At 70.8% G+C, this 109,656-nt stretch carries 96 protein-coding genes and 2 pseudogenes; 48 read left to right on the forward strand and 50 right to left on the reverse strand.

Annotation, left to right across the window (positions count from 1 at the left end):
• From ACILR4_RS07540 to ACILR4_RS07580, 9 genes and pseudogenes are all read left to right on the forward strand, one after another.
• Positions 1 to 81: pseudogene (locus tag ACILR4_RS07540) on the forward strand (amino acid synthesis family protein); the annotation flags it as partial.
• 24 nt (positions 82 to 105) lie between these two features.
• Positions 106 to 2,004, forward strand: a complete 1,899-nt coding sequence (locus ACILR4_RS07545) for an ABC transporter permease (RefSeq protein WP_395700229.1) — start codon at positions 106 to 108, stop codon at positions 2,002 to 2,004.
• Positions 2,001 to 2,777, forward strand: coding sequence for an ABC transporter ATP-binding protein (locus ACILR4_RS07550; protein ID WP_395700230.1), 777 nt, complete (start codon positions 2,001 to 2,003; stop codon positions 2,775 to 2,777). Before ACILR4_RS07545 ends, ACILR4_RS07550 begins: the two co-directional genes overlap by 4 nt.
• Positions 2,774 to 3,514: an ABC transporter ATP-binding protein gene (locus tag ACILR4_RS07555; protein ID WP_395700231.1), complete on the forward strand. Its 741-nt coding sequence runs from the start codon at positions 2,774 to 2,776 to the stop codon at positions 3,512 to 3,514. Before ACILR4_RS07550 ends, ACILR4_RS07555 begins: the two co-directional genes overlap by 4 nt.
• Complete coding sequence (locus tag ACILR4_RS07560) at positions 3,514 to 4,005, forward strand: (2Fe-2S)-binding protein (RefSeq protein ID WP_395700232.1); 492 nt, start codon at positions 3,514 to 3,516, stop codon at positions 4,003 to 4,005. The genes ACILR4_RS07555 and ACILR4_RS07560 overlap by 1 nt, the downstream gene beginning before the upstream one ends.
• On the forward strand, positions 4,002 to 7,634 hold the full coding sequence (locus ACILR4_RS07565) for a molybdopterin cofactor-binding domain-containing protein (RefSeq protein WP_395700233.1): 3,633 nt from the start codon (positions 4,002 to 4,004) through the stop codon (positions 7,632 to 7,634). Before ACILR4_RS07560 ends, ACILR4_RS07565 begins: the two co-directional genes overlap by 4 nt.
• A 161-nt stretch (positions 7,635 to 7,795) precedes the next feature.
• Positions 7,796 to 8,704 carry a lysostaphin resistance A-like protein gene (locus ACILR4_RS07570; RefSeq protein ID WP_395700234.1) on the forward strand — a complete coding sequence of 303 codons (909 nt, stop codon included), beginning with the start codon at positions 7,796 to 7,798 and terminating at the stop codon, positions 8,702 to 8,704.
• Positions 8,674 to 9,972: a glycosyltransferase family 4 protein gene (locus ACILR4_RS07575; protein WP_395700235.1), complete on the forward strand. Its 1,299-nt coding sequence runs from the start codon at positions 8,674 to 8,676 to the stop codon at positions 9,970 to 9,972. The genes ACILR4_RS07570 and ACILR4_RS07575 overlap by 31 nt, the downstream gene beginning before the upstream one ends.
• Before the next feature lie 87 nt (positions 9,973 to 10,059).
• Complete coding sequence (locus tag ACILR4_RS07580) at positions 10,060 to 12,129, forward strand: alpha/beta hydrolase family protein (protein ID WP_395700236.1); 2,070 nt, start codon at positions 10,060 to 10,062, stop codon at positions 12,127 to 12,129.
• Positions 12,130 to 12,138: 9 nt separating this feature from the next.
• Here the strand turns inward: ACILR4_RS07580 and ACILR4_RS07585 are convergent, their stop codons facing one another.
• Complete coding sequence (locus tag ACILR4_RS07585; RefSeq protein ID WP_395700237.1) at positions 12,139 to 12,816, reverse strand: GntR family transcriptional regulator; 678 nt, start codon at positions 12,814 to 12,816, stop codon at positions 12,139 to 12,141.
• Positions 12,813 to 14,366 carry a class I adenylate-forming enzyme family protein gene (locus tag ACILR4_RS07590; protein ID WP_395700238.1) on the reverse strand — a complete coding sequence of 518 codons (1,554 nt, stop codon included), beginning with the start codon at positions 14,364 to 14,366 and terminating at the stop codon, positions 12,813 to 12,815. Before ACILR4_RS07590 ends, ACILR4_RS07585 begins: the two co-directional genes overlap by 4 nt.
• Positions 14,367 to 14,496: 130 nt before the next feature.
• Between ACILR4_RS07590 and ACILR4_RS07595 the strand changes: the two genes are divergently transcribed.
• Positions 14,497 to 16,242 carry a thiamine pyrophosphate-binding protein gene (locus ACILR4_RS07595; RefSeq protein ID WP_395700239.1) on the forward strand — a complete coding sequence of 582 codons (1,746 nt, stop codon included), beginning with the start codon at positions 14,497 to 14,499 and terminating at the stop codon, positions 16,240 to 16,242.
• 3 nt (positions 16,243 to 16,245) lie between these two features.
• Here the strand turns inward: ACILR4_RS07595 and ACILR4_RS07600 are convergent, their stop codons facing one another.
• A complete protein-coding gene (locus ACILR4_RS07600) occupies positions 16,246 to 17,076 on the reverse strand; it encodes a helix-turn-helix domain-containing protein (protein ID WP_395700240.1) in 831 nt (276 codons plus the stop codon).
• A 79-nt stretch (positions 17,077 to 17,155) separates the two neighbouring features.
• Between ACILR4_RS07600 and ACILR4_RS07605 the strand changes: the two genes are divergently transcribed.
• Positions 17,156 to 17,521 (forward strand): DUF3703 domain-containing protein, encoded by a 366-nt coding sequence (locus ACILR4_RS07605; RefSeq protein ID WP_395700241.1) that lies wholly within the window; start codon positions 17,156 to 17,158, stop codon positions 17,519 to 17,521.
• Between the two features lie 51 nt (positions 17,522 to 17,572).
• On the opposite strand, the gene ACILR4_RS07610 is transcribed toward ACILR4_RS07605, so the two are convergent.
• The 3 genes from ACILR4_RS07610 to ACILR4_RS07620 all read right to left on the reverse strand — a co-directional run bounded on the left by ACILR4_RS07610 (position 17,573) and on the right by ACILR4_RS07620 (position 19,956).
• Positions 17,573 to 18,475: a choice-of-anchor A family protein gene (locus ACILR4_RS07610; protein WP_395700242.1), complete on the reverse strand. Its 903-nt coding sequence runs from the start codon at positions 18,473 to 18,475 to the stop codon at positions 17,573 to 17,575.
• A gap of 129 nt (positions 18,476 to 18,604) precedes the next feature.
• Positions 18,605 to 18,973, reverse strand: coding sequence for a response regulator (locus tag ACILR4_RS07615; RefSeq protein WP_395700243.1), 369 nt, complete (start codon positions 18,971 to 18,973; stop codon positions 18,605 to 18,607).
• A 20-nt stretch (positions 18,974 to 18,993) separates the two neighbouring features.
• Entirely contained in the window at positions 18,994 to 19,956 is a 963-nt protein-coding gene (locus ACILR4_RS07620; RefSeq protein ID WP_395700244.1) for a chemotaxis protein CheX, read from the reverse strand.
• A gap of 182 nt (positions 19,957 to 20,138) precedes the next feature.
• Here ACILR4_RS07620 and ACILR4_RS07625 point away from each other — a divergent pair, with 182 nt between their 5' ends.
• The 6 genes from ACILR4_RS07625 (at position 20,139) to ACILR4_RS07650 (ending at position 26,397) form a co-directional block, all read left to right on the forward strand.
• Entirely contained in the window at positions 20,139 to 21,248 is a 1,110-nt protein-coding gene (locus ACILR4_RS07625; RefSeq protein ID WP_395700245.1) for an acyl-CoA dehydrogenase, read from the forward strand.
• A gap of 161 nt (positions 21,249 to 21,409) precedes the next feature.
• Positions 21,410 to 22,195, forward strand: a complete 786-nt coding sequence (locus ACILR4_RS07630) for an EF-hand domain-containing protein (protein WP_395700246.1) — start codon at positions 21,410 to 21,412, stop codon at positions 22,193 to 22,195.
• A 131-nt stretch (positions 22,196 to 22,326) separates the two neighbouring features.
• The gene (locus ACILR4_RS07635; RefSeq protein WP_395700247.1) at positions 22,327 to 23,007 is read left to right on the forward strand and encodes a DUF3348 family protein; all 681 of its coding nucleotides are present in this window, start codon (positions 22,327 to 22,329) and stop codon (positions 23,005 to 23,007) included.
• Positions 23,004 to 25,025 carry a hypothetical protein gene (locus ACILR4_RS07640; RefSeq protein WP_395700248.1) on the forward strand — a complete coding sequence of 674 codons (2,022 nt, stop codon included), beginning with the start codon at positions 23,004 to 23,006 and terminating at the stop codon, positions 25,023 to 25,025. The genes ACILR4_RS07635 and ACILR4_RS07640 overlap by 4 nt, the downstream gene beginning before the upstream one ends.
• 8 nt (positions 25,026 to 25,033) lie before the next feature.
• A complete protein-coding gene (locus ACILR4_RS07645; protein ID WP_395700249.1) occupies positions 25,034 to 25,684 on the forward strand; it encodes an OmpA family protein in 651 nt (216 codons plus the stop codon).
• A 17-nt stretch (positions 25,685 to 25,701) separates the two neighbouring features.
• Positions 25,702 to 26,397: a DUF2894 domain-containing protein gene (locus tag ACILR4_RS07650; RefSeq protein WP_395700250.1), complete on the forward strand. Its 696-nt coding sequence runs from the start codon at positions 25,702 to 25,704 to the stop codon at positions 26,395 to 26,397.
• A gap of 17 nt (positions 26,398 to 26,414) precedes the next feature.
• On the opposite strand, the gene ACILR4_RS07655 is transcribed toward ACILR4_RS07650, so the two are convergent.
• On the reverse strand, positions 26,415 to 28,046 hold the full coding sequence (locus tag ACILR4_RS07655) for a methyl-accepting chemotaxis protein (protein ID WP_395700251.1): 1,632 nt from the start codon (positions 28,044 to 28,046) through the stop codon (positions 26,415 to 26,417).
• A gap of 269 nt (positions 28,047 to 28,315) precedes the next feature.
• On the opposite strand from ACILR4_RS07655, the gene ACILR4_RS07660 reads away from it, so the two are divergent.
• Positions 28,316 to 29,002, forward strand: a complete 687-nt coding sequence (locus tag ACILR4_RS07660) for a response regulator transcription factor (protein WP_395700252.1) — start codon at positions 28,316 to 28,318, stop codon at positions 29,000 to 29,002.
• Positions 29,003 to 29,015: 13 nt separating this feature from the next.
• Here ACILR4_RS07660 and ACILR4_RS07665 read toward each other — a convergent pair whose 3' ends face one another.
• Positions 29,016 to 30,140 (reverse strand): ATP-binding protein, encoded by a 1,125-nt coding sequence (locus tag ACILR4_RS07665; RefSeq protein ID WP_395700253.1) that lies wholly within the window; start codon positions 30,138 to 30,140, stop codon positions 29,016 to 29,018.
• Positions 30,141 to 30,271: 131 nt separating this feature from the next.
• Between ACILR4_RS07665 and ACILR4_RS07670 the strand changes: the two genes are divergently transcribed.
• A complete protein-coding gene (locus ACILR4_RS07670) occupies positions 30,272 to 30,763 on the forward strand; it encodes an MOSC domain-containing protein (RefSeq protein WP_395700254.1) in 492 nt (163 codons plus the stop codon).
• Here the strand turns inward: ACILR4_RS07670 and ACILR4_RS07675 are convergent.
• Positions 30,750 to 31,775 (reverse strand): LacI family DNA-binding transcriptional regulator, encoded by a 1,026-nt coding sequence (locus ACILR4_RS07675; protein ID WP_395700255.1) that lies wholly within the window; start codon positions 31,773 to 31,775, stop codon positions 30,750 to 30,752. The two genes, ACILR4_RS07670 and ACILR4_RS07675, sit on opposite strands and share 14 nt — an antisense overlap.
• Positions 31,776 to 31,944: 169 nt before the next feature.
• On the opposite strand from ACILR4_RS07675, the gene ACILR4_RS07680 reads away from it, so the two are divergent.
• The 4 genes from ACILR4_RS07680 to garD are packed head-to-tail and all read left to right on the forward strand — an operon-like array spanning position 31,945 to position 36,849.
• Complete coding sequence (locus ACILR4_RS07680; protein ID WP_395700256.1) at positions 31,945 to 33,081, forward strand: L-talarate/galactarate dehydratase; 1,137 nt, start codon at positions 31,945 to 31,947, stop codon at positions 33,079 to 33,081.
• Positions 33,082 to 33,130: 49 nt separating this feature from the next.
• Positions 33,131 to 34,105, forward strand: a complete 975-nt coding sequence (locus ACILR4_RS07685) for a Bug family tripartite tricarboxylate transporter substrate binding protein (protein WP_395700257.1) — start codon at positions 33,131 to 33,133, stop codon at positions 34,103 to 34,105.
• A 36-nt stretch (positions 34,106 to 34,141) separates the two neighbouring features.
• Positions 34,142 to 35,254, forward strand: a complete 1,113-nt coding sequence (locus tag ACILR4_RS07690; RefSeq protein ID WP_395700258.1) for an SMP-30/gluconolactonase/LRE family protein — start codon at positions 34,142 to 34,144, stop codon at positions 35,252 to 35,254.
• 23 nt (positions 35,255 to 35,277) lie between these two features.
• Positions 35,278 to 36,849 (forward strand): galactarate dehydratase, encoded by a 1,572-nt coding sequence (garD, locus tag ACILR4_RS07695; protein WP_395700259.1) that lies wholly within the window; start codon positions 35,278 to 35,280, stop codon positions 36,847 to 36,849.
• Between the two features lie 44 nt (positions 36,850 to 36,893).
• Here the strand turns inward: garD and ACILR4_RS07700 are convergent, their stop codons facing one another.
• The 3 genes and pseudogenes from ACILR4_RS07700 to ACILR4_RS07710 all read right to left on the reverse strand — a co-directional run bounded on the left by ACILR4_RS07700 (position 36,894) and on the right by ACILR4_RS07710 (position 40,870).
• Positions 36,894 to 39,284: an FG-GAP repeat domain-containing protein gene (locus ACILR4_RS07700; RefSeq protein WP_395700260.1), complete on the reverse strand. Its 2,391-nt coding sequence runs from the start codon at positions 39,282 to 39,284 to the stop codon at positions 36,894 to 36,896.
• Positions 39,285 to 39,681: 397 nt separating this feature from the next.
• Positions 39,682 to 39,810, reverse strand: a pseudogene (locus tag ACILR4_RS07705) (EthD family reductase); the annotation flags it as partial.
• A 16-nt stretch (positions 39,811 to 39,826) separates the two neighbouring features.
• On the reverse strand, positions 39,827 to 40,870 hold the full coding sequence (locus tag ACILR4_RS07710; RefSeq protein ID WP_395700261.1) for a MerR family transcriptional regulator: 1,044 nt from the start codon (positions 40,868 to 40,870) through the stop codon (positions 39,827 to 39,829).
• 115 nt (positions 40,871 to 40,985) lie between these two features.
• On the opposite strand from ACILR4_RS07710, the gene ACILR4_RS07715 reads away from it, so the two are divergent.
• Genes ACILR4_RS07715 through ACILR4_RS07730 form a run of 4 tightly spaced genes read left to right on the forward strand, consistent with a single transcriptional unit; the run spans position 40,986 to position 44,254 of the window.
• Positions 40,986 to 41,288, forward strand: coding sequence for a high-potential iron-sulfur protein (locus ACILR4_RS07715; RefSeq protein WP_395700262.1), 303 nt, complete (start codon positions 40,986 to 40,988; stop codon positions 41,286 to 41,288).
• A gap of 52 nt (positions 41,289 to 41,340) precedes the next feature.
• Complete coding sequence (locus tag ACILR4_RS07720) at positions 41,341 to 41,517, forward strand: DUF2256 domain-containing protein (RefSeq protein WP_395700263.1); 177 nt, start codon at positions 41,341 to 41,343, stop codon at positions 41,515 to 41,517.
• Positions 41,514 to 43,073: a cryptochrome/photolyase family protein gene (locus tag ACILR4_RS07725; protein ID WP_395700264.1), complete on the forward strand. Its 1,560-nt coding sequence runs from the start codon at positions 41,514 to 41,516 to the stop codon at positions 43,071 to 43,073. Before ACILR4_RS07720 ends, ACILR4_RS07725 begins: the two co-directional genes overlap by 4 nt.
• The gene (locus ACILR4_RS07730) at positions 43,070 to 44,254 is read left to right on the forward strand and encodes an FAD-binding domain-containing protein (protein WP_395700265.1); all 1,185 of its coding nucleotides are present in this window, start codon (positions 43,070 to 43,072) and stop codon (positions 44,252 to 44,254) included. Before ACILR4_RS07725 ends, ACILR4_RS07730 begins: the two co-directional genes overlap by 4 nt.
• 48 nt (positions 44,255 to 44,302) lie before the next feature.
• Here the strand turns inward: ACILR4_RS07730 and ACILR4_RS07735 are convergent, their stop codons facing one another.
• Genes ACILR4_RS07735 through araD1 form a run of 11 tightly spaced genes read right to left on the reverse strand, consistent with a single transcriptional unit; the run spans position 44,303 to position 56,691 of the window.
• On the reverse strand, positions 44,303 to 44,932 hold the full coding sequence (locus tag ACILR4_RS07735; protein WP_395700266.1) for a 2-dehydro-3-deoxy-6-phosphogalactonate aldolase: 630 nt from the start codon (positions 44,930 to 44,932) through the stop codon (positions 44,303 to 44,305).
• Positions 44,929 to 45,843: a 2-dehydro-3-deoxygalactonokinase gene (locus tag ACILR4_RS07740; RefSeq protein ID WP_395700267.1), complete on the reverse strand. Its 915-nt coding sequence runs from the start codon at positions 45,841 to 45,843 to the stop codon at positions 44,929 to 44,931. The genes ACILR4_RS07735 and ACILR4_RS07740 overlap by 4 nt, the downstream gene beginning before the upstream one ends.
• Entirely contained in the window at positions 45,840 to 46,871 is a 1,032-nt protein-coding gene (yjfF, locus tag ACILR4_RS07745; RefSeq protein ID WP_395700268.1) for a galactofuranose ABC transporter, permease protein YjfF, read from the reverse strand. Before yjfF ends, ACILR4_RS07740 begins: the two co-directional genes overlap by 4 nt.
• Positions 46,868 to 47,911 carry an ABC transporter permease gene (locus tag ACILR4_RS07750; protein WP_395700269.1) on the reverse strand — a complete coding sequence of 348 codons (1,044 nt, stop codon included), beginning with the start codon at positions 47,909 to 47,911 and terminating at the stop codon, positions 46,868 to 46,870. The genes yjfF and ACILR4_RS07750 overlap by 4 nt, the downstream gene beginning before the upstream one ends.
• Positions 47,908 to 49,431: a sugar ABC transporter ATP-binding protein gene (locus ACILR4_RS07755; RefSeq protein ID WP_395700270.1), complete on the reverse strand. Its 1,524-nt coding sequence runs from the start codon at positions 49,429 to 49,431 to the stop codon at positions 47,908 to 47,910. Before ACILR4_RS07755 ends, ACILR4_RS07750 begins: the two co-directional genes overlap by 4 nt.
• Entirely contained in the window at positions 49,409 to 50,620 is a 1,212-nt protein-coding gene (gene mmsB / locus ACILR4_RS07760; RefSeq protein WP_395700271.1) for a multiple monosaccharide ABC transporter permease, read from the reverse strand. Before mmsB ends, ACILR4_RS07755 begins: the two co-directional genes overlap by 23 nt.
• Positions 50,604 to 52,145 carry a multiple monosaccharide ABC transporter ATP-binding protein gene (gene mmsA / locus ACILR4_RS07765; protein ID WP_395700272.1) on the reverse strand — a complete coding sequence of 514 codons (1,542 nt, stop codon included), beginning with the start codon at positions 52,143 to 52,145 and terminating at the stop codon, positions 50,604 to 50,606. The genes mmsB and mmsA overlap by 17 nt, the downstream gene beginning before the upstream one ends.
• Before the next feature lie 31 nt (positions 52,146 to 52,176).
• A complete protein-coding gene (gene chvE, locus ACILR4_RS07770; protein ID WP_395700273.1) occupies positions 52,177 to 53,244 on the reverse strand; it encodes a multiple monosaccharide ABC transporter substrate-binding protein in 1,068 nt (355 codons plus the stop codon).
• Positions 53,245 to 53,263: 19 nt separating this feature from the next.
• Positions 53,264 to 54,217 (reverse strand): ABC transporter substrate-binding protein, encoded by a 954-nt coding sequence (locus ACILR4_RS07775; protein WP_395700274.1) that lies wholly within the window; start codon positions 54,215 to 54,217, stop codon positions 53,264 to 53,266.
• A gap of 30 nt (positions 54,218 to 54,247) precedes the next feature.
• Positions 54,248 to 55,681: an aldehyde dehydrogenase family protein gene (locus tag ACILR4_RS07780; RefSeq protein WP_395700275.1), complete on the reverse strand. Its 1,434-nt coding sequence runs from the start codon at positions 55,679 to 55,681 to the stop codon at positions 54,248 to 54,250.
• A gap of 5 nt (positions 55,682 to 55,686) precedes the next feature.
• Positions 55,687 to 56,691: an AraD1 family protein gene (gene araD1 / locus ACILR4_RS07785; RefSeq protein WP_395700276.1), complete on the reverse strand. Its 1,005-nt coding sequence runs from the start codon at positions 56,689 to 56,691 to the stop codon at positions 55,687 to 55,689.
• Positions 56,692 to 56,829: 138 nt separating this feature from the next.
• Between araD1 and ACILR4_RS07790 the strand changes: the two genes are divergently transcribed.
• Positions 56,830 to 57,795, forward strand: coding sequence for a LysR family transcriptional regulator (locus tag ACILR4_RS07790; RefSeq protein WP_395700277.1), 966 nt, complete (start codon positions 56,830 to 56,832; stop codon positions 57,793 to 57,795).
• 33 nt (positions 57,796 to 57,828) lie between these two features.
• Here ACILR4_RS07790 and ACILR4_RS07795 read toward each other — a convergent pair whose 3' ends face one another.
• A complete protein-coding gene (locus ACILR4_RS07795; protein ID WP_395700278.1) occupies positions 57,829 to 58,605 on the reverse strand; it encodes an SDR family NAD(P)-dependent oxidoreductase in 777 nt (258 codons plus the stop codon).
• Positions 58,606 to 58,717: 112 nt separating this feature from the next.
• Between ACILR4_RS07795 and araD the strand changes: the two genes are divergently transcribed.
• The 3 genes from araD (at position 58,718) to ACILR4_RS07810 (ending at position 63,228) form a co-directional block, all read left to right on the forward strand.
• Positions 58,718 to 60,439: an L-arabinonate dehydratase gene (gene araD, locus ACILR4_RS07800; RefSeq protein ID WP_395700279.1), complete on the forward strand. Its 1,722-nt coding sequence runs from the start codon at positions 58,718 to 58,720 to the stop codon at positions 60,437 to 60,439.
• The gene (locus ACILR4_RS07805) at positions 60,439 to 61,347 is read left to right on the forward strand and encodes an SMP-30/gluconolactonase/LRE family protein (protein WP_395700280.1); all 909 of its coding nucleotides are present in this window, start codon (positions 60,439 to 60,441) and stop codon (positions 61,345 to 61,347) included. The genes araD and ACILR4_RS07805 overlap by 1 nt, the downstream gene beginning before the upstream one ends.
• A 168-nt stretch (positions 61,348 to 61,515) precedes the next feature.
• The gene (locus ACILR4_RS07810) at positions 61,516 to 63,228 is read left to right on the forward strand and encodes a hypothetical protein (RefSeq protein ID WP_395700281.1); all 1,713 of its coding nucleotides are present in this window, start codon (positions 61,516 to 61,518) and stop codon (positions 63,226 to 63,228) included.
• 6 nt (positions 63,229 to 63,234) lie between these two features.
• Here the strand turns inward: ACILR4_RS07810 and ACILR4_RS07815 are convergent, their stop codons facing one another.
• Both ACILR4_RS07815 and ACILR4_RS07820 read right to left on the reverse strand, forming a co-directional pair.
• Positions 63,235 to 66,750 carry a hypothetical protein gene (locus tag ACILR4_RS07815; RefSeq protein WP_395700282.1) on the reverse strand — a complete coding sequence of 1,172 codons (3,516 nt, stop codon included), beginning with the start codon at positions 66,748 to 66,750 and terminating at the stop codon, positions 63,235 to 63,237.
• Positions 66,751 to 66,892: 142 nt separating this feature from the next.
• Positions 66,893 to 68,317: a hypothetical protein gene (locus ACILR4_RS07820; RefSeq protein WP_395700283.1), complete on the reverse strand. Its 1,425-nt coding sequence runs from the start codon at positions 68,315 to 68,317 to the stop codon at positions 66,893 to 66,895.
• A gap of 216 nt (positions 68,318 to 68,533) precedes the next feature.
• On the opposite strand from ACILR4_RS07820, the gene ACILR4_RS07825 reads away from it, so the two are divergent.
• Positions 68,534 to 68,947: a VOC family protein gene (locus ACILR4_RS07825; RefSeq protein ID WP_395700284.1), complete on the forward strand. Its 414-nt coding sequence runs from the start codon at positions 68,534 to 68,536 to the stop codon at positions 68,945 to 68,947.
• 151 nt (positions 68,948 to 69,098) lie between these two features.
• Positions 69,099 to 69,668, forward strand: a complete 570-nt coding sequence (locus ACILR4_RS07830) for a hypothetical protein (protein WP_395700285.1) — start codon at positions 69,099 to 69,101, stop codon at positions 69,666 to 69,668.
• A 37-nt stretch (positions 69,669 to 69,705) separates the two neighbouring features.
• Here the strand turns inward: ACILR4_RS07830 and ACILR4_RS07835 are convergent, their stop codons facing one another.
• Both ACILR4_RS07835 and ACILR4_RS07840 read right to left on the reverse strand, forming a co-directional pair.
• Positions 69,706 to 70,698: an aldo/keto reductase gene (locus ACILR4_RS07835; protein ID WP_395700321.1), complete on the reverse strand. Its 993-nt coding sequence runs from the start codon at positions 70,696 to 70,698 to the stop codon at positions 69,706 to 69,708.
• A 49-nt stretch (positions 70,699 to 70,747) separates the two neighbouring features.
• Entirely contained in the window at positions 70,748 to 71,698 is a 951-nt protein-coding gene (locus ACILR4_RS07840) for an AraC family transcriptional regulator N-terminal domain-containing protein (RefSeq protein ID WP_395700286.1), read from the reverse strand.
• 137 nt (positions 71,699 to 71,835) lie between these two features.
• Here ACILR4_RS07840 and ACILR4_RS07845 point away from each other — a divergent pair, with 137 nt between their 5' ends.
• The gene (locus ACILR4_RS07845) at positions 71,836 to 73,446 is read left to right on the forward strand and encodes a tryptophan halogenase family protein (RefSeq protein ID WP_395700287.1); all 1,611 of its coding nucleotides are present in this window, start codon (positions 71,836 to 71,838) and stop codon (positions 73,444 to 73,446) included.
• A gap of 12 nt (positions 73,447 to 73,458) precedes the next feature.
• Here the strand turns inward: ACILR4_RS07845 and ACILR4_RS07850 are convergent, their stop codons facing one another.
• On the reverse strand, positions 73,459 to 75,063 hold the full coding sequence (locus ACILR4_RS07850; protein ID WP_395700288.1) for an MFS transporter: 1,605 nt from the start codon (positions 75,061 to 75,063) through the stop codon (positions 73,459 to 73,461).
• Between the two features lie 230 nt (positions 75,064 to 75,293).
• Here ACILR4_RS07850 and ACILR4_RS07855 point away from each other — a divergent pair, with 230 nt between their 5' ends.
• Positions 75,294 to 76,940 (forward strand): hypothetical protein, encoded by a 1,647-nt coding sequence (locus ACILR4_RS07855; protein ID WP_395700289.1) that lies wholly within the window; start codon positions 75,294 to 75,296, stop codon positions 76,938 to 76,940.
• A gap of 6 nt (positions 76,941 to 76,946) precedes the next feature.
• Here the strand turns inward: ACILR4_RS07855 and ACILR4_RS07860 are convergent, their stop codons facing one another.
• Entirely contained in the window at positions 76,947 to 78,923 is a 1,977-nt protein-coding gene (locus tag ACILR4_RS07860) for an alkyl/aryl-sulfatase (protein WP_395700290.1), read from the reverse strand.
• A 72-nt stretch (positions 78,924 to 78,995) separates the two neighbouring features.
• Between ACILR4_RS07860 and ACILR4_RS07865 the strand changes: the two genes are divergently transcribed.
• A complete protein-coding gene (locus ACILR4_RS07865) occupies positions 78,996 to 79,967 on the forward strand; it encodes a LysR family transcriptional regulator (RefSeq protein WP_395700291.1) in 972 nt (323 codons plus the stop codon).
• Here ACILR4_RS07865 and ACILR4_RS07870 read toward each other — a convergent pair.
• On the reverse strand, positions 79,953 to 80,537 hold the full coding sequence (locus ACILR4_RS07870) for a LysE family translocator (RefSeq protein ID WP_395700292.1): 585 nt from the start codon (positions 80,535 to 80,537) through the stop codon (positions 79,953 to 79,955). The genes ACILR4_RS07865 and ACILR4_RS07870 overlap by 15 nt on opposite strands.
• Before the next feature lie 190 nt (positions 80,538 to 80,727).
• Between ACILR4_RS07870 and ACILR4_RS07875 the strand changes: the two genes are divergently transcribed.
• Genes ACILR4_RS07875 through ACILR4_RS07890 form a run of 4 tightly spaced genes read left to right on the forward strand, consistent with a single transcriptional unit; the run spans position 80,728 to position 85,198 of the window.
• A complete protein-coding gene (locus tag ACILR4_RS07875) occupies positions 80,728 to 81,966 on the forward strand; it encodes an efflux RND transporter periplasmic adaptor subunit (RefSeq protein WP_395700293.1) in 1,239 nt (412 codons plus the stop codon).
• Between the two features lie 27 nt (positions 81,967 to 81,993).
• The gene (locus ACILR4_RS07880) at positions 81,994 to 82,683 is read left to right on the forward strand and encodes an ABC transporter ATP-binding protein (RefSeq protein WP_395700294.1); all 690 of its coding nucleotides are present in this window, start codon (positions 81,994 to 81,996) and stop codon (positions 82,681 to 82,683) included.
• A gap of 18 nt (positions 82,684 to 82,701) precedes the next feature.
• Positions 82,702 to 83,868, forward strand: a complete 1,167-nt coding sequence (locus ACILR4_RS07885; protein ID WP_395700295.1) for an ABC transporter permease — start codon at positions 82,702 to 82,704, stop codon at positions 83,866 to 83,868.
• Positions 83,869 to 83,881: 13 nt separating this feature from the next.
• Positions 83,882 to 85,198, forward strand: a complete 1,317-nt coding sequence (locus ACILR4_RS07890; protein ID WP_395700296.1) for an ABC transporter permease — start codon at positions 83,882 to 83,884, stop codon at positions 85,196 to 85,198.
• Positions 85,199 to 85,222: 24 nt separating this feature from the next.
• On the opposite strand, the gene ACILR4_RS07895 is transcribed toward ACILR4_RS07890, so the two are convergent.
• Both ACILR4_RS07895 and ACILR4_RS07900 read right to left on the reverse strand, forming a co-directional pair.
• Complete coding sequence (locus ACILR4_RS07895) at positions 85,223 to 86,365, reverse strand: ACT domain-containing protein (protein ID WP_395700322.1); 1,143 nt, start codon at positions 86,363 to 86,365, stop codon at positions 85,223 to 85,225.
• Positions 86,366 to 86,382: 17 nt separating this feature from the next.
• Positions 86,383 to 87,354: a LysR substrate-binding domain-containing protein gene (locus ACILR4_RS07900; protein WP_395700297.1), complete on the reverse strand. Its 972-nt coding sequence runs from the start codon at positions 87,352 to 87,354 to the stop codon at positions 86,383 to 86,385.
• A 173-nt stretch (positions 87,355 to 87,527) separates the two neighbouring features.
• Between ACILR4_RS07900 and ACILR4_RS07905 the strand changes: the two genes are divergently transcribed.
• Genes ACILR4_RS07905 through ACILR4_RS07915 form a run of 3 tightly spaced genes read left to right on the forward strand, consistent with a single transcriptional unit; the run spans position 87,528 to position 90,830 of the window.
• Positions 87,528 to 88,712 (forward strand): acyl-CoA dehydrogenase, encoded by a 1,185-nt coding sequence (locus ACILR4_RS07905; RefSeq protein WP_395700298.1) that lies wholly within the window; start codon positions 87,528 to 87,530, stop codon positions 88,710 to 88,712.
• A 14-nt stretch (positions 88,713 to 88,726) separates the two neighbouring features.
• Entirely contained in the window at positions 88,727 to 89,917 is a 1,191-nt protein-coding gene (locus ACILR4_RS07910) for a CaiB/BaiF CoA transferase family protein (RefSeq protein ID WP_395700299.1), read from the forward strand.
• Between the two features lie 40 nt (positions 89,918 to 89,957).
• Positions 89,958 to 90,830: a 3',5'-nucleoside bisphosphate phosphatase gene (locus tag ACILR4_RS07915; protein ID WP_395700300.1), complete on the forward strand. Its 873-nt coding sequence runs from the start codon at positions 89,958 to 89,960 to the stop codon at positions 90,828 to 90,830.
• On the opposite strand, the gene ACILR4_RS07920 is transcribed toward ACILR4_RS07915, so the two are convergent.
• Entirely contained in the window at positions 90,820 to 91,440 is a 621-nt protein-coding gene (locus ACILR4_RS07920) for a DUF3617 domain-containing protein (RefSeq protein WP_395700301.1), read from the reverse strand. The two genes, ACILR4_RS07915 and ACILR4_RS07920, sit on opposite strands and share 11 nt — an antisense overlap.
• 70 nt (positions 91,441 to 91,510) lie before the next feature.
• Here ACILR4_RS07920 and ACILR4_RS07925 point away from each other — a divergent pair, with 70 nt between their 5' ends.
• Complete coding sequence (locus ACILR4_RS07925) at positions 91,511 to 92,134, forward strand: L-threonylcarbamoyladenylate synthase (protein WP_395700302.1); 624 nt, start codon at positions 91,511 to 91,513, stop codon at positions 92,132 to 92,134.
• A 23-nt stretch (positions 92,135 to 92,157) separates the two neighbouring features.
• Here ACILR4_RS07925 and ACILR4_RS07930 read toward each other — a convergent pair whose 3' ends face one another.
• From ACILR4_RS07930 to plsY, 4 genes are all read right to left on the reverse strand, one after another.
• Positions 92,158 to 93,186 (reverse strand): hypothetical protein, encoded by a 1,029-nt coding sequence (locus ACILR4_RS07930; protein WP_395700303.1) that lies wholly within the window; start codon positions 93,184 to 93,186, stop codon positions 92,158 to 92,160.
• Positions 93,187 to 93,294: 108 nt separating this feature from the next.
• Entirely contained in the window at positions 93,295 to 93,717 is a 423-nt protein-coding gene (locus tag ACILR4_RS07935; protein ID WP_395700304.1) for a glutaredoxin family protein, read from the reverse strand.
• Positions 93,718 to 93,719: 2 nt separating this feature from the next.
• The gene (locus tag ACILR4_RS07940; protein WP_395700305.1) at positions 93,720 to 94,064 is read right to left on the reverse strand and encodes a RidA family protein; all 345 of its coding nucleotides are present in this window, start codon (positions 94,062 to 94,064) and stop codon (positions 93,720 to 93,722) included.
• A gap of 1 nt (position 94,065) precedes the next feature.
• Entirely contained in the window at positions 94,066 to 94,734 is a 669-nt protein-coding gene (plsY, locus tag ACILR4_RS07945; RefSeq protein ID WP_395700306.1) for a glycerol-3-phosphate 1-O-acyltransferase PlsY, read from the reverse strand.
• Positions 94,735 to 94,859: 125 nt separating this feature from the next.
• Between plsY and ACILR4_RS07950 the strand changes: the two genes are divergently transcribed.
• Both ACILR4_RS07950 and ACILR4_RS07955 read left to right on the forward strand, forming a co-directional pair.
• A complete protein-coding gene (locus ACILR4_RS07950; RefSeq protein ID WP_395700307.1) occupies positions 94,860 to 95,357 on the forward strand; it encodes a group 1 truncated hemoglobin in 498 nt (165 codons plus the stop codon).
• A gap of 91 nt (positions 95,358 to 95,448) precedes the next feature.
• Positions 95,449 to 96,606 (forward strand): hypothetical protein, encoded by a 1,158-nt coding sequence (locus tag ACILR4_RS07955; RefSeq protein WP_395700308.1) that lies wholly within the window; start codon positions 95,449 to 95,451, stop codon positions 96,604 to 96,606.
• On the opposite strand, the gene ACILR4_RS07960 is transcribed toward ACILR4_RS07955, so the two are convergent.
• The 11 genes from ACILR4_RS07960 to ACILR4_RS08010 all read right to left on the reverse strand — a co-directional run bounded on the left by ACILR4_RS07960 (position 96,596) and on the right by ACILR4_RS08010 (position 106,662).
• Positions 96,596 to 97,135, reverse strand: a complete 540-nt coding sequence (locus ACILR4_RS07960) for a sensor histidine kinase (RefSeq protein WP_395700309.1) — start codon at positions 97,133 to 97,135, stop codon at positions 96,596 to 96,598. The genes ACILR4_RS07955 and ACILR4_RS07960 overlap by 11 nt on opposite strands.
• 415 nt (positions 97,136 to 97,550) lie before the next feature.
• Positions 97,551 to 98,327, reverse strand: coding sequence for a triose-phosphate isomerase (gene tpiA, locus ACILR4_RS07965; RefSeq protein ID WP_395700310.1), 777 nt, complete (start codon positions 98,325 to 98,327; stop codon positions 97,551 to 97,553).
• Positions 98,324 to 99,448, reverse strand: coding sequence for an ABC transporter substrate-binding protein (locus ACILR4_RS07970; protein ID WP_395700311.1), 1,125 nt, complete (start codon positions 99,446 to 99,448; stop codon positions 98,324 to 98,326). The genes tpiA and ACILR4_RS07970 overlap by 4 nt, the downstream gene beginning before the upstream one ends.
• A gap of 7 nt (positions 99,449 to 99,455) precedes the next feature.
• A complete protein-coding gene (gene dhaK / locus ACILR4_RS07975) occupies positions 99,456 to 100,439 on the reverse strand; it encodes a dihydroxyacetone kinase subunit DhaK (protein ID WP_395700312.1) in 984 nt (327 codons plus the stop codon).
• Positions 100,436 to 101,086 (reverse strand): dihydroxyacetone kinase subunit DhaL, encoded by a 651-nt coding sequence (gene dhaL, locus ACILR4_RS07980; RefSeq protein WP_395700313.1) that lies wholly within the window; start codon positions 101,084 to 101,086, stop codon positions 100,436 to 100,438. The genes dhaK (ACILR4_RS07975) and dhaL overlap by 4 nt, the downstream gene beginning before the upstream one ends.
• Positions 101,087 to 101,115: 29 nt before the next feature.
• Entirely contained in the window at positions 101,116 to 102,141 is a 1,026-nt protein-coding gene (locus ACILR4_RS07985; protein ID WP_395700314.1) for an ABC transporter ATP-binding protein, read from the reverse strand.
• The gene (locus ACILR4_RS07990) at positions 102,134 to 103,240 is read right to left on the reverse strand and encodes an ABC transporter ATP-binding protein (RefSeq protein WP_395700315.1); all 1,107 of its coding nucleotides are present in this window, start codon (positions 103,238 to 103,240) and stop codon (positions 102,134 to 102,136) included. The genes ACILR4_RS07985 and ACILR4_RS07990 overlap by 8 nt, the downstream gene beginning before the upstream one ends.
• A gap of 5 nt (positions 103,241 to 103,245) precedes the next feature.
• A complete protein-coding gene (locus ACILR4_RS07995) occupies positions 103,246 to 103,437 on the reverse strand; it encodes a hypothetical protein (protein WP_395700316.1) in 192 nt (63 codons plus the stop codon).
• Positions 103,434 to 104,381, reverse strand: coding sequence for a carbohydrate ABC transporter permease (locus ACILR4_RS08000; protein ID WP_395700317.1), 948 nt, complete (start codon positions 104,379 to 104,381; stop codon positions 103,434 to 103,436). The genes ACILR4_RS07995 and ACILR4_RS08000 overlap by 4 nt, the downstream gene beginning before the upstream one ends.
• Positions 104,378 to 105,280 (reverse strand): carbohydrate ABC transporter permease, encoded by a 903-nt coding sequence (locus ACILR4_RS08005; protein ID WP_395700318.1) that lies wholly within the window; start codon positions 105,278 to 105,280, stop codon positions 104,378 to 104,380. Before ACILR4_RS08005 ends, ACILR4_RS08000 begins: the two co-directional genes overlap by 4 nt.
• A gap of 107 nt (positions 105,281 to 105,387) precedes the next feature.
• Positions 105,388 to 106,662: an ABC transporter substrate-binding protein gene (locus tag ACILR4_RS08010; RefSeq protein WP_395700323.1), complete on the reverse strand. Its 1,275-nt coding sequence runs from the start codon at positions 106,660 to 106,662 to the stop codon at positions 105,388 to 105,390.
• 387 nt (positions 106,663 to 107,049) lie between these two features.
• On the opposite strand from ACILR4_RS08010, the gene ACILR4_RS08015 reads away from it, so the two are divergent.
• Entirely contained in the window at positions 107,050 to 108,087 is a 1,038-nt protein-coding gene (locus ACILR4_RS08015) for a LacI family DNA-binding transcriptional regulator (RefSeq protein ID WP_395700319.1), read from the forward strand.
• Between the two features lie 48 nt (positions 108,088 to 108,135).
• Positions 108,136 to 109,119, forward strand: coding sequence for a dihydroxyacetone kinase subunit DhaK (gene dhaK, locus ACILR4_RS08020; RefSeq protein ID WP_395700324.1), 984 nt, complete (start codon positions 108,136 to 108,138; stop codon positions 109,117 to 109,119).
• Here the strand turns inward: dhaK (ACILR4_RS08020) and ACILR4_RS08025 are convergent.
• Positions 109,097 to 109,656, reverse strand: a 560-nt coding sequence (locus tag ACILR4_RS08025) for a methyl-accepting chemotaxis protein (RefSeq protein ID WP_395700320.1), incomplete at its 5' end; no start/stop codon positions are given. The two genes, dhaK (ACILR4_RS08020) and ACILR4_RS08025, sit on opposite strands and share 23 nt — an antisense overlap.

A 109,656-nucleotide genomic window follows, 5' to 3' on the forward strand; every position in this document is an offset into this window, starting at 1 on the left:
GTGACGGACAGCGGCCGGCCGCTGCCGCGCATCGGCGGCTTGCAGGTCAGCGAGATCAAGGGCGAAGACGGCCTGCGCTGAACGACGACGAGAGCACCGTACCGCATGAACTTTTCAGGCTTCGTCGTCCAGCTGCTCAATGGCCTGGCCGGCGCCTCGTCGCTGTTCCTCGTTGCCGCCGGGTTGTCGCTCATTTTCGGCGTTACGCGCATCGTCAATTTCGCGCACGGCTCGTTCTTCATGCTCGGGGTGTACATCGCGTACACGCTGGCCGACAAGCTCGGCGCGCCGCTGGGCAGCGCCGGCTTCTGGCTGGCCTTGCCGCTGGCCGCCATCGCGGTGGGCCTGGTCGGCGCGGCCGTCGAGATGCTGCTGCTGCGCCGCATCTACCACGCGCCGGAGCTGTTCCAACTGCTCGCCACCTTCGCGGTGGTGCTGGTGATCAAGGACGCCGCGCTCTGGCTGTGGGGTCCGGAAGACCTGCTGGGCCCGCGCGCGCCGGGCTTCGCCGGCTCGGTGGAAATCCTGGGCCGCCGCTTTCCCAGCTACGACCTGCTGCTGATCGTCGTCGGCCCCATCGTGCTGGGCCTGCTGTGGCTGCTGCTCACCCGCACCCGCTGGGGCACGCTGGTGCGCGCGGCCACGCAGGATCGCGAGATGGTCGGCGCGCTGGGCGTCAACCAAGCGTGGTTGTTCACAGCCGTGTTCACGCTGGGCGCCACGCTGGCCGGCCTGGGCGGCGCGCTGCAGCTGCCGCGCGAGCCCGCCGCGTTGGGGTTGGATTTGCTGACGATCGGCAATGCCTTCGTCGTGGTCGTCGTCGGCGGCATGGGTTCGATCCCTGGCGCGTATGTGGCCGCGCTGCTGATCGCCGAGATCAATGCGATGTGCGTGGGCATCGGCACGGTCGACCTGCTCGGATTCAGTCTCAACTTCTCCAAGCTCACGCTGGTGGCCGAGTTCCTGGTGATGGCGGTGGTGCTGGTGGTGCGCCCCTGGGGCCTGATGGGCCGGCCGCAGGCGCCCAGCCGGCAGGCCGGGCCGGTGGAAGCGCCGCTGCGCCCTGCCGCGCGCGGCGGCTGGATCGCCGCGGCGCTGCTGGTCGCGCTGGCGCTGCTGCCGCTGCTGACCACCCAATCGCCCTACTTCACCGTGCTGGCCATCGACCTGCTCACCGCTGCGCTGTTCGCCGCCAGCCTGCACTTCATCATGGGCCCGGCCGGCATGCATTCGTTCGGTCATGCGGCCTACTTCGGCCTGGGCGCCTATGCCTCGGCGCTGCTGGTGCAGCGCGCCGGCGTGCCGATGGAGCTGTCACTGTTCGTCGCACCGCTGCTGGCCGCGCTGGGCGCCTGGGTCTTCGGCTGGTTCTGCGTGCGGCTATCGGGCGTGTACCTGGCGATGCTGACGCTGGCCTTCGCGCAGATCGTCTGGTCCGTCGTGTTCCAGTGGGACGAGGTCACCGGCGGCAGCAACGGGCTCACCGGCGTGTGGCCCGCCGAGTGGCTGGCCGGCAAGCAGGCCTACTACTACCTGGCACTGGGGCTCGTCGGCGTGTCGGTGCTGCTGCTGCGCCGCATGCTGCACGCGCCCTTCGGCCATGCCATGCGGGCCGGCCGCGACTCGCCGCTGCGCAGCGACGCGATCGGCATCGACGTCAAGCGCGTGCAGTGGGTGGCCTTCATCGTCGCCGGCCTGTTCGCCGGGCTCGCCGGCTCGCTGTTCGCGTTCTCCAAGGGCAGCATCTCGCCCGACGGGCTGGCCGTGGGCCGCTCGGTCGATGGGCTGGTGATGGTGCTGCTGGGTGGTCTGCAGACCCTGTCCGGCCCGCTGGTGGGCGCCGTCACCTTCACCTGGCTGCAGGACGCGGTGGCCCGCAACACCGACTACTGGCGCGCGCTGCTCGGCGGCATCGTGCTGCTGCTGGTGCTGGCCTTCCCGATGGGCATCGCCGGCTTCGTGCAGCAGCGCTTCGCGCGCTTGACTTCCGGGGCTGCGCGATGAGCCTGCTAGCAGTCAAAGAGCTCGGCAAGAGTTTTGGCGGCAACCGCGCGGTCGATGGCGTCAGCTTCACGCTGGCCGCCGGCGAGCTGCTGGCGCTGATCGGGCCCAACGGCGCCGGCAAGTCCACCACCTTCAACATGGTGAACGGCCAGCTGAAGGCCGACAGCGGCTCGATCCGGCTGGACGGGCAGGAACTGATCGGCCGCGCGCCGCGCGAGATCTGGCGCCTGGGCGTGGGCCGCACCTTCCAGATTGCCGAGACCTTCGGCTCGATGACGGTGCTGGACAACGTGCAGATGGCGCTGCTGTCGGCCGACCGCCACATCTTCAGCTTCTGGCGCCGCGCGCGCGACTACCGACGCGACGACGCGCTGGCGCTGCTGGGCCAGGTGGGCATGGCCACGCAGGCCGAGCGGCCCTGCAGCGTGCTGGCCTATGGCGACATCAAGCGCGTGGAGCTGGCCATCGCGCTGGCCAACCGCCCGAAGCTGCTGCTGATGGACGAGCCCACCGCCGGCATGGCGCCGAAGGAGCGCAACGACCTGATGGCGCTGACCAAGGACCTGGTGAAGCAGCAGCAGATCGGCGTGCTGTTCACCGAGCACAGCATGGACGTGGTGTTCGCGCATGCCGACCGCATGATCGTGCTGGCGCGCGGCCGGCTGATCGCTGAAGGGCGGCCGCAGGAGATCCGCGAGCACCCGAAGGTGCAGGAGGTCTATTTCGGCACCGGCAAGACGTTCGAGAAGCCCACTGCCGGAGCCGCCGCATGAGCCGCGCCGACCAAGACCTGCTGCTTGACGCCCAGGGCCTGAACACCTGGTACGGCGCCGCGCAGATCCTGTACGACGTGGCGCTGCAGGTCAGGCGCGGCGAGGTCGTCGCGCTGATGGGCCGCAACGGTGCCGGCAAGTCCACCACGCTGAAGGCGCTGATGGGCATGCTGGACCAGCGCAAGGGCACGGTGCAGTTCATGGGCCGCGACATCACGCGCTGCGAGCCGCACCAGGTGGCGCGCATGGGCCTGGGCTTCGTGCCGGAAGACCGCCGCATCTTCACCGACCTGACGGTGACCGAGAACCTCGAGGTCGGCCGCCAGCCCGCCCGCCACTGGCCCGACGGCAGCGCCGCGCCGCTGTGGACGGCCGCGCGCCTGTTCAAGCTGTTCCCCAACCTCGGCGAAATGCCCGACCGCCCCGGCGGCCGCATGAGCGGCGGCGAGCAGCAGATGCTCACCGTCGCCCGCACGCTGATGGGCAACCCCTTCCTCGTGCTGCTGGACGAGCCCAGCGAGGGTGTCGCGCCGCTCATCGTCGAGCAGATGGCGCAGATGATCATCGAGCTCAAGCGCCAGGGCGTCAGCATCCTGCTGTCGGAACAGAACATGCACTTCGCCGAACTGGTGTCCGACCGCGCCTACGTGCTGGAGAAGGGCCAGATCCGCTACCAGGCGACGATGGCGGAACTTTCGGCCAACGACGAAGTGCGTCGCGCGTATCTCAGCATGTGATGCAGCGCGCCGCTGAACAGCCGCTCACTTTGCGCGTCAACGGCCAGGCCCACACGCTGGACGTGCCGCCCAGTGCTCCGCTGCTGCAGGTGCTGCGCAACGACCTGCAGCTCAACGGCCCGAAGTACGGCTGCGGCCTGGGCGAGTGCGGCGCCTGCCTGGTGCTGGTGGACGGCCGGCCGGCCCGCTGCTGCGTGATCCCTGCCGGCGGCGTGCAGGGCCGCGAGATCACCACGCTGGAAGGCCTGGCCCGGCGCAGCGGCCTGCCCGCCGGCACGCTGCACCCGGTGCAGCAGGCCTTCATCGATGCGCAGGCGGCGCAGTGCGGCTACTGCCTGAACGGCATGATCGTCGCCACCGTCGCGCTGCTGGAGTCCCACCCGCAGCCCACCGAGGCCCAGGTGCGCGCCGCGCTCTCGCACAACCTCTGCCGCTGCGGCACGCACCTGGAGATCCTGCAGGCGGTGCGCACCGCGGCCGAGACCTCATGACCCGCCGCGCGGACACCCCGCGCCGCCGCGCCGATTTCCACGCGGCCGAGGGCGTGCTGTTGGTCACGCGTCAGCCCCCCGCGCCGCCGCCGCCCGCGCCCGGCCAGCCCGCCATCGTCCCGGGCAATCCGGCCGAGGGGCCGGAGATCCTGCTGGCCGTGTGGGACGACGGCAGCGCCACCGCGCTGGCCGGCCACGTCGACCTGGGCACCGGCCTGCAGACCGCGCTGGCCCAGCTGGTGGCCGAGGAACTGGACCTGCCGCTGGACCGCATCGCGATGCAGCTGGGCCACACCGCCAGCGTGCCGAACCAGGGCCCGACGATCGCCAGCGCGTCGATCCAGATCCATGCCGCGCCGCTGCGCCAGGCCGCCGCGCAGGCCCGCGCCTGGCTGCTGGCCCAGGCGGCCGCGCGCTGGCAGCGGCCGCCGGCCGACCTGCAGGTCGACGCGGGCCAGATCCGCTGCCGCACCGATTCGGCGTTAGGCATCGGCTATGCCGAGCTGCTGCAAGGCCGCCATCTCGAGCTGACGCTGGATCCCGCCACGCCGCTGAAGCCCGCGGCCCGGCACCAGCTCATCGGCCAATCGGTGCCGCGCATCGACATCCCGGCCAAGGCCAGCGGCGAACTGAGCTTCGTGCACGACATGCGCCTGCCCGGCCTGCTGCACGGCCGGGTGATCCGCCCGCCCTATGCCGGCCTGGACGCGGGCGACTTTGTGGGCACCAGCCTCGAGGCGGTGGACGAGCAGTCGATTGCCCACCTGCCCGGCATCGTGGCCACCGTGGTGATCGGCGACTTCGTCGGCGTGGTGGCCGAGCGCGAAGACCAGGCCGAGGCCGCGATGCACGCGCTGGCCGTCCGCTGGAAGCCCGGCACGCCCCAACTGCCGCCGCTGGACGAGCTGGCCACCACGCTGCGCAAACGCGCGGCCACCGAACGCCTGCTGGTGGACGAAGGCAAGGTCGACGAGGCCCTGGCGCGCGCGGCGCAGCGCCTGCAGCGCGAATATGTGTGGCCCTACCAGCTGCACGCGTCCATCGGCCCTTCCTGCGCGGTGGCCCACTGGCACGCGCCCGATGCGCCCGAGGCCGCCAGCCCGGCCCCGGTGCTGCTGGACGTCTGGGCCGGCACGCAGAACCCGCATGTGCTGCGCGCCGACCTGGCCCGGCTCACCGGCCTGCAGGACGTGCAGGTGAACGTGGTGCGCATGGAAGCCGCCGGCTGCTACGGCCGCAACGGCGCCGACGACGTGGCCGCCGATGCCGCGCTGCTGGCCCGCGCGGTGGGCCGCCCGGTGCGGGTGCAGCTGACGCGCGAGCAGGAGCACCTGTGGGAGCCCAAGGGCGCCGCGCAGCTGATGCAGGTGGACGGCGGCATCGACGCGCACGGCAACCCGCTGGCCTACCACTTCCGCACCGCCTACCCGTCCAACGGCGCGCCCACCCTGGCGCTGCTGCTCACCCGCACGCTTCCCGCCACCAGCGACGCCTACCAGATGGGCGACCGCACCGCCCGCCCGCCCTACGGCTACGAGACCCAGCGCATCGTCGCGCGCGACATGCCGCCGATCCTGCGCGCGAGCTGGCTGCGCGGCGTCTCGGCGCTGCCCAACAGCTTTGCCCACGAAAGCTACATCGACGAGCTGGCCCATGCCGCGCAGGCCGACCCGGTGGCCTATCGCCTGAAGTACCTGACCGACGAGCGCGCACGCGAACTGCTGCAGGCCACCGCCGCCAGGGCCGGCTGGCTGCCGCACATCCGGCCGCAGCAGCAGGGCCGCCAAGGCGACTGGCTGCAGGGCCAGGGCGTGGCCTATGCCCGCTACATCCACAGCAAGTGGCCCGGCTTCGGCGCCGCCTGGGCCGCCTGGGTGGCCGACGTGGAGGTGCACCAGACCACCGGCGAGGTGAACGTCAAGCGCGTGGTCGTGGGCCACGACGCCGGGATGATGGTGAACCCGGCCGGCATCACCCACCAGGTGCACGGCAACGTGCTGCAGACCACCAGCCGTGCGCTGAAGGAGCGCCTGCCCACCGACCCGGCCACGCAGCTGCCCACCGCGCGCGAATGGGGCGCCTACCCGATCCTGAACTTCCGCGAAGTGCCGGTGGTGGACGTGCTGCTGATGCCGCGCCCCGGCGAGCCGCCGCTGGGGGCCGGTGAGTCGTCCTCGGTGCCCGGCACGGCCGCGATCGCCAACGCGATCTTCGACGCCACCGGCGTTCGCCTGCGCCAGCCGCCGTTCACGCCCGAGGTCCTGCGCGCCGCGATGCACCCGCTGCCCGCGCCCGTGGCCACGACCGGGACGACCGGCGTGCCCGCCGCGTCGGCAGCGCCCGTCGCGCCGCCCCCTGGGTCATCCTCCGCAGCGCTGCCCGCCACCGCCCGCCTGCCGCGCCGCCGCCCGTGGCTGGCCCGTGGCCTGGCGCTGGTCGGCGGCCTGCTGGCCGCCGCGGCCGGGCTGCTGGGCTGGCGGCCGGCCATTGCCCCGGTGGCGGCCAGCAGCGGCGGGCTGTACGCGACCGAGGTCGTCGAACGTGGCCGCGTCCTGGCGGCGTTGGGCAACTGCGCCGTCTGCCACACGGCCGAAGGCGGCCAGCGCAATGCCGGCGGCCGCTGGATCGAGACACCTTTCGGCCGCATTGCCAGCACCAACCTGACGCCCGACCCGGACACCGGCCTCGGCCGCTGGAGCTTCAGCGCCTTCCAGCGCGCGATGCGCGAGGGCATCGGCCGCGACGGCCGCCACCTGTTCCCGGCCTTCCCGTACACCGCCTTCGCGAAGACCACCGACGACGACCTGCAGGCGCTTTACGCCTACCTGATGAGCCAGCCCGCGGTGCGCCAGGCCACGCCCGCGCCGGCGCTGCAGTTCCCGTTCAGCCTGCGCCCGCTGATGGCGCTGTGGAACCCGCTATTCCACGACCCCGCGCCCTACGTGCCGGACCCCGCGCAGACGGCGCCATGGAACCGCGGCGCCTACCTGGTCAACGGCCTGGGCCACTGCAGCGCCTGCCACACCGAGCGCAACGCGCTAGGCGCCGAAAGGAGCGGCCGCAGCCACTTCCTGGCCGGTGCCGTGGTCGACGGCTGGGAGGCCCCGGCCCTCACCGCCGCCTCGCCCGCCCCGATCCCGTGGACCGAACAGAGCCTGTTCGACTACCTGCGCCGCGGCTACAGCCGCGAGCATGGCGTGGCCACCGGCCCGATGGCCCCGGTGATCCAGGACCTCGCCGCGCTGCCCGACGAGGACATCCGCGCGATGGCGCACTACCTGGCCAGCTTCCAGCAGCCGGCCGGGCCGGACACGCCCAGCGTCGCCAGCGTGCTGGCCCGTGCCCGCGCGAGCCGCCCGCTGCCCTCCGAAGGCCAGCGCCTGTTCGAGCAGGCCTGCGGCGCCTGCCACCACGACGGCGACGGCCCGCAGACGCTGGGCCTGAACATCCCGCTGGTGCTGAGCACCAAGGTCCACAGCGCCCGCGCCGACAACCTGGAACGCATCATCCGCGAGGGCATCCAGAACCCGGTGCACCGGGACGTGGGCTTCATGGGCGGCTTCGGCCGGGCGCTGGACGACGCCCAGGTGCGGCTGCTGGCGGCCTACCTGCGGCAATCCGTCCGGTAGGCATTGCGGTCGGCCGCAGCAGGTCTTCCAGGCGCTGCGAGCCGCCGCTGCTGCCGCCTGTCCGCCCGATCTGCGCTTCGTCGCCCCGGCCTTGTCCGCACGTGGCCCGCCTGCCGAGAATCCTTCGATCAAGAAGGGCAACGCCAACAGGGAGACGGGCCTTGAACAAGCTGCTACGCAACCGCCAGGGCCAGCTGCGCAACGGCTGGTGGATCCTGCTCTTCATGGCCGTGTTCGTCGCCAGCCAAGGCGTGTACCGCCCCGTCTCCAAGGGCTTGCAGGGCCTCGGCATCGACAAGCAATGGCTGTCGCCGCTGCCGGTGGTCTTCCTGCTGCTGGTGACCTGGATCTGCCTGCGCCTGCGCCGGCAGCCGCTGTCCGGCGTCGGCCTGCGCCTGGACGCCACCTGGCTGCGGCATGTGGTGTGCGGCGTGGCCCTGGGCACCGCCGAGCTGCTGGTCGTCTCGGCCCTGATCTACCTGGCCGGCGGCGTGCGCTTCGAGCTCGACCCGGCGCGCGGGCTTGCCGCGCTGGGCCACGGCCTCTGGTTCTTCGCCTGGGGCGCCGTGCTCGAGGAACTGCTGTTCCGCGGCTTCGTGTTCCAGCGCCTGGTCGACGGCATCGGTGCGCCGATGGCCTTGCTGCTGGCTGGCCTGCTCTTCGCGCTGGCCCATTTGAACAATCCCGGCATGCAGGGCAGCACGCTGGCCTGGGCGACGCTCGACAACGCCTTGGGCGCCATCCTGCTCGGCCTGGCCTATTTGCGCACCGGCAGCCTGGCCTTGCCGATGGGCATCCACTTCGGCTGGAACTGGACCCAGGGTTCGCTGCTGGGCTTCGATGTGAGCGGCCTGGCGCAGGCGGGCTGGCTCGCCCCTCACCTGCTCGACAAGCCGCAATGGATGAGCGGCGGCAGCTTCGGCCCGGAGGCCAGCGTCTTCGCCGTGGTCGTCGACGCGCTGGCCGTGCTGCTGCTGTGGCGCTGGCAAGGCACGGCGGGCCGGGCCGCGCACGCGCTTACAGTCGGGCCAGCCCCCGCATGCCCGCCACCACCCCCCGCCTGCTGCTGATCCTGACCGAATGGCCGCCCGCCGTGGGCGGCATGCAGACGCATGCGCGGCACCTGGCCGCTCACTTCGCGCGCCAGGCCTGCGCGGTGGAGGTGCTGAGCCATCGCGTCACCGACCCGGCGCTGGCCGCCGCGGCGCAGGCCTTCGACGCGGGCTGCGGCCTGCCGGTGCGGCGGGTGCTGTCGCGGCTGGGCTTCTGGCACAACCTGGCGCTGATCCGGCAGCGCATCCGGGCATTCCAGCCCGACGCGGTGTACGCCTCCACGGTGTTCTACGGCCTGCTGCAGCCGCTGGCCGGCGTGCCGGTGGTGTGCCGCTCGGTCGGCAACGACGTGCTCAGGCCCTGGCTCGGCTACCCCTACCCCTGGGGCAGCCGGCTGCTGGGCGCGCCCGCGGCGCAGCGGGCGCTGAGCTGGTGGCTGGAGCATGGCCGCCACCCGCCCTGGGTGGACCGGCTGTTCCGCGAGGGGCGCGAACGCCTGATGCGGCGCGCCGCGGCGGCGCACCACGGCATCCTGGCCAACAGCCACTACACCGCCGGGCTGCTGCGCGACATCGGCGTCGACGAAGGCCGCATCGAGGTGGTGGCCGGCGGCGTGGACAGCGCCGCCTTCGCCGCCGCGCCCGGCGCGCGCGCGGCGGCACGCGCGCAGCTGGGCCTGCCGGCCGTTGCGCCGGTGCTGCTGACGGTGTGCCGGCTGGTCGAGAAGAAGGGCGTGGAGGTGCTACTCGATGCCGTGGCCCGGCTGGCGCCGGCCGTGCCGGGGCTGCGGCTGCTGGTGGTGGGCGACGGCGGCCGGCGCCGCGCCTACGAGGCCTGCGCGGCACGGCTGGGTCTGGGCGCGGTGGTGCGCTTCGAAGGCCGCGTGCCGCACGAGCACATTGCACGTTACTACTGGGCCGCCGACGTGTTCGCGCTGGCCAGCTACGAAAGCCGCCATGCCGGCGGCGCGGTGCGCGACGTGGAGACCATGGGCCGCGTGATCTGCGAAGCCAATGCCGCCGGCCTGCCGGTGGTGGCCACCGCGAGCGGCGGCACGCCCAGCGTGCTGCGCGACGGCCACAACGGCCTGCTGGTGCCGCCCGCCGATGCGGCGGCGCTGGCCGCGGCCATCGGCACGCTGCTGCAGGCGCCGGCGCGCGCGCAGGCCCTGGCGCGGCACGGCCTGCTGCGCGCGCGGCACGAATTCGACTGGTCGGCGGTGATGGCGCGGCACGAGGAGGCGGTCGACCGCAGCCTGGGCCGCGCCGGCCGGCGGCCCCGCTGAGCACGCGAACGACGCGCGGCGCCAACCGGACATGCCGGTGGGTCGACAATGGTGGCGGCCGGGCGAGGACGGTCCGGGGAGGAAATCATGAGATTCAATGTGACGAGGGGGCTGCGCAAGGCCGCGCGCGCCGGGATGCTGGCACTGGCCGGGGCCTGCTGGCTGGTGGCTGCGGAGGCGGCCCCGGCGGCGGAGCCCCCTGCGGCCGAACTGTTCTTCAAGCGGCCGGCGGTGCTGGACACCCAGCTGTCGCCCAGCGGCAAGCGCCTGGCCATCACCGCCGAATCCAAGGGCCGTGTCGGCCTGTTCGCGATCGACCTGCAGGGCGGCGACTTCAAGGCCACCGCGGTGGCGGTGTTCTCCGACACCGACGTGGTCCGGTTCGAGTGGGTGGACGACGAGCGCCTGGTGTTCTCGGTCATCGACCTGCAGGAAGGCCTGGGCGAGGACCGCTGGACCGCGCCGGGCCTGTTCGCCGCCCGCTTCGACGGCAGCGAGTTGCGCATCCTCGTCGCCCGCCAGGGCAAGCAGTTCATCACCAACGGTGACGTGGGCAAGGCGCTGACCTGGAACCACGTGCTGCTGCATGTGCCGCTGCCTTCCGAGGACAGCCAGGGGGCCCGTGCCGACGAGGTGATCGTCGGCGAACTGCAGGCCCGCCTGGGCGAACTGAGCAACGTCGAGCCGCGCTGGCTGAACACGCGCACCGGTCGCTCGCGCCCGCTGGACACGGCCGGGGCCCCGGACCACGCGGTGCAGTGGTGGTTCAGCCAGCAGGGCCAGCCGCGCGCGGTGCTGACCTCGCACGAAGGGCGCACGGCCCTGTACTGGTACCGCCTGCCGAAGGACGCCGAGCCCGGCCGCTGGGTGCAACTGGCCGAGGGCCCGTTCGACGCCATGCCCTTCCTGCCCGCCTGGGTCGGCGCGGGCGAGACGCTGTACGTGCTGCAGGCGCGCGGGCCGCGTGGCGAGCAGGTCGTCGCGCCCTTCGACTTCGCCACCAACAAGCCGGGCGAGCCGCTGGTGCTGGTGCCTGGCTTCGACTTCCGGGGCGGCATGATCTCCGACCGCCAGGGCGAGCGCCTGAGGGGCGTGCGTGTCGATGCCGATGCCGAGCAGACGGTGTGGTTCGATCCGGTCGTCAAGCAGATGCAGGCCCAGGCCGATGCGGCGCTGCCCGGCCGGGTGAACCGCATCACCTGCCGGCGCTGTGGCGCCGCCGATGCGGTGATGCTGGTGCGTTCCTGGTCCGACCGGATTCCGGTCCAGCTGCTGCTGTGGACCCAGGCGGCCAACGGCGGCAAGGGTGGCTGGCAGATGATCAGCACGCAGCAGCCGGGCATCGACCCCAAGCGCATGGGCTCGCTGGACCTGGTGCGCATCCGTGCCCGCGACGGTGAGGATGTGCCGGTGTGGGTGACCAAACCGGCCGACTTCCAGGCCGGCCAGCCGCGGCCCGCGGTGATGCTGGTGCACGGCGGTCCGTGGCTGCGCCAGGGCCATTGGCGCTGGGAGCCGATGCGCCAGTTCCTGGCCTCGCGCGGCTATGTGGTGATCGAGCCCGAATTCCGCGGCAGCGAAGGCTATGGCACGGTCCACCGGAAGGCCGGCTACAAGCAATGGGGCCAGGCCATGCAGGACGACGTGACCGATGCCTTGCGCTGGGCCCAGGCCGAGAAGATCGCCAGCGACAAGGCTTGCATCGTCGGCGGCAGCTACGGCGGCTACAGCACCTTGATGGGCCTGATCCGCGACCCCGATCTGTACCGCTGCGGCTCGGCCTGGTCGGCGGTCGCCGACCTGATGCTGTTCCTGGAAGGCGGCTGGTTCGTCAGCGACGATCTCTCGACCACCGGCCGCAAGGTCGAGCTGCCCAAGCTCGTCGGCGACGCCGAGAAAGACCGCGCGATGCTGCTGGCCAACTCACCGGTCGAGCAGGCCGCGCGCATCAAGGCCCCGCTGCAGCTGATCTGGGGCAGCGAAGACCTGCGCGTGCCGATCGCCCACGGCAAGCGCCTGCGCAGCGCGATGCAGAAGGCCGGCCTCGAACCCGAGTGGGTGGTCTACGACGGTGAGGCGCACGGCTTCCGCAAGACCGAGAACCAGGTCGACATGGCCTTGAAGCTCGAGGCCTTCCTCGCCAGGCACCTGAAGTGAGCGGCCGTCTCAGGCGGCAGCCACCTTGTCCGCCTGGGCCCGCAGCCGCGCCACCATGAAGTCGGCCGCGCCCGTGAGGTGCTGGCGCATCAGCGCGTCGGCCCGGTCGCCATCGCCGGCGGCAATGGCCTCCAGGATCTCGGCATGCTGGTCCCAGATGTCGCGCGGGCGTTCGTCGCGCACCAGCACCTCGCCCATCACGCGCTGGGTGTAGGTGAGGTGGGTCTCCAGCGTCGGCGCGATCAGCGGGTTGCCCGAGAGCTCGTAGACGAACTCGTGGAAGCGGATGTCGGCGGCGATCATCTTCGCCACCGCGCCGCCGGCCACCGCCTTGCGGCCGGCCTCGATCAGCGCCCGGCCCTGGCGCGCGGCGCGCTCGGCGCCCTGCTCCGCGGCGCGGCGCGCGGCCAGGCCTTCGATCACCGCGCGCATGTCGTACATGTGCTGCACATGGTCGGCATCCATCGGCGCGACGATCAGCCCGCGGCCCGGTGCGTCGTGCAGCACGCCCTGGCCGCGCAGCAGCGCCAGCGCCTGCTGCACCGGCTGGCGCGAGACGCCCAGCGCCTGCGCCAGCTGCTCCTGGATGATGCGGTCGCCCGGGGCCAGCGCGCCGCTGGCGATCTCGCCGAGGATGGCGTCGCGCACCTGCTCGACGAGGTTGGGCTGGACGGTCAGGGCTTTCATGAGCTGAGTCGGTCGCGCAGCACGCGGTGCAGGATCTTGCCGGTGGCCGTGCGCGGCATGTCGGCGTCGTCGAAGAAACGCACCGATTGTGGCCGCTTGTAGCCGGCCATGCGGCCGCGGCACCAGTCCAGCAACTCGGCCTCGGTGAGGCCGCTGCCCGGGTGGGCCACCACCACGGCCTGCACCGCCTCGCCCCACTTGTCGTGCGGCACGCCGATCACCGCCACGTCCTTCACCTTCGGGTGCGCGCCGAGCACGCCTTCCACCTCCGACGGATAGACGTTCTCGCCGCCGCTGATGATCATGTTGCTCTTGCGGTCGACGAGGTGGATGTAGCCGTCGTCGCCGCGGCGCGCCATGTCGCCCACCGAGCACCAGTCGCCGCGGAAGGCCTCGGCGGTCTTCTCGGGGTTCTTCCAGTAGCCGTCGAAGACATAGGGCGTGCGCGAGAACAGCTCGCCCACCTCGCCGTCGGGCACCTCCTGGCCCTCGGCGTCGAGCAGGCGGATCGGGCCCGAGCCCACCCATTCGCGGCCCACCGAGCCCAGGCGGTCGAGCTGCTCGTGCGGGCGCAGCAAGGTGACCCAGCCGGCCTCGGTGGAGCCGTACAGCTCGTACAGGCCGGCATTGCGGAAGTGGTCCATGATGGCCAGCTTGGTCTCGCGCCGCGCCGGGGCCGACGAGATCATCAGCTTGCCCACCGCCGAGACGTCGTAGCGCGCCTTGGTGGCCTCGGGCAGGCCCAGCATCATGATGTAGTGCGTGGGCACCAGCGAGGTGAAGGTGACCTGCTGCTGCGCCAGCGTGGCCAGCAGCGCCTCGGGGTCGAAGCTCTTGCGGTCGTCGATGACGCAGGTGGCGCCCAGGTGCACGAAGGCCTGGCTGAAGTACAGCGAGTTGGCGTGGCACATCGGCATCACCAGCAGCGCGGTGTCGTCGCGGCGGAATTCCATTTCCAGCGCAGTGGCCAGCGCGATCAGCGCGTTGCCCTCGTGGCTGCGGATGGCGCCCTTGGGCCGGCCGGTGGTGCCGGAGGTGTACATCAGCGCGCAGGCGTCGGCCGGCCCCACGCGCAGGTCCGGCGTCTGCGTGCCGGCGGCGCCGATCAGCGCCTCGTAGTCGGTCCAGCCAGCGCCGGGGCGTTCGCTGCCGAAGCAGACCCAGCCGCCGCGCACCAGGTCGAGCTCGCGGCGCAGCGGCTCGATCCGCTCGACCAGCTCGTCCTGCACGATGAAGGCACGCGCCTCGCAGTGCGTGGCGATGTAGCCGATCTCGGGCGCGGTGAGGCGGAAGTTCACCGGCACCGCCACCAGGCCGGCACGCGCCAGTGCGACGTAGATCTCCATCCACTCCACGCAGTTGTAGGCCAGCAGCGCCACGCGGTCGCCCTTCACCAGGCCCAGCCCCAACAGCGCATTGGCCAGCCGGGTGGCGCGTTCGTGCCACTGCGCGAAGCTGAGCGCACGGCGCGAATCGCGCGTGCCGATGTGCGAAGGCTTCAGGCGGGCGTGGGTCTGGACGGCGTCGGCCAGGGTCTGCAAGTGGTTCATGGGGTCGGGCTCCTGCGATGCCGAGACTTTAGAACTCTGAATTCAGAACTCAGTCAGTGATAACCCGTATTTTGGAACTCTGAATTCAGAATACTATTTGCCAACCTTTCCCGCCGAGCCCGTCCCCACCATGAGCAGCCCCCATGTCTCCGAGCGCAGCAGCGCTGCGCTGATCGCCCGCTTCCTGCGCGCCCGCGGCGTCGACCGCGTGTTCGCGCTGTGCGGCGGCCATGTCATGCCCACCTGGATGCGGCTGGACGCCGAGGGCATCCGCATCGTCGATGTGCGCGACGAGCGGGCCGCCGTCTACATGGCCCATGCGCATGCCGAGCTCACCGGCCAGCTCGGCGTGGCGCTGGTCACCGCCGGACCGGGCGTCACCAACGCGATGACCGGCATTGCCAACGCCCATGCCTCGCGCGCACCGGTGCTGGTGCTCTCGGGCACGCCGCCGCGCCCGCAGGAAAACCGCGGCGCGCTGCAGGACATGGCGCATGTCGACTTCGTGCGCCCGCTCACCCGCTACGCCCGCACCGTACGCGAGCCCGACCTGGTGCTGCAGGAACTGGACGAAGCCGTGGCCCGCGCCTTCGGCCAGGGCGGCGAGCCCGGCCCGGTGTTCCTGGACTTCCCGGTGGACACGCTGCGCGCCGAGCCCAGCCCCGCGCTGCAGCTGCCCGAATACTTCATGCCGCGCCCGCCGCAGCGCCTGCTGCCCGACCCCGCCGCGGTGGCGCAGGCGGTGGAGCTGATCTGGTCGGCCAAGCGCCCGCTGGTCATCACCGGCCGCGGTGCGCGCGGCGCCGGCCCGGCGCTGCAGGCGCTGCTCGACACGCTGGGCGCCGCCTACCTCGACACCGGCGAAAGCCGCGGCCTGGTGCCCGACGAGCATCCGTCGGTGGTGGCCGCGATGCGTGGCACGGTGATGGGCCAGGCCGACCTCGTCATCACCATCGGCCGGCGCCTGGACTTCCAGCTCGCCTTCGGTTCGCCGGCGGTGTACGGCGCCGCGCGCTTCGTGCGCATGGCCGACACCGCGTCCGAGCTGCGCGACAACCGCCGCGGCGCGGCCGAGATCCTGGCCACGCCTTCGGCCGCCATCGAGGCGCTGCTGGCCGCCGCCGGCGACCGTGCCCCGGCCACCGAGCGGCAGTGGACCGCCGGCCTGCGCGAGCAGCACCTGGCGCGCGCCGCGAAGCTGCAGCGGTCGATGGCAGAAGCGCCCGACGGCAGCGACGGCCTGATGCATCCGAACCGCCTGCTCGCCGCGCTGCGCCGCGCGCTGCCGGCCGACACCGCGGTGGTGGCCGACGGTGGCGATTTCCTGAGCTTCGCCCGGGTGGGCCTGCCGGCCAGCACCTACCTCGATCCGGGGCCGCTGGGCTGCATCGGCATCGGCACGCCCTTTGGCATCGCTGCCGCGCTGGCGCTGCCCGACCGGCGCGTCGCGGTGGTCACCGGCGACGGTGCCTTCGGCTTCAATGCGATGGAGATCGACACCGCGGCGCGCCACCAGGTGCCGCTGCTGATCGTCGTCGCCAACAACGGCTCGTGGGCGATCGAGGTGCGCGACCAGCAGGAAACGCACGGCAAGGTGGTCGGCACCCGGCTGCAGTTCGCCGACCATGCGGCGATGGCGCGCGGCTTCGGCCTGCATGCCGAACGGGTCGAGCGGGCCGACCAGCTGCCAGGCGCGATCGCCCGCGCGCTGGCCGTGCGCGGCCCGGCGCTGCTGGACGTGCTGGTGACGCCGGAGGCCGCTTCGTCGGATGCCAAGTCGGGTCTCGCCTGGGTGCCCGACCTGCAGGCGCTGGGGGCCTGGGACCAGGCCGAGCGGCGCTGGCGCGCCGTCGGGGACGCTACCGATCCGCGTTAGGCATCAGACTCCCTGCGGCGGCAGCGGCTGCAGCCGCAGCGCCGTGGGCTCGATGCCGAACACCCGCTTGTGCGTGCGCGCCAGGTGGGCCGAATCGGCGAAGCCAGCCTCGTGTGCCGCCGCGGTCCAGTTGGCGCCGGCCATCACCGCCTCGATCGCCAGGTTGATGCGCAGCCACAGCAGGTAGGCGCGGAACGAGTTGCCGGTCTCGGCGACGAACAGATGCCGGAAGCGGCTCTCTGACAAAGCCACCTGCGTGGCCACCTCGCCCAGCGCGAGCGGCTCGCGCACATGCGCTCGGATGTAGGTCAGCGCGCGCGCCAGCCGCGGGTCCAGCGCGCGGTCGGATTCGGTCGAAGCGCCGCACAGCCGGTCCAGCGCCTGTTGCGCGGCAGCCACCATGTGCGACCGGTCCGGCGACGCCGCGAAGGCCTCGAACAACGCCTGCGCCACGGCGCGGCCGCCATCGCCGGGCAGGGACGCGACCGCATCGGCGCCGAAGCGCCCGGCCAGCGCCCGGCCGGCGCGGCTTTCCGGCTCGATGAACAGGTGCGCCATCGCGATGTCGTCAACCTCGAACTGGTGCGTGCAGTGGCTGGGTACCAGCGCGCCGCCGAAGCTGTCCCAGCGCCCTTCCCGCCCTGTACGGAAGCGGAGCGCGCCCTCGGCTGCCAGCGCCAGCTGGTGCGCATGGTGCGCATGCCAATCGGTGCGGCCGCTGCCGCGGCCGATCCACAGGCTGCCGCCCTGCCAGAAGTAGATGCGACCGCGCGAGCCGCTGGCGCGCGACATGCGCAGCGGCGCGACCGCAGCCGCATCAGCCTTTTCGATCATCAGCCGTTTCGTTCAAGTGCCGCCGGGCGGCGATGGCCAGAATCCCGCTCATTCCGAACCATCCCACCCGCGTTTCACGATGAACCTCTCCTTCCGATTCGCCCGCCGCATCCGCCCCTACGTCACCGAAGCGCTGCGCAGCGCCGCCTGGCACGCCGCGCAGGGCGAGCCGGCGCTGGCCTTCGCCCACCTCGAGCGCGCCCATGTGCTGGGCCAGGTCTCGACGCTGGAGCATGCGCGGGTGCACTGGGCCATGCTGTGCTGGGCACTGTCGCACAACGACGTGGCGGAGGCACTCGGGCAAACCTGGCGCCTGGCCGGTGCCTGGCTCAAGACCTGGCTGTGGGTGCCGGTGGGCAACACCGGCGGCGCCGATGTCAGCGGCTTCCGGCCGATGCCGATTGCGCCTGACCTGCAGCAGCTGATCGACGCCGCGCGCCGCTGAGGGGCCGGCGCGCCGGGCTGCACCGGGACGCGCCGAACAGGCGTTAGGCCCTCAGGCGCGGCGCCGGGCCCGTGACGCCGCGGCCAGGCCCAGGCCCAGGCCGACCAGCGCCAGCGTGGCGGGCTCCGGCACGGTGCCGCCGCCGGCGCCGCCGGTGTTGGGCGTGCCGGGCAGCGGCGCGTCGTTCACCTGCACGCTGCTGTTCCAGTTGTTCACCACCAGCTGGCCGTTGAACTGGCCCCAACCGGGATTCACCGTGGCGTTCAGCGCCAGCAGCGAGGCATTGACGCCGCCGTTGAAGCTGACGTTGGTGGCATCCACCAGGTTGAAGATCACCTGCCCCTTGTTGAAGCCGGTGTAGCCATGGTTGCCGAAGTCCACCGTGCCGCCGTGCACGTTGATCAGCACCTGCGCGCCGGTGGCGAGGTTGTCGATCTGCAGGTTCTTCAGCAGGTCGGCCGCGGCGATGTCGAACACCGCCAGGGTCTGCTGCGTGGCGTCGAAATGCAGCGTGCCCCACTGGTCGGCGGCGCTGCCGGTGTTGGTGAAGGCGTCCCAGGCCTGCGACAGCTGCGCCAGGCGCGTGTGCTCGCCGGCGAAGTCGAAGCCGACGCTGTGGCTCACGCCGCCGATGATGTTGCCGCTGGCCACCGGGGTGTAGCTGCCGCCGATTTCCGCGCCGCCCCAGATGCTGCCGCTGCTGAAGTTCAGGTTGCCGCCCACCGTCAGGCCGGTGCCGGCATACAGCGCGCTCGAGCCGGTCTTGGTGTTGATCGAGTAGCCGCTGATCGTGGCGTTGCCGCCCACCGCGACACGGCCCTCGACGTCGCTGCTGCTGACGTTCATGTTGCCGAAGGCCAGCAGGTTCAGGCTGCTGGCCAGCCCCAGGTTCACCGGTGCGGCATGGGCCAGCGGGGTGGCAAGAACGGCGGCAATCAGGGCAAGGCGGCGCATGCGGTGTCGTCTGGTGCGAGGCAAAGCCGGCGAGTGTAGGAAGGGGCGCCCGCCGGCGTCACACCCGGCTGCGGGGGTTGGCCCCGGCAATCGAGCAGCAGTTCACGGCTGGCGCCGCCGTGCCGCCGCTCACATCCCGCACAGCTTGCGGAACGGCCCCAGCACCGCGTCGCCGCGGAAGGGCTTGACGATCCAGCCGGTGATGCCGATGTCCTTGCCGCGGGCGCGCATGCCGGCGTTGTCCTCGGTCGTCAGCATCACGATGCGCACCGCGGTGTTGCCCAGGTCCTTGCGGATCTTCTCGGCCATGGTCAGGCCGTCCATGTTGGGCATGTTGATGTCGCTCACCACCAGGCGGATGCCGGGGTCGTCCTGCAGGCGCTGCAGGCCGTCGCGGCCGTCGTGCGCCACGGCCACCTCGAAGCCGTTCTGCGAAAGGAAGCTGGAGACGATCTCCCGCATCGTGTTGGAGTCGTCGACGACGAGTACCTGGGCCATGGTCGGTGTTCCTTGTTGTTCTAGAAGAGTTCCAGCTCGCCCGTGGTGGCGGTGGCCGCGGGCTGCGCGAATTCGGTGAAGGCCTCGGCCTCGAACAGCAGGTTGAAGATGAAGCGCTGCACGATGATCAGCGGCCGCTGCCGCGGGCGCCGCGGGTCGGTGAGCTGGTAGCGGATGCACAGCTGCGGGTCCTGCGAGCCGAACGAGATGTACTTCTGCTCGTGGTTGATGACGATGGGCACCTGCGTCTGCTGCGTGGCAAAGGCCTGCGGCGGGATGTAGCGGTTCTTGAACGCGCCCCAGATCAGGTTGGTGGTCTCGCCCAGCAGGTTGTTCAGCTCGCGGAAACCCAGGTCGCCGCCCACGCCCTCGTAGCCCATGCCCTGGGCCATGCCCTGGCGCAGCGCGCCCTCCTCGGTCTGCAGCATCATGTAGCCGCGGCACCAGGTCGATTCCAGCGCGATCAAGGTCGACACCTGGCCGTAGATGATGCGGTCGTGCACCACGTAGGGCGGCTCGGCCTCGACCTCGGCATTCGGGAACATCGAGCGCAGCGCGTTCAGCGACAGGTCGAGGATGCCGTTGACCAGCACCGTCGGGTAGCGCAGGCCGAACAGGCTGTGGTCGATGTGGGCGCGCAGCGTGCCGATGTCCTCGCTGGCCCACGGGTGGGTGACGGCGCGCGATTCGTCCGCATTCAGCGGCCGCGCGCTGGTGCGGCGCAGGAAGATCGGCAGCTCGGGCCGCTGGCGGTGCAGCGCGATCGCCAGCTTCAGGCTGTCCGGGGCGTCGCAGGGCAGGTCTTCGGCCAGCAGCACGCCGGCCAGGTCCTTGTGCTGGGCCAGCGCGTCCATCGCATCGGCCGCCGCGCAGGGCACGCTCACCAGGCCCAGCGATTCGCAGAACTCCAGCAGCCGCGGGTACTGCACCGGGTCGTGCTCCAGCAGCAGGACCTTCGCGGCAAGGAATGTCTGGTCGGCCATCTGCATCTGCGCCTCGCTCGGGTCGTGGGGAAGGAAAAGCCGCCCGAAACGGGAGGCCGGCAAGCTGGTATCGGCCGCCGGCCGGTGGGCTTGAGCGAGCGACCGGCCCGCCGCGGGCTGCCCGCACAATGCCCGCTTCCGACCGCCCGCCACCGCCCGCGCCGCCGGGCAGGCCTGCCCCCTTGAGCACTCTCGACGCCCCCTCCCCGCTGGCCGATGCCGATCTGCACACGCTGCGCAGCGCCGCTACGCAGGCCGAAGCCGAAGGCCGGCTGCTGCCGCCGCAGCTGGCGCTGATCCACCAGCGCGGCTGGCTGAAGATGCTGGCCCCACGCGCGGTGGGCGGCGACGAATGGCCGCTGCCCGCGGTGGTGCGGCTGGAGGAGGCGCTGGCCGCCGCCGACGGCAGCGTCGGCTGGACCGTGACCCTGTGCGCCGGCGCCGGCTGGTTCGCCGGCTTCCTGCCCCCCGCGCTGGCGCGCTCGATCCTGGCCACGCCCGCGGTCTGCCTGGCCGGCAGCGGCATGCCCGGCGGCGTGGCCGAGGCCAGCGCCGACGGCTGGCGGCTCAGCGGCCACTGGGGCCATGCCAGCGGCGCGCCGATGGCCACTCACTTCACCTGCAATGCCCAGCTGCAGTGCGACGGGCGCCCCTGCCTGGACGAGCGCGGCCAGCCGCGCGTGCGCGCCTTCGTGCTGCCGGCCGCGCAGGTCACGCTGCACGACAGCTGGCACAGCATCGGCCTGAAGGCCAGCGCCTCGCAGGCCTTCTCCGTCGACGCGGCCCGGCTCGCGCCCGAGCAGGCCTTCGACATCACGCCGGCAGCGGCCACCGTCGACGGGCCGCTGTACCGCTTCCCGTTCCGGCCCTTCGCCTTCGTCACGCTGGCGGCCAACCTGCTGGGCCTGGCCGGGCGCTTCATCGCGCTGGCCGAGCCCCTGCTCGCGCAGCGCGATGCGCGGCTGGGCACCGCGCTGCAGACCCGCTGGCAGGCCGAGCAGGCCGCCCTGGCCCAGGCGCGGCGCGAGTTCTACGAGGTGCTGGACCACAGCTGGCAGCGCGTGGCCGCGGGCGCGGCGCTGCCGCTGGAAGCCGAGCAGGCCCTGGAGCGGCAGTCGCGCACGATCGTGCAGGTGGCGCGCCAGGCGGTGGACGGGCTGTACCCGCTGTGCGGCCTGCAGGCTGCCGACCCACGGCAGGACATCAACCGCGTCTGGCGCGATCTCCACACCGCCACGCAGCATGCGCTGTGGCTGCCGGCCGGCATGGCGCCCGCAGACCCGCCGGGGTAGTCCGTTGCGTGAACGGACCCAAGGAATTGAAGGGACAGGTTCCTGATGGGTTTGTAGCGGCCGCGTCATCCTTTGTCACCCTAAACCCGCCCGCACCCGGCCAGACGGGGCTAGATTTCGAGTCATGCGGCCCCCACCCGGGCCGGTTCGAAAGGACATGCATGACCAGACTGCCCCTCGTCCGCCCCGCCATCCCCGACAGCGACAGCGGCACGGTCGCAACACTCAGCTGGCCCACCGTCACCGAGGCCACCGACAAGCTCTTCGTCGCCTTCGACACCAACGCGGACGCGACGATCACCCTGGCCGAAATCAGCGCCGTGCTCGACCCCGGCGGCCACCATCCCGATGGGCTGAACCAGGTCGTGCAACGGGTGGTCGGCCTGATCGACACCAACGACGACGGCAAGCTGACCAAGACCGAGGTCACGACCGCGTTGACCAAGCTGGACACCAACCACGACGGCGTGCTGAGCCCGGCCGACCTGCGGCCCTCGCTGGCGCAGGACGGCTTGACGCCGGTGCTGGCCGCGCTGCTGGCCGGCGGCCTGCCGGGTGCCGGCAATCCGCCGCCGCCGGTCGAAGACCACCATGCCCCCTCCCTCGACGAGGTGGTGAACGCGCTGATCAAGCGTTTCGACACCAACAACGACCAGGGCATCTCGCTGACCGAACTGCTGGCGGTGCTGGACCCGAGGGCCGGGCACGCGAAGATCGATGACGCGATGCAATCCCTGGTCACCGCCGTCGACACCAACCAGGATGGCGTGATGAGCGCGGCCGAGATCAAGGCCGCGGTCGCCTCGCTGGACGACAACCACGACGGCCTGCTGAACCACGACGACCACATGCCCGGCCCGCCCAGCGGCGATGCGGTCGATCTGGTCGGCCTGCTGCTGCCGCACCTGCGCGATTTCGATTCCGCAACGCTCGGCCACTTCGGCTGAGCCGCCCCGCCGCCGCACCCGGGCCGACCCTGCCCGGCGCGGCTGACCCCGTGCAGTAAACTGCGCGCTTTTTTCGCGCGGGTCGAACCCGCTGCGAGAAGTGCTTGGGGCAGGTCGGAATGGAGCCAGGGTTGCGGCGCGCCGCGGGCGTCACCACGTCGTCGCTGGTGCGCCAGTTGTCGGCATGGACCGGCGCCACGCCGGCAACGCCGGCCGCACAAGACCGGGCCGCACAGGACCGGGCCGCGCAGAACCGGCCCGCAGCGGCGGAACCCTCGTTGGCCGAGCGGCTCGGCGGCTGGCTGGACTGGACCGATGCCATTGCGCTGGCCGGCGTGCTGGCGCCGCTGAACGCGGCCGAACAGGGCCCCGCGGCGCCCGAAGCCGCCGCGCTGCTGCGCCAGGCCCTGGCCGAACGCGAGCATGTGCAGGCCGCGCTGCTGCGCGAGATCGATGGCGCTGCCGCCTATCACCAAAGCTACGCGGCCATGCAGCGGCTGATGGCCGAGCGCATCGGCGCCTTGCGGTCCCGGCTGCGTGCGCTGCTGCAGCGCGCTTCGCCGCGCCTGGCGCGCCTGGCCGCACTGGACGCCGCGATGGAGGACCTGCTGCGGCTGCGTGAACGCCACCTGCTCTCGCACGTGCCCACGCTGGCCCAGGCCCACATCGCGCCCGAGGGCGCCGAGCCCGGCGACACCGGCCGCGCACAGCAAACCCTGCTGCGCGCCGAGCTGGAACTGCGGCTGCAGCCGGTGGATGGACTGATCGAGGCCCTGGAGCAGGCCGCCCCGCAACGAGAACCACAGGCATGAACAGAACGAGTGTGTGGGCGGTCTTCTCCATCGGCGCGGCGGCCATCGCCTGGATCGCCGCCGGCTACGGCCCGGCCCATCCGCTGGCGTTGACGATGACGCTGGCCATCTTCGCCTTCTTCGCGCTCGGCGCGATCGAGCTCGCGCGCTTCGGCCAGGCCACCGGCACGCTGCAGCGTGCGCTGGGCGAGCTGCCCGAGGACCTGCCGCAGCTGGGCGACTGGCTGGCACGCCTGCACCCGAGCCTGCAGAACCCGGTGCGCCTGCGCATCGAAGGCGAGCGCAGCGCGCTGCCGGGGCCCGCGCTGACGCCCTACCTGGTCGGCCTGCTGGTGCTGCTGGGCATGCTGGGCACCTTCCTGGGCATGGTGGTCACCTTGAACGGCACCGTCACCGCGCTGGAGAGCACCACCGACCTGCAGGCCATCCGCAGCTCGCTGGCCGCGCCGGTGAAGGGCCTGGGCCTGGCCTTCGGCACCTCGGTGGCGGGCGTCGCGGCCTCGGCCATGCTGGGCCTGGCCTCGGCGCTGTGCCGGCGCGAGCGGCTGCTGGCCGCGCAGATGCTGGACAGCCGCATCGCCACCACCTTGCGCCATTTCTCGCTGGGTTACTCGCTGGCGCAGCAGCGGCAGCAAGCCTTGCAGGCGCTGCAGCAGCAGGCGCAGGCCATGCCCGCGCTGGTGCAGCAGGCGCAGGCCATGCCGGCGCTGGTGCAGCAGCTGCAGGCGCTGGCGCAGCAGATGGACCGCCAGCAACAGGCCCTGCACGAGCGTCTGCTGGCCAGCCAGGACAGCCTGCAGCGCGGCACCGAAGCCGCGTTCACGCAGCTGGCCGCGTCGGTCGACCGCACGCTGCAGCGCAGCCTGGCCGAGGGCGCGCGCCTGGCCGGCGCCGCGATCGAGCCGGCCGTGGCGTCGACGATGCAGGCGCTGGCGCAGGAAGCTGTCGCGCTCCACGGCCGGCTCGACGAGCACGCCACCCAGCTGCGCGCGCTCGTCGCGCAGGAGACGACCGACCTGCATGCCCGCGTCGGCCAGGCCACCCACGAACTGCACGCCCGCATCGGCGACACCGTGCAGCAGCAGCTCGCCGACCTGCACCAGGGCTTCGGCCGCACGATCGCCGAGCTCACGCAGCAGTGGCGCGACACGCTCGCCACGCACGAGCAGCGCAGCGCCGAGCAGGCCGCCGCGCTGCAGGCCACGCTGGCCGCGCAGGATCAGCAGCGGGTCGCGGCCTTCACCGGCACGCTGGACCACATCGCGGGCAGCCTGCAGCGCGAGTGGCAGCAGGCCGGCGCGCAGACGCTGGCGCAGCAGCAGCAGATCTGCCAGACGCTGCAGGACACCGCCGGCGAGATTGCCGCGCAGACCGAGGCCCAGGCCCGCAGCACCATCGCCGAGATCGCCCGGCTCACCGCCGCGGCCACCGACGCGCCGCGCGCCGCGGCCGAGGTCATCGGCCAGATGCGCGAGCAGTTCTCGCAGAGCCTGGCGCGCGACAACGCGCTGCTGGACGAGCGCCAGCGCATGATGGCCGCGCTGGCCGAGCTGCTGCAGTCGGCGCAGCAGAGCGCGGCCGGGCAACGCAGCGCGATCGAGGCGATGGCCAGTGCGTCATCCAGTGCCATCGAGCGGCTCGTCACCGGCTCGCAGCGCACGCTGGACGACTCCGCCGCGCAGTTCGGCAGCCAGCTGCAGGCCGAGCGCGAACGGCTGGACAGCGTGGCGGCGCAGGTGGGCGCCGGCGCGGTGGAGATCGCCAGCCTGGGCGAGGCCTTTGGCCTGGCGGTGCAGCAGTTCGGCGAATCGAACACGCAGCTGCTGGCCCAGCTGCAGCGCGTGGAAACCGCCTTGAGCCAGTCGATGGCGCGCAGCGACGAGCAGCTGGCCTACTACGTGGCCCAGGCGCGCGAGATCGTCGACCTCAGCCTGGGCGCGCAGAAGCAGATCCTCGACGACCTGCAGCGCCTGGCGCGGCGCGCCGAGGTCGGCACCGAGGCCGGCGCCGAGGCCTAGTCCAGATGATGAGCGGCCACGACGAAGCCGATGCCGGGCTCGAGTCCGGCGCGCCGGTGTGGGCGGTGTTCGGCGACCTGATGTCGGGCCTGCTCGGTGCCTTCGTGCTGATGCTGGTGTGCGTGATCGGCGTGCAGCTGGACCTGGCGACCAAGCTCGACACCGAGGTCCGGAAGCGCCAGCAGGAAGAGCAGCGCCGCCAGGCGCTGGAGCGCGCGCTGGCGATCCCGCTGGCCTCGGGCCGGGTGACGATGAACAACGGCCGCATCGGCATCAGCGGCAGCGTGCTGTTCGCGCAGAACTCCGACGACTTGCAGCCCGAGGGCCAGCAGCTGCTGAAAGGCCTGGCCGCGCCCTTGGCGGCCTATCTGAAGGAGCGCGACGAGATCCTGATGGTCAGCGGCTTCACCGACGACCGGCGGCTGCGCGCGGGCAACCGCGCGTTCGAGGACAACTGGGAACTCTCGGCCCAGCGCGCGCTGACGGTGATGCGGGCGCTGATGGCCGAGGGCGTGCCCTCGTCCGCGCTGTTCGCCGCGGCCTTCGGGCCCGAGCAGCCGGTGGCCTCCAATGCCGACGCGCAGGGCCGTGCGCAGAACCGCCGGGTCGAGCTGGCACCGGTGCCGCGTTGGGCCGGCGGCGTGGCCAAGCGCCCCTGAACGGCGCCTGATCGCCCATGGTGCAGCAGGAGGCCGTCGCCGCGATGCTGGCCGCCTGGCGTGCGCGCGGGCTGCAGCAGCGCGACCCGGTGCCCTACCACCGGCTCGAGGCACTGGCGCGGCGCGCCGCGGCGCTGCAGGGCCGCACGCGCGCGCTGCTGGACGAAAGGCTCGCCGTGCTGCTGGCCCAGTGTGCGCAGCGCCTGTCCGACGACCAGGCCTGCGATGCTGCCGCCAGGGCCCCCGGCGCCGCCGTTGCGGGCCACGGCCCGCTGGCCGAGCTGGTGCGCCAGCTGGCCGGCACGCCGCCACCGCCGGCGACGCCCCTGCCCGGCGCACCGGCGTCGCCGCCGACCGGTGGTGCCGCCGTGCCCGCCGCGCCGGTTGAATTGAAGGCCCTGCGCCAGCACCGCCGCACCTGGTCGCGCCTGCATGTCGAGCGCCGGCTGAGCCAATCGAAGGCCCAGGCGCCCGACCAGGCCGGCCCGCTGCATTCGCAGGCGCTGGTGGTGCGCACGCTGAGCCTGATGCGCGAACTCTCGCCGGAGTACCTGGAGCACTTCATCGCCGAGGTGGACACGCTGCTGTGGCTGGAAGACGCGCACGGCGGCAGCGCGCTGCTGCAGAAGGACGTGCTGCGCGGTGCGGCCGAGGCCGCCGCGGCAACCCCTGCGCGCGCGCAGAAGCCGACCCGCCGGCGCATCAAGGGCTGAGCCTGGCGGGGCGGGGCCTAGGCGGTCGCCATGGCGTGGGGCTGTGGCGCGGTGCCCGCGCCGGCAGCGGCCCGGCCGCCGTGCTCGAGCTTGAAGGTGCTCACCAGGTCGGCCAGGCGCTGCGCCTGCTGGCGCAGGCTGTCGGCGGCCGCCGCACTCTCCTCGACCAGCGCGGCGTTCTGCTGCGTCACCTGGTCGAGCTGCGACACCGCCGTGGCCACCTGGCCGATGCCGCTGGTCTGCTCGGTGGTCGCCGCATTGATCTCGCCGATCAGGTCGGCCACCCGCTTGACCTGCGCCACGATGTCCGACATCGTGCTGCCGGCCTCGCCCACCTTGCGCGAACCGGCCTCGACCTTCTCCACGCTCGACCCGATCAGCGACTTGATCTCCCGCGCCGCCTCGGCGCTGCGCTGCGCAAGGCTGCGCACCTCGCCAGCCACGACGGCGAAGCCGCGACCCTGCTCGCCGGCGCGGGCAGCCTCGACCGCGGCATTGAGCGCCAGGATGTTGGTCTGGAAGGCGATGCCGTCGATGACGCCGATGATGTCGGCGATCTTGCGCGAACTGGTCGTGATGTCGTCCATCACGACCACCACTTCGGCAACGACCTCGCCGCCGCGGCTGGCCGCCGCGCTGGCAGCGCCGGCCAGCTGGGTCGCCTGCAGGGCGGTCTCCGCGTTGTTGCGCACGGTCGCGTTCATCTCCTCCATCGAGGCGGCCGTCTGCTGCAGGCTCGACGCCTGCTGCTCGGTGCGCTGCGACAGGTCGGCATTGCCCATCGCAATCTGCGACGAGCCGGTGGCAATGGAATCGGACGAACTGCGCACCTGGCCGACCACGGTCGACAGGCTCTGCTGCATGGCCACCAGCGAGCTGAGCACACTGCCGGCCGGCGCGGATGCGGCGCCTTCCACGGTGCCCAGGTCGCCCGCCGCGATGCGTTGCGCGGCCTTGCCCAGGTCGTGGGGTTCGGCACCGAGGGCCCGCACCAGGTCCCGGACGATCAGCCAGCCGAGCAGGGTTGCGACGGCGGCTGCCATCATGCAAGCCGACAGCAGGGTCACCAGGCTGCGGGTGTAGCTCTCGCCGGCCAGCCGGACGCGGTCTGCCGCGTTCGTGTCGGCATCGGACACGTAGTCGTCGGCCGCCTTCACCAAGGCCGCCAGCAGCGGCCGGCAGTCGCGGTTCAGGGCCGCGATCGCCTCATCGCGCTTGTCGTCCAGCGCCAGCTTGACGATGCCCAACGCCACCGGTCCGTACTTCGCTTCCGCCGCCTCGAGGGCTTCAAAGCGACTGCGCTCGACTGCCGAGGCGGCGGTACTCTCGGCCAGGGCCTTCTTCAGCTTGACCAGGCTGGCACCCATCTTGGCGTGGGCCGCTTCCACGGCGGCCTTCTCGGCTTCCCGGTCCTGGGCCTCCGAGACCAACAGGAGATTGCTCGCCGCAATGGCGCGGGCATTGGCCGCATCGAGCACGTCATTGGCAAGCCCCATGCGAAAGACCTGTTCGTTGACATAGTCGGCAAAGTCCTCGTGGTTGCTGCCCAGCGCGCGCAGCGCAATCACCGAGACCAACGCGACCAGCGCCACCAGCAGGGCGAAGGCGCCCGCCAGCTTGGCGCGTACCGTGAGAGATGCGAGTTTCATCGCGCGTTCCTGGGGTTGTTCAAGCGGGTCAGTTCCCACCCTGCAGCGGCCCTACCCTGCCGCCTGGAGCAGCGTTTGACGGGTGTCATTTTTATCAATGTGATCTCATTTTGATCACTTATCGATCACTTGTGGTGATTTCTAAATCATCGTTCGGCACCAGCCGGATTGAAATGTGAAATAAGGCAAAGAACCCCCTGCTGCTCGGGCGCTGGTTGTTGCAGTGGCTATCGTCGACCCCCCGTGCATCGGCGAGACAATGGCCGGCCATGTTTCCCAGAACCCTGGCCCTCGTCGAGGACGAAGGCGACTACCGCGAGTACCTGGCCACCCACCTGCGTTCGCTGGGCATCGCGACGTCGACCTTTGCCAGCGGTGAGGACCTGATCACCGACCCCCAGGGGTTCGCCTTCGAGTTCTACGTGGTCGACCTGGGCCTGCAGGGGCTGGACGGGCTGGACCTGATCCGGCTGCTGCGCCGGCGCTCGAGCGCCGGCATCCTGGTCGTCTCCGGCCGCCTGGGCGGCGAGGTGTTCGAGCAGATCGTGCTGGCCGGGGGCGACATGTACCTGACGAAGCCGGTGCAGTTCGACCAGGTGGCGCTCGCCGTTCGGGCCGTCCATCGCCGGGCCGTGCTGTCGATGGCGAAGGCAGAGGGCTGGCGGCTGCTGCGTGCCACGCGGCAGCTGGTGGCCCCGGACGGCGCCTCCGTCGAATTGAGCGAGGCCGACCTGGCGCTGCTGGAGTGCTTCGTCGGCGCCGTGGGCGCCACGGTCACGCGGGAGACGCTGCACGCGCGGCTGGGCCACAGCGCCGGTGAATCCGCCGAGAACACCCTGACGGCCACCGTCTACCGCCTGCGCCGCCGCATCGAGCGCGCCACCCCCCTGGCGGTTCCGCTGCATGCCCAGCCGCGGCTGGGCTACGTGTTCAAGGCGCCGCTGACCGCCGTGTGAGGCCGCGCGGCGGTCAGGCCATGCCCTGCGGCAGCGTCAGCCGCAGGCAGGCGCCATGGCCGTCATCGTCAACCAGGTCGATCGTGCCGCCGTGCAGTTCCATCACGCGGCGCACGATGTACAGGCCCAGCCCATGGCCGGACTGCGGACTCTCGCCTTTGCCGCCGCGCTGGAACAGCCTGGACCGGGCCTTCTGGTCCAGCCCCGGCCCCTGGTCGCAGACCTGGATCAGCAGCGCCAGCGGCTCTTCGCTGTCCATCAGCCGCACCGTGATGGGGGCATCGGGCGGGCTGAACTTGGCCGCGTTCGCGAGCAGGTTGTGCAGCGCCAGGCGCATCAGGCTCGGATCCATCTGCGCGGTGCGCGTCGTCGTGCGGCGATCGACCACGATGCGCTTGCGCGCCGGCTCCACCAGGTCCCCGATGGCCAGCGACACCACCAGGTCCACGTCGCTGTCGATCTGGCCGATGGGTTGCGCCCGGCTCAGCAGCGCCATCACCGCCAGCGTGTTGTCGATGCTGGAGGTCACCTGACTGATCACCGCATGGGCCCGCTCCAGTTCGCCGGGCCGCGTCAAGCCGGCGCCGGACAGGGCTGCATTGGCCGCCTGGAGGGCCGCATTGGCGTTGTTCAGCGGCTGCCGCACCTCGTGCGCCAGCAGGTCCAGCAGTTCGGAGCGCTCGCGCAGGCTTTCGGCCAGCGCGCGGCTGCGCTCTTCCAGCTCCACCCGCATGCCCTGCTCGTCCTGCAGCGCGCGCTCGGCGCGGCGCTGCTGGGTGATCTCGGTCACCTGCACCACGAAGCCGGCCACGGTGCCGTCGACGATGTCCGGGATGTAGTGCGCGAGGGAATGGCGCCGGGTGCCGTCCGGGCCGGGCACGATGCGCTCGAATTCCTGGGGCTTGCCCGCCAGCGCGCCGCGCACATAGGGCTCGTTCAACGCGAAGAGCTCCGGCCCCAGCAGGTCGACCATCAGCTTGCCCAGCAGGTGGCGCGGGTCCGCGCCGAACCATCGGAGGTAGGCCTTGTTGGCGTACCGGCAGCGCAGGTCGGCGTCCCAGTAGGCCAGCATCGAAGGAACGGTATCGTTGACCAGTTCGATCAGGCGCAGCGGGCTGTATTCCTGGGAGCCGTACATCGCGTGCCACGTTACATGCGAGAGGTCCGCAGATTAGCCCATCCCGCCACCGGACGGTCAACTATGGGCATTGCCAGCCCGCGACAACCGGCGCGCCGCCGCGACGCGAACTGCGCTAAGGTGCGACCCCGATGAAGACGCTGCGCGACCTGAACACCCCGCCACCGCACATCCAGGGCCGCGTCGAGGTGATCGTCGTGCGCGGCGCGCCGCGCGACCCGGCCCGCCGTGTCGAGGCCACCACCGCGCTGGCCGGCATCGGCCTGGCCGACGACCGCCTGGGCCGGCGCGGCGAGGCCGAGCTGTCCACGCGCCAGGTCACCCTGATCCAGCAGGAGCACCTGCCCATCATCGCCAGCCTCGCGCGCAGCGGCCCGATCGACCCGGTCGGGCTGCGCCGCAACCTGGTGGTCTCGGGCATCAACCTGCTGGCGCTGAAGAATGCCCGGCTGCGCGTCGGCGGCGCACTGCTGCAGATCGTCGGCCCCTGCCAGCCCTGCTCGCGCATGGAAGAGCTCATCGGCCCCGGCGGCTATGCCGCGATGCGCGGGCATGGCGGCATGACCGCGCGCATCCTCGAGGGCGGCGCGATCGCGGTGGGCAGCGTGGTCAGCGTCGCCTAGCCGGCTGCCCGGCGCCCAGCGTCGACGCGCGCTCGACGATGCGAAAGCCGATGTCGATGATCGGCTGCGCCACCGTCTCGCCGCGGCAGCGGGCGATGATCATCTCGGCGGCGCGGCGGCCGATCTCGGCGCCTTCGATGTGCACGGTGGACAGCGCCGGCTCCAGGTGCGCGGCGAAGTCGGCGTCGCCGAAGCCGCACACCGCCAGCTGCTCGGGGATGCGGATGCCGCGCGCGCGGGCCTCGATCATCACGCCATCGGCCAGGCCGTCGGAGCTGCAGTAGATGGCCTCGATGCCGGGGTCCTGCGCCAGCAGCTGGCCCAGCGCCTCGCGGCCCAGGCGCAGCGTGCTGGGGGCCTTCACCAGCACCGTGGGCACCTCGCGCCCCACGGCCGAGACGAAGCCGTCGCGCCGCTGCAGCGCGCGGTGGTCATCGGCGGTGGCGATGGCCAGCCTGCGCCAGCCCTTGGCCAGGAAGTAGCCGGCCACCGCGCTGCCCACTTTCACATGCGAGAAGCCGACCAGCATGTCCACCGGCCGGTCGGTCAGGTCCCAGGTCTCGACGACCGGCGTGCCCAGCCGGCGCAGCCGTTCCACTGCCGCCAGCGGGTCCAGCAGGCCGGCCATCACGATGCCGTCGACCCGGCGGCTGATCATGGTTTCCAGCAGCGCCGATTCGCGCGCGCGGTCGTAGCCGGTCTGGCCCAGTATCAGCTGGTAGCCGGCGCGGTCCAGCGTCTCGGTCAGCGTCTGCACCGTCGGCAGGAACTGCGGCACCGAGATCACCGGCACCAGCGCGGCCACCGTCATGCTGCGCTTGGACTTCAGACCGCCGGCCAGACGGTTGGGGACATAACCCGTTATCTGCACGGCCCTCATCACCCGCTCGATGGTGGACTTGGACACCACCTCGGGGTTGCTGATCGCGCGCGACGCGGTGATCAGCGAGACCTTCGCTTCTCGGGCGACGTCGTGCAGCGTGACGGACTTGGGGGCGGCGGGCGGGCTCATGCAGGCGCGGATTATCCGACTCCCGCAGCGGGCTACTTGACGCTGCGAATGACAACGTTACCATTCACCCCACACCCCGACTGCGCTTCGCGTACTCGGCAGAAACCCTGATTCACGCTGTTGTGCGGCACCAAATGACAACGTTACCATTCGTCGGAGCGAAGCCCTGATGGCTACCTCGCAAGACCGCATCGCCTGGCTGCGCCTGTCGTCCTGCGTGCTGCCGCTGGCCACGCCGATCAGCGATGCCAAGGTGCTCACGGGCCGCCAGAAGCCGATGACCGAGGTGGCCCTGCTGTTCGCCGAGCTGATGACCGCCGACGGCCACCAGGGCCTGGGCTTCAGCTATGCCAAGCGCGCCGGCGGGCCGGGGCAGTACGCGCATGCGAAGGAGCTCGCGCCGGTGCTGATCGGCGAAGACCCGAACGACATCGCGCGGCTGTGGACCCGCCTGTGCTGGGCGGGCGCCTCGGTGGGCCGCAGCGGCCTGGCCACGCAGGCCATCGGCGCCTTCGACGTGGCGCTGCACGACCTGAAGGCGCGGCGCGCCGGCCTGTCGCTGGCCAAGCTGCTGGGCGCGTACCGCGATTCGGTGGCCTGCTACAACACCTCGGGCGGCTTCCTGCACACGCCGCTCGATCAGTTGCTGGTCAATGCGCAGGCCTCGGTCGAGCGCGGCATCGGCGGCATCAAGCTCAAGGTCGGCCAGCCCGACCGCGCGGCCGACCTGCAGCGCGTGGCCGCGGTGCGCAAGCACCTGGGCGACGGCGTGGCGCTGATGGTCGATGCCAACCAGCAGTGGGACCGGCCCACCGCGCAGCGCATGTGCCGCAGCTTCGAGCCCTGCCAGCTGGTGTGGATCGAGGAGCCGCTGGACGCCTACGACCACGAAGGCCATGCCGCGCTGGCGGCGAGCTTCGACACGCCGATCGCCACCGGCGAGATGCTGACCAGCGCGGCCGAGCATGCCGATCTGATCCGTCACCGCGCCGCCGACTATCTGATGCCCGATGCGCCGCGCGTCGGCGGCATCACGCCCTTTCTGAAGATTGCCGCGCAGGCCGAGTCCGCCGGGCTGATGCTGGCACCGCATTTCGCGATGGAGCTGCACGTGCACCTGGCGGCGGCCTACCCCAGCGAGCCCTGGGTCGAGCACTTCGACTGGCTCGAGCCGCTGTTCAACGAGCGCATCGAGATCCGCGATGGCCGCATGCAGGTGCCCACGCGCCCCGGCCTGGGCCTGAGCTTGAGCGAGCAGGCCCGCGCCTGGACGCGCGAGCAGGCCGAGTTCGGCCGCCGGCCCTGAGCCGCCTTATCCCTTTCCACAGCCCCCACACACCGCAAGGAGACATCCCATGAAGCAGCTGTTCACCGCCCTCGCCGTCGGCCTCGCGCTCGCGGCCCCTGCAGGCCAGGCGCTGGCGCAGGCCTGGCCCACGGCCAAGCCGGTCACGCTGCTGGTGCCCTTCCCGCCCGGCGGCTCCACCGACCTGATTGCGCGGCAGGTCGGCACCAAGCTGCAGGAAAAGCTCGGCGGCAACTTCATCGTCGACAACAAGGGCGGCGCCGGCGGCACGGTGGGCGCCGCGCAGGCCAAGCGTTCGGCGCCCGATGGCTACACGATCTTCGTGTCCTCGCTCGGCCCGTTCGTCATCGGCCCGCACCTGCTGAAGAACGTCGGCTACGACCCGACCAAGGATTTCGACTACATCACGCTCGCGGTGCAGGCGCCCAACGTGCTGGCGGTGCCCGCGGCATCGCCGCACAAGAGCTTTGCCGACGTGCTGAAGTTCCTGAAGGCCAACCCCGGCAAGATGACCTTCGCCTCGGCCGGCAACGGCACCTCCGACCACCTGACGGCCGAGCTGCTGTGGCAGGAGACCGGCACGCAGGCCACGCACGTGCCGTACAAGGGCGGCGCGCCGGCGATGTCCGACCTGATCGGCGGCGTGGTCGACGCCACCTTCATGAACATCAACACCGGTCTCACCAACATCAAGGCCGGCAAGCTGCGCGCGCTGGCCATCACCTCGGCCAAGCGCTCGCCGCTGCTGCCCGACGTCCCGACGATGGAAGAGCTGGGCTACAAGGGCGTCACGGTCTACTCGTGGCAGGCCTTCGCCGCGCCCAAGGGGCTGCCGGCCGACATCAAGACCAAGCTGCACGACGCCATCGTCGCGGGCCTGAACGACCCGGCCGTCAAGCCCAAGCTGCTGGAGCTGGGCTTCGAGATCGTCGGCAACACGCCCGAGCAGTTCACCGCCTTCCAGGCCGCTGAGTTCGCGCGTTGGAAGAAGGTGATCGAGGTCGGCAAGATCACGGCAGATTGAGACCTTGCCGCCATCACAACAACCGAGGAGACCTGGATGCACGACCCTTCCGCTTCATCGCGGCGCACCTTCCTGCGCGCCAGCGCGGCCACGGGCTTTGGCGCGCTGGCCGGCAGCGCGCTGGCGCAATCCTTCGAGTACAAGCCGAACCAGCGCTACCCCGATCCGGCGGTGCAGATCCTGGACCCCAGCTTCGCGAAGTACCGCCTCTACAGCAGCACCATCGAGCAGTTGGGCACCGGCATGCGCTGGGCCGAGGGGCCGGCTTACTTTCCGGGTGCCAACGGCGGCCCGGGCCACCTGCTGCTCAGCGACATCCCGAACAACCGCATCATGAAGTTCGACGAGAAGACCGGCGCCTTCACGGTCTTCCGCAGCCCGGCCAACTATGCCAACGGCAACACGCGCGACCGCCAGGGCCGGCTGGTGACCTGCGAGCATTCGGTGACGCGCCGCATCACCCGCACCGAGCACGACGGCAAGATCACCGTGCTGGCCGACAACTTCGAAGGCAAGCGCCTGAATGCGCCGAACGACATCGTCGTGAAGAGCGACGACTCGGTGTGGTTCACCGACCCGCTGTTCGGCATCAACGGCGAATGGGAAGGCTCGCGCGCCAAGCCCGAGCAGGCCAACACCAACGTCTTCCGCATCGCGCCCGATGGCAAGATCAGCGCAGTGATCACCGACCTGGTCAACCCCAACGGCCTGGCTTTCTCGCCCGACGAGAAGAAGCTTTACGTCGTCGAATGGAAGGGCACGCCAAACCGCAGCCTCTGGGCCTACGACGTCAACCCTGACCACACGGTGAGCAACAAGACCAAGCTGATCGATGCGGCCGACCAGGGCGCGCTCGACGGCTTCCGCGTCGACCGCGACGGCAACCTGTGGTGCGGCTGGGGCAGCAACGGCGCGCTGAACGCCGAGGCCACGGACGTGGGCGGCCGCAAGGTCTTCACGCTGCGCGGCAAGCCGGAAGAGCTGGACGGCGTGATGGTGTTCAGCCCGCAGGGCAAGCCGCTGGCCCATGTCCGCCTGCCCGAGCGCTGCGCCAACCTGTGCTTCGGCGGGCCGAAGAACAATCGCCTGTACATGGCCAGCTGCCATTCGCTGTACGCGCTGTACGTCGAGGCGCACGGCGCCACCTGACACAACCCCGAGAGAACCTTGCCATGGCCCCCACGCCGCTGACGATCCGCATGCACGAGCGCGACAACGTCGCGATCGTCGCGAACGATGGCGGCCTGCCGGCCGGCACCGCCCTGCCCTCCGGCCTGGTGCTGGTGGACAAGGTGCCGCAGGGCCACAAGGTGGCGCTGGAGGACATTGCAGCGGACGCACCGATCCGGCGTTATGACGTGGTCATCGGCACCGCCCTCAAGCCCATCCCGGCCGGCAGCTGGGTGCACGAGCGGCTGCTGCGGATGCCCGACGCACGATCGCTCGAAGGCCTGCCACTGGCCACCGCGCCGAAGAACGCGCTGCCGCCGCTGGCAGGCTACACCTTCGAGGGCTACCGCAATGCCGACGGGTCGGTGGGCACGCGCAACATCCTGGCCATCACGCAGACGGTCCAGTGCGTGGCCGGCGTCACCGCCTTCGCGCTGCAGCGCATCAAGGCCGAGTTGCTGCCGCGCTATCCGAACGTCGACGACGTGGTCGCGCTCGAGCACGGCTACGGCTGCGGCGTGGCGATCGACGCGCCCGATGCGGTGGTGCCGATCCGCACGCTGCGCAACATCAGCCTGAACCCGAACTTCGGCGGCGAGCTGATGGTGGTGAGCCTGGGCTGCGAGAAGCTGCAGCCCGAGCGCCTGCTGCCGCCGGGCAGCGTGCCGATCGTCGACACGCGCGGCGACGGCGCCAACACCACCGACGCCGCGCTCGATGTGGTGTGCCTGCAGCACGAATCGCATGTCGGCTTCATGGCGATGGTCGAATCGATCATGCGCCAGGCTGAAGTGCACCTCGCGCGCCTGGACCAGCGCCGCCGCGAGACGGTGCCGGCCAGCGAACTGGTGGTGGGCGTGCAGTGCGGCGGCAGCGATGCCTTCAGCGGCGTCACCGCCAATCCGGCGGTGGGCTACTGCACCGACCTGCTGGTGCGCGCCGGCGCCAGCGTGATGTTCAGCGAGACCACCGAGGTGCGCGACGGCATCGCGCAGCTCACCGCGCGCGCCACCACGCCCGAGGTGGCGCAGGCCATGATCCGCGAGATGGCCTGGTACGACGCCTACCTGCAGCGCGGCGCGGTCGACCGCAGCGCCAACACCACGCCGGGCAACAAGGCGGGCGGCCTGTCGAACATCGTCGAGAAGGCAATGGGCTCGATCGTCAAGTCCGGCTCGGCGCCGATCGCCAACGTGCTCGCGCCCGGCGAGAAGCTCAAGGCCAAGGGCCTGACCTACGCCGCCACGCCGGCCAGCGACTTCATCTGCGGCACCCTGCAGCTGGCCGCCGGCATGAACCTGCATGTCTTCACCACCGGCCGCGGCACGCCCTACGGCCTGGCCGAGGTGCCGGTGATCAAGGTGGCCACGCGCAGCGAGCTGGCGCGGCGCTGGCACGACCTGATGGACATCAACGCCGGCACCATTGCCGACGGCACGGCGACGATCGAGGAGGTCGGCTGGCAGCTGTTCCACTTCATGCTCGACGTCGCCAGCGGCCGCCAGAAGACCTGGGCCGAGCGCTGGAAGCTGCACAACGCGCTGGTGCTGTTCAATCCGGCGCCGGTGACGTGAGTGCTTTGGCAGGCCGATCTTGACGGCTATGCCGTTGACGATATTCAACGCCGCTGGTTCGTCGTTGATCGAAGTGCCCTCAGAGCCAGTTGGCGCTTGGCCAGCGCTTGCTGCTGCAATCCGGGAAGCGCACTCCAGTGCAAGCTTCCTTGATCTGCCCAAGTCAATGAGCCTTGGTCGTGAAGCAGACTCATTGGCGCCGTAACCGGCTTCGAGCGTTGCGTCAATCGTGCGCCGGCAGACACGATGTCGAGGCGACCATCGCCGTTGAGATCACCCACCACGAGAGTCCCGGAATAGCTGGCGCGGCCTTCGTTGTAGACAGGATCCGGGGCACTCAGCGTGCCGTCGGCCTGCTGGTAGCGAATCTGTATCGAATCCGCCTGGCCATCCAGGGCCATCACCAAGTCGAGTCGACCATCGCCGTCGATGTCGGCGATGCGCAGGCCGGTCGGGGTTCCCCACTTCCAAGCACTGGTGCTAACCGTGCCATCGGCCTGGACCTTGTGAATGTTTACGTGACCATTCTGGCCGGTCGCAACAATCTCGGGACGCCCGTCGCCGTCAAGGTCACCCACTGCCAAAGGACGTTCCTGCCCGGCTGAGTACAAATGGATCGGAGGGTTGTAGCCGCCACTCGAACGGCGCAGTAGCACCGACAGCCCGTGCGCGCCTAGGTAGTCATCGAGCGTCGCCACGAGATCATTCTGGCCGTTTCCATCCAGGTCCGCTGCGGCCACCTCCAGAACACGGCGACCACCGCCAAAATCCAAAAGTTCGCCGGGCTGCATGCGGCCGCTGGAATCAGCGCGCCACACCTTCACGCTGGACAGTTGATCGCTGTTGTCGCTGACAAGCAGCGCGGGCCGGCCGCGGCCGTCCGCATCGACGGCCCACAGATGCCACGGAACGCCACCGGTCTGCAACACCTGTCGGATCGTTGCTTCACGCTTCGCATTCCATTGCAGAACGAGCACGCCGCAGCCGCCGTTGGCCACTGCCAATTCGATGCGTCCGTCGCCATCGAAGTCGGCCGTAGCCACGTGCCCAGTCGAGCAGGGACCAAGGCCAGACAGATTCACCGGCACCACTCGACCGTCGGAATGCCCCCAAATGACATAGAGGCCAGGCTTACCGTAGCGATACCCGATCGATTCATAGACCAGATCGAGCGCACCATCGCCGTCCAGATCGGCGATCGCGCTGGACAGAATGCCTCCCTCATCCTCGAATGCGACCGGATCCTCGAAACGTAGCAGTGGCAGTGTGACGTCATTGGACATGTCACCGGTCACGTAGGATTGCAGGGTCTCGTCGTAGCCTTCGTCAATGCCAATGCCGCGCGCCCGATAGCTGTGCTTCACCGCACCGACGCCCGGCACCCACCACGTTGTCGAGAACAAGGTCAGAAAGCTGTCGATCCGGTCGCCGCTGCTGAGCACCAGCACCTCGTAGAGAGTCTGCTGGATGCGATGCGGAGAGGCGAAGATGCCGGCTGGAGTCTTCACCAATTCGAGGCCAACCATGGGGGAGACGTCGGCGACGATCTCCAGGCTGTCCTCGATTCCATCTTCATCGACATCCATGCCAGCAGGTATGGTCGTACGGAACTGCGTGAAAGAGCCCAGTGGGAACGAGAAGATTCGCTGACCGTTCAACAGACGAAGTTCGGGTGAAGTCTGGTCTGCGGGATCCAGATAGTCTCGAACCCCATCGGTATCGACAGTGAAGTATTCGGTAGAGACCGAGCCGTCGACACCATCTTGAGTTTCGATCGCCGTCGCCTGCCGACCTTCGACAATGCGGTCACCTACGACCTTGACTACCGTCGGCACGCTGTTGCGGCTGTTCGCATAAATCCACTGCGAACCCGGCGCCACCGGAAACAGGTCCGCGGCACTCTGCGCGCCCCGAACGATCAGTCGTGCCACTCGAGTCAGCACGCTGCCACTGGCGTTGGTCAGCCTGGCGCGGTAGTAACCATCGAGTCCTCGAGGTGGGACCAAGCGTGTTGCCGTGCCACCCTGGATGTCCTCGAAGCGGCGCCCACCGTCGCCGCTGTACTGCCATTGAACCGTCGTCGCGCTGGGCGATTGATATGCCAGCTCGAAATAGGGTTCGAAATAGGAATCCGGGTGATAGTTCAAGGGCTGTGCGGTAATGTTCGGCAGCGCGCAGGCAGGCCCCTGCATTCGGCAGGTGTCTGCGACGATTTGCGCTGCATAGTCACGCAGCATGCCAAGGGATTTAACCTGCCAATTCGTATACGGACCATAGCCATAGATGCCGCCATCCTCAGTGAATCCGAGGACATTGCCATTGCTGTACGAATGAACCGTGTAGCGGATGCCTTGATAGACAAGAGCGGACTCGGCACCGCTTTCAGGAAAGAGATTCGGGAGCGCCCACTCGGCCCAGGCGAAAGCTTGTGCCATGGTCACGGCAGGCGGTGTCGATGACGCCTGCACCGTGACCCGCATCGCAAACTGCCGGCGGGCATCCAATGCACCGGAAGGGTGGCCATACCCATCGGTCGATAGGTCGGACGGGTCTGCCGACTCTGATCCACCTCCGCAACCGGCCACCAACATCGTGGCAGCGCAGAACACGGTCGCCAGACATCGCAGTACGGGTTGTGGGCGACAGCCGGTCATGTGCACGCCCGCACAGCGCCCGCAAAGGCGCACTATGTGACTCATCGTCCCCCCTTGCTTGGTCTCCAAGTCGTCGCCCGATTCTGACAGGCCACAACAACAGGGCGACCACCTACGACGCTCTGACTCTGAGACGTTGGATTTGCATGCACCACCTGTTGCTCGGCCTTGCAGTTGGTCAGCCGTCTGAACGCTCCACGACCAACTCGCTGATCTGCAGCACCGGTTGAATATCCGTGTAGTTGACCAGGTCGCCCCTGATTTCCTGCGCGTGCGGGGCGCGGGCTGCCTGGAAAGCTCGAATGTTGTGCGCCGGCCACGCGTCAACCCAGCGCCAGCCCCTCGTGGCGCGCCACGCGCTCGAGCGCTGCCTCGAACAGCGCCCGCGAGGCGCCCGCCACCTGCTGCAGGTAGGCATGCAGATCGGCGTCGGCCGCGTTGCGGTGGCGGCAGCCGGCGCTGTAGGCCTCGAAGCTCGCCAGCTGCATCAGCAGCTCCGCCACGTGCCGCGGGCATTCGCAGGCCAGGCGGGGTGGCAGCCCGGCGATGGCGGTGAGGGCGGCATCGTCGTAGCGGCGCGGCGGCACCGTGCCGGGCGCCTGCGCCGCTGGCGGCCTGTCGCGCGGCGCGCGGTCGGCGCTGCGCGCTGACCGCCCCACCGGCAGCGACGCCAGCCAGGCGCCCAGCGCCGCATCGTCGGCCGGTTCGCGGATCACGACAGCCCCCGTGTCGGCCAGCGCGTGGATCGCAGCGGACCCCGCATAGCGGTACAGCACCGCCACCTGCCTGGCGCGGCAGGCCTTCTGCGCCGACACCATCGCGGTCTTGAGCTCGCGCGGAAGTTCGGGCCGCAGCTCCGGCGCATGCCACAGCAGCAGATCGGCCGCGGTGCCGGCCGGCGCGCGCGCGGCGTCGGCCAGCGAGTCGAACACCGTCAGCCGGTGCGGGGCCAGCACCCGCTGCCGCAGCAGCGCCGGCCGCTGCAGCCGTGCCGCCAGCGCCGGCCCCACCACCACCAGCCGCAGGGCCGGCCGGGCTCGGGCCGGGCCCGGGCTCTCTGACGCGGCCGGCACCGCCGGCGTGCGGGCCACCGCCTGCAGCTGGGCGCTGTCCAGCCCCGCGAGCTGGCCGATCGCGTGGCCCTGCTCGGTCAGCTGCCGCAGCAGCAGCACGCGCTGCACGTCGGCCGGTGAATACAAGCGGTGCCCCGCGGCCGTGGTGGCCGGCTGCACCGCGCGGTAGCGCTGCTCCCAGATGCGCAGCGTGGCCACCGGCATGCGGGCCATGCGCGCCACCGCCGCGCTGCGGAAGGCCGGCCCGGGAACGGCGGGGGATGCCGGCGCTGGCCGGCGGCGAGGCGATGTCATGGTGAGTTGATTTTGAGTCGTAATATTGATGCGCTTCAGCAGGTCATTGTGCCGATGAGTTGGTGATGAGCCTGTTTTTCCTATCATGCGCGCTCCCGTCAACTCCGTGACCGCCATGCACAACACCCGACGCACCTTCCTGATGACCGTGGCCGCCGGCAGCGCGGCGCTCTCGACCGCGGCCCGCGCGCAGGCCAAGGTCGACGAGAAGGACGCCCAGGCTGCGGCCCTGGGCTACGTGGCCGATGCCACCAAGGCCGACACCAAGAAGTTCCCGAAGTACGCGGCCGGCCAGGCCTGCGGCAGCTGCGCGCTGTTCCAGGGCAAGGCCGGCGACGCCTGGGGCGCCTGCCCGCTGTTCGCCGGCAAGCAGGTGTCCGGCAAGGGCTGGTGCAGCGCCTGGGCCAAGAAGGCCTGACCGTGCCCGTCCGCCAGGGCCGCACGCGGCCCCGGCGCGGCCGGCCGATCGCATGAAGCACACGCCCTCGCCCGCCTTCAAGGGCAACAAGCAGTCGCTGCCCTGCAAGCCCTGCATGGCCTGCGGCCGGCCGATGAGCTGGCGCAAGCGCTGGGCTCGACACTGGGACGAGGTGAAGTTCTGCTCCGACGCCTGCCGCCGAATGCGGGGTCCGGGGCGCGCCGCGTGAAGCGCCTGCGCACCCTGGTCCTCGTGCTGGGCGACCAGCTCGATCTGGACGCGGCGGCCTTCGACGGCTTCGATCCCGCGCAGGACGCGGTGTGGATGGCCGAGGTCGACGAAGAGTCGACCCACGTCTGGTCGAGCCAGCCACGCATCGCGCTGTTCCTGGCCGCGATGCGCCACTTCGCGCAGGCACTGCAGGCCGCCGGACGGCCGCTGCACTACCGGCGCCTGGACGAGCCGGGCAACCGCGGCAGCCTGGCCGCCGAACTGCAGCACACGCTGGCAGCGCTGCAGCCGCAGCGCGTGGTGATGACGGCGCCCGGCGACTGGCGCGTCTGGCAGTCGCTGAAGGCCGTGGTGGCAGGCGCCGGCCTGGCGCTGGAGGTCTGCGAAGACCGCCACTTCTTCAGCACCGCGCGCGAGTTCGCGTCCCATGCGCAGGGCCGCAAGGCGCTGCGGCTGGAGTTCTTCTACCGCGCGCTGCGGCAGCGCCACGGGGTGTTGATGCACGAGGGCCAGCCGATCGGCGGGCGCTGGAACTTCGACGCCGAGAACCGCGAGGCCTTCGGCCCCGAAGGCCCGGGCGCATTGCCCCCGCCGGCACGCTTCGCGCCGGATGCGCTAACGCGCGAAGTGATCGCGTTGGTCGAAACCCGCTTCGCACAGCATCCCGGGTCGCTGGCCAGCTTCGCCTGGCCGGTGACGCGGGCGCAGGCGCTGCAGGCCCTGCAGCTGTTCATCGAACAGCGCCTGCCCCTGTTCGGCCGCTACGAAGACGCGCTGTGGCCCGGCGAGCCCTGGCTGTACCACTCGCAGCTGTCGGCCGCGCTGAACCTGAAGCTGCTCTCCGCGCGCGAGGTGGTGCAGGCCGCCGAGGCGGCGTACCACGCCGGCCGCGTGCCGCTGGAAAGTGCCGAGGGCTTCATCCGCCAGATCCTCGGCTGGCGCGAGTACGTGCGCGGCATCTACTGGACCCAGATGCCCGGCTACGCCGACCGCAATGCGCTGCAGGCCAGGCAGGACCTGCCCGCCTGGTACTGGACCGGCGAGACCGACATGGCCTGCCTGCGCGAGGTGATCACGCAGACGCTGGCCCACGGCTACGCCCACCACATCCAGCGCCTGATGGTGAGCGGCCTGTTCGCGCTGCTGCTGGGCGTGCGGCCGCAGCAGGTGCATGCGTGGTACCTGTCGGTCTACGTCGACGCGGTGGAATGGGTGGAGCTGCCCAACACGCTGGGCATGAGCCAGTACGGCGATGGCGGGCTGATGGCCAGCAAGCCCTACGTGGCCACCGGCAAGTACATCCAGCGCATGGGCGGCCCCTGCGCCGGCTGCCGCTACGACCCCGCGCAGCGCAGCGGCGAGCGCGCCTGCCCGTACACCACGCTGTACTGGGACTTCCTGATGCGCCACGAAAGCCTGCTGGCCGGCAATGCCCGCATGGCGCTGCAGGTGAAGAACCTGGCGCGCCTGAGCACCGCCGACCGCGCGGCCGTGGCCGAGCGGGCCGAGGCCATTCGCCGGGGCGCGGTGGGCCGATCCGCAGCCCGCCCATGAGCGCGTTCCCACCCACGCTCGCAGCCGCCCACGCGCGCATCGCCGCCGTGCGCCCGGCCGACTACGCGCGCAGCCGCAATGCGCTGGGCGGCGCGGCGTCGCGCCTGTCGCCCTACATCACGCACGGCTTCGTCAGCCTGCCCGAGGTGCTGGCCGGCGTCGCGGCGCAGCACCGCCTCGATCCGCAGCACAAGTTCGTGTACGAGCTCGGCTGGCGCGCCTACTTCCGCCATGTGTGGCAGCACCGCGGCGACGCCATCCTGCAATCGCTGCACGCGGGGCCCCTGCCCGAGGACGCCTACGCCCGCGCACTGCCGGCCGACATCCGCCAGGCGCGCAGCGGGCTGCCGGTCATCGACCAGGCCGTGCGCACGCTGTATGCCACCGGCTACCTGCACAACCATGCGCGCATGTGGCTGGCGAGCTACGTGGTGCACCTGCGCAAGGTGCACTGGCGCGCGGGCGCCGACTGGATGCTGGCCCACCTGCTCGACGGCGACCTCGCCAGCAACCACCTGAGCTGGCAGTGGGTGGCCGGCACCGGCAGCCAGAAGCCCTACCTGTTCAATGCCGGCAACGTGGCGCGCTACGCGCCGGCGGACTGGCACAGCCCGGGCAGCGTGATCGACCAGTCCTACGCGGCGCTGGACGCGATCGCGCGAAGGGCCGCGCCGGTGCCGGCGCAGCCCGCGGACGACGGTGTCGACGAGCCCGCGCTGTCATCGCAGCCGCCCGATGCCGCGATGCCGATGGCGGAGGACGTGGCCGGCCGCGACGTCTGGCTCATCCACCCCTGGGCGCTGGGCGCACCGCCGGCCGACCTGCCGGCAGGCTGCCTGCTGCTGGGCTGGTGGCCGGCCGAGTGCCATGCCGCCTGGCCCTGGAGCGCGGCACGCTGGCGCTTCGTCGGCGCGCGCATGGCAGCCCTGGCCACGCGGCAGTGGCAGGGCGACCGGCAGGCCCTGGCGCAGGCGCTGGCCGCGGCCCGCTCGGTGCAGACGCTGGCCGATCCGCATGTCGGCCCGTTGCTGCCGCCGCAAGTGCGGCAACGCCCACCGCAGCCGCTGTTCGCCGAGCCGGACCGGCCCTGTGCCTCGTTCTCCGCCTGGTGGCTGCGCAGCACGCGCGGGCTGCAGGCCCTGCAGGACTTGCCGGGCCTGGCCGCGCAGCGGGCGGACTGAGCGCCGGCGCCGGGCGGCCCGCTGGGCGCTGGGCAAGCCCCTGAAACGTCAAGCGGCCACCGCCTCCCAGGCCGCGACGAAGGCGCGCGCGCGGCGCTCGATCTCGGGCAGCTCGTATTCCGGCTTGAACAGCGCCCCGCCGATGCCGAAGCCGGTGGCCCCGGCCGCACGCCAGGCCGCCAGGTGCGCCGGCTCGATGCCACCCACCGGCCACAGCGGCGTGCCCGGCGGCAGCACGGTGGCCAGCGCGCGCAGCGCGGCCGGGCTGCTGGCTTCGGCCGGGAACAGCTTCAGCGCATGGGCGCCGGCGCGCAGCGCCGCGAAGGCCTCGCTGGCCGTGAAGATGCCGGGCACGGCCACCAGGCCGCGCGCCACCGTGTGCGCCACCACGGCCGGATCGAAGTGCGGCGACACGATCAGCCGTCCACCGGACTGCGCCACCGCGTCCACCGCCGCGGTGTCCAGCACCGTGCCGGCCCCCACCAGCGTGCCGGCCGGCGCCAGCGCCGCCAGCGTGGCAATGGCCGCCAGCGCGCCGGGCCGGTTCAGCGGCACTTCGAGGCCGCGGAAGCCGCACGCGAAGAGCAGCTGGCCCACGGCGGCCGCACGCTCGGGCTGCAGGCCGCGCAGGATGGCCACCAGCGGCGGCAGGTCAGGGCTCGAGGAAGGCGGGGTCATGGCAGCACACTCAGGTGGTCGTGAAACGCCCGCCACGCGGCCAGCTGCGCCGCCTGCGGGTCCAGGCGCTCGGTGCGGCAGCCGAAGTGGCGCGCGCAGCGGGCGTGGCGCGCGGCCAGCGCCGGCTCGCCGAGCAACCGCACCGGCTGCCCGGGCGGCAGGCCGCGGCGCAGCGCATCGCGCCATTCGGCGGCCATCAGCAGGCCGCTGACGTACTCGGCCGTGCCGGCCGCGGGCGCACCCGCCCCCACCACCCGGGCACGGGCGCCGAACAGCGCATGGCCGAGCTCCTCGTCGCCCAGGGCCTGCACGCCGCGGTCGAAATCGGCGTCGGCATCGAGCGACGGCTCCGCCATCAGCGGCGCCAGGGTGCCGCGCTCGCGCAGCGCGGCGAACAGCTCGCCGGTCATGCAGGTGCGCAAGGCGGCCACCGCGCCGCGCTGCAGCAGCACCCACTTGCTGTGGGTGCCGGGCAGCACGATCCAGCCCTCGCCCACGCCCAGCGCGGCCGCGCCGAGCAGCTGCGTTTCCTCGCCGCGCATCACGTCGGCGCGGCCCTGGGCACCGCGCCAGCACAGCCCGGGCACGATGAACCAGCGTGCGCCGGCCGGCGCGTCGGCCACCGGCACCAGGTGCTGCGCCAGGCGCTGCAGCGGCAGCGCGGCATCCAGGTAGGGCACCTCCTGCCAGCCGAGGGCCGAGCCGACCATGCCCGCCATCACCACCGGCGCGTCGCCCGCCGCCGGCCAGGCCCGCAGCAGGTCTTGCAGCGCAGCGCGGAAGCGGCCGCGGCAGGCCAGGCTGCCCTCCTCGTCGCGCCGCAGGTCCAGCAGTTCGCCGTCCGGGCCCAGCAGCATGGCGCGGCGGTGGGTCGTGCCCCAGTCGATGCCGAGGAATCGGGCGCGCGTCATGAACGTCGCACCTTGCGCTCGAACAGGCGCTGCAGCGCGCAGAACACCAGCAGCAGCAGGCCGATGGAGATGCGGGTCCACCAGGAGCTGAGCGTGCCGTCGAAGCTGATCAGCGTCTGGATGGTGCCCAGGATCAGCACGCCGAACAGCGTGCCCGCCAGGTAGCCCACGCCGCCGGACATCAGCGTGCCGCCGATCACCACCGCGGCAATGGCGTCGAGCTCGAGCCCGACCGCATGCAGGCCGTAGCCCGAGAGCATGTACAGCGTGAACACCACGCCGGCCAGCGCCGAGCAGAAGCCCGACAGCGCATAGACCAGCACCGTGGTGCGCGCGACCGGCAGCCCCATCAGCACCGCCGAGGCCTCGTGGCCTCCTATCGCATAAACGGTGCGGCCAAAGCTCGTCGCGTGGGCGATGTAGACGCCGGCGGCCAGCACCACCAGCGCGATCAGCGCGCCCACCGACAGCGAGGCGTCCTCGCCCAGCGGGATGCGGGCCTGCGAGATCGCGGCATAGGTCTCGTTGCCGATCTGGATGGAGTCGATGCTGATCAGGTAGCACAGCCCGCGCGCCAGGAACATGCCGGCCAGCGTGACGATGAAGGGCTGCAGCCGGAAGCGCTGGATCAGCCAGCCCTGCAGCGCGCCGAAGCCCGTGCCGAGCAGCAGCACCAGCGGCAGCGTGGCCCAGGGGCTCCAGTGGTGATGCTCGACCAGCGCCGCCGACACCATCGTGACCAGCGCGATCACCGAGCCCACCGACAGGTCGATGCCGCCGGCCAGGATCACGAAGGTCATGCCCACCGCGACGACCAGCAGGAAGGCGTTGTCGATCAGCAGGTTCAGCAGCACCTGCGCCGAGAAGAAGCCGCCGTAGGCGACCGAGCCGTAGCCGAACATGGCGACGAAGAGGCCAACGGTCACCGCCAGCGGCACCCAGCGCGCGTCCAGGCGCCGCCAGCGCGGCCCCGCCGCGGCGGGCGCGTGCGCGCCGGGGCTGGCGGTCGTCCCGCCCAGCGCGCTCATCGCCCGGCCCCCACGGCGGGGCGCAGCGCCCAGCCGCGCAGCGCGCGGCGGAACTCGGCGGACTGCAGCAGCATCACCGCGAACACCACGCCGGCCTTGACCACCAGGTTCACCTCCGGCGGCACGCCGATGGCGTAGATGGTGGCGGTGAGGGTCTGGATGATCAACGCGCCCAGCACGCTGCCGGCCAGGCTGAAGCGCCCGCCGGTCAGCAGCGTGCCGCCCAGCGTGACGGCCAGGATCGCGTCCAGCTCCATCAGCTGGCCGGCGTTGTTGCCGTCCGCACTCTTGACGTTGGAGCTGATCAGCAGGCCCGCCACGCCGGCGCACAGGCCGCAGAAGCCGTACACGCCCACGGTGATCAGGCGCTGGCGCACGCCCGCCATGCGCGCCGCCGCGGGGTTGATGCCGATGGCCTGCACGAACAGCCCGAGCGCCGTGCGCGTGAGCGCCAGGTGCAGCGACAGCAGCACCGCGCCGGCCACATACACCGAGAACGGCAGCCCCAGCAGGTAGCCGCTGCCGAGGAAGAAATAAGGCGGGTAGTACACGGTGATGATCTGGCCGCCGGTGATCAGCTGCGCGATGCCGCGGCCGGCCACCATCAGGATCAGCGTGGCGATGATCGGCTGCAGGCCCAGCCCGGCCACCAGCAGGCCGTTCCACAGGCCGCACAGCAGCGCCACGCCCAGCGCCGCGGCCAGGGCCAGCGGCATCGGGAAGCGGCTGGACATGGTCTGCACGCCGTCGTGGATGACGAGCTGGCCGCCCACCATCAGCGCCGCCACGGCCGCGGCAATGGCCACCACCGCGCCCACCGAGATGTCGATGCCGCGCGTGGCGATGACCAGCGTCATGCCCAGGGCCACCAGCGCCAGCGGCGCGGCGCGGTTCAGGATGTCGATCAGGTTGCCGTACAGGTGCCCCTCGTGCCAGCGCAGGCGCAGGAAGCCGGGGTTGAAGGCGGCATTCAGCGCCAGCAGCAGCAGCAGCGTGAGCACCGGCCAGAACAGGCGGTGGGCGGTCCACGACCGGATCATGGCGCGCCCTCCGAGGCCATCAGGTGGCCGATGGTCTTCTCGTCGGCGCCGCCGGGCAGCTCGGCCACCTTGCGCCGCGCGCGCATCACCGCGATGCGGTCGGACAGGCGCGACACTTCGTCGAGCTCCGACGAGATGAACAGCACCGCCAGGCCGCCGCTCGCCAGGCGCAGGATCTCGTCCATGATCTCCTGCTTGGCCCCGACGTCGATGCCGCGCGTGGGCTCGTCCAGGATCAGCAGGCGCGGCTCGGTGGCCAGCCAGCGCGCCAGCAGCGCCTTCTGCTGGTTGCCGCCCGAGAGCTGCGCGATCGGCATCTCGGCATCGGCCGCCTTGATGCCCAGCGCCCGGATGTAGCCCTCGGCAATCTCCTGCTGGCGGCGCCGCGACAGGTGCCGCCACAGCCCCATGCGGGCCTGCAGCGCGAGCGCGATGTTCTCGCGCACCGACAGCTCGGCCACGATGCCTTCGGACTTGCGCTCCTCGGGGCACATGGCCAGGCCCAGCGCGATGGCCTGTGCCGGCTGGTCGAGCCGCACGACCCGGCCGCGCACCCGCAGCTCGCCGGCATCGGCCCGGTCCATGCCGAACAGCAGGCGGGCCAGCTCGGTGCGGCCCGAGCCCAGCAGGCCGGCCAGGCCCAGCACCTCGCCGGCGCCGATCTGCAGGTCCACCGGCTCCAGCGTGCCGCGGCGCGCCAGGCCGCGCGCCTCGAGCACCGTCTCGCGCGGCGTGGCGGGGTCGGTGCCTGCGCTGGCGCGGCGCACGCCCTCGGCGCTCAGCTCGCGCCCGATCATCGCGGCCACCAGCGCCTGCGGCGGCAGCTGCGCGGGCGTGAACTCGCCCACCAGTTGGCCGTTGCGCAGCACGGTGATGCGGTCCGAGATCGCGTAGACCTCGTCGAGGAAGTGCGAGACGAACAGGATGGCCATGCCCTCTTCGCGCAGCCGGCGCAGCACGGTGAACAGCTGCGCCACCTCGTCGCTGTCGAGGCTGGAGGTGGGCTCGTCGAGGATCAGCACGCGCGAGCGCATGCCCAGCGCCCGCGCGATGGCCACCATCTGCTGCACCGCCACCGGGTAGCTGGCGAGCAGCCGCGTCACGTCGATGCGCAGGTGCAGCCGCTCCAGCAGCGCCTGTGCCTCGCGGTGCACCCGCGCCCAGTCGATGCGCCAGCCGCGCCGCGGGTAGCGGCCGGCAAAGATGTTCTCGGCCACCGACAGGTTCGGGCAGAGGTTGACCTCCTGGTAGACGGTGGCGATGCCCAGCGCCTGCGCCTCGGCCGGCGAGCGCGGCCGGATCGGCGCGCCGGCGAGCTCGATCGTGCCCTCGTCGGCCGGGTGCACGCCGGTCAGCACCTTGATCAGCGTGGACTTGCCGGCGCCGTTCTGGCCCATCAGCGCATGCACCTCGCCGGCGCGCAGCGCCAGGCTCACGTGCTCCAGCACCGGCACCGGCCCGAAGCGCTTGCCGATGTCCGACAGCGCCAGCAGCGCGTCACTTGTTCTTGTTGTAGACATCGAAGCAGACGGCCGCCAGCAGCACCAGGCCCTTGATCACCTGCTGATAGTCGATGCCGACGCCGAGGATGGACATGCCGTTGTTCATCACGCCCATCACGAAGGCACCGATCACCGCGCCCATCACCTTGCCCACGCCGCCCGAGGCCGAGGCGCCGCCGATGAAGCAGGCGGCGATGACGTCCAGCTCGAAGCCCAGGCCGGCCTTCGGCGTGGCGGTGTTCAGCCGCGCGGCGAACACCAGGCCCGCCAGGGCCGCCAGCAGGCCCATGTTGACGAAGGTGAGGAAGGCCAGCCGCTCGGTCTTGATGCCCGACAGGCGCGCGGCCTTCTCGTTGCCACCTAACGCATAGAGTCGGCGGCCAGGCACCGTGCGGCTGGTGACGAAGTCGTAGGCCAGCGTCAGCACGAACATCACGATCAGCACGTTGGGCAGGCCCTTGTACGAGGCCATCAGCCAGGACAGGGCGACCAGGATGGCCGCGAACGCCGCGTTGCGCAGCACGAACAGGCCCAGCGGCTCGGTGTCGATGCCGTGCGCCTGCGCATGGCGGCGCGCGCGCCAGGCCGCCACCAGCAGCGCCGCGGCCACGCCGGTGCCCAGCAGCAGCGAGGTGGTGCGCAGCTCGCCACCGGCGAAGACCTCGGGGATGAAGCCCGAGCTCAGCAGCTGGAACGCGTCCGGGAACGGCCCCACCGACTGCCCCTGCAGCAGCGCCAGCGCCAGGCCCTTGAACACCAGCATGCCGGCCAGCGTGACGATGAACGACGGGATCTTGAAGTAGGCGACGAACCAGCCCTGCGCCGCGCCGATGGCCGCGCCCGCGGCCAGGCAGGCCAGCGTGGCGGGCACGAAGTGCCACTGCAGGTTCACCATCAGCACCGCGGCCAGCGCGCCGACGAAGCCGCTCACCGAGCCGACCGAGAGGTCGATGTGGCCGGCCACGATGACCAGCAGCATGCCCAGCGCCATGATGACGATGTAGCTGTTCTGCAGCACCAGGTTGGTCAGGTTCAGCGGCTGCAGCAGCGTGCCGTCGGTCATGACCTGGAAGAACACCATGATCGCCAGCAGCGACAGCAGCATGCCGTACTCGCGCAGGTGGTGCTTCAGGAAGTGCACGAGCCCCGGCGCATTCGGCGGGCGGGCGGCCAGCACGCCGCGGGCGGAATCAAGCTCTGCGCTCATGTCTCGAACCGGTGACGATGGCCTGCATGATCTTCTCCTGGGTGGCCTCGGCGGCCGGGAATTCCGCGACGAAGGCGCCTTCGTTCATCACGTACAGGCGGTCGGACAGGCCCAGCAGCTCCGGCATCTCGGAGGAGATCAGCACGATGGCGCGGCCTTCCTCGGCCAGCCGCGCGATCAGGGAATAGATCTCGAACTTCGCGCCCACGTCGATGCCGCGCGTGGGCTCGTCGAGGATCAGCAGTTCGGGCTCGGAGAACAGCCACTTGGCCAGCACCACCTTCTGCTGGTTGCCGCCCGAGAGGTTGACCACCGGCTGGTGCACGCCGGCGCAGCGGGTGGCCAGCTTGCGCCGGAAGTCCTCGGCCACCTGGTGCTCGCGGCCTTCGTCGATGACGCCGCGCCGCGCCACCGCCGGCAGGTTGGCCAGCGTGGTGTTGCGGGTGATCGAGTCGTTGAGCACCAGGCCCAGGGACTTGCGGTCTTCGGTGACATAGGCCAGGCCCGCATCCACCGCCTTCTGCACGGTGGACAGGTCGCGCGGCTGCCCGTGCAGCAGCGCCGTGCCGCGGATGCGCTTGCCCCAGCTGCGGCCGAACACGCTCATCGCCAGCTCGGTGCGGCCGGCGCCCATCAGGCCGGCGATGCCGACGATCTCGCCGCGCCGCACCTGCAGGTTGACGCCCTTGACCACCGCCCGCTCGGCATGCAGCGGGTGGTGCACCCACCAGTCGCGCAGCTCGAACACGGTGTCGCCGATGCGCGGCGCGCGCCGCGGGTAGCGGTCGGCCATCTCGCGCCCCACCATGTGGCGGATCACCAGGTCCTGCCCGGGCGCCGCCTCGCGGCAGTCGAAGTGGGCCACGGTGGCGCCGTCGCGCAGCACGGTGATGGCGTCGGCCACCTGCTCGATCTCGTTGAGCTTGTGCGAGATCAGGATGCAGGCGATGCCCTGCCCCTTCAGCTCGAGCAGCAGCTTCAGCAGCGCGGCGCTGTCGCTCTCGTTCAGGCTGGCGGTGGGCTCGTCCAGGATCAGCAGCCGCACGTCCTTGGCCAGCGCCTTGGCAATCTCCACCAGCTGCTGCTTGCCCACGCCCAGGTCGGTGACCCGCGTGGCGGGCGATTCGTCCAGCCCCACGCGCGCCAGCAGCGCGCGGGTGCGCCGGTGCGCCAGCGCCCAGTCGATCACGCCGTGGCGCGCCGGCTCGTGGCCGAGGAACATGTTCTCGGCAATGGACAGCAGCGGCACCAGCGCCAGTTCCTGGTGGATGATGATGATGCCCTGCGCTTCGCTGTCGGCAATGCCGCCGAAGCGGCGCGGGCGGCCGTCGAAGTGGATCTCGCCTTCGAAGCTGCCGTGCGGGTACACGCCCGAGAGCACCTTCATCAGCGTGGACTTGCCGGCGCCGTTCTCGCCCACCACGGCACGGATCTCGCCGGCGCGCACGGCCAGGTTCACCCCGTCGAGCGCCACCACGCCGGGAAAGGTCTTGCGGATGCCCCGCATGTCGAGCAATGGATTCATCGGAAGGCGGGCGGCGCGGGCCGCCGCATCGTCAGTGCAGCTGCGATTCCTTGTAGTAGCCGCTGTCCACCAGCACCTTCTTCCAGTTGGTGGCGTCCACGGCCACCGGCTTCAGCAGGTAGGAAGGCACCACCTTGATGCCGTTGTTGTAGGTCTTGGTGTCGTTGACCTCGGGCTGCTTGCCGGCCAGCACCGCGTCCACCAGGTTCACCGTCACGCGGGCCAGTTCGCGCGTGTCCTTGAACACGGTGGAGAACTGCTCGCCCTTGATGATCGACTTGATCGACGGGATCTCGGCGTCCTGCCCGCTGACCACCGGGCACGGCTGCTGCGCCGTGCAGTAGCCCACGCCCTTGAGCGAGGACAGGATGCCGATCGAGATGCCGTCATACGGGCTCAGCACCGCGTGCACCTTGTCCTTGCCGTAGAAGGCCGACAGCAGGTTGTCCATGCGGGCCTGGGCGGTGGCGCCGTCCCAGCGCAGCGTGCCCACCTTGTCCATGCCCATCTGCTTGCTGCGCACCACGAGCTTGCCGCTGTCGATGTAGGGCTTGAGCACGCTCATCGAGCCATCGTAGAAGAAGAAGGCGTTGTTGTCGTCAGGGCTGCCCCCGAAGAGCTCGATGTTGAACGGGCCCTTGCCGGCCTTCAGGCCCAGCTTGTCGACGATGGAGTTGGCCTGCAGCACGCCGACCTGGAAGTTGTCGAAGGTGGTGTAGTAGTCGACGTTGCGGGTACCCTTGATCAGTCGGTCGTAGGCGATGACCTTGATGCCCTTGTCGGCCGCCTTCTGCAGCGCGCCGGACAGCGTGGTGCCGTCGATGGCCGCGATCACCAGGACCTTCACGCCCTTGGTGATCATGTTCTCCACCTGGGCCAGCTGGTTGGGAATGTCGTCCTCGGCGTACTGCAGGTCGGCCTTGAAGCCCTTGGCCTGGAACTCCTTGACCATGTTCTGGCCGTCCGCAATCCAGCGCGCAGACGACTTGGTCGGCATCGCGATGCCCACGGTGCCCTTGTCCTGTGCCGCCGCCGGCGCCACCAGCGCCGCCGTGCACCAGGCCGCCGCGGCCAGTGCGGTGATCCACTTCTTCTTCATCGATGTCTCCTGCTCGGTCTCAGTACTTGCGCTTGGGGAATTCCTTGGCGGCCACTTCCATCGGGAACACGCCTTCCTGGGTGACGATGCGCCGCGGCAGCGTCTTGCCGGCCTTCAGGTCCTTGACGGCCTGCATCAGCTGGGGTCCGAGCAGCGGGCTGCATTCGACGCTGACGTTGAGCTTGCCCGCGATCATCGCCTCGAACGCGCCCTTGACCGCGTCGATCGAGATGATCGTGATGTCCTTGGCCGGCTTCAGCCCGGCTTCCTCGATGGCCTGGATCGCGCCGATGGCCATGTCGTCGTTGTGCGCGTAGAGCACGTTGATCTTCTTGCCCTCGGCCTTCAGGAAGGCTTCCATCACCTCCTTGCCCTTGGCGCGAGTGAAGTCGCCGGTCTGCGAGCGGATGATCTTGAAGCGCGGCTGGGCCTTGATGATCTCCTCGAAGCCCTTCTTGCGGTCGATGGCCGGGGCCGAGCCCACGGTGCCCTGCAGCTCGACGATGTTGACGTCACCCTGGCCCTTGTAGTTCTCCAGCAGCCAGCGGCCGGCGCGGCGGCCTTCCTCGACGAAGTCCGAACCCATGAAGCTGACCCACAGGCTGTCGTCCTTCTCGTCCACCGCGCGGTCGGACAGGATCACCGGGATCTTCGCCGCCTTGGCCTCGCGCAGCACGGTGCCCCAGCCGCTTTCCACCACCGGCGAGAACGCGATCACGTCGACCTTCTGCGCGATGAACGATCGGATGGCCTTGATCTGGTTCTCCTGCTTCTGCTGCGCGTCGGAGAACTTCAGCTCGATGCCCGCGTCCTTGGCCGAGGCCTTGATCGACTCGGAGTTGGCGGTGCGCCACTCGCTCTCGGCGCCGATCTGGCTGAAGCCGAGCACGATCTTCTTCTGCGCCAGGGCCGGCATGGCGCTGGCCAGGGCCAGGGTGCCGGCGGTCAGGATGGTGCGGCGACGTAGGGTCATGGAAGTCTCCTCTGCGGTTTGCGCTGGTGGTCACGCCTGGATGTAGGCGGTCTTGACCGTGGTGTAGAACTCCACGGCATGGCGGCCCTGCTCGCGCGGGCCGTAGCTGGAACCCTTGCGCCCGCCGAAGGGCACATGGAAGTCGACCCCGGCGGTGGGCAGGTTCACCATCACCATGCCGACCTGGGCATGACGCCTGAAGTGAGCGGCATGCTTCAGGCTGGTGGTGCAGATGCCGGCGCACAGGCCGAAGGGCGTGTCGTTGGCCAGCGCGAGGGCATGCTCGTAGTCGTTGGCCCGGATCAGGCAGGCCACCGGCCCGAAGATTTCCTCGCGCGCGATGCGGTGCTGCGGCTCGGCGACGAACAGCGCCGGGCTCATGTAGTGGCCGCGCGTGTCGCGCTGCAGGCGCTCGCCGCCGGCCAGCCATTCGGCGCCCTCGGCGCGGCCGATCTCCAGGTAGGCCAGGTTCTGGTCCAGCTGCGCCTGGCTCACCACCGGGCCGATCTCGGTGCCGCGCTTGAGCGCATGGTCCACCACCAGCGCGCGGGTGCGCTCGCGCAGCGCGGCGGCGAAGCGGTCGAAGATGCCGGCCGTGACGATGATGCGGCTGGACGCCGTGCAGCGCTGCCCGGTGGAGTAGAAGCTGCCCTGCACCGCACAGTCCACCGCCCGGTCGAGCTCGGCATCGTCCAGCACCACCAGCGGGTTCTTGCCGCCCATCTCCAGCTGCACGCGGGCCTGGCGCGCGGCCGCGGCCTTCAGCAGGCCCTGGCCCACCGACACCGAGCCGGTGAAGCTGATGGCATCGACCAGCGGGCTGTCGACGATGGTCTGGCCCACCAGGCGGCCGCTGCCCATCACCAGGTTGAAGGCCCCGGCCGGCAGGCCGGCGCGGCTGATGATCTCGGCCAGCGCGGCGCCGCAGGCCGGCACCAGTTCGGCCGGCTTGAACACCACCGTGTTGCCATAGGCCAGGGCCGGCGCGATCTTCCACGCCGGAATGGCCAGCGGGAAGTTCCACGGCGCGATCAGGCCGACCACGCCGACGGGCTCGCGCGTGATGTCCACTTCCACGCCCGGCCGCACCGAGGTCTGCTTCTCGCCCGGGATGCGCAAGGCCTCCGCGGCGAAGAACTTGAAGATCTGGCCGGCTCGCGCCGTCTCGCCCACCGCTTCGGGCAGGGTCTTGCCTTCCTCGCGCGCCAGCAGGCGGCCCAGCTCTTCCTTGCGCGCCAGCACCTCGGTGCCGATGGCGTCCAGCACCTCGAAGCGGCGCTGCGGCGTGCTGTGGGCCCAGTCCTCGCGTGCGTCGGCGGCGGCGCGGATGGCGGCCTCGGTCTGGGCGGCATCGGCGCGCGCGAACTCGGCCACGGTGTCGGCCAGGTCCGACGGGTTCTCGCTGGTGCCCAGCGTGACGCCGGTCTCCCAGCGGCCGTTGATGAAGTGCTTGAGCGAGGCCATGGCCGTCACAGCGCGCGCACGCCGCCGGGCGCGAAGTCGGCCGGCGCCATCGCCAGCGGGTTGGACAGGGGCGCGCCGAAACCCGGCAGCTCGATCTCGAAGCGGTCGCCAGGCTGCGCCTGCACGCCATCGGCGAAGCTGAGCGTGGCGGTGCCGAAGAAGTGCAGGTGCACGTCACCCGGCCGGCGATGGGCCGCGTACTTGAAGTGATGGAACTCCAGGTTGTCCAGCGTGTGGCACATGTTGGCCTCGCCGGTGACGAAGGGCTTCTCCCACAGCACGGCCTCGCCGCGGCGGATGCGGCTGCTGCCGCGCAGGTCGGCCGGCAGCGGGCCCAGCCGCAGTTCCGGCCCCACCGCGCAGGGGCGCAGCTTCGAATGCGCCAGGTACAGGTAGTTCTGGCGTTCGGTGACGTGGTCGGAGAACTCGTTGCCGATGGCAAAGCCCAGGCGCGCAGGCCGGCCCTGGGCGTCGATGACGTAGAGGCCGACCAGCTCCGGCTCCTCGCCACCGTCCAGCGCGAATTCCGGCGACACCAGCGCGGCGCCCGGCGCGACGACGATGCTGCCGTCGCCCTTGTAGAACCACTCGGGCTGCACGCCACGCGCCTGGGCGGCCGGCCGGCCGCCTTCCATGCCCCACTTGAACATGCGCATCGAGTCGGACAGCGCCGCCTCGTCGCCGCTGAGCTTCTGGTGCATCGCGTCGCGCGTGGCCGCGCTGCCCAGGTGGGTGAGGCCGGTGCCGCTGACCAGGCAGCGGGCGGGGTCCGGATGGGTCAGCGGCGGCAGCACCCGGCCCTGCGCCAGGATCTCGCCGTAGGGCTCGGCACCGGCCGCGCCGGGCAGGCTGGCCACCTGCGCCTGCAGCGTGCGCCCGGCCACCAGCGCGGCCAGCGCCAGTTCGTAGGTGCTGTGCACACCGGCCAGCGTGTGCACCGGCTCGGCCGCGCCAGCGGTCACCCCCACGCGGGCCTGGCCCGCGGCATCGAGGTACTGGATCAGTCGCATCGTGTCTCCTGTGCAGCGGCGGACGCCCACCGTTGCTGATTGCGGCGCGATGGTACGAACGCGACGGATAACAAACCAATAGAGTTTGTCGACGAAGACATATACGATTTCGCATCGCTCGATCCGCGCCTGCCGCCGATGCCCGCCCCGTACACCCACTGGTTCATCCGCGCCCGACTCAAGACGCGCCAACTGCTGCTGTTGGTGGCGATGGAGGAGGAAGGCAACATCCACCGCGCCGCGCAGGTGCTGAACATGACCCAGCCGGCGGCCTCGAAACTGCTGAAGGACCTGGAAGAGGCGCTGGGCGCGCCGCTGTTCGAGCGCCTGCCGCGCGGCATGCGGCCCACCTGGTACGGCGAAACCATGATCCGCCACGCCCGCATGGCGCTGGCCAGCCTGTCGCAGGCGCACGACGAGATCGAGGCGCTGAAGGCCGGCCGCTTCGGCCAGGTCAGCGTGGGCGCCATCACCGCGCCCGGCATGACGCTGCTGCCGGCCGCCATCGCGCTGGTGAAGCAGCAGCACCCGAACCTGCGTGTGGCGCTGCAGATCGAGACCAGCGACGTGCTGATGGAGCGGCTGCAGCAGGGCAAGCTCGACATGGTGATCGGCCGCCTGTTCGAGACCCACGACAAGACCGCCGTGCGCTACCAGTCGCTGGTGGAGGAGCCGGTGGCGGCGCTGGCGCGGCCGGGCCACCCGCTGACGACGGTGGCCAAGCTGGGGCTGCGCGACCTGGTGGGCGCGGGCTGGATCCTGCCGCCGGTGGGCAGCGTGCTGCGCCACCGCTTCGAGCTGATGTTCCAGGAAGAGGGCCTGGAGCCGCCGGTGAACCTGATCGAGACCACCGCCCTGCTCTTCATCACCCGCATGCTCCAGCGCAGCGACATGGTGGCGGTAGTGGCCGCTGACGTCGCGCGTTACTACGCCGACCACGGCATGGTGGCGGTGCTGCCGATCCACCTGCCCTGCAAGATGGACAGCTTCGGGCTCATCACCCGCACCGACCGGCTGCTGTCGCCAGGCGGCAAGGCCATGCTCTCGGCCCTGCGCCAGGCCGCGATGGAGGTCTATGGCGTCATGCTCGACGCGGTGCCGTAGCCGCGGCGCGCGCGGCCGCGGCGGGGCTCGCGCTCAGGACCAGCCGCCGTCGACGGTGAACTCCTGGGCGGTGCACATGCGGGCGTCGTCCGAGGCCAGGAACAGCACCATCGCGGCAATGTCCTGCGGCTGCAGCTTCTGCGGCAGGCACTGGTTCTGCGCGATCGCCTGCTCGCCCTCGGGCGTGAGCCACAGGCGCACCTGCCGCTCGGTCATCACCCAGCCCGGGGTGACGGTGTTGATGCGGATGCCGTCGGCGCCCAGCGGCCGCGCCAGGCCGCGCGTGAGCCCGTTCACCGACGACTTGGCCACCGCATAGCACGGGTAGGCGCCTTCCTTGATCTGCCAGCCGATCGAGCCCAGGTTCACCACCGAGCCGCCGCCCAGGCGCCGCATGCCCGGCACCACGGCCTGGATCGCGAAGAAGGCCGGGCGCTGGTTCACCGCCATGCGCTCGTCCCAGAACTCGGGCGTCACCGATTCGAGCGTGTGGCGCTCGTCGCTGGCCACGTTGTTGACCAGCACCTGGAAGTCGCCCAGGGCCGCGGCCGCCTCGGACATGCAGGCCTGCAGCGCGGCCACGTCCCGCACGTCGCAGCGGCGCCACCACGGGGGCGGCAGGCCGGCCGCCGCCAGGCGCGCGACCAGCGCGGCGCTGGCCGCCTCGTCCACATCGATGAAGGCCACCTGGGCGCCCTGGCGCACGAAGGCCTCGACGATGGATTCGCCAATGCCCGAGCCCCCGCCGGTGATGAAGACCCGGCGGCCCTGCAGGCTGGGGTACGAGGCGGCGACGGCGGGTGCAGTCATGCGGGATTCCATTCCTGACATATCAAAACGTGCATGGCAATTAGCGATTTAATTATTTTTCTGGCATCAGTGTGCGGCGATAAGCTCCCGCCCGTCAAGTCGAGGAGCGTTCATGGATTCGAAGAAGCCCGTCCGTCGCAGCCAGGCCTGGTTCGGACGCCAGGACCGGGACGGCTTCGTGCACCGCAGCTGGATCAAGAACCAGGGCTACCCGCACGACCTGCTGGATGGCCGGCCGGTCATCGGCATCTGCAACACCTGGAGCGAGCTGACCCCCTGCAACGGGCACTTCCGCGAACTGGCCGAGTTCGTCAAGCGCGGCGTGTACGAGGCCGGCGGCTTCCCGCTGGAGTTTCCGGTGATGAGCCTGGGCGAGACCCAGCTGCGCCCCACCGCGATGCTGTTCCGCAACCTGGCCAGCATGGACGTGGAGGAATCGATCCGCGGCAACCCGATCGACGGCGTGGTGCTGCTGATGGGCTGCGACAAGACCACGCCCGCGCTGCTGATGGGCGCGGCCAGCTGCGACCTGCCGACCATCGGCCTGTCCGGCGGGCCGATGCTGAACGGCAAGTTCCGCGGCAAGGACATCGGCTCGGGCACCGGCGTGTGGCAGATGAGCGAGATGGTGCGCGCCGGCGAGATGACGATGGCGGAATTCACCGAGGCCGAGAGCTGCATGCACCGGTCCAAGGGCAGCTGCATGACGATGGGCACGGCCTCGACCATGGCCTCGATGGTGGAAGCGCTCGGCATGGCCCTGCCCGAGAACGCCGCCATTCCCGCGGCGGACACGCGGCGCAACCGGCTGGCGCAGCTGACCGGCCGCCGCATCGTCGAGATGGTGAACGAAGACCTGCGCATGTCCCGCGTGCTCACCCGCGCCGCGTTCGAGAACGCCATCCGCACCAACGCGGCGATCGGCGGTTCGACCAATGCGGTGATCCACCTGCTGGCGGTGGCCGGGCGCATCGGCGTGAAGCTGGACCTCGACGACTGGGACCGCTTCGGCGCCGAGGTGCCCTGCCTGGTCGACCTGCAGCCCTCCGGCCGCTTCCTGATGGAGGACTTCTTCTACGCCGGTGGCCTGCCGGCGGTGATGAAGGAGATCCGCCACCTGCTGCACACCGATGCGCCCACGGTGAACGGCAAGACCCTGGGCGAGAACATCGCCCAGGCGCCGTGCTGGAACCGCGAGGTGATCCGCCCGCTGGACCAGCCCTTCAAGTCCGCGGCCGGCATCGCGGTGCTGCGCGGCAACCTGGCGCCCGACGGCGCGGTCATCAAGCCCTCGGCGGCGTCCGCCCACCTGCTGCAGCACCGCGGCCGCGCGGTGGTGTTCGAGAGCATCGAGGACTTCCACGCCCGCATCGACGACGAGGCGCTGGACATCGACGAGACCTGCGTCATGGTGCTCAAGGGCTGCGGCCCGCGCGGCTACCCGGGCATGGCCGAGGTCGGCAACATGCCGCTGCCACCCAAGGTGCTGCGCAAGGGCATCACCGACATGGTCCGCGTCAGCGATGCGCGCATGAGCGGCACCGCCTACGGCACCGTGGTGCTGCACACCTCGCCGGAGGCCGCCGCGGGCGGACCGCTGGCCCTGGTGCGCAATGGCGACATCATCGAGCTGGACGTGCCGCGCCGCCGCCTGCACCTGGCGGTGAGCGACGAGGAACTGGCGCGCCGCCGCGCCGAGTGGCAAGCGCCGCCGGCGCCCGCGCGCGGCTGGTACAGGCTGTACGTCGACCATGTGCAGCAGGCCCACCTGGGCGCCGACCTCGACTTCCTGGTGGGTGGCAGCGGCGCCCCGGTGCCGCGCGACTCGCACTGATGACGACGCACACCGTACCCCGGCTCCTGTCGGCCCCGCGCTGCCTGTGGGACGCCGGCACCACGCTGGGCGAAGGCGCCTGCTGGTCCGGGCGCGAGCAGGCGCTTTACTGGGTGGACATCCTGCAGGGTCGGCTGATGTGCTGCGATGCCGCGGGCGGTGCGCGGCGCGAGTGGCGCTTCGACGACACGGTGTCGGCCCTGGCCGAGCGCCGCGACCATCCCGGCCTGGCGTTGACGCTGCGCCGCGGCCTGGCGCTGTTCGAACCCGCCAGCGGCCAGCTGCAGCGGCTGCACGAACCCGAGCCCGAGCGTGCCGGCAACCGCTTCAACGATGGCAAGTGCGACGCCCGCGGCCGCTTCTGGGCCGGCAGCATGGACTTCGGCTGCGAAGCGCCCACCGGCGCCTGGTACCGCTTCGACGCGCAGGGCCAGGCCGTGCGCGTGGCCGACGTGGGCTGGCCGGTGACGAACGGGCCGACCTGGTCGCGCGACGGCCGCACGATGTATACGAACCACACCGTGGCGCGCGAGGTGCTGGCCTGGGACTTCGACCCCGACAGCGGCAGCATCGCCCGCCCGCGCGTGTGGCTGCGCTTCGGCCCGCACGACGGCCTGCCGGACGGCATGACCACCGATGCCGACGGCCGGCTGTGGATCGCGCACTGGGGCGCGGCCTGCGTCACCTGCCACGACCCTGACACCGCCGCGGAGCTGCTGCGCGTGCCGCTGCCCACCGCGCACATCACCAACGTCGCCTTCGGCGGGCCGGCGCAGCGCACGCTGTTCATCACCAGCGCCCGCTTCGGGCTGGACGCGGCGCAGCTGGCGGCCGAACCGCTGGCCGGCGCGCTGTTCGCGATCGACACCGAGGTCACCGGCCTGCCGGCGAACACCTTCGCCGGTTGAGCCGGCGATCGGCGTTCGCCGGTGGAGCCGGCGGCTCCCGCGGGCCGCGTCACATCGACGTTATCAGCGCCGTCAGCAGCCGCCGAGCCTGTGCCCCGTGGCGCTGGCGAACACCGCGCCCGGGCGCTATGCTCCAAGGCTTCTGGCAACGTTCCCCCGGAGGACGCCATGACCGTACCCGCCTGGCGCTGGCTGTGCACCCTGGCCGCTGCCCCTGCCCTGCTGGTGGCCTGCGCCTCGCTGGAAGACGAGCCGCCGGCCACTGCCATCGCGCCGATGCCCGGGCTGGGCAGCGCAAGCTTCCAGGTCACCGCGCACGACGAGCAGGCGCGCGCCTGGTTCGCGCAGGGGCTGCTGCTGAGCTATGCCTTCGAGCACCAGGAGGCCGCGCGGGTGTTCCGCGCCGCACTGGCGCGCGACCCCAGCTGCGCGATGTGCGCCTGGGGCGTGGCCTATGCGCTGGGCCCGAACATCAACAACCCCGACCGCGGGCCGGTGCGCGACATCCGCCGCTTCATCGCACGCGCGCAGCAGGCGGCACCCGGCGCCTCGCCGCTGGAGCGTGCGCTGATCAACGCGATGGCAGTGCGCTACGGCCGTGCCGACGAACGCGCGCAGCAGACCTATGAAGCGCTGGGCAGCGCGATGTGCAGCACGAGAAAGGCCGACCCCGACAAGGACCGCAAGGTCGACCCGCAGGAAACCGCCTATGCCGCGGCCATGACCGACGTGGTGCGGCAGTTCCCGGACGATCCGGACGTGGTGACGCTGTACGCCGATGCGGTGATGAGCACGATGCCCTGGGACTGGTGGGACCCGAAGACCGGCCAGCCCAACGGCGCGGTGGGCGACGTGATCGCGCGGCTCGCGGCCACCACGCGGCAGCATCCGCAGCACAGCGGCGCGCTGCATTTCTACGTGCATGTGTCCGAGCACTCGCCCGAACCGCGGCAGGCCGAGACCGCGGCCGACACGCTGGGCGGCGTGGCGCCCGAGTCGCCGCACCTGGTGCACATGGGCAGCCACATCTACAAGAACATCGGCCGCTTCGCCGACGGCAGCCGCGCTAACGAGCAGGCGCTGGCGGTGCAGAAGCGCTTCGACGCGGCGCTGAAGGCACAGGGCGTGCAGCGCAGCGGCCGCTGGGACGCGCACCACCTGCACTTCCTGTGGTATGCCGCGCTGATGGAAGGCCGCACCGGCCTGTCGCTGAGCACTGCGCGCGAATTCGCACGGCGCTTCGGCGACCGCGGCGACGGCATGGGCGAGTACGCGCGGCTGCTGCCGCTGGCCACGCTGGTGCGCCTGCAGCGCTGGGACGAGGTGCTGGCCGAGCCCGCGCCGGGCACGGGCCTGGGCCTGCTGGAGGGCTATGCCTTCTATGCGCGCGGCATGGCCTACGCGCACACCGGCCGGCTGGCACAGGCCCAGGCCGAGCTGGCTAACGTCGATCGTACGCGTGCACAATCCACCGCGCAGCGCGCCCGGATGTATGGCGAGCCGATCCCGGCCAAGCTGATGAGCCTGGCGCACGACCTGCTGGCCGGCAGCATCGCGCGCGCCGAGGGGCGCCACGACGCGGCGATTGCGCTGCTGCGCACGGCGGCCGACACGGACGACGATCTCGGCACCGACCCGCCGCTGTTCGGCGGCGGTGCCCGCCTGGCGCTGGCCGGTGCCCTGCTGCAGGCCGGCAAGGCCGACGAGGCCGCCCGGGAGATTGCCGAAGCGGTGCGCCTGAACGGCCCCAGCGCCTGGAGCCACCAGGGCCTGGCGCAACTGGCGGCGCTGCGCGGCGCGCGCGAGGAAAGCCAGCGCCAGGCGGCGCTGGCGCAGGCCGCGTGGCGCCATGCCGAAGGGGCCAGCCTGCCGCGGCTGTAGCGCCGCTCAGTGCGGCGGCACCACCACCGCCAGCTGGTTCGACGGCCCGCTGAGGCCGCAGGCATTGCGGGCCCGCACCCGCACGTAGTAGGTGCCGGCGCCGATGCCCGATGCGGCGAAGCTGGTGGCGGTGCCGCCGAGGTCGGCATCGGCCAGGTCGGCCAGGTCGGGCGCCGAGCCGGCCTCGAGCCGGTAGCTGGTCGGCACGCCCAGCGCGGCGTTCCAGCGCAGGGCGACGCGGCCGCCGCTGTTCTGCGTCAAGGTCAGCCAGGTCGGCACGTTGGGCGCGGCCATGCAGCCCACCGTGACCACCGCTTCGTCCGAAGACGCGCTGGTGCCGGCCGCATTCATCGCCCGCACGCGCAGGTAGTGCTGCCCCTGCGGCAGCCCCTGGGTCGCGAACGAGGTCGCCGCCGAGCCGGTCGGCAGGAGGGCCACGTCGGCACGGCCCGGCGCCGAGCCGGCCTCAACGAGGTAGGCGGTGGGCGCTTCGCCGGTGGCCGGTGCCGTCCAGGACAGGGTGACCGTCGATCCCGCCACCAGCCCCGCTAAGCCGCCGGGTGCCTGCGGCGCCGAGGGCGTCGGCGCGTCCGGCAGCAGGCGGCCGATGCGGCTGCGCGCCGTGCTGCCGCTGCCGCCACCGAGCTTGCCGAAGCCGCCGCCCAGCACGAGCTTGCCGTCGGGCTGCACCAGCAGGGCGCTGACGGCGCCGTCGGCACCGGGGTTGAAGCCGGCATCGACCGCGCCGTCGGCCAGGAGCCGGGCCACCCGCAGGCGCGCCGTGGTGCCGGTGCCGCCGCCTATGGCCGCGAAGCTGCCGCCGGCCAGGATCTTGCCGTCCGGCTGCAGCGCGAGGGCGGTCACCACCCCGCCGCTGGCCCCCGGATTGAAGCTCGCGTCCACCGAGCCGTCGGCATTCAGGCGGCCGATGAAGCGGCGCGCGGTCGTGCCGGTGCCGCCCCCCAGCGCCTGGAAATTGCCGCCGAGCAGGATCTTGCCGTCCGGCTGCACCGCCACGGCATAGGCCTCGCTGTTGGCACCGGGGTTGAAGCCGGCATCGACCGAGCCGTCGGCGTTCAGGCGGCCGATGAAGCGGCGCACCGTCTTGCCGCCGCCGCCCAGCACGCCGAAGCGGCCGACGACCAGGATCTTGCCGTCGGCCTGCAGCGCCAGGCCGAAGACGAGGTCGTTGGCGCCGGGCGCAAAGCTGGTGTCGACGCTGCCGTTCGCCTGGAGGCGGCCGATCCAGTCGATCACCTGCGGCCCGCTACCGAAGTTGATGGCACCGCCCACCACCAGCCGGCCGTCGGGCTGCAGCGCCAGGGCGTTCACGTAGCCGGTCTTGCCGGGGTTGAAGCCGCTGTCCACCGAACCGTCGGCCTGGAGCCGGGCAATGCCGTTGCGTGGCTGGCCGCCGATGGTGGTGAAGTCGCCGCCCACCAGGATGCGACCATCGGGTTGCACCACGATCGCCCGCACCACATAGCCGTTAGCACCGGGATTGAAGCTCGCGTCGACCGAGCCGTCGGCCAGCAGCCGTGCAATGCGGTTGCGCGGCGTGCTGCCGGTGCCGCCGCCGCCGATCATCGTGAAAGTACCGCCCACCAGCAGCTTGCCGTCCGGCTGCCGGGCCAGCGCGACGATGTCGCCATTCGCCCCCGGATTGAAGCCCGCGTCGACCGCGCCACTGGCGTCCTGCCCGCCGACGACCACCATCACCTCGTTGGAGGCGATGCCCGCGCCGCTGCCGTTGGTGGCCCGCACGCGCACGAAGTAGGTCCCCGCCGGCACACCGGCGGTCGAGAAGGTGGTCGCGGTGCTGCCGGTCGAGAAGTTGGCGAGATTGGCCGGGCCGAGCCCCGAGCGCGAGCCGGCCTCGATGGTGTAGGCCGTGGGCGCCCCGCCGCCGCTCGGGGCCGTCCAGGCCAGCGAGATCGTCGAGCCCGACACGCTGGCCGCCACCGCATTGGGCGCACCGGGCGGCTGCGGGCCGACCACGAGCTTCATCTCGTTGGACGGCAGGCTCAGGCCGCTGGCGTTGCGGGCCCGGATGCGGAGGTAGTACACGCCAGCCGGCACGCCCGCGGCGGAGAAGGTGGTGCCGCTGCCGCTGGTGGGGATGCTGGCCAGGTTCGCCAGGCCCGGGCCGGAGCCGGCTTCCACCAGGTAGCCGGTGAGGGGCCCGCCGCCGCCCGGGTACTGCCACGACAGGTTGATGGTGGACCCGGCCGTCGTCCAGGCGGACAGGGCCCGCGGCGCCCCCGGCAGCGCGAGCCCCAGGGTGCCGGGCATCAGCCGGCCGAGGAAGGCCCGCTCCACCGTGCCACGGCCACCGCCGCTGAAGGTGCCGAAGACACCGCCGACCAGCACCTTGAGGTCGGCCTGTTCGGCGAACGCGTGCACGTAGGTGTCCGCGCCGGGGTCGAAGAAGTCGTCCACCGAGCCGTCGGGATTGAGCCGGCCGAGGTGGTTGCGCGGCGCGGCCGTGCCATCGCCACCGCCCAGCGAGGTGAAGTTGCCGCCGACCAGGATGCTGCCGTCGGCCTGCACCAGCAGGGCCTTCACCTCGGTGGTGAGGTCGTTGCGCGCAACCCCCGGGTTGAAGCTCGGGTCCACCGAGCCGTCCGGGTTCAGCCGGGCCAGGTACTTGCGCGGCGTGTTGCCGAAACCGCCGCCGACCGTGGTGAAGTTGCCGCCGATGACGATCCTGCCGTCCGGCTGCACGGCGATGGCCTTCACGGTCCCCGGGGCCCCATAGGCCGCGCCGCCGACACCGGGGTTGAAGCCCTGGTCGACGCTGCCATCGGCATTCAGCCGGCCGATGCCGTAGCGGCCGTAGGCACCGCTGGTGTCGCGCACGGTGCCCAGCGCGGTGAACGAGCCGCCGACCAGGATCTTGCCGTCGGGCTGGATCGCCAGCGCATAGACGGGGCCGTTGGCCTCCGACACGAAGCTGCGGTCGAGCGTCGCGTCAGCACGGAGGCGGCCGAGCCGATTGACACCGGACGTGCCGTAGCCGCCACCGCCGAGCCGCAGGAAGTTGCCGCCGACGATGAGGCCGCCGTTGTCCTGCACCGCCAGCGCGTTGACGTAGTCGTCTGCGCCGGCATCCCAGCCGGTGTCCAGCGTGCCGTTGGGGTTGATGCGGGCGATGCGCCGGCGGATGTTGGCGCCACCTCCCACCCACGAGAACTGGCCACCGATCACCACCGCGCCATCGGCCTGCAAGGCGATGGCGAGCACCGCATTCGAGTAGTCGCCGCCGGGGTTGGGGCGGAAGCTCATGTCCACCGTGCCGTCGGCGTTGAGCCGCGCCAGGCGCGAGGGCGTGGCGCCCAGCGCGTTCCAGTTCATGAAGCCGCCGCCGACGAGGATGCGCCCGTCCGGCTGCAGCGCCAGCGCGAAAACCGGCCCGTCCGGCACCGAGAGCGTGGTGTCCAGCGCCTGGGCCCGCGCGAAGCCGGCGACGCCGGCCAGCCACAGGGCCAGCAGCCACAGGACACGCCCGGCTTGCACTCGCATCGCGACTTCCCGATTGAACCGGTGCCGAGCACCGCACCGCACCATGCTGGGCCTGCCGCCCTGCTGGCCGATTGATCGTGCGCAACGGCGCGAGGGGGCTGCCTGCGCCCTCCCCCTCTCTCCGATCCCGCGGCGCCGCCGCTCAGGGCTGGCGTGCCGCCGCGTCGGCGGCAGTGGCCGCGGAGACCTGCCCTTGCGCGCGCAGCAGGGCGGCCTGGGACTCCGCCTCGGCGCTGACGGCCGACTCCAAGGCACGAGCGCAGGCCTGCACGACACCGTCCTGCGCCTGCGCCAGGCCGGCGAGTTCAGCCTGCAGCGCGGCCTGGACCTCGGCCACCGGGCGGGCGCCAGCCTCGCCCTGCCCTGCGGCCACCAGCGTGGCGGCGGCCGCTGCGGCCCGGCCGGCGCTGCATTGCGCGGCCGTCAGCACGGGCAGCGCGATGGCCAGGTCGGCCATCACGGCCTGGTGTTGCTGCGCCGCCTGGGCCAGTGCGGCATCCAGGCCCGGGCGCGGTGATGAACCGCGGGCCTGCGCTCGGGCAAGCACCGCGCCTAGCGCCTGAAGGGCGTGGCCAAAGACCTGTTGCAGCGCGTCGATGTGGCAGGCCAGGGCCAGGCTGGCGCCGCAGTGCCGCAACAGCGCGTCGGCGGCGGGCTCGGCCTGCGCCGCGGCCTGCAGGGCGGCCTGCAAGGCCGGCGCCAGCGACCGGGCGGCCAGCAGTGGCGCCTGCAGCGCCTGCTGCAGTGCCAGGGCCCCCGCTTGCCGGGCCTTCGCGCTGCCGGCGCCCTCCTGGCGGTGGCCGCGCAGCGCGCGCGCCTCGGCCTCGGCCGCCGCAGCAGCCGCAAGCTCGGTCAACCCGTCGTCGGCGGCCGCCGAGGACCCGCTGGGCAGGCCCCGCAACACGGCCTGCCAGCCAGCCTGCTCGGCCTCGGCGCGGTGCCCGGCGGTCACCCGATCGGCACGCTGGCGCTGCAGTCGGCCCAGCGCCTGCTGGCTGGCGCTGCATTGGCCGGTGGCCTGCCGGGTCGCCGTGTCGATGGCGTCCGCCAGCTGCCGGGCCAGGGCCTGCGCCTGGCGTGCAGCCTCGGCCGCCGGATGGCCGCGCAGCTGGGTCGCACTGGCCGCGGCATCGTGCGCACTGCGATCCAGCTCGGCCAGCGCGCGTGCGGTGTCCAGGCAGGCGCTGGCGGCGTTGTGCGCTTCGCGCGCCAGGGCCGAGCCGGCATCCTCGGCCTGCACACGGCCACGCACGCCCTCCACCGTACGCATCCAGGCGTCCGCCGCCAGCGCCGCGGCATGGCTGACGCGGGCCGCCTCCGCGCTGGCCCGCGCGGCGTCGGCCGCATGGCCCTCGGCGCCCTGGGCCAGCCATTGCTGCAGTTCCAGGCGCAGCGCGTGTGCCTGGGCCTCGGCGCCCAAAGCGCCGAGTCGCCCGGCCAGCGCCGCCAAGGCGCGGTGGTGGTCGGCTTCCGCCTCGATCATCGGATCGAGCAGCGCCTGCTCGGCGGCGACGCTGCGCATCGCCGCGGCCCAGCCGGCCGCGTTCTCGGCGGCCGTGCGGCGCAAGGCGTCCGCGGTGGCCGGGCCGGTCGTGGGTGGGGATGTCGTGGGGGGGTTTGCAGCTGGCGTCGGCATGGTGCCCGGGATTAGAGGCATCGCGGCCCGTGGCCGGCTTGCTGTGCATCAAGCCGCGACGCCCTGCCATGAAACAGGCGGCGCCTGTCGATCCCGGCGTGGCTCGATCGTCGTGTGGCAGGACCCCACCCACCACTGGAGCAAGCCATGCCCAAGATGATCTTCGTCAGCCTGCCGGTCACCGACCTCCGCGCCTCGATCGCGTTCTACAAAGCCCTCGGCTTCACCCAGAACCCGCAGTTCAGCGACGACAACTCCGCCTGCATGGTGTGGAGCGAGGCGATCTACGCGATGCTGTTGACGCACGCCAAGTGGCGCAGCTTCACCGAACGGCCGCTGCCACCCGCCGGCACCAGCGCGGTGATGCTCTCGCTGTCGCTGGACGACCGCGCGGCGGTCGATGCGATGAACAGCGCCGCCGCCGCCCACGGCGGGCGGGCCGACGTGAACCCAGTGCAGGACCTGGGCTTCATGTACGCCCGCGACCTGGCCGACCCCGACGACCACCTGTGGGGCGCCTTTTGGATGGACCCGGCGGCGGTGCCGCCCGCCGGAGCCTGACGAAGGCCGCGGCGGGGCCACGGCGCCCGTGGCCTGCCAGCCGCGACTGGACTGCCCACCCTAGGCGCACAGGGCCGGTTTGGGTTTCGCTGCCTAGAAGCCGGCTCCACACTGCAGCCGGACTGTTCCACTGCCTTCACGAAAGCGCCCCATGAGCGAAACCACCCTGCGTACCGTCACCCTCGAAACCGTCGCCAACTATCGCCAGGCGGCCGAGCACACGATCAGCGCCTACCGCGCCAGCGGCCATCGCCTGCTGGGCCTGATGAGCCGCAATGTCGAGCGCGCCACGCAGCGCGGTGCCGAACGCGTGGCGCCGCGCCTGGCCGCCGCGCTGCGCCGCACCAGCAGCAAGGTGACCGTCGCCGCCGCGCGTGGCATCGACGCCGTCAGCGCCCGCAGCGAGCGCGCGCTGGACCTGGGCGGCGATGGCATCAGCCAGGGCCTGGGCCGTGTCGCCGACATCGTCGAAGGCATCGAGAACCGCTACCTCGCCGGCGGCCTGCAGGCAGCCGCACGCATCAGCCTGACCGGCGCCCGCGCCGCGCTGGGCCTGTCGCGCACGCTGCTGGCCGGTGCCGACAAGCTGTCGACCGCCGCCGCAGGTCCGGTGAAGGTCACCAAGCGTGCATCAACGCCGCGCCGCGCCGCGAAGACCGCCGCCAAGCCGGCCCGCGCGGCCGCGAAGAAGGCTCCGCGCAGCCGCCGCGCCGCGGTCTGAGCACTGCGGCCTGAGCGCCGGGCGCGGGTGATGGGGCTCAGAGCCCCGCCATCTTCTCCATCTCTTCCGTGTAGCGCGCGCCCGCCACTTCGATGCGCGCGGCCGCGGCATCGATGCCGGCGATGTCCTCGGCCGTCAGCACCAGGTCGAGCGCACCGAGATTCTCTTCGAGCCGGTGCAGCTTGGTGGTGCCGGGGATCGGCACGATCCAGGGCTTGCGCGCCAGCAGCCAGGCCAGCGCCACCTGCGCCGGCGTGGCCTGCAGGCGCGTGGCCACGCTGCGCAGCAGCTCGATCAAGGCCTGGTTCTGCGCCCGCGCCTCGGGCGTGAAGCGCGGCATCTTGTTGCGCATGTCGCCTTCGCCGAAGCCGGCGCTGGCATCGATGGCGCCAGTCAGGAAGCCGCGGCCCAGCGGGCTGAAGGGCACGAAGCCGATGCCCAGCTCTTCCAGCGTCGGCAGGATCTGCGCCTCGGGGCCGCGCGTCCACAACGAATACTCGCTCTGCAGCGCCGTCACCGGCTGCACCGCATGCGCGCGGCGGATCGTCGCGGCCGAGGCTTCGCTCAGGCCGAAGTGGCGCACCTTGCCTTCGCGGATCAGGTCCTTCACGGTGCCGGCCACGTCCTCGATCGGCACCGCGGGGTCGACGCGGTGCTGGTACAGCAGGTCGATGGTCTCGATGCCCAGGCGCTGCAGCGATGCCTCGCACACCTCGCGGATGTGCGCGGGCCGGCTGTCCACGCCCTGCAGACTGTTGCCGCCGGGCTGGATGCGGAAGCCGAATTTGGTGGCGATCACCACCCGGTCACGCACCGGTCGCAGCGCTTCGCCGAGCAGCTGCTCGTTGGTGAAGGGCCCGTAGACCTCGGCGGTGTCGAAGAACGTGACGCCGCGTTCCACCGCGGCGCGCAGCAGCGCGACACCGGTGGCGGTGTCCACCGCGGTGGCATAGCCCGAACTCAGGCCCATGCAGCCCAGGCCGAGCGCGGACACGGTGAGGCCGCTGCGGCCCAGCTGGCGTTGATTCAACATGAAGACTCCCTGTGGCTTGGACGAGGATATCCGGTGCTAGCGACGGCTAGCGCCCGAGCTGCTGCTCGCGCAGCTGCTTGATGTCGCGCGCCGGTGGCGCGCCGAAGAAGCGGCTGTACTCGCGGTTGAACTGGCTCTGGCTTTCGTAGCCGACGCGGTGGCCGGCCGTGGCCGCGTCCAGCTGCTCGGCCAGCATCATGCGGCGCGCCTCCTGCAGCCGCAGCTCCTTCTGGAACTGCAGCGGGCTCATCGCTGTGGCGGCCTTGAAGTGGTGGTGCAGCGACGAGACGCTCATGTGCACCGCGTCGGCCAGCGCCTCGACCCGCAAGGGCTCGGCGAAGCGCTGGCGCAGCAGGCCGATGGCCTGGCCGATGCGCTGCGTGTGGCTGTCGGCCAGCGCCATCTGCGCCACGCGCCAGCCTTCGGGCGCGGTGAGCAGTCGGTACAGGATCTCGCGCGTGACCAGCGGCGCCAGCGCGCGCAGGTCCTGCGGCGTCTGTAGCAGGCGCACCAGGCGCAGCACCGGCTCCAGCAGCGCGGAGTTGACCGGCGCGGTGTACAGCCCGCGGGCCGCGCCGCGCCGTGCGCCCAGCAACGCCGGATCGAGCTCGAGCGCCAGCGCGGCGATCTCGTTGACGTCGAACTGCAAGCGCAAGCCCAGGTACGGTGCCTCGGGCGAGGCATCGACCACCTGGCCGGTTACGGGCAGGTGCTGCGCCACCACCAGGTGGTGGCTGCTGTCGTACACATGCACCTCGCCGCCCAGGTGCACCCGCTTGCAGCCCTGCGCCAGCACGCACAGCGCCGGCTCGTAGTGGGTGTGCACCGGATGCTGGGTGTGCGACACGCGGGTCAGCGTCAGCCGCGGCAGCGCGGTGGCATGCGGGCCGTCGCGGCCGGTCAGGCCTTCGATCAGCGCGGCCAGTTCGGCGCGCAGCACCGTCAGCTGCAGCGGATCGGCGGCGCGCCGGGCCAGCGGGGAGGTCGAGATCACCATGGCGCCAAGCATAGGCAGAGCCGGCCGGCTTGTCTCGCGCCAGCACGCCGGCCTGCAGGATCAGGCAAGGATTGCCACCGATCCTGCAAACGGCGACCCGGTGCTATCGTGCCCCGACGCCGCCAAGCCCGACCCCCATGGCCCAGACCGCCACGCTGTTCAACCAGTCGACCCGCTTCCAGCCCCTGGCGCCCAGGCCCGGCGTGCCGCCGTCGCTGAAGAAGGTGCTGATCGTCGGCGGCGGCTCCGCCGGCTGGATGAGCGCGATGATCCTCGGCCAGGCGCTGCTGGGCAGCGGCGTCGAGATCACGGTGCTGGAATCGCCCAGCGTCGGCATCATCGGTGTCGGCGAAGGCTCAACGCCCTGGCTGCGCGGCTTCTTCGAAGGCCTGGGCATCCCCGAATCGGAATGGATGCCGCCCTGCAATGCCACCTACAAGTGCGGCATCACCTTCGAGGGCTGGAGCCGCAAGCCCGGCTACGAGCGCTACTTCCATCCCTTCGCGTCGATGCTGGACAACCTGACGATGACGCAGTTCGTGCACAACGTGCATGCGCGCATCAACGGCGCCGACGTGCCGGCGCACCCCAACCGTTTCTTCGTCGCCGCGCGCCTGGCCGAGCAGTGCCTGGCGCCGAAGCCGGCCTACCAGTTCCCTTTCGACGTCTGGTACGGCTACCACTTCGATTCGGTGCTGCTGGGCCAATTCCTGCAGAAGAAGGCCGTCGAGCGCGGCGTGCGCCACCTGCAGGGCCACGTCACCGACGTGCAGCTGAACGAACGGGGCGACATCGCGTCGGTGCGCACGCAGGAGGGCCAGACGATCGCGGCCGACTTCTTCGTCGACTGCACCGGCTTCGCGTCGCTGCTGCTGCAGAAGGCGCTGGCCACGCCTTTCGTGAGTTATGCCGAGAACCTGTTCAACGACGCGGCGATCGCGATGCCCTCGCCGATCAGCGGCGAGATTCCGTCGCAGACCGTGTCGTACGCGATGCGCCATGGCTGGCGCTGGCAGATTCCGCTGACCAGCCGCTACGGCAACGGCTATGTCTACAGCACCGCGTTCTGCTCGCCCGACGAAGCCGAGCGCGAGTTGCGCGAGACGCTCGGCCTGCTGGACGACCCGACGCCGGCGCGGCACCTGAAGATGCGCATCGGCCGCGTCACCGAGCACTGGCGCCGCAACTGCCTGGCGGTGGGCCTGTCGCAGGGTTTCATCGAGCCGCTGGAGGCCACCGCGCTGCTTTTCATCCAGCGCACGGCCGAGCGCTTCGTGGGTTATGTCGAGCAGGGGCGGATGGACGACAGCGCGCGCGCCGAGTTCAACCAGCAGGTCAACGGGCATTTCGAAGGCACGCGCGACTACATCGTCACGCACTACAAGACCAACTCGCGCACCGACACCGAGTACTGGCGCGCCAATGCCGCCAACATGCACCTGTCCGACGACCTGAAGCGCCTGCTGACGCTGTGGCTGCACGGCCGCAAGATCGCGCCGGAGATCGACAAGCAGGCCATCGGCCGCGGCTACCCGGTCTTCTCGTGGTACTGCCTCCTGGCCGGCATGGGCCTGTTCCCCGAAGCGCAGGACCTGCGCGCGCCCACGGCCGACGAAGCACGCTTCAGCCTCGAAGAGATCGACAACCTGATCGCGCGCAGCGCGCTGAACTTCCCGAAGCACCACACGCTGCTGGCCGACATTCCGCCGCCGCGCACCGACAAGGCGCTGCAGATCTATTTCTGGTGACGGACGCGCGGCTCAGCCTGCGGTCGGCACCGCGCGCGGGTCCAGCGTCTGCGCCACCAGCCGCCGCAGCGCCGGGGGCTCGGGGCCCAGGTGCAACGCCATGCGCTTCTCGCGCAAAGCGGCATCCGATGCGTTGAAACGGATCAGGCGCCGCTGGTGCTCGACCCAGTTCTCGTCGACGTAGTACTCGGTGTAGCGCCCGGGCTCGGCCGAGTCCTTGAACAGGCCCCAGGACAGTGCGCCCTGGCGCAGCCGGGCGCGCCGCGTCTCCTGCATCACCGCGACGAATTCGGCCTCGCGCGCGGGGTCGATGCGGTAGTCGATCATCACCATCACCGGCCCTTCGTGCGGCGCGATGGGCACGGCCGGCTCGGGCAGGCTGCGCGCCGGCACCGGGCTGAAATCGGCGACCTCGCCCTGGTCGATGCGCAGGTGGCGCGTGAACGCCAGCGCCAGCAGGCCGAACACCGAGGCGCCCACCACCGCCCAGCGCACGCTGCTGAAGGCCGCCACCTGGCCCCACACGAAGGCGCCGGCAGCCGAGCCGCCCATCAGCGCGGTCTGGTAGATCGACATGCCGCGCGCACGCACCCAGTCGGGCAGCGCCATCTGTGCCGACAGCGTCAGCGAGTTGGCCACCGAGATCCAGGCCATGCCCACGATCACCATCGCCGGCAGCGCCACCCACAGCTCGGGCACCAGCACCGGCAGCACGGCAAACAGCGCGTGCACCACGGTGCCCACCAGCACGAACTGGTCGCGGTCGAAACGTGCGCGCCAGCGCGGGAAATACAGCACCGCCACGATGGCGCCGCCGCCAATGCACGACAGCATCACCGTGAAGGTGGCCGGCCCGCCGCCATGCAGCCGGCGCGCCACCAGCGGCAGCAGCGCCACCAGGCCATAGACCTGGAAGAAGAACACGAAGATGCGCAGCAGCACCACCTTCAGCTCGGGCGCCTGCAGCGCGAAGCCGAGGCCCGCGCGCATCGCGCCGACGAAGCGCTCGCCCGGCAGCGGGCTGGCTTCGGGCTGCGAACGCCAGCGCAGGATCAGCACCATCGCCACCGCCGCCAGCAGCGCGTTCAGCACGAACACCGCGGCCGGGTTCACCAGCGCGATCAGGCCACCGGCGGCGATCGGCCCGATCACCCGCGACAGGTTCATCGAGATGCCGTTGAGCCCCAGCGCGGCCGACAGGTGCTCACGCGAGACCACCTCGGGCACGATGGCGGCAAACACCGGCCAGCGCGTGGCCAGGCCGATGCCGTTGAGCGCCGTCAGCAGCAGCAGCAGCGGCGCGTTCAGCTCGCCCAGCGTGGACAGCACCGCCAGCACCAGCGCCACCGCCAGCACCCAGGCCTGGGTGCCGGCGAAATAGCGACGACGGTCGACGATGTCGGACATCGCGCCGCTGGGAATGCCGAGCAGGAACACCGGCAGCGTCGACGCGGTCTGGATCAGTGCCACCATCACCGGGCTGGTGGTGAGCGAGGTCATCAGCCAGGCGGCCGCGACGTCGTTCATCCACATCGTCAGGTTGGCCGCCAGCCACGCGAACCACAGGCCGCGGAAGACCGGGTTGTGCAAGGGGGCCAGCGCGGCGGGGGTGGGCATTGGCGGAACGCGGGATTGGCGGAGCAGCCACGTAGTATCGGCGCTCGCCCCTGCCCGGGGCAGCGCACCGGCCGCTGACACCCGAAGCGCGCGGCCGCGGCAATAGTGCACCGCGTGTCCCCGGCGCGCCGGCGGCGGCCTACAGTGGCCACCACACCGCCGACCGGCTGCCGCCCGGCGGCGCGGTGAAACCCACCGATTTCGCGACGACACGACCAGGGAGGTCGACCATGAGTGCCCCTTCGTTCAATGCCCGCATCCTGCCGCTGCCGCAGGTGGACATCAGCCCGTTCACGCCCGATGCGGCACCGGGCGCGCGTTCGGTGGGCCTGGCCTTCTCCGGCGGCGGCAGCCGCGCCCTCACCTGCGCGATGGGCCAGCTGCGCGGGCTGCGCCTGCTGGGCCTGCTGGACGACGTGTTCGCGATCTCGTCGGTCTCCGGCGGTACCTGGGCCAATGCGCTGTACAGCTTCCTGCCCGAGCGCATCAGCGACGACGATTTCCTGGGCATCCCGGTGCTGGACCCGAGCCTGCTCACGCTGTTCGAAGGCCCGTACGCGCTGGACCAGCTGCCGCCCGGCAACCTGGGCTGGGTGCCCACCGGCCTGGGCCTGTTCAACGACCTCGACGAGATCCTGAAGCTCAAGCTCGAGTACGGCTACCCGAACGCCGACCTGTGGCAGGGCCTGATCGGCGACCGCATCCTGGCGCGCTATGGCCTGTTCGAGCCGGATGCCCAGGGCTTCGACAGCCACTACTTCAGCTGGACCGATGCCTACCTGCGCCTGCCCAACGGCACGCTGGCGCGCAACCCTCAGCTCAGCGCTGGCCAGTTCCGCACGGTGCAGCGGCAGCGGCCGTTCCCGATCTTCAACACCGCGATCTTCACCAATGACGGCGTGGATGCCGAGCTGGCGCCCTTCGAGGCCAATTTCATGCTTGGCGTGCGCAATGCGCTGCCGGCCGGCAGCGGCCGGATGGGCGCCATCGGCGGCGGCCTGCTCGACAGCTTTGCGATGGGCAGCCGGTACCAGGGCGAAGGCCCGGCCGGCTCCGGCACCGTGAGCACCAGCGTGCCGGCACGGCCCTTCGCGCTGAACGACATCGTCGGCTGCAGCAGCGCCGCCTTCGCGCAGGTGCTGGAGGAGAAGTACACCGAGCTGAAGGGCATCGTGCCGCGCTACGGCTACTGGCCGGTGCAGGCGCGCGGCACGCAGCCGGCGCTGAGCTACCGCTTCGCCGACGGCGGCAGCCTGGAGAACATGGGCCTCAACGCGCTGCTGGCGCGCGGCGTGCCGCGCATCATGGCCTTCGTCAACACCGATGAGGCGATCTACCGCGACGATGCCAGCCGCGACATCGTCGTCAGCAGCGACATCCCGCCGCTGTTCGGCTTCCAGCCCTGGGTCGCCGGCAAGGGCTACGTACCCTATGCGCAGGACCCGGGCAGCGGCGCCACGCGGCTGTACCGCCACAACCAGGTGTTCCCGAGCAGCCAGTTCCAACCCTTGCTGAACGCGCTGTACGCGGCGCGCCAGGCCGGCGGTGCGATGCTGGTGACGCAGCAGCTGCAGGTGCTGGCCAACAGCTGGTTCAACGTGCCGGCGCAGGGCAGCGTGACGGTGCTGTGGGTCTACAACGACTTCGTGCAGAGCTGGTGGAACGAGTTGCACGAAGACGTGCGCCTGGCCATCGATGCCGAGGGGCTGGGCCAGTTCCCGCGCTACAACACCTTCACGCAGCTGGAACTGTCGGCCACGCTGGTGAATGCGCTGGCGCACCTGAGCTGCTGGAACCTGGCCTCGTCGTCGACCCTGGGCAATCCCGGCGGGCAGACGAATGCGCAGGTGGTGCAGGCCCTGTTCAACGCTGCCTGAGGCAGCTCAACGCGTCACGATCGGGAAGGTGCCCGGGGCCTTGTCCAGCAGCGCGAAGAAGCGGCCCAGGTCGATCCTGCTGCCGTCGATCTTGGTCTCGTCGGACAGCAGCAGGTCCTTGGCCCCGGCGCCGCCGGTCATCATGCGCAGGAAGAACGCCTTGGTCAGCGTCAGTGTCGCGTTGGCGTCGGCCGCCGCCGCGTCGGCGCGCCGGAAGTGCAGCACCGCGTTCTCGGTCCACAGCACGAAGCGGTCGCCCGAATCGGAGAACACCAGGTTGATCTTCAGGTTCACGCCCTCGGCCTTCGGCCCGTTCAGCGCACCGGCCATCGCTTCGAGGAAGCGTTCGATCGGCGTGTACTGCAGCATCTCCAGCAGCGCCTCGCGCTTCAGGCCCTGCGTCGGCGGGCCCTGGCGCAGTTCCAGCGCGCCGGTGAGGTAGAAGTTGCGCCAGGGCGCGGCCTCGGCCAGGTAGCCCAGTTGCTCGAAGCTGCGCGCCAGCAGCTCGCGCGCGGCCTGGTCCTTGCCGTCGGCATACACCGCGTGCTTCAGCAGCTCGGCGGCCCAGCGGTAGTCGCCGGCATCGAAGGCCTGCTGCGCGGCCGCGCGCACTTTCTCGGACCCGCCCATCAGCGCCACGTAGCGCTGCGCGGTGGGCACCGGCGGCAGCGGGTCCAGGTTGGCCGGGTGGGCGTCGAACCAGCCCAGGTAGAACTGGTAGATCGCCTTCACGTTGTGCCGCACGGTGCCGTAGTAGCCGTGCACGTTCAGCTCGTCCTGCAGCGTCTTGGGCAACTGGATCTGCTCGGCGATCTCGGGCGCGGTGAGGCCGGCGTTCATCAGCCGCACGGTCTGGTCGTGGAGGTAGCGGTAGGTGTCGCGCTGCTTGACGATGAAGTCGCGGATGCGCTCGGCGCCCCACACCGGCCAGTGGTGCTGGTTGAACACCACCTCGGCGCCGGCGGTGTAGGCCAGCGCGTCGTCGAGGTAGCCGGCCCACTTCAGCGTGTCGCGCACCTTGGCGCCGCGCAGCGTGTACAGGTTGTGCAGCGTGTGGCTCATGGTCTCGGCGCCGCAGAAGGCCTTGCGCTCCGGGATCTCGAACACGAACTCCGACGGCGCCTCGCTGCCCGGCACGTTGTGGAACACGAAGCGCAGGCCGTCGACCGTGAGCTCCTGGCGCGGCTGGTCCACCACCACGGTGGGCGGCAGGATGCCGATGCTGCCGAAGGCCACTGCCTTGCCCAGGCCGGTGTCCACCAGTCCCCGGGCATTGCGCGGCAGCAGGTTGCCGTACATGTAGGCGGCGCGCCGGCCCATCGCGGTGCCCATCAGCACGTTCTCGCTGGTGGCTTCCTCGATGAATCCGCCGGGCGCGATCACCGGCACCTGGCGTGCCTTGGCCTCCTCGGCCGACAGCACGCCCAGCGCACCGCCGAAGTGGTCGACGTGGCTGTGCGTGAAGATCACCGCCGACACCGGCTTGTTGCCCAGGTGCTGGCGCGCGAAGGCCATCGCGGCGGCCGCCGTTTCACGCGAAGTGAGCGTGTCCACGACGATCCAGCCGGTCTTGCCCTCGATCAGGCTGATGTTGGCGAGGTCGAAGCCGCGCAGCTGCCAGATGCCCTCGGTCACCTTGAACAGGCCCACCTGGTTGTTCAGCACGGCCTGCCGCCACAGGCTGGGGTTGACCGTGGCCGGCGCGGCGCCCTGCAGGAAGGCGAAGCTGTCGTAGTCCCACACCAGGTTGCCCTGCGCGTCCTTCACCTGGCCTGTGGGCGCGGCGACGAAGCCGCGCTTCGCATCGGCCAGCGCGGACGGGTCGGCCTGCTCGAGGGCCTTGGCCACCGCCGCCTGGGCCTGCTGCACGGCGGCCGCGGCGTCGCCGGCGGCCACAGGCGGCGCGGCCGACTTCGAGCAGGCGGCCAGGGCAAGGGCCAGCAGCAGGGCCGGCGCGAGGAAGGGTGAGGCAGGCAGGCGCATGGCCGGCGATCATTCACAATCGCCGAACTTGTGTCCAATGCATTCGAAACATCCTGACGATGCGCTGAACTCATGCTGCTGGAACTGCGCCACCTGCGACACCTGCTGGCCCTGGCCGAGCATGGCCACTTCGGCCGTGCGGCCGAGGCGGTGCACCTGACCCAGCCGGCGCTGTCGCGCAGCCTGCAGGCCATCGAGGCCAGCGTCGGTGCCGCGCTGTTCGAACGCCGCCGCGGCGCGATCGAGCCTACCGAGATCGGCCGCCTGCTGCTGCGCCATGCGCAGGCGCTCGATGCCTCGTCGCGCGACCTCGAGCGCGAGATCCGGCTCACCAAGGGCCTGGAGCTGGGTGAGCTGCGCATCGGCGTCGGGCCCTTCGGCGGCTCGGCGCTGGTGGGGCCGGTGGTCGGCCGGCTGAACCGGCTGCATCCGGGGCTGCGCATCGGCCTGGTGGTGGCGCCGTGGCAGGAACTGCCCGAGCGCGCCCGCACGCGCGAGGTGGACCTTGTGGTGGCCGAGCTGAGCGAGATCGACGCGCTGGACGACTTCGAGACGCGGGCGCTCGCCGCACACACCGCCTGCGTGGTCTGCCGGCCCGGCCATCCGCTGACGCAGGCGACGCGGCCGCGGCCGCAGCAGCTGTTCGACTACCCGCTGGCCGGGCCGCGCATGCCGGCCCGCGCGCTGCGGGCCCTGGCCGCGATGGCGCCGGCCGGCGTGCGCGCGCGCCTGCACCAATCGGACCCGGCGGCGCTGCAGGCCATCGAGTGCGACAGCTCGACCATCCTGAAGAGCATCCTGAAGGAATCGGACGCGGTCTCCATGATGCCGCGCTTCATGGTCGAGGCCGATGTGCGGGCCGGCCAGCTGGCGATGATTGCCGGCATCCGGCTCGACGTGCAGGCGCGCTTCGGCGCGGCCTGGCTGAAGCACCGCTCGCTGTCCGGCGCCGCGGCGCGCTTCATCGCGCTGCTGCGCGAGCACGACGCGGCGCTGGCCCGGCCGGCCGCCGCGCGGCGGCGCGCGCGTTCAGCGCAGGAATGACGCGGCCAGCACCACCAGCGTGCCGGCCATCAGCAGGTTGAAGGCGCGCTGCCGCCGCGGGTCCTTCAGCAGGCCGCGGATGGCCACGCCGAACAGCGCCCACATCGAGATGCACGGAAAGCCGATGGCCCAGCCGATGGTCGACACCAGCAAGGCACCGCTCACCACGTCCAGCCCGGGCGGCATGAACACCGAGGCCACGGTGATGGCCTTGACCCAGCTCTTTGGGTTGATGGCCTGGAACAGCGCGCCCTGCCACAGGGTGAGCGGCCGCGGCGCCCGCCCCTCGCCCACCGTGGTGCCGGCCAGCCGCGTGGCCAGGTAGACCAGGTACAGCGCGCCACCCACGCGCAGCAGCCACTGCGCCGTCGGGTGACCGGCGACCAGCACGCCCAGGCCGAGGCAGGTGACGAAGGTCTGCACGAAGCCACCGAGGTTGATGCCGACGATCTGCGGCAGCGCGCCGCGGTAGCCGAAGTTCGCGCCCGAGGCGGTGAGCATCACGTTGTTCGGCCCCGGGGTGCTGGACATCACGAAGCAGTAGGTCATCAGCGGCAGCAGTTCGGTCACGGCATCGGCGGGGTGTTGAAGGCAAGGTCTGCAGCGTAGGCAGACCCACACCGCACGCCTAGGCACAGCGCCGACGCATTCGCGCGTCATCTGTTGCGGTCCGCTGCTTTTGTATGATGGCCCGCCCCGCAAGCACTGCAGCGCTACCCACAAGGCGGCGCGAGAGGAGAAGGCGATCGACGCCGACCTGTTGAAGAAGTTGCGCATCGACGCCGACGATCGCGACGTACCCGATCGCTCGTCGCGCCCCTGGTTGTGGCCCCTGCTGGGACTGCTGCTGCTGCTGGCCGGTGGTGGCGCCGGTTGGTGGTGGATGACAACACGGCCGCTGCCGGTGCAGACCGCCACCGCCATCGCCCCCGGCAGTGTCGGCAGCGGGGCCGTGGCGGGCGCGCTGCTGCAGGCCACCGGCTACGTCACCGCGCGGCGCCAGGCCACGGTGTCCACGCAGATCACCGGCACCTTGACCCAGGTGCTGATCGAGGAAGGCGACCGGGTGCAGAAGGGCCAGGTGCTGGCGCGCCTGGAAGACAGCGCGCTGCGCGCGGCGCTGAATGCCGCGCAGGCCAACCTGGCCGCGGTGCAGGCCCAGGTGGCGCAGGCACAGGCCCAGCTGGCGCAGGCCGAGTCCGACCTGAAGCGCCAGAACGAACTGGCCGCCAGCGGCATGACGACGAAGCAACTGGCCGAGCAATCGCGCACCGCGGTGCACACCGCGGCCGCGGTGCTCGAGGCGCGCCGCCGCGAGGTCGATGCCTCGCGTGCGCAACTGGCGCAGGCGCAGGTCAACTTCGACTACACGGTGGTGCGCGCGCCCTTCGCCGGCGTGGTCACCAACAAGGCCGCGCAGGTCGGCGAGATCGTCTCGCCGCTGTCGGCCGGCGGCGGCTTCACGCGCACCGGCGTCGGCACCATCGTCGACATGGACTCGCTCGAGGTCGACGTCGATGTCAACGAGGCCTACATCGGCCAGGTCAAGCCCGACATGCCGGCCGAGGCCGTGCTCGATGCCTACCCGGACTGGAAGGTGCCGGCGCATGTGATCGCCATCGTGCCCGCCGCCGACCGCGGCAAGGCCACCGTCAAGGTGCGGGTCGCGCTCGAGCAGAAGGACGGGCGGCTGGTGCCCGACATGGGCGTGCGTGTGTCCTTCCTCGGCGAGAAGCCGGCGGCCGCGCCGAAGGACGCGCCAGCCATGAAGGGCGTGCTGGTGCCGCCGCAGGCGCTGGCCGAGCGCGAGGGCCGCAGCGTCGTCTTCGTCGTCAGCGAAGGCCATGTGCAGCAGCGTGCGGTGAAGGCCGCTGCGCAGGCCGTCGGCACGATGAAGCTGCTGCCCGAAGGCCTGAAGGCCGGCGAGGTGGTGGTGCTGTCGCCACCGGCCCAACTGCGCGACGGCATGGCCGTCAGCACCGACGGCGGCAAGTCCTGATCCCCTCCGAAGCAGGAGTCCAGCGAGATGACGAAGTTGATCGAGATCCGCGACCTCTCCAAGGTCTACGCGCGCGGCCGGCAGAAGGTGGAGGTGCTGCACCACATCGAGCTCGACGTCGAGCAGGGGGACTTCGTCGCGCTGATGGGCCCCTCGGGCTCGGGCAAGACCACCTTGCTGAACCTGATCGGCGGGCTGGATGCGCCCACCGGCGGCAGCATCACGGTCGGCGGCCAGCGCATCGACCAGCTCGGTGCCTCGGCACTGGCCAAGTGGCGCGCGTCGACGGTGGGCTTCGTGTTCCAGTTCTACAACCTGATGCCGATGCTCTCGGCCCAGCGCAACGTCGAACTGCCGCTGCTGCTGACCAAGCTCTCGGGCAGCGAGCGGCGCAAGCGCGCGGCCATCGCGCTGGAACTCGTGGGCCTGGCCGACCGTGCCGCGCACAAGCCCACCGAGCTGTCGGGCGGCCAGCAGCAGCGGGTGTCGATCGCCCGCGCGATCGTCTCCGACCCCGCCCTGCTGGTGTGCGACGAGCCCACCGGCGACCTCGACCGCCAGTCGGCCGAAGACGTGCTGCAGCTGCTGCGCGCACTGAACCGCGACCATGGCAAGACCATCGTGATGGTGACGCACGACCCCAAGGCCGCCGACTACGCCAAGCACACGCTGCACCTGGACAAGGGCAGCCTGGTCGAGCAGGCCACGACGGCCTAACGCCAGAAGGAGCCGGCCATGAAGTACCTGCACCTGGTCTGGGCCGCGCTGTTCCGGCGCAAGACTCGCACGATGCTGACGCTGGTGTCCATCATCGCGGCCTTCCTGCTGTTCGGCCTGCTCGACGCGGTGCGTACCTCGTTCAGCCAGGCCGGCCAGAGCGCCAATGGCGCCGCGCGGCTGCAGACGGGCTCGAAGCTGTCGTTCATCCAGTTGCTGCCCTCTTCGCTGTTGGGCCGGATGCAGCAGCTGGACGGCGTGAAGCTGGTGACCTATGCCAACTGGTTCGGCGGCGCCTACCAGGACCCGCGCAACGCGGTGTTCAGCTTCGCGGTGGCCCCGAACTACCTGGACGTGTACCCCGAGATCCAGGTCAGCGAGGCAGAGCGCAAGGCCTTTGCCGAGACGCGCCAGGGCGCCCTGGTCGGCGAACGGCTGGCCGAGAAATACAAGTGGAAGGTGGGCGACCAGATCCCGCTGCAATCGCAGATCTTCCCGGACCGCAGCGGCAGCAAGAACTGGTCGTTCCGGATCGTCGGCATCCTGCATGCGACGGACAAGAAGACCGGCGGCTTCTTCGACCAGATGTTCCTGCTGAACTGGAAATACTTCGACGACACCACGCCGTACAACCAGGGCCAGGTGGGCTGGTACGTGACGCGGGTGGCCGACGTCAACCAGGCCGACAGGGTGGCCAGGGCGATCGATGCGCTGTCGGCCAACTCCGACCACGAGACCCGCACGCAGACCGAGCAGGCCGCCACCGCCTCGTGGTTCAAGCAGCTGGCCGACATCGGGCTGATCGTCGGCTCGATCATGGGCGCGGTGTTCTTCACGCTGCTGCTCCTGTCGGGCAACACGATGATGCAGGCGGTGCGCGAGCGCACCAGCGAGCTCGCGGTGCTGAAGACCATCGGCTTCTCCGCGCGCAGCGTGCTGCTGATGGTGCTGGCCGAATCGATGCTGCTGCTGCTGCTGGGCGGCCTGGTCGGCATGGCGCTGGCCACGCTGATCATCCCGATGGTGAGCGCCGGCAGCGGCGGCATGCTGAACCTGCCGACCATCGGCGCGAGCAGCTGGGTACTCGGGCTGGGGCTGATGCTGGCCATCGGCATCGCGGTGGGCGCGGTGCCGGCCTGGAGCGCGATGCGGCTGAACATCGTCGACGCCCTGGCTGGCCGCTGAACGGAGGCGCCAGGTGAACGCATTGATCAACCTGTTGCTGCTGCTGGGCCTGGTGGCGGCGATGGCCGTGTGGGTGATGCTGCCCTGGCCCGGCGCGCTGGCGCTGGCCCTGCTGCTGGCACTGTGGCTGGCCTTCAGCCGCCGCGGCGGGCAGACGCGCTCGGTGGCCGCGGTGGGCATCAGCACGCTGACGCAGCGGCTCGGCCCCTCGGCGGTGATCGTCGTCGGCATTGCCGGCGTGGTGGGCGTGCTGGTGGCGCTGCTGGCGATGGCCGAGGGCTACAGCCAGACGCTGCGCGGTACCGGCAGCGAGGACGTGGCGATCGTGATGCGCGGCGGCTCGGCCTCGGAAGTGGCTTCGGTGCTCGACCGCGACAGCGCCACGCTCGTCGCGCAGGGGCCGGGCATCGCGCGCAACGACAAGGGCGAACCGCTGGCCTCGCCCGAGATCGTGGTGGCCGCCAACCTGCCCCTGCGCAAGGGCGAGCCGGGCGAGGAAGGCAGCGTGCAGCTGCGCGGTGTCGGCGAACAGGCCTTCGCGGTGCGGCCGCAGCTGAAGATCGTCGAGGGCCGATCGTTTGCGCCGGGACTGCGCGAGCTGATCGTCGGCCGCGGAGCGGCGCGGCAGTTCGCCGGCATGGTGCCGGGCAACACGGTGCGACTGGGCTCGCAGCAATGGACCGTGGCCGGCGTGTTCGCCTCGGGCGACGCGATGGAGTCCGAGATCTGGGCCGATGCCAGCGTGGTGGCCGATGCCTACCGCCGCGGCAGTGGCCGCAACTCGGTGATCGTCAAGCTCGGCGAAGCCAAGGCCTTCAACGAGTTCAAGGCCGCGCTCGAAGCGAACCCTCAGCTGAAGGTGGACGTGAGCACCACGCTGGACTACTTCACGAAGCAGTCCGAACGCGTCACCCAGGTGCTGCGCATCATCGGCATCACGGTGGGCAGCATCATGGGCATTGGCGCCATGTTCGGCGCGCTGAACACGATGTTCGCCGCGGTCGCCGCGCGGGCGCGCGAGATTGCCACCTTGCGCGCCATTGGCTTCACCGGCGTGCCGGTGGTCGTGGCGGTGATGCTGGAGACCATGCTGCTGGCACTCGTCGGCGGCCTGGCCGGCGGGCTGATCGCCTGGGCCCTGTTCAACGGCTACAACGCCTCGACCATGACCGCGGGCAGCGTCGGCCAGCTGAGCTTCCAGCTGCGCGTCACGCCCGAACTGCTGTGGACGGGCCTGAAATGGGCGCTGGCCATCGGCTTCATCGGCGGGCTCTTCCCGGCGATGCGCGCCGCGCGGCTGCCGGTGACGACGGCCCTGCGGGAGCTTTGAGCGCGCGCGGATCCGGCGCCCGGCTCAGCTGCCCTGGGCCGGGCGATCGCCCAAGGCCAGGTCCAGCATCATCGCGTTGGCCAGCGTGGCGAGTTCCTGCTTCAGCGCGTCGGCGGTGACGGCCGCCGGCGCCAGCAGGTGCGCCCGCACCTTGAAGATCGGCCTGGCGGCCCCTTCGCGGCTGGCCAGCTCGGTGTGGATGTGCTCGATGCTGACACCGCGTTCGGCCAGGATGCGGGTGAGCTTGCTGATGATGCCGACCTGGTCATCGCCCACCAGTTCGAGCTCCAGGCCGCGCAGGCCGGCGGCGGGGCTGCCGCCTTCGCTGCTGGCCACCATCACGCGCAGGTCGTGGGCTTCGAGCTCGCGCAGCGCCTGCGCCAGGCTTTCGGCCTTGTCGCGCGGGACCTCGAAGTGCACCATGCCGGCGAACTGGCCGGCCAGGCGTTCCATGCGGCTGGCCGTCCAGTTGGCGCCATGGCGCTGCGCACGGTCGGACAGCAGGCTGACGATGCCGGGGCGGTCCGGGCCCATCACGGTGGCCACCACCGAGGTGGTGCTGCTGGGCTGGTCCTCGGTCAGCACCACGGCGCGGCGGATCATCGGCGCCTTGGTCGCGAAACGCGGGTCCTGCGTCTTGCGCGGCAGCTCGCCGTGGTCGCGCGCATGGCGCACCACGCGGGTCAGCAACTCGAAGCCCATCGGCGCCAGCGCGCGTTCCCACAGCTCGCGCGCGCCTTCGCCCTTCAGCACGAAGCACCAGTCCTGCGCGGCGATGTCGCCGGCGTCCCAGCCGTCGGCCAGGTGGTAGACCGAGCCGCCGGCGATCGGGTCGCCCGACAGGATGGTCCACTCGACCGCCGCGATGCCGCGGTGCCGCGGCAGCAGCGAGGGGTGGTAGCCCACGCCGCCCAGGCGCGCGCGGGCCAGCGCCGCGTCGCTGACGCGCGCATGGGTGTGCGCGGCCAGGATCAGGTCGGTGCCCTCGGCAATGGCCTCGCCGGGCACGACCTTCGGGTTCTGCAGCACATGCACGGGCAGGCCGGCGGCGCGGCCGGCCACGGCCAGCCGGTCATCCGCGGCCGGCGCCACGATGCTCGTGAACTCGACGCCCGGCTCCTGGCGCAAGGCCTCCAGCACCGCGGCACCGAAATAACGGGATCCCACCAACGCGCACTTCATGATCAGCTTGCACCTCCAGCGGCAGGGACCATAGCAGACTCGTGCGCCGCGCCGCGGCGCGGCATGGCGGCGGCATCGGCCTGGGCCTGGGCCAGCAGCCACTGGCGGAACAGGCCGAGCACGGGTCGCTCGTGCTCGACCTCGGGCGTGACGAGGTAGTAGCCGCGCTGGCCGCGCAGCGGCTTGTCGCAGGCGACGCGCAGTTCGCCGCGCGCCAGCTCGGCCTGCACCAGCATGCGTGGCACCAGCGCCACGCCGATGCCGTGCGAGGCCGCCACCGCCAGCATCGAGAACAGCTCGTAGCGCGGGCCCTGCAGCGCACGTGGCGCGGCCACGCCCATGGCCTCGAACCACTGGCGCCAGGCCTCCGGCCGGGTGCTCTGCTGCAGCAGCGGCAGCGCGGCCAGGTCGCGCGGGGTCCAGCGCTTGCGCGCGGCCAGCAGCGCGGGGCTGGCCACCGGCACCACTTCCTCGGTCATCAGCAGCAGCGCGCGCGTGCCGGCCCAGTGCGCCACCTGCTGCGGCGTGCCGGCGTACAGCGCCGCGTCGTGCTCGGTCTGCGCGAACATGAAGGGCCGGGTCTGCGTGTCCACGTGCAGCGTGATGTCCGGGTGCGACGCGGCCAGCGCGGGCAGGCGCGGCAGCAGCCAGCGCGTGGCGAAGGTCGGCACCGCGGCCAGGTGGATCGCGCCGCCGGAGTTCGGCAGCGCCATCGCATCGAGCGTGTCGCGCTCCAGGCCCTCGAGGCGGCTGGCCACCTGGCGCGCATAGGCGGCGCCGGCGGGTGTCAGCGCCACGCCGTGCCGGGTGCGGCGGAACAGCGCGATGCCGAGGAAGGCCTCGAGCGCCGCGATCTGGCGCGACACCGCGCCCTGCGTCAACGCCAGCTCGGCCGCGGCGCGGGTGTAGCTTTCGTGCCGCGCCGCGGCCTCGAAGCATGACAGGCCCTGCAGCGACGGGATCTTGCGCGCCATGACATGCCCTCCTGGCACAAGCTTCGGTCCGCCCACGGGGAACGGGGGACACCAGACATTCTGCCAGTGCATATCTGGGTGCCAAAGAATCGGTTGCCGAGTGCGCGGGCCGGGCCTAGCATCCAGGCCATTCCCTGCCCTGCCACCCCTTCTTTCCGGAGCGAGACACCACCATGGCCAAGCACGCCGCCTTCCAATGGGACGACCCGCTGCTGCTGGACGCCCAGCTCACCGACGACGAGCGCGCGGTGCGCGACGCCGCGCGCAGCTATTGCCAGGAACGCCTGGCACCGCGGGTGCTGGAAGCCTTCCGCCACGAGAAGATGGACGCCACCATCTTCCCGGAGATGGGCGAGCTGGGCCTGCTCGGACCGACCATCCCCGAGGCCTACGGCGGCGCCGGCATGAACTACGTCTGCTACGGCCTGGTGGCGCGCGAGGTCGAGCGCATCGACTCCGGCTACCGCTCGATGATGAGCGTGCAATCGTCGCTGGTGATGGTGCCGATCAACGAGTTCGGCACCGAAGCGCAGAAGCAGAAGTACCTGCCCAAGCTGGCCAGCGGCCAGTGGATCGGCTGCTTCGGCCTGACCGAGCCGAACCATGGCTCCGACCCCTCGAGCATGATCACCCGCGCCCGCAAAGTGGCCGGCGGCTACAGCCTCAGCGGCGCGAAGATGTGGATCACCAATTCGCCGGTGGCCGACGTGTTCGTCGTGTGGGCCAAGGACGACGAAGGCGCGATCCGCGGCTTCATCCTCGAGAAGGGCTGGAAGGGCCTGAGCGCGCCGGCGGTGCACGGCAAGGTCGGCCTGCGCGCCAGCATCACCGGCGAGGTGGTGATGGACGAGGTGTTCTGCCCCGAGGAGAACGCCTTCCCCGAGGTGCGCGGCCTGAAGGGCCCCTTCACCTGCCTGAATTCGGCGCGCTACGGCATTGCCTGGGGCGCGCTGGGCGCGGCCGAGGACTGCTTCCACCGCGCCCGCCAGTACACGCTGGACCGCAAGCAGTTCGGCCGCCCGCTGGCCGCCAACCAGCTGGTGCAGAAGAAGCTGGCCGACATGGAAACCGAGATCGCGCTGGGCCTGCAGGGCTGCCTGCGCCTGGGCCGCATGAAGGACGAGGGCACCGCGTCGGTCGAGGTCACCTCGATCCTCAAGCGCAACAGCTGCGGCAAGGCGCTGGACATTGCCCGCGTCGCGCGGGACATGATGGGTGGCAACGGCATCAGCGACGAGTTCGGCGTCGCGCGCCACCTGGTGAACCTGGAGGTCGTGAACACCTACGAAGGCACGCACGACATCCACGCGCTGATCCTGGGGCGTGCCATCACCGGCATCGCCGCGTTCAGCAACTGATTGCGCCCGCCACGATGAGCGGCCCCCAGATGCTGCAGGGCATTCGTGTCCTGGATCTTTCGCGCGTGCTGGCCGGGCCGTGGAGCGGCCAGCTGCTGGCCGACTACGGCGCCGACGTCATCAAGGTCGAGCGCCCCGAGACGGGCGACGACACGCGCGCCTGGGGCCCGCCGTGGTGGGGTCCGGCCGAAGACCGCACCGCGGCGTACTACCTGAGCTGCAACCGCGGCAAGCGCTCGATCGCGATCGACATCGCCACGCCGGAGGGCGCGGCGCTGGTGAAGCAGCTCGCCGCCGAGGCCGACGTGGTGCTGGAGAACTACAAGGTCGGCCAGCTCGCGAAGTACGGGCTGGACTACGCCAGCCTCGCGGCGCTGAACCCGCGCCTCGTCTACTGCTCGGTCACCGGCTACGGCCAGGACGGGCCCTATGCGCAGGCGGCCGGCTACGACTTCGCGATCCAGGCCACCGGCGGGCTGATGAGCATCACCGGCGAGAAGGATGGCACGCCCGGCAGCCAGCCGCAGAAGGTGGGCGTGGCGGTGGCCGACCTGTTCACCGGCCTGTACGCCAGCACCGCCATCCTCGCCGCGCTGATCGAGCGCGGTCGCACCGGCCGCGGCCGGCACATCGATGCCGCGCTGCTCGATGTGCAGGTGGCGATGCTGGCCAACCAGGCCAGCAACTACCTGGTCGGCGGCAAGACGCCCAAGCGCATGGGCAACGCGCACATCAACGTCGTGCCCTACCAGGTGTTCGCCACCAAGGACGGCCACATCGTGCTGGCGGTGGGCAACGACGGTCAGTTCGCGCGCTTCTGCGCGCTGGGCGGCGAGGCCGCGGTGGCCGAGGACCCGCGCTTCAAGACCAACAGCGCGCGGCTCGCGCACCGCGACGACCTGATCGCGATCATTGGCCCGTGGATGCTGACGCGCACCACCGCCGAATGGACCGCGCTGCTGGAGCCCAATGCCGTGCCCTGCGCGCCGATCCTCGAAGTGCCCGAGGTGCTGACGCACCGCCAGGTCGTGGCGCGCGGCATGCAGGTCGATGTGCACGGCATCCCGATGATCGCCAACCCGATGCGGCTGGACGGCCAGCGCCCGCAGGCCGACCTGCCGCCGCCGCGGCTGGACGAACATGGCGCGGCGATCCGTGACGCATTGGCGCGCGATGGCCGTTGGCCGAGCCGGGACAAGGACTGATGTCAAGGCGCCGGCGGCAGCGGCTTCTTAAAATGCCGCAGTGCATCATCTGCTGAACGCCGATCTCCACAGCCACTCCACGCTGTCGGACGGGACGCTCGAACCCGAAGCCCTGGCCCGCCGCGCCGCCGACAACGGCGTCGAGCTCTGGGCCCTGACCGACCACGACGAACTCGGCGGCCAGGCGCGCGCCGCGGCGGCCGCGCAGGCCGCGGGCATTGCGTGGCTGGGCGGCGTGGAGATCTCCGTCACCTTCGCCGGCGAAACCGTGCATGTCGTCGGATTGGGCGTCGACGCCGCCGACGCAGCATTGCAGGCGGGCCTGGCACGCACCCGCGAAGGCCGCCTGCAGCGCGCGCGCGAGATGGCCGAGGGCCTGGCCAAGGTCGGGCTCAAGGGCGCCTACGAAGGCGCGCTGGCCTATGTGCACAACCCCGACCTGGTGGCCCGGACGCACTTCGCGCGCTGGCTGGTCGACACCGGTGTGTGCCGCGACAACGGCGAGGTGTTCCGCCGCTACCTGGTCGAAGGCAAGCCGGGCTACGTGCCGCACCGCTGGGCCGGGCTGGGCGAGACGGTGCGCTGGATCCGCGGGGCCGGCGGCGTGGCGGTGATCGCCCACCCGGGCCGCTACAAGTTCACGCCCACCGAGGAATACGCGCTGTTCAGCGAGTTCAAGGCCCACGGCGGCGAAGGCGTGGAGGTGCTCACCGGCAGCCACGGCACGGCCGACGTCACCAAGTACACGCAGATGGCGAAGGAATTCGACCTGGCCGCCTCGCGTGGCAGCGACTTCCATGGCCCCGGCGAAAGCCGTATCGACCTGGGCGACCTGCCCGACCTGCCCGGCGGCCTGCAGCCGGTGTGGGAACGGCTGCAGCACCGCATCCGTCAACCGGCCCCTACTGCTTGACGCCGTAGGCCTTCTTCATCTCCTCGAGGTACTTCATGCGTTCCTCGGGGCTCATGCTCTGCAGCTTCTTCGGGTCGAAGCCCGCCGGCGGGCCGCCCTGCGGCTGCGCGGTGGGGTTGATGGTCATGCCCGCCATGCGGATGTCGCCCGGCTTCATGCCGGCCGGGCAGGCGCCGCCGTAGTTGGCCTTCACCACCATGTGCATCTGGCTCATGCCATGGCGCGGCGGGGTGAAGGTCATCGTGTTGTCGACCGTGTAGCTGCTGTTGGTGTCGCCGGTCATGCGGGCCTGGATCCGGGTGATGCCCTCGGCGCCCTTGCATTCCGCTTCGTACTCGACGCCCCCGCTCACCTTCTTCAGCGAGGTCTGCCTGCATTCGGCCTTGTCCTCTCGGCCGGACATGCCGCGGCGCTGCATCGCCTCGTCGGTCTTCTCGTCGATGCACTGCTGCGACTTCATCGGCTGGCCGCCCATGGTGTCCATCTGCATCGACAAATCCCACAGGCCGGGCTTACGCTTGGGCATGCCGTCGTCGGCATGCGCCACGGCAGCGCCCAGCAGGGCCGCCAGCGCGACAGCGACGGCGTTGAGTCGGATGGTGCTTGGCATGTTCATAATCCCGGCTTCCTCGAGGCTTGGCGACCGCGCCCCATGGCGGCCATCCCAGCCGGGATCATGCATGTCGCAATACTTCGAAGTCCACCCCGACAACCCGCAGCCGCGCCTGCTGAAGCAGGCCGCGCAGATCCTGCACGACGGCGGCGTCTGTGCGGTGCCCACCGATTCGAGCTACGCGCTGGTGTGCCACCTCGACGACAAGGCGGCCGCCGAAGCGCTGCGCCGCATCCGCCAGGTCGACGAGCGGCACCACCTGACGCTGCTGTGCCGTGACCTGTCGGAGCTGGCCAGCTACGCGCGTGTCGACAACCGCCAGTACCGGCTGCTGAAGCTGGGCACGCCGGGGCCCTACACCTTCATCCTCGAGGCGACGAAGGAAGTGCCGCGGCGCCTGTCACACCCGTCGCGCCGCACCATCGGGCTGCGCGTGCCGGACCACCGGGTGACGCAGGAGCTGCTGGGCATCCTCGGCCAGCCGCTGCTGGCCACCACGCTGATCCCCGCCGGCCAGACCGAGCCGCTGAACGACCCACACGAAATCCGCGCGCATTACCAGAAGACGCTGCAGGCGGTGGTGGACGCGGGCGCCTGCCCGATGGAGCCGACCACGGTGATCGACCTCAGCGGCCCCGAGCCGGTGCTGGTGCGCGAAGGACGCGGCCCGCTGGATCGGCTGGGCCTGTAACGACAGCCAGCCGACAGGCTGGGTCAGAGGCTGGTACCGCTGGTCCAGGCCTTGCGGATCAGCTGACCGCATTGCCGCGAGCCGTCCATGCCACCGTCGGCCATGCGCGCCAGCACGCCGTAATAGCTGCGCGTCGCGTCGATCCAGGGGTAGAAGCCCAGGGCGCCCAGGCTGTTGAACGACCCATCGCCACCGGCATCGTCTTCGACCCAGTGGCCCAGCGAGTAGTGCCAGGGGCTGCTCACCGGCGATACCAGCGCCTGGTTCAGGCCACAGGCACTGGGGCTGGTGCAGACCTTGTTGCTGCCGAGCAGGCTGCCCATCTTCAGCTGCTTGTTCATCAGCTTGCGCAGGAAGCGCGCGTAGGCATCGGGCGTGGCATAGGCGCCGATCGCCATCGCTGGCTGGTTGTAGCCGATCGCCAGGTCGGTGCCCAGCTGCGACTGCACCTCGGTGGCCAGCGCCTTGGGCAGCATCGCGCCCAGGCCCATGCCGCTGGCATGCTTCTGCATGTGGCCGCTGCCGTAGTAGAAGCGGTTGTCGGTGTTGGGGTTGTAGGTGCCGTTGCCGTTGCTGTTCAGGCAGGCATCCACGGTCTGCGTGGAGGTGCACGCGGTGTACATGTTGGTGTAGCCGCTGCGCAGGGTCAGGAACTTGATGTCGCTGGCGCTCAGCACGCCGCCGCGCTTCTGCGCGACATAGGACGCATACAGCCACTTCGAGGCCGAGGCGATGGCCATCGGCGTGTTGGCGTTGTAGGTCGTGGTGCTGGCGCCGCTGTTCACCGAGCCGGCCGCGAGCTTGCCGCTGGCCGCTCCAATTTCCCAATAGAACGGGCGCACCGTGCTGCAGGCATTGGTGCTGCTGCCGGCGGTGGCGGTGGCCGCCGCGATGCGCTGGCTGTCCGTGAGGCCTTGCACGGTGCGGCGCACCGCCGCCGTCGCATCGCCGGCCTGGGCCGAGACGGCGGGCGCGGGTTCCTCGCCGCCTCCACAGCCGGCCAGCACGCCGGCGAGAGACACGGACAACAAGGGCAGCAGGCAACGGCGCATGGTGATGACAGGCAAGAGAGATCGACTCTTGCGTCATCGGCCTGCCGCACCGGGCCTGCAGCGGCAATGTGAAAGCAGGTGTTGCCGGCGGTTGCAAGCCGGCCAGGCTCAAGCGCCGTTCAGACGCTCCAGCACCTTGGCCGGCATGAAGCCATGCTGCGCCTGGCCGCGCACCACGATCACCGGCATGCCCGGGGTCATGGACATGCCCGGCGTCTGCAGCGTGGCCAGCAGCGCCTTGTAGCGCGCCGCGCAGTCGGCGTCGCGCTCGCCCGAACATTCGCTGAAGCTGACCCCATGCGTCTTCAGGTAGCTGCGCGCCATCTCGCAGAACTCGGAGCTGTCCGCGCACAACATGACGATGTCGCCGGGCTTGGCCGCCGCCGCCAGTGCCCGGGTGATCTGCCGCTCGTTGTGCCAGTGCCACCACTGGGTGCCCGCGCAGAACAGCAGGATCAGGCCGATCAGCACCAGCACCGAGCGGCGCACTTCGGCCGCAGGCTTGGCAGCGGGACCGGCGGCGGTGCTCAAGATCAAGCGGCGGCGGTGATCAGGATCTCGACCTTCCACTCCGGCTTGGCCAGCGCGGCCTGCACCGTGGCGCGGGCCGGCGTGTGGCCAGGCACCACCCACTCGGCCCAGACCTCGTTCATGCCGGCGAAGTCGGCCATGTCGGCCAGGAAGATCTCGGCGCGCAGCACGCGGGTCTTGTCGCTGCCGGCGCGTGCCAGCAGCGCGTCGATGGCGGCCAGCACCTCGCGCGTCTGCGCCCGGATGTCGGGCGCGCCGCTCACGGCCACCTGCCCGGCGAGGTAGCACACGCCGTTGTGCACCGTCATCTCGGACAGGCGCGGGCCCGGGTCGAAGCGTTGAACCATGTCAGTGATGTCCTTTCTTGTGGTGATGCGGATGGGGGTGATGCGGTGCCGCCGGGGCGGCCGCCTTCTGCCCCAGCCTGGATTCGGTGCCGGCCAGCAGCTTCTGGATGTTGGCGCTGTGGCGCCAGATCAGCAGCAGGCTCATCACCGCCACCGACAGCACCAGCGGCGAGGGGCCCCAGATCAGCAGCTGGTAGAACGGTGCGAACGCGGCCGACACCAGGGCGGCCAGCGAGGAATAACGCGTGAAGACAGCGACAATGACCCAGGTCAGCAAGGTCGCCAGCCCGAGCCCCGGGTTCAGCGCCAGCAGCACGCCGGCCGCGGTGGCCACGCCCTTGCCGCCGACGAAGCGGAAGAACACCGGCCACAGGTGGCCGAGGAAGGCGGCCAGGCCCACCAGGCCGATCGTCAGCTCGCCATAGCCGTAGCGTGGCTGCAGCAGCAAGGCCAGCAGCACGGGCACGTAGCCCTTGAGCGCATCGAAGGCCAGCGTCAGCACCGCAGCCTTGCGGTTGCCCGAACGCAGCACGTTGGTGGCGCCCGGGTTCTTCGAGCCGTAGCTGCGCGGATCGGCCAGGCCCATTGCGCGGCTGATGATCACGGCAAACGACAGCGAGCCGATCAGGTAGGCGGCCACGATGGCCACCAGGCTGTAGAGCAGGTCCATGGGTCAGGGCAGTGAGGTGGCGAAGTGTACGGTTTCCGGATGTGAGCGCGCGCCGGTCGGTCCCCCCCCCGCCCCCGGGCGGCAGACCGCCTCAAGTTCGGCGCCGGCACGCCGATGGAAGCAGGATGTCAGCCCGTACCCCCTCATCGCCCGGCCATGCCCTGCCCTGCTGGAAGCGCGCCCGGCAGTGGCGGGCGGCCCTCACGCTGTGCGCGCTGCACGCCGTCCTGCTGGGGGCGCTGCCGGGCCCGGCCCATGCCGAACCCAGCCCGGCGCTGCAGGCCTTTGGCGGCCCGAGCGGCCTGCAGCAGCTGAGCAGCGAGTTCGTCGACCGCCTCAAGGCCGATGCGCGCCTGGCCCCCTTCTTCAAGGACAGCAACCCGCGCAACCTGAAGAAGCAGCTGGCCGACCAGTTCTGCGTCGTGCTGGAAGGCCCCTGCGTCTACGACGGCGAGACGATGAAGAACTCGCATGCGGATCTCAAGATCGGCCGCAAGGACTTCAATGCGCTGGTCGAGGTGCTGCAGCAGGCGATGGATGCACGCGGCGTGCCCTTCGCCGCGCAGAACCAGCTGCTGGCCCGGCTGGCGCCGATGCACCGCGACGTGATCACCGTGCATTGATCACGCCGCGCGCGACCCCGGGCTGCGCCGGGTTACCGCGCTTACAAGCCTGCCACCCCCGCGGCCGACAGGGCCTTCGGACAATGCGCCGATGAAGCCCCTGCTGCCCGCACGCCGCCCGTTGCGGCCCTTGCGCCTCTTTCTCGACCTGCCCGCCACGGCCATCCTCGACCGCCGCGGCCTGCTGCTCGGCGCAGGCGGCGCGCTGCTGCTGGGCGCCTGCGGCGGCGGCGGTGAAGACGACCCGGCCGCCATGCCCACCCAGCATGCCCAGGCCGGCAAGAACGCCGCGCTGCCGGCCGAGGCGCGCGCCGTGGTGCAGGCCGCGCCGGTGTACGGCAGCTTTGCCGGCGCCAGCCTGGGCGCCGGCGCGGCTCTGAACGGTGCCATCGCCTTTCCGGCCACCAACGCCTGGAACACCGCGATCGACACGCAGGCCGTCGATCCGAACTCGGCCGCGCTGATCGCCAGCATCGGCCTGTCCACCGGCCTGCACCCCGACTTCGGCGCCGGCCTGTACCAGGGCGCACCGATCGGCATTCCGTATGTCGTGGTGGCCGGCAACCAGCCCAAGGTCAGGATCCGCTTCGTGGCCTATGGCGACGAGAGCGACCCCGGCCCCTACCCCGTGCCTTCCGACGCACCGATCGAAGGTGGCACCCGCAGCCGCGGCGACCGCCATGTGCTGGTGATCGACCGCGACAACAACCGGCTGTACGAGCTGTACCGCGCCTTCCCGGCCAAGGGCGGCGGCTGGCTGGCCGATTGCGGTGCCGTGTTCCACCTCGACAGCGACACCGTGCGACCCACGGCCCAGCCCGGCTGGACCAGTGCCGACGCCGCCGGCCTGCCCATCTTCCCCGGCCTGGCGCGCTGGGAGGAAGCCGCGCTCGGCCCCGGCGGCATCCGCCATGCGCTGCGCTTCACGGTGGCCAGGAGCCGCAAGGCCTACCTGCCACCGGCCAACCACTGGGCCTCCAGCGACACCAGCGCCAACCTGCCGCCGATGGGCATGCGCGTGCGGCTGAAGGCCAGCTACGCGATCCCCGCCAGCTTCAGCACCGAGAGCCGCGCGCTGCTGCAGGCAATGAAGACCTACGGCCTGATCGTCGCCGACAACGGCAGCAACTGGTACGTCAGCGGCGCGCCGGATGCGCGCTGGAACAACGACAAGCTGGTCAGCGAACTCGGCAGCGTGAAGGGCGAGCAGTTCGAGGTGGTGCGCATGCAGGGTCTGGTCACGCCGTGAGCGAGCATGCGGTCTGGTGCAGCGGCAGCAGCACCGTGAAGGTCGTGCCCTGTCCGACGCGGCTGCGCACGCGCATCTCGCCGCCCATCGAGCCCACCAGCTCCTTGCAGATCGACAGGCCGAGCCCGTGGCCCTTGACCTGCGAATCCTGGATGCCCAGGCGCTCGAAGGGCCGGTAGAGCCTGCCGATCTGTTCCTCGGTCAGGCCGGGACCGGTGTCGTGGACTTCGATGCGGGCTTCCGCACCCGACTGCACCCGAACCCGCACGCGGCCGCCCGGCCGGTTGTACTTGATCGCGTTGCTCACCAGGTTCACCACCACCTGACACAGCGCACGCCGGTCGCCCATCGCCGCGACCGCGCTGCGGTCGTCGAACAGCACCGCGATGCCGCGCGCCTGCGCATCGCGCTCGGTGATGCGCATCGCATCGCGCACCACCTCGTGCATGTCCACCGGCGCGCTCTGCAGCAATGCGCCGGCGGTTCCGGCGCGGCCCAGCTCCATCAGCAGGTCCAGCACGTCCACCATGTGCCAGCCGGTTGGCCTGGCTGCTGGCCTCGGCCTGCTCCTTCGCGCGGCGCAGCGCCTCGATCGTGCCATCGGGGATCAGGTCGCCCACCCGCGGCGGCCGGATGCCGTGGTCGTGCGCGAACGACAAGGAGTCGTGGACCCAGGTGTAGCGGTGCCGCACGTCGGTCTCCCAAAGCCAGTCGCCCGAGGCGCGGGCCACGTCTTCCAGCCGTTCGGTCAGCAGGCGCGCCTCGCGCACCTGCTGCTCCAGGCTGGATGCAGGTTCGGGCACGTCCATCACGGCCACTGCAGCTGCGCGGGCGATGTTCGCCGAACGCAGGGTCTTGTCGTCATCCACCGGGATGCACATGCTGGTCTCCTTTGCGAGGACCAAAACGGCTCCCTCGAAAGTCCCAAGTCCGGTTGTCTCGAATCAGGCGCCGATGCCGGACACTTCGCGCCCTTGATGCGCGGCGGCCTGCCAGATGGCCATGAAGTCCGCCGCCTCGAGCGAGGCGCCGCCCACCAGCACGCCGGCCACCTGCTGGCGGCCCAGGATGGCCTGCGCATTGCGCGCATTCACGCTGCCGCCGTAGAGGATGGGCACCGTGCCGGCAGGCAGCCCGGCATGGAAGGCCAGCAGCTCGGCGATCACCGCATGCGTGTCGTCGATCAGCCCGGGCGCCAGCGCCTGGCCGCTGCCGATGGCCCACACCGGCTCGTAGGCCAGCACCACCGCACCCAGCTCGCGGCCCAGCGTGCGTGCCAGCTGCAGCAGCTGGCGGCGCAGCGCCAGCGCGGTCTGCTCGGCGTCGCGCTCCTCCGCGCTCTCGCCGATGCACACCACCGGCGTCAGGCCAGCGGCCAGCGCCCGCCGCGCCTTCAGCGCGACCTGGCCGTCGGTCTCGCCATGCGCGGCACGGCGCTCGGATTGGCCGACGATCACATAACGCACACCCAGCTCGGCCAGCATGCGGGCCGACACCTCGCCGGTGTGGGCGCCTTCGTCCTCGGCCGAGCAGTCCTGCGCGCCCCACAGCAGCGGCGTGGCGGCCAGCAGGGTCTGCGCCGCGGGCAGCAGCGGGTACGGCACGCACAGCGCCGCCGGGCAGCCGCCTGGCGCGGCAGCGGCCAGCGCGGCAAAGCTGCGCAAGCGCGGCACCGAGCCGTTCATCTTCCAGTTGCCGATCACCAGCTTGCGCGGATTCATCTGACGAACTTCCCGGCGCGCGAATACACGGTCAGGTCCACCTGGGCCGGCGTGCGCCGGGCCTTGCCATGGAAGCCGCCGAGGTAGCCACCGAAGTCGCGCGGCGGCAATCGATCCAGCGCCTCGGCCAGCTTCGCGGGCGTGAACTCGCGCATGCTGCGCAGCGCATCGACCAGCAGGCTGGCCGCGAGGTAGGCCTCCATGCTGGCGAAAGAAATCTCCAGCCGATGCCGCGTGCAAAACGCCTGAAAGACGCGGCCGACCTGCGACGAGCCGGCCCACGGGAAAGGCACCACCTGCGTCACCGACAGCCCGACGGCGCGCGGCCCCAGCAGGTCCATCAAGGCCGTGCCGCCGACGGTGGACAGCGTATAGAACAGGCCCTGGTAGCCGGCACGCCGCACCGCGTCGACGAAGTGCGCGCTGGCCACGTAGTCGGCGCCGAGCAGGATGGCCTGCGGGTCGCCCGCCAGCACCGAGGACACCGCGCCGGGCAGGCTGTGCTCGCTGCCCTCGTGGTCGATGCTGCTGATCGAGGCCACGGTGTCGCCGCGCGCCTCGAACGAAGCCATCATCGCGTCCCGCAGTTCCCAGCCCTGCGAGTTGTACTCGGCCAGCAGCGAGACGCGGCCGATGCCGATCTGCCGCGTGTGGCGCGCGATGTACTCGACCTCGTCGACGTGGCCGGCGCGCAGGTTGTAGACCCAGGGCAGCAGGCCCGAGCGCAGTTCCTGCGAGCCGCTGAAGGCGGCGATGTAGGGCAGGCCTTCCTCGGCCGCGCCGCGCGCGCCGGCGCGGTGCGCCCCGGCACCGACGAAGCCGAACAGCGCCAGCACCTGGTGCTGCGCGGCGAGCAGCTTGACGTTGACGGCGGTGCGCTCGGGGCGGTCTTCGTCGTCGAGCGTGACCAGCTCGATCTCGTGCCCGCCGATCCCGCCCTGCGCATTGACGTCGGCGAACACCGCCAGCGCCGCGTCGCGGCAGGCCACGCCCACCCGCGCCAGCGGCCCGCTGATCGGCGCCGACTGGCCGATCCTGATCGGCGTCGGGCCCACGCTGCGCGCGCCGGCCGTCGCGGTCAGCAGGCTTGCCGAGCCCAGGAGCAGGTGGCGCCGCCGCATGGCCCGGCTACCAGTGCAGCGCCGCGGTGTGCACCGGCGCGTCCCACAGCGACTTCAGCTCGTCGTCGAGCAGCGTCACCGTCAGCGAGGCACCGGCCATCTCCAGCGCGGTGGTGTAGTTGCCCACCAGCGAGCGCACCGGCACCAGGCCTTCGTCGCGCAGGCGGCGCGCGGCGCAGTGGTACAGCAGGTACAGCTCCATCAGCGGCGTGCCGCCGAAGCCGTTGACATGCAGCAGCAGCTCGCGCCCGCGCCCGGGCTTCAGGTCGGCCAGGATCGCGCGCATCAGCTCGTCGACGATCAGGCTCGCGGGCTTGATCTTCTCGCGCCGCCGGCCGGGCTCGCCGTGGATGCCGACGCCGATCTCCATCTCGTCGTCGCCGATGTCGAAGGTGGTGCGGCCGGCCGCCGGCACGGTGCAGCTGGTGAAGGCCACGCCCATCGACGCGGTGGCGGCATTGACGCGGTCGCCCAGCGCCTTGCACTCCAGCAAGGTGGCGCCGGCCTCGGCGGCCGCACCGACCATCTTCTCGACCATCACCGTGCCGGCCACGCCGCGGCGGCCGGTGGTGTGGGTGGAGTTCTCGACCGCCACGTCGTCATTGACCAGCACGGTGGCGTTCTCCAGCTCCATCATCTCGCTGGCCATCTGGAAGTTCATCAGGTCGCCGGAGTAGTTCTTGACGATCAGCAGCACGCCCTGGCCCGAGTGCACGGCCGAGGCCGCGCCGAGGATCTGGTCCGGCGTGGGCGAGGTGAACACCTGGCCTGCGCAGGCGGCGTCCAGCATGCCGCGGCCGACGAAGCCGGCGTGCAGTGGCTCATGCCCCGAGCCACCGCCGGACAGCAGCGCCACCTTCTTCTCCGCGCGTTCGGCCCGGGCCACGAAGGTCGGCTCGAACTCCACCCGCAGCAGGCCGGGATGCGCGTCGACCATGCCGCCGAGCGACTCGCGCATCACCGATTCGACGTCGTTGATGAACTTCTTCATGCGGCCTCCGACGGCGTTTCCTGTTGCAGCACGGTCTGGCAGACGGCGGCGATGGCCACCGCGCAGGTCTTGCAGCCGGGGTCGATGTGACCCAGCGCGCGCTCGCCGAGGAAGGATGCGCGGCCCTTGCTGGCGATCATGTCGCGCGTGGCCAGCATGTTCTGCTCGGCCTCGTGCGTCAGCTGCGCGCACACCTGCGCCAGCGCCGCATGCTCCTCGGTCAGGCGCAGCAGCAGGCGCGACACCGGGATCAGCACGTCCAGCATCGTCTTCTCGCCGACGTCGGCCTTGCCGCGGGTCTTGATCGCCTCGACACCCTGGGCGAAGGCCAGCGCGAACTCGCTGCGGTTCGGCTCCTCGACGCCTTCGAGCTGCTTGCCCATGGCCATGAAGAAGCTGGCGATCAGCGGGCCCGAGGCGCCGCCGATGGTGCCCAGCAGCTTCATGCCGACCTTGTGCAGCGCCAACGCCGGCGGCAGCGTGCGCAACTCGGGGCTCATCGCCACCGCCACCTCGCAGCCGCGGCGCACGTTGATGAAGTGGTCGCCGTCGCCGATGGCACGGTCCAGCGATTCGATCTGCGCCTCGTTGGCGAGGATGGCGCTTTGCACGGCGGCGAGCGCGTCGATGATCATCGGGGTGTTCAAGATTTCTCCTTGTCGGTCGCTTCGGTGGGTCAGGCGTGGGCGGCGGGCGTGGCCAGGCGATGTCCGCTTGCATCGAAGAACATGCAGCGCTCGGCGGGAAAGGCGTACTGCACGCGCGCGCCGGGCACCAGGGCCTGGTCGTGCAGGCTGCGGGCGCGCACCTCGACGCCCGATCGTTCGGCAATCACCAGGTGCTTGACCAGCGAGCATTCGATGACGTGGTAGGCCGGCGAGCCGTCGTCCGGCCCCAGCACCACGTCCTCGGGCCGGATCGCCACATGCACCGCCCGCGGATCCACATGGCCGGCGAACCAGGCCGCCGGCAGCACGTTGATCGCCGGCGAGCCCAGGCGCTGCGCGACGTCCAGCGTCTGCGGCTGGTCGTAGATCTCGCGCGGCGTGCCCACCTGGCGCACGCGGCCGTGCTCGAGGATCGCGATGCGGTCGGCCAGCGTCGTCGCCTCGACCTGGTCGTGCGTGACGTACACCACCGTGGCCCCGCTGCTGCGCTGCAGGCGCTTGAGCTCGACGCGCAGTTCCTCGCGCAGCCCGGCGTCCAGCGAGGACAGCGGCTCGTCCATCAGGTACACGCGCGGCTCGCGCACCAGCGCGCGGCCGATCGCCACGCGCTGCATCTCGCCGCCGGACAGCGCGGTCGACTTGCGCTGCAGCTTGCTGTCGATGTGCAGCAGCGCGGCCACGCGCTCAACGCGGCGGCGGATCTCGGCCTCGGGCAGGCGGCGCATTGGCGCGCGCAGCGGGAAGGCGATGTTGTCGTACACGCTCAGGTGCGGGTACAGCGAATACTGTTGGAACACGAAGGCGCAATCGCGCTGCGCCGGCGCCGCACCGCCGAGGTCCTGGCCGTTCATGCGCAGCACGCCGGCATCGGGCGCTTCCAGGCCGGCGATCAGCCGCAGCGTGGTGGTCTTGCCCGCGCCGCTGGGGCCCAGCAGCACGAAGAACTCGCCATCGGCGATGTCGAGATGGAGCTCGTCGACGGCCGTCACCGCGCCGAAGCGCTTCGTGATGCCTTGCAGGGAAATGCTAGCCATGGCGCATGCTCGGTCGGTGGGCAGAGGTGGTGACGCTGGGCATCAGGCGCCCGCTGTCGGCGTCGAACAGCACCAGGCGCGCGGTGTCGAAGGCCAGGCCGACGCGCTCGCCCTCGACCGGGCGCGTGCCCTTGTCGACCAGTGCCTTCAGCGAGCCGGCAGCGGTGCTCAGCTCGGCGATCCAGTGCGAGCCGAAATACTCGACGCTCTCGACCTGGCCGGCCAGCCCGCTGCCCGCCGGCTGCAGCCGCACATGCTCGGGCCGCACGCCCAGCAGCGCGCGCCCGGCGCTGGCTTCGACTGGCGGCACCTCGATGGCCTGCCCGTCCAGCTGCACGCGCTGCGCGCCGGCTTCGACCGCGCCGTGCACCTGCAGCAGGTTCATCGGCGGGCGGCCGATGAAGCGCGCGACGAACACGCAGGACGGGAAGTGGTAGATGCCGTGCGGGTCGTCGGCCTGCAGGATCTCGCCGCGGTCCATCACCACGATGTGGTCGGCCAGCGCCATCGCCTCGTTCTGGTCGTGGGTGACGAACACGGTGGTGGTCTTCAACCGCTCGTGCAGCTTGCGCAGCTCCACGCACATCAGCTCGCGGAACTCGGCGTCCAGCGTGCCCAACGGCTCGTCCATCAAAAAGGCCTTGGGCTCGCGCACGATGGCGCGGCCCAAGGCAACACGTTGACGGTCGCCGCCTGCGAGGCCCCCAACGCGCGAACCCAGCAGATGCCCGATGCGCAGGATGCCGGCCACCTCGTCCACCCGGCGCCGGATCTCGGCCTTGGGCACGCCTTCATTGCGCAGCGGGAACTCCAGGTTCTCGCGCACGCCCAGGTGCGGGTACAGCGCGAAGAGCTGGAACACCATCGCGATGTCGCGTTCGCGCGGCCGCAGGTAGGTGACGTCGCTACCGCCCAAGGTGATCGTCCCGGCGGTCGGGTACTCGAGCCCGGCGATCATGCGCAAGGTGGTGGTCTTGCCGCAGCCCGAGGGCCCCAGCAGCACGACGAACTTGCCGTCTTCGAGCAGCAGCGAGGAGTTCTTCACCGCGGTGAAGTCGGCAAAGCGCTTCTGCAGGTTCTGGATTCGGATCTCGGCCATGGTGATCAATCCTGCGAAGCCCGAGGGCCTTGCGGCAGCTTGCCGGCGATGGAATAGCCGATGACGCCGGCCAGCAGCACGGTGAAGCCGTAGCTGTAGACCTCGATCGACCAGGGCTGCATCAGCATGGCCAGGCCGATGCCGATCAGCGCGGTGGTGCCGTGTTCCCACGGTGCACGGTGAAAAAAGCGCTTCATTTCCTGATGGCTCCGAAGGTCACGCCGCGCAGCAGGTGCTTGCGCAGCAGCACGGTGAACAGCAGCACCGGCAGCAGGAACAGCGTGGTGCCGGCGGCCATCGCCGGCCAGTCGAGCCCGCCCTCGCCGATGATGGTCGGGATGAACGGCGGCGAGGTCTGTGCGGTGCCGCTGGTCAACAGCAGTGCAAAGGCGTACTCGTTCCACGCGAAGATCAGGCAGAAGATCGAGGTCGTCGCGATGCCGGTGGCCGCCTGCGGCAGCACCACCTTCAGGAAGGCCTGCCAGCGGGTGTAGCCGTCGACCATCGCGGCCTCTTCGTACTCGCGCGGGATCTCGTCCATGAAGCCCTTGAGCAGCCAGACCGAGAGCGAGAGGTTCACCACCGTGTACAGCAGGATCAGGCCGACATGGGTGTCGTTCAGGCCGATCTGGCGGAACATCAGGTACACCGGGATCGCGATGGCGATCGGCGGCATCATCCGCGTCGACAGGATGAAGAACAGCAGGTCGTCCTTGCCCGGCACGCGGAAGCGCGAGAAGGCATAGGCCGCCAGCGTGCCCAGCACCACCGAGAGCAGGGTCGAGCCGAAGCCGATCAGCAGCGAGTTCGAGTAGCGGTCGATGAAGCGCGACGGGCCGGCCAGGATCATCTGCTGCTCGCGCACCAGCTTTTCGTACCAGGTGGCCGGCGGCGGCAGCGCGGCCAGCTCCTCGGCCGAGACGCGCGACCGCGTCGTGAACAGGTTGACGTAGCCGATCAGCGAGGATTCGGCCACTACTTTCGGCGGGTAGGCGATCGCGTCCTGCGGCGTGCGGAAGCTGGTCATGAAGATCCAGGCCAGCGGGATCAGCGAGACCAGCGCATAGCCGATCACGACGATGCCGGCGAACCACTTCGCGCGAGCGCTGGGCTCCAATGGAGAGTGGGGAACGGTTCTCATCGCTGCTTCACCTTGTCCAGGAAGCGCACCGCCACCAGCGAGAGCCCGTAGATCGAGACGAACATGATGATCGCCAGGGCCGAGGCGTAGCCGGTGCGCCACTTCTCGAAGGCCTCGCGCTTGAGGTGGATCGAGGCCAGTTCGGTCACCGAGCCGGGACCGCCATTGGTCAGCTGGTCCACCAGGTCGAACATCTTGAAGTTCTCGATGGTGCGGAACAGCAGCGCGAGGATGATGAAGGGCAGCACCATCGGCAGCGTGATGCGCCAGAAGGTGGTCCAGGCCGAGGCCCGGTCGATCTCGGCCGCCTCGTACAGGTAGGGCGGGATCGAGCGCAGGCCGGCCAGCAGCAGCAGCATCACGTACGGCGTCCACATCCAGGTGTCCACCAGCACGATGGCCCAGGGCGAGAGCCGGACGTCGCCAAGCATCGTGAAGGTGCCGGGCCCGCCGAAGAAGTTGACGATGTGGTTGAAGATGCCGTACTGGGGCTCGAAGAAGTACTTCCAGAAGGTGCCCACCACGGCCGGCGCCAGCATCATCGGCAGCAGGATCGCGGTGCTCCAGAAGCCGTGCGAACGGAAGCGCTTGTTCAGCAGCAGCGCGAGCACGAAGCCCAGCACCAGCTGCAGAACGATCGACGACACCAGGAAATGCGCGGTGGCGCGAAAGTTCTCCCAGATCGCCGGATCGTTCAGCACGCGCTGGTAGTTGCCGATCGACATCCACGCCGTTTCGGCGTTAGGACGGTTCGCTCGGTAGTTCGTGAACGAGAGCCAGATGGTCCAGATCAACGGAAAGATGTTGAAGGCCAGCAGCAGCACGATGGTGGGGGCCACGAAGATCCAGGCCAGCGTGCGGTCCGACAAGCCGGGATTGGCTGCGAAGGGCTTGTTCATGATCTTCGGAGAGTCCGTGCCGCGGAGGGCAGCGCCCTCCGCAACGTGCGTACCCGCCGTGGGCGTCAGATTGGGTCGCAGGGCCCACCGCGCGAACGCACCCGGCTTCACTTGATCTTCCCGTCTTCCTTGAAGACCTCTTCCCAGTCCTTTTCCAGCGCGTCGAGCGCCTGCTGGGGCGTGCCCTTGCCGGCCACCACGTAGTCATGCACGCGGTTCTGCATTGCCAGCAGCAGCTGCGCGTAGCTCGGCTCGGCCCAGAAGTCCTTGACGATCTTCATCGAGTCCTGGAACACCTGCGCATACGAGGTGCTGGTCGCGAAGCCCGGCTGGTTCAGGATGGCGTTCAGGCAGGTGAAGCCACCGCCGTCCCACCACTTCTGCTGGATCTGCGGCTGGGCAAACCACTTCATGTACTCGAGCGCCAGGTCCTTCTTGTCGGAGTACTTGACGACCGAGATGCCCTGCCCGCCGAGTTGCGCGAACTGCTTGTCACCCTTGGGGATGGCGAAGAAGCCGGTCTTCTCGCCGCCGACCTGCGGGTCCTTCGAGATGCCCGGGAAGAAGGCGATGAAGTTCATCTGCATCGCCACCTGGCCCGACTTGTACGAGTCCAGGTTCTCCGTCATGTAGGCGTTGGAGTGCCCCGGCGGCGTGATGCTGTCGTACAGCTCCTTGTAGAGCTTGAGCCCCTTCACGGCGCCGGCGCCGTTGATGAAGCCTTTCATGTCATACGGCTTCTTCGGGTTGTCGTACTCCATGCCATAGGCGTACATCGTGTTCGTCACGCCCATCGTGATGCCCTCGGAGCCACGCTCGGTGTAGAGCGCCGCGCCGTAGACCTTCTTGCCGTCGATCGTGCGGTTCTGGAAGAACTGGCCGACCTGCTTGAACTCGTCCCAGGTCTTGGGCGGGGCCAGGTCACGGCCGTACTTCTGCTTGAACTCGGCGCGCAGCTCGGGGCGCGCGAACCAGTCCTTGCGGTAGGTGAAGGCCACCGCGTCGCCCATGGCCGGCAGCGCGTAGTAGTTCTTCGTGCCCTTGGGCCAGGTCGAGTAGCCCTCGACGGTGGCCGGCGCGAAGTCGGCCATCTTGATGCCGTTCTTGTCGAAGAACTCGTTGAGCTTGACGTAGTGGCCTTCGGTGGCCGCCGAGCCGATCCATTGGCTGTCGCCGATCAGCAGGTCGCACAGCTTGCCCTTGGAGTTCAGCTCGTTGAGCATGCGCTGCGCGAAGTTCGGCCAGGGCACGAACTCGTACTTCATCGCGATGCCGGTCTTGGCGGTGAAGTCCTTCGACAGTTCCACCAGGGCGTTGGCCGGGTCCCAGGCCGCCCAGCACAGCGTCAACTGTTTCTGCTGGGCCTGCGCGCCACCACACATCAGCGCGGCCGTCGCGAGCGTGCTCGCGGCGATGGCCAGCCGGGTCTTGTTGAAGCTCATCCTCGGTCTCCTGTTCGAAATCGGTTTGCGGCCGTGACGCCGCGGGCTTTTGCATCGGGCGCGGCTCGCTGCCGCCCCGGGCCAGGGGCCCGCCACCAGCGCTTGATGCGGCCCTTGGGATGAAGTGTAGGAACATCAATTAATAAATCACTCAATGGAAACCCTAAATCAATCAGGCGCGTCATCGCGGTGCGTGAACTGGGGCGCAGGTCGCACACCCGAACGCCATCACCTCTGCTGCCCTCGGGGAGCTCCCATTGGTCAACAGGCGCCGAATCGGCGACACTGCGATCGATTTAGTTCCTGGCGGCATTCCACGCGGCGCTCATGACGACGACCCCGGTCACCATCACCAAGATTGCCGAGACGGCCGGCGTCAGCACGGCCACGGTCGACCGGGTGCTGAACAACCGGCCCGGCGTCAACCCGGCCACGGTGCGCAAGGTGCGTGAGGCGATGGCCGCGTTGGGCGGCGCTGCGCCGATCCGCGGCCGGCCCCGCTCGACCTCGAACTACCGTTTCGCCTTCGTGCTGCCGGCCGCGCGCCTGGGCTTCTTCGACCTGGTGGACCGGGTCATCGCGCAGGCGGCCGGCGACTTTCGCCACCAGCACATCACCGAGGTCACGCACCGGCTGCCCGCGGTCGACCCCCAGGCCTTCGCGGTCGAATTGGGCAAGCTGTCCGACCTCGATGGCATCGCGCTGCTGGCGCCGGACGTGCCGCCGGTGAAGCTGGCGATCAACGAGCTGGTGCGCGCCGGCGTGCACGTGGTGACGCTGTTCTCCGACGTGCCCGGCTCGCTGCGCGAAACCGCGATTGGCGCCGACAGCCGCGCCGCCGGCCGCACCGCCGGTCTGCTGCTGGGGCGCTCGCTGCCGCGCGAGCAGCAGTCGCTGTGCGCGCTGCTGTCACCGGCCACGCGCTACGCCGCCGAGATCGATCGCCGCATCGGCTTCCAGCAAGTGCTCGAGGAACGCTTTCCGCTGGCCCAGGCGCTGCGCCTGTTCGAGCTGCCCGAGTCGGAGGACGAGGCCTACGAGTACGCCCGTGGCGTGCTGGCGCCGGCGGCCACAGGCGGCCGGCTCAGCGGCATCTACAACGTCGGCCCCTGCAGCTTCGGCGTGGCCAGAGCACTGGCCGAACACGGCTATGGCCACGAGCTGGTGTTCATCGCGCACGACCTGCTCGAGGTGCACCGCTCGATGCTGCTGTCGGGCGCGCTGAGCTACCTGCTGCACCAGGACGTGCAGTACGCGGTGACCGCGGCCACGCGGGTGCTGCGCGCGCTGTGCGACGGGGTGCGCGGCGCGCTGGCCATCAACAACCCGCGCATCGAGATCCTGACCGCGGAAAACCTCGCGTGACAGCCACGCCCCCTGCAACCCACAATGGCCCGAGCCCCTGACGCGGCGATGAAGAAGTTCCTCAATGCCTCCGAAGACCTGGTGCGCGACAGCGTCGCCGGGCTGGTCCTCGCGCACCAGGACCTGCTGGTGCTGAACGAGTCGCCGCTGTTTGTCGTCCGCAGCCAGGCCAAGCAAGGCCGGGTGGCGCTGCTTTCCGGAGGAGGCTCAGGGCATGAGCCTCTGCACACCGGCTACGTCGGCCACGGCATGCTCGACGCCGCCTGCCCGGGCGAGGTGTTCACCGCGCCCACGCCGGACCAGATCGCGGCGGCAGCCCAACGCGTCGAGGCCGGCCAGGGCGTGCTGATGATCGTGAAGAACTACGCCGGCGATGTCGCCAGCTTCCAGGTGGCGGCCGACATGCTGGAGATCGACTGCGCCACCGTGCTGGTGAACGACGATGTGGCGGTCGACTACTCCACCCGCTCCCCGGGCCGCCGCGGCGTGGCCGGTACGCTGGTGGTCGAGAAGATGATCGGTGCCGCCGCCGAGGCCGGTGCCGACCTGTACGAGTGCAAGGCGCTGGGCGCACGGGTCAACACCAACACTGCGTCGATGGGCGTCGCGCTGACGAGCTGCACCGTGCCCGAGGCCGGCGCGCCCACCTTCGACATCGGCGCTGGCGAGATGGAGGTGGGCGTCGGCATCCACGGCGAGCCGGGGCGCTACCGGCGCGCGCTGATGCCGGCCAACGACATCGTCGCGCTGCTGCTCGAGCCGGTGCTGAAAGACCTGGGCCTGGCCGCCGGGCGCGAGGTGCTGCTGCATGTCAACGGCTTCGGCGGCACGCCGCTGATCGAGCTGCACCTGCTGAACCACATCGCCACGCAACAGCTGCGCGCCCAAGGCCTGCAGGTCAAGCGCTGGCTGGTCGGCAACCACAGCACCTCGCTCGAGATGGCCGGCGCTTCGCTGACGCTGACGGCGCTGGACGACGAGCTGCTGCGGCTGTGGGACGCCCCTGTCGTCACGCCGGCCTTGCGCTGGTAGCGCCCGCCTCCGCCACCGCTTCTTCCACCGCCTGCAAGCGGAACTGCGACACCGCCGCCACCAGCGCGGCGGCCTGGGCCTTCATGCTCTCGGCCGCGGCGGCCGATTGCTCGACCAGTGCCGCGTTCTGCTGCGTCATCCGGTCCAGCGTGGCCACCGATTCGTTGATGTGGCCCAGGCCGTCCGATTGCTCGCGCGTGCTGGTGCTGATCTCGCCGAGCATGCCGTTGACCCGCTGCACGCCGGCCAGGATCTGCTGCACGCGGGCGCTGGCGGCATCGGCCAAGGTCGAGCCGCCCTGCACTTCCTCGACGCTGCCGGCGATCAGCTGCTTGATCTCCTTGGCCGCCGCGGCCGAGCGCTGGGCCAGGCTGCGCACCTCGCCGGCCACCACCGCGAAGCCGCGGCCGCTGTCGCCGGCACGCGCGGCCTCCACCGCGGCATTGAGCGCCAGGATGTTGGTCTGGAACGCGATGGCGTCGATGGCGCCGGTGATCTCGGCAATGCGCTTGCTGCTGTCGCAGATGCGCGCCATCT

The sequence above is a fragment of the Aquabacterium sp. genome, assembly GCF_044226965.1.
Taxonomy (GTDB): domain Bacteria; phylum Pseudomonadota; class Gammaproteobacteria; order Burkholderiales; family Burkholderiaceae_C; genus Pseudaquabacterium.

Excerpts from the sequence above, each read along its gene's own strand:
- ACILR4_RS07545 (WP_395700229.1), top strand. The coding sequence starts at position 106 with ATGAACTTTTCAGGCTTCGTCGTCCAGCTGCTCAATGGCCTGGCCGGC.
- yjfF (WP_395700268.1), bottom strand. The coding sequence starts at position 46,871 with ATGAGCGCGCTGGGCGGGACGACCGCCAGCCCCGGCGCGCACGCGCCC.
- ACILR4_RS07575 (WP_395700235.1), top strand. The coding sequence starts at position 8,674 with ATGCCCGCCACCACCCCCCGCCTGCTGCTGATCCTGACCGAATGGCCG.
- ACILR4_RS07560 (WP_395700232.1), top strand. The coding sequence starts at position 3,514 with ATGCAGCGCGCCGCTGAACAGCCGCTCACTTTGCGCGTCAACGGCCAG.
- ACILR4_RS07660 (WP_395700252.1), top strand. The coding sequence starts at position 28,316 with ATGTTTCCCAGAACCCTGGCCCTCGTCGAGGACGAAGGCGACTACCGC.
- ACILR4_RS07960 (WP_395700309.1), bottom strand. The coding sequence starts at position 97,135 with ATGGTGGACGTGCTGGACCTGCTGATGGAGCTGGGCCGCGCCGGAACC.
- ACILR4_RS07880 (WP_395700294.1), top strand. The coding sequence starts at position 81,994 with ATGACGAAGTTGATCGAGATCCGCGACCTCTCCAAGGTCTACGCGCGC.
- ACILR4_RS07645 (WP_395700249.1), top strand. The coding sequence starts at position 25,034 with ATGAGCGGCCACGACGAAGCCGATGCCGGGCTCGAGTCCGGCGCGCCG.
- plsY (WP_395700306.1), bottom strand. The coding sequence starts at position 94,734 with ATGGACCTGCTCTACAGCCTGGTGGCCATCGTGGCCGCCTACCTGATC.
- ACILR4_RS07780 (WP_395700275.1), bottom strand. The coding sequence starts at position 55,681 with ATGGCCTCGCTCAAGCACTTCATCAACGGCCGCTGGGAGACCGGCGTC.
- ACILR4_RS07840 (WP_395700286.1), bottom strand. The coding sequence starts at position 71,698 with ATGGTGATCTCGACCTCCCCGCTGGCCCGGCGCGCCGCCGATCCGCTG.
- ACILR4_RS07630 (WP_395700246.1), top strand. The coding sequence starts at position 21,410 with ATGACCAGACTGCCCCTCGTCCGCCCCGCCATCCCCGACAGCGACAGC.
- ACILR4_RS07600 (WP_395700240.1), bottom strand. The coding sequence starts at position 17,076 with ATGATCGAAAAGGCTGATGCGGCTGCGGTCGCGCCGCTGCGCATGTCG.
- ACILR4_RS07900 (WP_395700297.1), bottom strand. The coding sequence starts at position 87,354 with ATGGCGCGCAAGATCCCGTCGCTGCAGGGCCTGTCATGCTTCGAGGCC.
- ACILR4_RS07620 (WP_395700244.1), bottom strand. The coding sequence starts at position 19,956 with ATGGCCGACCAGACATTCCTTGCCGCGAAGGTCCTGCTGCTGGAGCAC.
- ACILR4_RS07930 (WP_395700303.1), bottom strand. The coding sequence starts at position 93,186 with ATGCGCCGTTGCCTGCTGCCCTTGTTGTCCGTGTCTCTCGCCGGCGTG.
- ACILR4_RS07720 (WP_395700263.1), top strand. The coding sequence starts at position 41,341 with ATGAAGCACACGCCCTCGCCCGCCTTCAAGGGCAACAAGCAGTCGCTG.
- ACILR4_RS07825 (WP_395700284.1), top strand. The coding sequence starts at position 68,534 with ATGCCCAAGATGATCTTCGTCAGCCTGCCGGTCACCGACCTCCGCGCC.
- ACILR4_RS08000 (WP_395700317.1), bottom strand. The coding sequence starts at position 104,381 with ATGAGAACCGTTCCCCACTCTCCATTGGAGCCCAGCGCTCGCGCGAAG.
- ACILR4_RS07595 (WP_395700239.1), top strand. The coding sequence starts at position 14,497 with ATGAGCAGCCCCCATGTCTCCGAGCGCAGCAGCGCTGCGCTGATCGCC.
- ACILR4_RS07730 (WP_395700265.1), top strand. The coding sequence starts at position 43,070 with ATGAGCGCGTTCCCACCCACGCTCGCAGCCGCCCACGCGCGCATCGCC.
- ACILR4_RS07740 (WP_395700267.1), bottom strand. The coding sequence starts at position 45,843 with ATGACGCGCGCCCGATTCCTCGGCATCGACTGGGGCACGACCCACCGC.
- dhaK (WP_395700324.1), top strand. The coding sequence starts at position 108,136 with ATGAAGAAGTTCCTCAATGCCTCCGAAGACCTGGTGCGCGACAGCGTC.
- ACILR4_RS07985 (WP_395700314.1), bottom strand. The coding sequence starts at position 102,141 with ATGGCTAGCATTTCCCTGCAAGGCATCACGAAGCGCTTCGGCGCGGTG.
- ACILR4_RS07865 (WP_395700291.1), top strand. The coding sequence starts at position 78,996 with ATGCTGCTGGAACTGCGCCACCTGCGACACCTGCTGGCCCTGGCCGAG.
- ACILR4_RS07995 (WP_395700316.1), bottom strand. The coding sequence starts at position 103,437 with ATGAAGCGCTTTTTTCACCGTGCACCGTGGGAACACGGCACCACCGCG.
- ACILR4_RS07670 (WP_395700254.1), top strand. The coding sequence starts at position 30,272 with ATGAAGACGCTGCGCGACCTGAACACCCCGCCACCGCACATCCAGGGC.
- ACILR4_RS08005 (WP_395700318.1), bottom strand. The coding sequence starts at position 105,280 with ATGAACAAGCCCTTCGCAGCCAATCCCGGCTTGTCGGACCGCACGCTG.
- ACILR4_RS07610 (WP_395700242.1), bottom strand. The coding sequence starts at position 18,475 with ATGCGCCGCCTTGCCCTGATTGCCGCCGTTCTTGCCACCCCGCTGGCC.
- ACILR4_RS07755 (WP_395700270.1), bottom strand. The coding sequence starts at position 49,431 with ATGTCTACAACAAGAACAAGTGACGCGCTGCTGGCGCTGTCGGACATC.
- ACILR4_RS07655 (WP_395700251.1), bottom strand. The coding sequence starts at position 28,046 with ATGAAACTCGCATCTCTCACGGTACGCGCCAAGCTGGCGGGCGCCTTC.
- ACILR4_RS07925 (WP_395700302.1), top strand. The coding sequence starts at position 91,511 with ATGTCGCAATACTTCGAAGTCCACCCCGACAACCCGCAGCCGCGCCTG.
- ACILR4_RS07685 (WP_395700257.1), top strand. The coding sequence starts at position 33,131 with ATGAAGCAGCTGTTCACCGCCCTCGCCGTCGGCCTCGCGCTCGCGGCC.
- ACILR4_RS07735 (WP_395700266.1), bottom strand. The coding sequence starts at position 44,932 with ATGACCCCGCCTTCCTCGAGCCCTGACCTGCCGCCGCTGGTGGCCATC.
- ACILR4_RS07830 (WP_395700285.1), top strand. The coding sequence starts at position 69,099 with ATGAGCGAAACCACCCTGCGTACCGTCACCCTCGAAACCGTCGCCAAC.
- ACILR4_RS08015 (WP_395700319.1), top strand. The coding sequence starts at position 107,050 with ATGACGACGACCCCGGTCACCATCACCAAGATTGCCGAGACGGCCGGC.
- ACILR4_RS07590 (WP_395700238.1), bottom strand. The coding sequence starts at position 14,366 with ATGAACCACTTGCAGACCCTGGCCGACGCCGTCCAGACCCACGCCCGC.
- ACILR4_RS07750 (WP_395700269.1), bottom strand. The coding sequence starts at position 47,911 with ATGATCCGGTCGTGGACCGCCCACCGCCTGTTCTGGCCGGTGCTCACG.
- dhaK (WP_395700312.1), bottom strand. The coding sequence starts at position 100,439 with ATGAAGAAGTTCATCAACGACGTCGAATCGGTGATGCGCGAGTCGCTC.
- ACILR4_RS07810 (WP_395700281.1), top strand. The coding sequence starts at position 61,516 with ATGACCGTACCCGCCTGGCGCTGGCTGTGCACCCTGGCCGCTGCCCCT.
- ACILR4_RS07605 (WP_395700241.1), top strand. The coding sequence starts at position 17,156 with ATGAACCTCTCCTTCCGATTCGCCCGCCGCATCCGCCCCTACGTCACC.
- ACILR4_RS07775 (WP_395700274.1), bottom strand. The coding sequence starts at position 54,217 with ATGACCCTACGTCGCCGCACCATCCTGACCGCCGGCACCCTGGCCCTG.
- ACILR4_RS07700 (WP_395700260.1), bottom strand. The coding sequence starts at position 39,284 with ATGGCACAAGCTTTCGCCTGGGCCGAGTGGGCGCTCCCGAATCTCTTT.
- ACILR4_RS07665 (WP_395700253.1), bottom strand. The coding sequence starts at position 30,140 with ATGTACGGCTCCCAGGAATACAGCCCGCTGCGCCTGATCGAACTGGTC.
- garD (WP_395700259.1), top strand. The coding sequence starts at position 35,278 with ATGGCCCCCACGCCGCTGACGATCCGCATGCACGAGCGCGACAACGTC.
- ACILR4_RS07650 (WP_395700250.1), top strand. The coding sequence starts at position 25,702 with ATGGTGCAGCAGGAGGCCGTCGCCGCGATGCTGGCCGCCTGGCGTGCG.
- ACILR4_RS07805 (WP_395700280.1), top strand. The coding sequence starts at position 60,439 with ATGACGACGCACACCGTACCCCGGCTCCTGTCGGCCCCGCGCTGCCTG.
- ACILR4_RS07905 (WP_395700298.1), top strand. The coding sequence starts at position 87,528 with ATGGCCAAGCACGCCGCCTTCCAATGGGACGACCCGCTGCTGCTGGAC.
- araD1 (WP_395700276.1), bottom strand. The coding sequence starts at position 56,691 with ATGCGACTGATCCAGTACCTCGATGCCGCGGGCCAGGCCCGCGTGGGG.
- ACILR4_RS07585 (WP_395700237.1), bottom strand. The coding sequence starts at position 12,816 with ATGAAAGCCCTGACCGTCCAGCCCAACCTCGTCGAGCAGGTGCGCGAC.
- ACILR4_RS07855 (WP_395700289.1), top strand. The coding sequence starts at position 75,294 with ATGAGTGCCCCTTCGTTCAATGCCCGCATCCTGCCGCTGCCGCAGGTG.
- mmsB (WP_395700271.1), bottom strand. The coding sequence starts at position 50,620 with ATGAGCGCAGAGCTTGATTCCGCCCGCGGCGTGCTGGCCGCCCGCCCG.
- ACILR4_RS07990 (WP_395700315.1), bottom strand. The coding sequence starts at position 103,240 with ATGGCCGAGATCCGAATCCAGAACCTGCAGAAGCGCTTTGCCGACTTC.
- ACILR4_RS07970 (WP_395700311.1), bottom strand. The coding sequence starts at position 99,448 with ATGCGGCGGCGCCACCTGCTCCTGGGCTCGGCAAGCCTGCTGACCGCG.
- ACILR4_RS07565 (WP_395700233.1), top strand. The coding sequence starts at position 4,002 with ATGACCCGCCGCGCGGACACCCCGCGCCGCCGCGCCGATTTCCACGCG.
- ACILR4_RS07845 (WP_395700287.1), top strand. The coding sequence starts at position 71,836 with ATGGCCCAGACCGCCACGCTGTTCAACCAGTCGACCCGCTTCCAGCCC.
- ACILR4_RS07950 (WP_395700307.1), top strand. The coding sequence starts at position 94,860 with ATGTCAGCCCGTACCCCCTCATCGCCCGGCCATGCCCTGCCCTGCTGG.
- ACILR4_RS07710 (WP_395700261.1), bottom strand. The coding sequence starts at position 40,870 with ATGACATCGCCTCGCCGCCGGCCAGCGCCGGCATCCCCCGCCGTTCCC.
- ACILR4_RS07795 (WP_395700278.1), bottom strand. The coding sequence starts at position 58,605 with ATGACTGCACCCGCCGTCGCCGCCTCGTACCCCAGCCTGCAGGGCCGC.
- ACILR4_RS07885 (WP_395700295.1), top strand. The coding sequence starts at position 82,702 with ATGAAGTACCTGCACCTGGTCTGGGCCGCGCTGTTCCGGCGCAAGACT.
- tpiA (WP_395700310.1), bottom strand. The coding sequence starts at position 98,327 with ATGAATCCGCGCAAGCTGGTGATCGGCAACTGGAAGATGAACGGCTCG.
- chvE (WP_395700273.1), bottom strand. The coding sequence starts at position 53,244 with ATGAAGAAGAAGTGGATCACCGCACTGGCCGCGGCGGCCTGGTGCACG.
- ACILR4_RS07675 (WP_395700255.1), bottom strand. The coding sequence starts at position 31,775 with ATGAGCCCGCCCGCCGCCCCCAAGTCCGTCACGCTGCACGACGTCGCC.
- ACILR4_RS07580 (WP_395700236.1), top strand. The coding sequence starts at position 10,060 with ATGAGATTCAATGTGACGAGGGGGCTGCGCAAGGCCGCGCGCGCCGGG.
- ACILR4_RS07690 (WP_395700258.1), top strand. The coding sequence starts at position 34,142 with ATGCACGACCCTTCCGCTTCATCGCGGCGCACCTTCCTGCGCGCCAGC.
- ACILR4_RS07955 (WP_395700308.1), top strand. The coding sequence starts at position 95,449 with ATGAAGCCCCTGCTGCCCGCACGCCGCCCGTTGCGGCCCTTGCGCCTC.
- ACILR4_RS08010 (WP_395700323.1), bottom strand. The coding sequence starts at position 106,662 with ATGTGTGGTGGCGCGCAGGCCCAGCAGAAACAGTTGACGCTGTGCTGG.
- ACILR4_RS07920 (WP_395700301.1), bottom strand. The coding sequence starts at position 91,440 with ATGCCAAGCACCATCCGACTCAACGCCGTCGCTGTCGCGCTGGCGGCC.
- ACILR4_RS07715 (WP_395700262.1), top strand. The coding sequence starts at position 40,986 with ATGCACAACACCCGACGCACCTTCCTGATGACCGTGGCCGCCGGCAGC.
- ACILR4_RS07815 (WP_395700282.1), bottom strand. The coding sequence starts at position 66,750 with ATGCGAGTGCAAGCCGGGCGTGTCCTGTGGCTGCTGGCCCTGTGGCTG.
- ACILR4_RS07860 (WP_395700290.1), bottom strand. The coding sequence starts at position 78,923 with ATGCGCCTGCCTGCCTCACCCTTCCTCGCGCCGGCCCTGCTGCTGGCC.
- ACILR4_RS07910 (WP_395700299.1), top strand. The coding sequence starts at position 88,727 with ATGAGCGGCCCCCAGATGCTGCAGGGCATTCGTGTCCTGGATCTTTCG.
- ACILR4_RS07615 (WP_395700243.1), bottom strand. The coding sequence starts at position 18,973 with ATGGCCCAGGTACTCGTCGTCGACGACTCCAACACGATGCGGGAGATC.
- ACILR4_RS07940 (WP_395700305.1), bottom strand. The coding sequence starts at position 94,064 with ATGGTTCAACGCTTCGACCCGGGCCCGCGCCTGTCCGAGATGACGGTG.
- ACILR4_RS07640 (WP_395700248.1), top strand. The coding sequence starts at position 23,004 with ATGAACAGAACGAGTGTGTGGGCGGTCTTCTCCATCGGCGCGGCGGCC.
- ACILR4_RS07790 (WP_395700277.1), top strand. The coding sequence starts at position 56,830 with ATGCCCGCCCCGTACACCCACTGGTTCATCCGCGCCCGACTCAAGACG.
- ACILR4_RS07850 (WP_395700288.1), bottom strand. The coding sequence starts at position 75,063 with ATGCCCACCCCCGCCGCGCTGGCCCCCTTGCACAACCCGGTCTTCCGC.
- ACILR4_RS07555 (WP_395700231.1), top strand. The coding sequence starts at position 2,774 with ATGAGCCGCGCCGACCAAGACCTGCTGCTTGACGCCCAGGGCCTGAAC.
- mmsA (WP_395700272.1), bottom strand. The coding sequence starts at position 52,145 with ATGAATCCATTGCTCGACATGCGGGGCATCCGCAAGACCTTTCCCGGC.
- araD (WP_395700279.1), top strand. The coding sequence starts at position 58,718 with ATGGATTCGAAGAAGCCCGTCCGTCGCAGCCAGGCCTGGTTCGGACGC.
- ACILR4_RS07680 (WP_395700256.1), top strand. The coding sequence starts at position 31,945 with ATGGCTACCTCGCAAGACCGCATCGCCTGGCTGCGCCTGTCGTCCTGC.
- ACILR4_RS07550 (WP_395700230.1), top strand. The coding sequence starts at position 2,001 with ATGAGCCTGCTAGCAGTCAAAGAGCTCGGCAAGAGTTTTGGCGGCAAC.